General features: G+C 52.3%; 94 protein-coding genes and 1 pseudogene (2 of these 95 cut by a window edge). 16 read left to right on the top strand and 79 right to left on the bottom strand.

Going from position 1 to position 115,343, the window contains the following annotated elements:
• From uvrA to AC0YOB_RS02250, 4 genes and pseudogenes are all read right to left on the bottom strand, one after another.
• Positions 1–852, bottom strand: the 5' end (the start) of a protein-coding gene (gene uvrA / locus AC0YOB_RS02265; protein ID WP_475791359.1) for an excinuclease ABC subunit UvrA. The gene continues 1,653 nt to the left of window position 1, outside the view; 852 of the gene's 2,505 nt are visible here — the first part of the coding sequence; its start codon is at positions 850–852; its stop codon lies off the left edge, out of view.
• Between the two features lie 242 nt (positions 853–1,094).
• A pseudogene (locus tag AC0YOB_RS02260) lies at positions 1,095–1,964 on the bottom strand (AraC family transcriptional regulator).
• A 299-nt stretch (positions 1,965–2,263) separates the two neighbouring features.
• Positions 2,264–2,875, bottom strand: coding sequence for a GNAT family N-acetyltransferase (locus AC0YOB_RS02255; protein ID WP_475791358.1), 612 nt, complete (start codon positions 2,873–2,875; stop codon positions 2,264–2,266).
• Between the two features lie 316 nt (positions 2,876–3,191).
• The gene (locus AC0YOB_RS02250; RefSeq protein WP_475791357.1) at positions 3,192–4,073 is read right to left on the bottom strand and encodes an SDR family oxidoreductase; all 882 of its coding nucleotides are present in this window, start codon (positions 4,071–4,073) and stop codon (positions 3,192–3,194) included.
• A 97-nt stretch (positions 4,074–4,170) separates the two neighbouring features.
• On the opposite strand from AC0YOB_RS02250, the gene AC0YOB_RS02245 reads away from it, so the two are divergent.
• From AC0YOB_RS02245 to AC0YOB_RS02235, 3 genes are all read left to right on the top strand, one after another.
• Positions 4,171–5,079 (top strand): helix-turn-helix transcriptional regulator, encoded by a 909-nt coding sequence (locus AC0YOB_RS02245; protein ID WP_475791356.1) that lies wholly within the window; start codon positions 4,171–4,173, stop codon positions 5,077–5,079.
• A 72-nt stretch (positions 5,080–5,151) separates the two neighbouring features.
• Positions 5,152–6,102: an alpha/beta fold hydrolase gene (locus tag AC0YOB_RS02240; protein WP_475791355.1), complete on the top strand. Its 951-nt coding sequence runs from the start codon at positions 5,152–5,154 to the stop codon at positions 6,100–6,102.
• Positions 6,083–7,006 carry a helix-turn-helix transcriptional regulator gene (locus tag AC0YOB_RS02235; RefSeq protein WP_475791354.1) on the top strand — a complete coding sequence of 308 codons (924 nt, stop codon included), beginning with the start codon at positions 6,083–6,085 and terminating at the stop codon, positions 7,004–7,006. The genes AC0YOB_RS02240 and AC0YOB_RS02235 overlap by 20 nt, the downstream gene beginning before the upstream one ends.
• Before the next feature lie 679 nt (positions 7,007–7,685).
• Here AC0YOB_RS02235 and AC0YOB_RS02230 read toward each other — a convergent pair.
• From AC0YOB_RS02230 to AC0YOB_RS02010, 45 genes are all read right to left on the bottom strand, one after another.
• Positions 7,686–8,687: an ABC transporter substrate-binding protein gene (locus AC0YOB_RS02230; RefSeq protein WP_475791353.1), complete on the bottom strand. Its 1,002-nt coding sequence runs from the start codon at positions 8,685–8,687 to the stop codon at positions 7,686–7,688.
• A gap of 28 nt (positions 8,688–8,715) precedes the next feature.
• Positions 8,716–9,741, bottom strand: a complete 1,026-nt coding sequence (locus tag AC0YOB_RS02225; protein ID WP_475791352.1) for a FecCD family ABC transporter permease — start codon at positions 9,739–9,741, stop codon at positions 8,716–8,718.
• A complete protein-coding gene (locus AC0YOB_RS02220; RefSeq protein WP_475791351.1) occupies positions 9,742–10,794 on the bottom strand; it encodes a FecCD family ABC transporter permease in 1,053 nt (350 codons plus the stop codon).
• Between the two features lie 361 nt (positions 10,795–11,155).
• Complete coding sequence (locus AC0YOB_RS02215) at positions 11,156–12,601, bottom strand: serine hydrolase domain-containing protein (protein WP_475791350.1); 1,446 nt, start codon at positions 12,599–12,601, stop codon at positions 11,156–11,158.
• 89 nt (positions 12,602–12,690) lie between these two features.
• The gene (locus AC0YOB_RS02210; protein WP_475791349.1) at positions 12,691–13,728 is read right to left on the bottom strand and encodes a dienelactone hydrolase family protein; all 1,038 of its coding nucleotides are present in this window, start codon (positions 13,726–13,728) and stop codon (positions 12,691–12,693) included.
• 76 nt (positions 13,729–13,804) lie between these two features.
• The gene (locus tag AC0YOB_RS02205; RefSeq protein WP_475791348.1) at positions 13,805–15,025 is read right to left on the bottom strand and encodes a mandelate racemase/muconate lactonizing enzyme family protein; all 1,221 of its coding nucleotides are present in this window, start codon (positions 15,023–15,025) and stop codon (positions 13,805–13,807) included.
• Between the two features lie 23 nt (positions 15,026–15,048).
• A complete protein-coding gene (locus AC0YOB_RS02200) occupies positions 15,049–17,340 on the bottom strand; it encodes a helix-turn-helix domain-containing protein (RefSeq protein ID WP_475791347.1) in 2,292 nt (763 codons plus the stop codon).
• Between the two features lie 132 nt (positions 17,341–17,472).
• Complete coding sequence (locus tag AC0YOB_RS02195) at positions 17,473–18,990, bottom strand: extracellular solute-binding protein (protein WP_475791346.1); 1,518 nt, start codon at positions 18,988–18,990, stop codon at positions 17,473–17,475.
• Positions 18,991–19,057: 67 nt separating this feature from the next.
• A complete protein-coding gene (locus AC0YOB_RS02190) occupies positions 19,058–19,936 on the bottom strand; it encodes a carbohydrate ABC transporter permease (RefSeq protein ID WP_210044017.1) in 879 nt (292 codons plus the stop codon).
• A gap of 21 nt (positions 19,937–19,957) precedes the next feature.
• Complete coding sequence (locus AC0YOB_RS02185) at positions 19,958–20,926, bottom strand: ABC transporter permease (protein ID WP_475791345.1); 969 nt, start codon at positions 20,924–20,926, stop codon at positions 19,958–19,960.
• Positions 20,871–22,202, bottom strand: coding sequence for a Gfo/Idh/MocA family protein (locus AC0YOB_RS02180; protein WP_475791344.1), 1,332 nt, complete (start codon positions 22,200–22,202; stop codon positions 20,871–20,873). The genes AC0YOB_RS02185 and AC0YOB_RS02180 overlap by 56 nt, the downstream gene beginning before the upstream one ends.
• A gap of 334 nt (positions 22,203–22,536) precedes the next feature.
• Positions 22,537–23,622 (bottom strand): mandelate racemase/muconate lactonizing enzyme family protein, encoded by a 1,086-nt coding sequence (locus AC0YOB_RS02175; protein WP_475791343.1) that lies wholly within the window; start codon positions 23,620–23,622, stop codon positions 22,537–22,539.
• An 83-nt stretch (positions 23,623–23,705) separates the two neighbouring features.
• Positions 23,706–25,232 (bottom strand): extracellular solute-binding protein, encoded by a 1,527-nt coding sequence (locus AC0YOB_RS02170; RefSeq protein ID WP_475791342.1) that lies wholly within the window; start codon positions 25,230–25,232, stop codon positions 23,706–23,708.
• 24 nt (positions 25,233–25,256) lie between these two features.
• Positions 25,257–26,135: a carbohydrate ABC transporter permease gene (locus AC0YOB_RS02165; protein WP_475785405.1), complete on the bottom strand. Its 879-nt coding sequence runs from the start codon at positions 26,133–26,135 to the stop codon at positions 25,257–25,259.
• Between the two features lie 55 nt (positions 26,136–26,190).
• A complete protein-coding gene (locus AC0YOB_RS02160) occupies positions 26,191–27,114 on the bottom strand; it encodes an ABC transporter permease (protein WP_475792285.1) in 924 nt (307 codons plus the stop codon).
• 196 nt (positions 27,115–27,310) lie between these two features.
• Entirely contained in the window at positions 27,311–29,611 is a 2,301-nt protein-coding gene (locus AC0YOB_RS02155) for a helix-turn-helix domain-containing protein (RefSeq protein WP_475791341.1), read from the bottom strand.
• 221 nt (positions 29,612–29,832) lie between these two features.
• Entirely contained in the window at positions 29,833–31,590 is a 1,758-nt protein-coding gene (locus AC0YOB_RS02150; RefSeq protein WP_475791340.1) for a type 2 periplasmic-binding domain-containing protein, read from the bottom strand.
• A gap of 122 nt (positions 31,591–31,712) precedes the next feature.
• Positions 31,713–32,612 (bottom strand): carbohydrate ABC transporter permease, encoded by a 900-nt coding sequence (locus AC0YOB_RS02145; protein WP_210044024.1) that lies wholly within the window; start codon positions 32,610–32,612, stop codon positions 31,713–31,715.
• A gap of 26 nt (positions 32,613–32,638) precedes the next feature.
• Positions 32,639–33,613, bottom strand: a complete 975-nt coding sequence (locus AC0YOB_RS02140; protein WP_475765909.1) for an ABC transporter permease — start codon at positions 33,611–33,613, stop codon at positions 32,639–32,641.
• A gap of 266 nt (positions 33,614–33,879) precedes the next feature.
• Positions 33,880–35,064 carry an iron-containing alcohol dehydrogenase gene (locus AC0YOB_RS02135; RefSeq protein ID WP_475792284.1) on the bottom strand — a complete coding sequence of 395 codons (1,185 nt, stop codon included), beginning with the start codon at positions 35,062–35,064 and terminating at the stop codon, positions 33,880–33,882.
• A gap of 42 nt (positions 35,065–35,106) precedes the next feature.
• Positions 35,107–37,125 carry an alpha-amylase family protein gene (locus AC0YOB_RS02130; RefSeq protein ID WP_475791339.1) on the bottom strand — a complete coding sequence of 673 codons (2,019 nt, stop codon included), beginning with the start codon at positions 37,123–37,125 and terminating at the stop codon, positions 35,107–35,109.
• A gap of 158 nt (positions 37,126–37,283) precedes the next feature.
• Entirely contained in the window at positions 37,284–39,302 is a 2,019-nt protein-coding gene (locus AC0YOB_RS02125) for an alpha-amylase family protein (protein ID WP_475791338.1), read from the bottom strand.
• Between the two features lie 173 nt (positions 39,303–39,475).
• Positions 39,476–41,038, bottom strand: coding sequence for a type 2 periplasmic-binding domain-containing protein (locus AC0YOB_RS02120; protein WP_475791337.1), 1,563 nt, complete (start codon positions 41,036–41,038; stop codon positions 39,476–39,478).
• Positions 41,039–41,082: 44 nt separating this feature from the next.
• Entirely contained in the window at positions 41,083–41,964 is an 882-nt protein-coding gene (locus tag AC0YOB_RS02115) for a carbohydrate ABC transporter permease (protein WP_210044029.1), read from the bottom strand.
• A 17-nt stretch (positions 41,965–41,981) separates the two neighbouring features.
• Positions 41,982–42,947, bottom strand: coding sequence for an ABC transporter permease (locus tag AC0YOB_RS02110; RefSeq protein ID WP_210044030.1), 966 nt, complete (start codon positions 42,945–42,947; stop codon positions 41,982–41,984).
• 582 nt (positions 42,948–43,529) lie between these two features.
• Positions 43,530–44,309: a DUF817 domain-containing protein gene (locus AC0YOB_RS02105; RefSeq protein ID WP_475791336.1), complete on the bottom strand. Its 780-nt coding sequence runs from the start codon at positions 44,307–44,309 to the stop codon at positions 43,530–43,532.
• Between the two features lie 432 nt (positions 44,310–44,741).
• Positions 44,742–46,850 (bottom strand): hypothetical protein, encoded by a 2,109-nt coding sequence (locus tag AC0YOB_RS02100; RefSeq protein WP_475791335.1) that lies wholly within the window; start codon positions 46,848–46,850, stop codon positions 44,742–44,744.
• A gap of 105 nt (positions 46,851–46,955) precedes the next feature.
• Positions 46,956–49,595: a hypothetical protein gene (locus AC0YOB_RS02095; RefSeq protein WP_475791334.1), complete on the bottom strand. Its 2,640-nt coding sequence runs from the start codon at positions 49,593–49,595 to the stop codon at positions 46,956–46,958.
• Positions 49,596–49,615: 20 nt separating this feature from the next.
• Positions 49,616–50,704, bottom strand: coding sequence for a mandelate racemase/muconate lactonizing enzyme family protein (locus AC0YOB_RS02090; protein WP_475791333.1), 1,089 nt, complete (start codon positions 50,702–50,704; stop codon positions 49,616–49,618).
• Positions 50,701–52,893, bottom strand: coding sequence for a beta-galactosidase (locus tag AC0YOB_RS02085; RefSeq protein ID WP_475791332.1), 2,193 nt, complete (start codon positions 52,891–52,893; stop codon positions 50,701–50,703). The genes AC0YOB_RS02090 and AC0YOB_RS02085 overlap by 4 nt, the downstream gene beginning before the upstream one ends.
• Positions 52,894–53,089: 196 nt before the next feature.
• The gene (locus AC0YOB_RS02080; RefSeq protein WP_475791331.1) at positions 53,090–55,420 is read right to left on the bottom strand and encodes a helix-turn-helix domain-containing protein; all 2,331 of its coding nucleotides are present in this window, start codon (positions 55,418–55,420) and stop codon (positions 53,090–53,092) included.
• Between the two features lie 216 nt (positions 55,421–55,636).
• A complete protein-coding gene (locus tag AC0YOB_RS02075; protein WP_475791330.1) occupies positions 55,637–56,695 on the bottom strand; it encodes a TolB family protein in 1,059 nt (352 codons plus the stop codon).
• A 27-nt stretch (positions 56,696–56,722) separates the two neighbouring features.
• Positions 56,723–58,279 (bottom strand): extracellular solute-binding protein, encoded by a 1,557-nt coding sequence (locus AC0YOB_RS02070; RefSeq protein WP_475791329.1) that lies wholly within the window; start codon positions 58,277–58,279, stop codon positions 56,723–56,725.
• 321 nt (positions 58,280–58,600) lie between these two features.
• A complete protein-coding gene (gene ymzB, locus AC0YOB_RS02065; protein WP_475791328.1) occupies positions 58,601–58,942 on the bottom strand; it encodes a protein YmzB in 342 nt (113 codons plus the stop codon).
• Positions 58,943–59,171: 229 nt separating this feature from the next.
• Entirely contained in the window at positions 59,172–60,323 is a 1,152-nt protein-coding gene (locus AC0YOB_RS02060) for an ABC transporter permease (RefSeq protein ID WP_475791327.1), read from the bottom strand.
• The gene (locus AC0YOB_RS02055) at positions 60,324–61,442 is read right to left on the bottom strand and encodes an ABC transporter permease (RefSeq protein WP_475791326.1); all 1,119 of its coding nucleotides are present in this window, start codon (positions 61,440–61,442) and stop codon (positions 60,324–60,326) included.
• 24 nt (positions 61,443–61,466) lie between these two features.
• On the bottom strand, positions 61,467–62,402 hold the full coding sequence (locus AC0YOB_RS02050) for an ABC transporter ATP-binding protein (protein ID WP_475791325.1): 936 nt from the start codon (positions 62,400–62,402) through the stop codon (positions 61,467–61,469).
• 144 nt (positions 62,403–62,546) lie between these two features.
• Positions 62,547–63,656, bottom strand: a complete 1,110-nt coding sequence (locus AC0YOB_RS02045; protein WP_475791324.1) for a sensor histidine kinase — start codon at positions 63,654–63,656, stop codon at positions 62,547–62,549.
• A gap of 22 nt (positions 63,657–63,678) precedes the next feature.
• Positions 63,679–64,323, bottom strand: coding sequence for a response regulator transcription factor (locus AC0YOB_RS02040; RefSeq protein ID WP_475791323.1), 645 nt, complete (start codon positions 64,321–64,323; stop codon positions 63,679–63,681).
• 199 nt (positions 64,324–64,522) lie between these two features.
• A complete protein-coding gene (locus AC0YOB_RS02035; protein ID WP_475791322.1) occupies positions 64,523–64,876 on the bottom strand; it encodes a hypothetical protein in 354 nt (117 codons plus the stop codon).
• A gap of 238 nt (positions 64,877–65,114) precedes the next feature.
• Positions 65,115–65,843, bottom strand: a complete 729-nt coding sequence (locus AC0YOB_RS02030; RefSeq protein ID WP_475791321.1) for a hypothetical protein — start codon at positions 65,841–65,843, stop codon at positions 65,115–65,117.
• Between the two features lie 81 nt (positions 65,844–65,924).
• Positions 65,925–66,569, bottom strand: a complete 645-nt coding sequence (locus AC0YOB_RS02025) for a restriction endonuclease (protein ID WP_475791320.1) — start codon at positions 66,567–66,569, stop codon at positions 65,925–65,927.
• Between the two features lie 250 nt (positions 66,570–66,819).
• On the bottom strand, positions 66,820–67,842 hold the full coding sequence (locus AC0YOB_RS02020) for an amidohydrolase family protein (protein ID WP_475791319.1): 1,023 nt from the start codon (positions 67,840–67,842) through the stop codon (positions 66,820–66,822).
• Entirely contained in the window at positions 67,839–68,738 is a 900-nt protein-coding gene (locus AC0YOB_RS02015; protein WP_475791318.1) for an aldo/keto reductase, read from the bottom strand. Before AC0YOB_RS02015 ends, AC0YOB_RS02020 begins: the two co-directional genes overlap by 4 nt.
• A gap of 58 nt (positions 68,739–68,796) precedes the next feature.
• Positions 68,797–69,690 (bottom strand): AraC family transcriptional regulator, encoded by an 894-nt coding sequence (locus AC0YOB_RS02010; RefSeq protein WP_475791317.1) that lies wholly within the window; start codon positions 69,688–69,690, stop codon positions 68,797–68,799.
• 121 nt (positions 69,691–69,811) lie between these two features.
• Here AC0YOB_RS02010 and AC0YOB_RS02005 point away from each other — a divergent pair, with 121 nt between their 5' ends.
• Together AC0YOB_RS02005 and AC0YOB_RS02000 are read left to right on the top strand one after the other, a co-directional pair.
• Positions 69,812–70,879 carry a Gfo/Idh/MocA family protein gene (locus tag AC0YOB_RS02005; protein WP_475791316.1) on the top strand — a complete coding sequence of 356 codons (1,068 nt, stop codon included), beginning with the start codon at positions 69,812–69,814 and terminating at the stop codon, positions 70,877–70,879.
• Positions 70,880–70,972: 93 nt separating this feature from the next.
• Positions 70,973–71,716 (top strand): phytanoyl-CoA dioxygenase family protein, encoded by a 744-nt coding sequence (locus AC0YOB_RS02000; protein ID WP_475791315.1) that lies wholly within the window; start codon positions 70,973–70,975, stop codon positions 71,714–71,716.
• Positions 71,717–71,955: 239 nt separating this feature from the next.
• Here AC0YOB_RS02000 and AC0YOB_RS01995 read toward each other — a convergent pair whose 3' ends face one another.
• From AC0YOB_RS01995 to AC0YOB_RS01975, 5 genes are all read right to left on the bottom strand, one after another.
• Complete coding sequence (locus tag AC0YOB_RS01995; protein WP_475791314.1) at positions 71,956–73,287, bottom strand: arsenic transporter; 1,332 nt, start codon at positions 73,285–73,287, stop codon at positions 71,956–71,958.
• 660 nt (positions 73,288–73,947) lie between these two features.
• Positions 73,948–74,727 carry a membrane protein insertase YidC gene (yidC, locus tag AC0YOB_RS01990; RefSeq protein ID WP_475792283.1) on the bottom strand — a complete coding sequence of 260 codons (780 nt, stop codon included), beginning with the start codon at positions 74,725–74,727 and terminating at the stop codon, positions 73,948–73,950.
• A gap of 53 nt (positions 74,728–74,780) precedes the next feature.
• Positions 74,781–75,155: a hypothetical protein gene (locus AC0YOB_RS01985; protein ID WP_210039324.1), complete on the bottom strand. Its 375-nt coding sequence runs from the start codon at positions 75,153–75,155 to the stop codon at positions 74,781–74,783.
• A 120-nt stretch (positions 75,156–75,275) separates the two neighbouring features.
• Positions 75,276–75,734 carry a DUF2203 family protein gene (locus AC0YOB_RS01980; protein WP_475791313.1) on the bottom strand — a complete coding sequence of 153 codons (459 nt, stop codon included), beginning with the start codon at positions 75,732–75,734 and terminating at the stop codon, positions 75,276–75,278.
• Between the two features lie 46 nt (positions 75,735–75,780).
• A complete protein-coding gene (locus AC0YOB_RS01975) occupies positions 75,781–76,521 on the bottom strand; it encodes a GTP pyrophosphokinase (protein ID WP_475765870.1) in 741 nt (246 codons plus the stop codon).
• Positions 76,522–76,707: 186 nt separating this feature from the next.
• Between AC0YOB_RS01975 and AC0YOB_RS01970 the strand changes: the two genes are divergently transcribed.
• The 4 genes from AC0YOB_RS01970 to AC0YOB_RS01955 are packed head-to-tail and all read left to right on the top strand — an operon-like array spanning position 76,708 to position 80,739.
• A complete protein-coding gene (locus tag AC0YOB_RS01970) occupies positions 76,708–78,231 on the top strand; it encodes a spore germination protein (protein ID WP_475791312.1) in 1,524 nt (507 codons plus the stop codon).
• Between the two features lie 5 nt (positions 78,232–78,236).
• Entirely contained in the window at positions 78,237–79,364 is a 1,128-nt protein-coding gene (locus tag AC0YOB_RS01965) for a Ger(x)C family spore germination protein (RefSeq protein ID WP_475791311.1), read from the top strand.
• A gap of 4 nt (positions 79,365–79,368) precedes the next feature.
• Positions 79,369–79,596: a hypothetical protein gene (locus AC0YOB_RS01960; protein WP_475791310.1), complete on the top strand. Its 228-nt coding sequence runs from the start codon at positions 79,369–79,371 to the stop codon at positions 79,594–79,596.
• Positions 79,597–79,641: 45 nt separating this feature from the next.
• The gene (locus AC0YOB_RS01955; RefSeq protein WP_475791309.1) at positions 79,642–80,739 is read left to right on the top strand and encodes a GerAB/ArcD/ProY family transporter; all 1,098 of its coding nucleotides are present in this window, start codon (positions 79,642–79,644) and stop codon (positions 80,737–80,739) included.
• Between the two features lie 166 nt (positions 80,740–80,905).
• On the opposite strand, the gene AC0YOB_RS01950 is transcribed toward AC0YOB_RS01955, so the two are convergent.
• The 3 genes from AC0YOB_RS01950 to AC0YOB_RS01940 form a co-directional block, all read right to left on the bottom strand.
• Positions 80,906–81,874, bottom strand: coding sequence for a 2-hydroxyacid dehydrogenase (locus AC0YOB_RS01950; RefSeq protein WP_475791308.1), 969 nt, complete (start codon positions 81,872–81,874; stop codon positions 80,906–80,908).
• A gap of 332 nt (positions 81,875–82,206) precedes the next feature.
• Positions 82,207–83,163, bottom strand: coding sequence for a phytanoyl-CoA dioxygenase family protein (locus AC0YOB_RS01945; protein ID WP_475791307.1), 957 nt, complete (start codon positions 83,161–83,163; stop codon positions 82,207–82,209).
• A gap of 55 nt (positions 83,164–83,218) precedes the next feature.
• Positions 83,219–85,354 (bottom strand): glycoside hydrolase family 52 protein, encoded by a 2,136-nt coding sequence (locus AC0YOB_RS01940; protein ID WP_475791306.1) that lies wholly within the window; start codon positions 85,352–85,354, stop codon positions 83,219–83,221.
• 173 nt (positions 85,355–85,527) lie between these two features.
• Here AC0YOB_RS01940 and AC0YOB_RS01935 point away from each other — a divergent pair, with 173 nt between their 5' ends.
• Positions 85,528–86,445: a helix-turn-helix domain-containing protein gene (locus AC0YOB_RS01935; RefSeq protein WP_475791305.1), complete on the top strand. Its 918-nt coding sequence runs from the start codon at positions 85,528–85,530 to the stop codon at positions 86,443–86,445.
• Here the strand turns inward: AC0YOB_RS01935 and AC0YOB_RS01930 are convergent.
• From AC0YOB_RS01930 to AC0YOB_RS01910, 5 genes are all read right to left on the bottom strand, one after another.
• Positions 86,434–87,192 (bottom strand): SDR family NAD(P)-dependent oxidoreductase, encoded by a 759-nt coding sequence (locus AC0YOB_RS01930; protein ID WP_475791304.1) that lies wholly within the window; start codon positions 87,190–87,192, stop codon positions 86,434–86,436. The genes AC0YOB_RS01935 and AC0YOB_RS01930 overlap by 12 nt on opposite strands.
• 272 nt (positions 87,193–87,464) lie before the next feature.
• Positions 87,465–88,565: an SDR family oxidoreductase gene (locus AC0YOB_RS01925; RefSeq protein WP_475791303.1), complete on the bottom strand. Its 1,101-nt coding sequence runs from the start codon at positions 88,563–88,565 to the stop codon at positions 87,465–87,467.
• A 113-nt stretch (positions 88,566–88,678) separates the two neighbouring features.
• Entirely contained in the window at positions 88,679–89,473 is a 795-nt protein-coding gene (locus tag AC0YOB_RS01920) for an SDR family NAD(P)-dependent oxidoreductase (protein ID WP_475791302.1), read from the bottom strand.
• A 160-nt stretch (positions 89,474–89,633) separates the two neighbouring features.
• Complete coding sequence (locus AC0YOB_RS01915; RefSeq protein WP_210039336.1) at positions 89,634–89,939, bottom strand: ArsR/SmtB family transcription factor; 306 nt, start codon at positions 89,937–89,939, stop codon at positions 89,634–89,636.
• A gap of 153 nt (positions 89,940–90,092) precedes the next feature.
• Positions 90,093–90,593, bottom strand: a complete 501-nt coding sequence (locus tag AC0YOB_RS01910) for a GNAT family N-acetyltransferase (protein WP_475765847.1) — start codon at positions 90,591–90,593, stop codon at positions 90,093–90,095.
• A 276-nt stretch (positions 90,594–90,869) separates the two neighbouring features.
• Here AC0YOB_RS01910 and AC0YOB_RS01905 point away from each other — a divergent pair, with 276 nt between their 5' ends.
• From AC0YOB_RS01905 to AC0YOB_RS01895, 3 genes are all read left to right on the top strand, one after another.
• The gene (locus AC0YOB_RS01905; RefSeq protein ID WP_379113127.1) at positions 90,870–92,051 is read left to right on the top strand and encodes an FtsW/RodA/SpoVE family cell cycle protein; all 1,182 of its coding nucleotides are present in this window, start codon (positions 90,870–90,872) and stop codon (positions 92,049–92,051) included.
• Positions 92,052–92,313: 262 nt separating this feature from the next.
• Complete coding sequence (locus tag AC0YOB_RS01900; protein ID WP_475791301.1) at positions 92,314–92,940, top strand: SCO family protein; 627 nt, start codon at positions 92,314–92,316, stop codon at positions 92,938–92,940.
• A 30-nt stretch (positions 92,941–92,970) separates the two neighbouring features.
• Positions 92,971–93,339, top strand: coding sequence for a c-type cytochrome (locus AC0YOB_RS01895; RefSeq protein ID WP_475791300.1), 369 nt, complete (start codon positions 92,971–92,973; stop codon positions 93,337–93,339).
• Positions 93,340–93,467: 128 nt separating this feature from the next.
• On the opposite strand, the gene AC0YOB_RS01890 is transcribed toward AC0YOB_RS01895, so the two are convergent.
• From AC0YOB_RS01890 to AC0YOB_RS01855, 8 genes are all read right to left on the bottom strand, one after another.
• Positions 93,468–93,890, bottom strand: a complete 423-nt coding sequence (locus AC0YOB_RS01890) for a VOC family protein (protein ID WP_210039339.1) — start codon at positions 93,888–93,890, stop codon at positions 93,468–93,470.
• 245 nt (positions 93,891–94,135) lie between these two features.
• Positions 94,136–95,332 (bottom strand): hypothetical protein, encoded by a 1,197-nt coding sequence (locus AC0YOB_RS01885; RefSeq protein WP_475791299.1) that lies wholly within the window; start codon positions 95,330–95,332, stop codon positions 94,136–94,138.
• 256 nt (positions 95,333–95,588) lie between these two features.
• Complete coding sequence (locus AC0YOB_RS01880) at positions 95,589–96,635, bottom strand: Gfo/Idh/MocA family protein (protein ID WP_475791298.1); 1,047 nt, start codon at positions 96,633–96,635, stop codon at positions 95,589–95,591.
• Positions 96,636–96,661: 26 nt separating this feature from the next.
• Positions 96,662–97,516, bottom strand: a complete 855-nt coding sequence (locus AC0YOB_RS01875) for a phosphogluconate dehydrogenase C-terminal domain-containing protein (RefSeq protein ID WP_475791297.1) — start codon at positions 97,514–97,516, stop codon at positions 96,662–96,664.
• 116 nt (positions 97,517–97,632) lie between these two features.
• On the bottom strand, positions 97,633–98,967 hold the full coding sequence (locus AC0YOB_RS01870) for a glycoside hydrolase family 140 protein (RefSeq protein ID WP_475791296.1): 1,335 nt from the start codon (positions 98,965–98,967) through the stop codon (positions 97,633–97,635).
• Positions 98,968–99,007: 40 nt separating this feature from the next.
• Entirely contained in the window at positions 99,008–99,892 is an 885-nt protein-coding gene (locus AC0YOB_RS01865; RefSeq protein ID WP_475791295.1) for a carbohydrate ABC transporter permease, read from the bottom strand.
• A gap of 12 nt (positions 99,893–99,904) precedes the next feature.
• The gene (locus tag AC0YOB_RS01860; RefSeq protein WP_379113148.1) at positions 99,905–100,765 is read right to left on the bottom strand and encodes an ABC transporter permease; all 861 of its coding nucleotides are present in this window, start codon (positions 100,763–100,765) and stop codon (positions 99,905–99,907) included.
• Positions 100,766–100,955: 190 nt separating this feature from the next.
• Positions 100,956–102,590 carry an extracellular solute-binding protein gene (locus AC0YOB_RS01855; RefSeq protein ID WP_475791294.1) on the bottom strand — a complete coding sequence of 545 codons (1,635 nt, stop codon included), beginning with the start codon at positions 102,588–102,590 and terminating at the stop codon, positions 100,956–100,958.
• Between the two features lie 469 nt (positions 102,591–103,059).
• Here AC0YOB_RS01855 and AC0YOB_RS01850 point away from each other — a divergent pair, with 469 nt between their 5' ends.
• Positions 103,060–103,875, top strand: coding sequence for a sugar phosphate isomerase/epimerase family protein (locus AC0YOB_RS01850; RefSeq protein ID WP_475791293.1), 816 nt, complete (start codon positions 103,060–103,062; stop codon positions 103,873–103,875).
• Position 103,876: 1 nt separating this feature from the next.
• A complete protein-coding gene (locus AC0YOB_RS01845) occupies positions 103,877–104,509 on the top strand; it encodes a GntR family transcriptional regulator (RefSeq protein WP_475791292.1) in 633 nt (210 codons plus the stop codon).
• 187 nt (positions 104,510–104,696) lie between these two features.
• On the opposite strand, the gene AC0YOB_RS01840 is transcribed toward AC0YOB_RS01845, so the two are convergent.
• From AC0YOB_RS01840 to AC0YOB_RS01815, 6 genes are all read right to left on the bottom strand, one after another.
• On the bottom strand, positions 104,697–104,906 hold the full coding sequence (locus tag AC0YOB_RS01840; protein ID WP_475791291.1) for a cysteine-rich CWC family protein: 210 nt from the start codon (positions 104,904–104,906) through the stop codon (positions 104,697–104,699).
• Between the two features lie 180 nt (positions 104,907–105,086).
• Positions 105,087–106,016: a DnaJ C-terminal domain-containing protein gene (locus tag AC0YOB_RS01835; protein ID WP_475791290.1), complete on the bottom strand. Its 930-nt coding sequence runs from the start codon at positions 106,014–106,016 to the stop codon at positions 105,087–105,089.
• 182 nt (positions 106,017–106,198) lie between these two features.
• A complete protein-coding gene (locus AC0YOB_RS01830; protein WP_475791289.1) occupies positions 106,199–108,250 on the bottom strand; it encodes an MMPL family transporter in 2,052 nt (683 codons plus the stop codon).
• A gap of 25 nt (positions 108,251–108,275) precedes the next feature.
• Positions 108,276–109,418, bottom strand: coding sequence for an NAD(P)/FAD-dependent oxidoreductase (locus AC0YOB_RS01825; protein ID WP_475791288.1), 1,143 nt, complete (start codon positions 109,416–109,418; stop codon positions 108,276–108,278).
• On the bottom strand, positions 109,415–110,158 hold the full coding sequence (locus tag AC0YOB_RS01820) for a methyltransferase domain-containing protein (protein WP_475791287.1): 744 nt from the start codon (positions 110,156–110,158) through the stop codon (positions 109,415–109,417). Before AC0YOB_RS01820 ends, AC0YOB_RS01825 begins: the two co-directional genes overlap by 4 nt.
• The gene (locus tag AC0YOB_RS01815) at positions 110,151–111,302 is read right to left on the bottom strand and encodes a type III polyketide synthase (RefSeq protein ID WP_475792282.1); all 1,152 of its coding nucleotides are present in this window, start codon (positions 111,300–111,302) and stop codon (positions 110,151–110,153) included. Before AC0YOB_RS01815 ends, AC0YOB_RS01820 begins: the two co-directional genes overlap by 8 nt.
• 214 nt (positions 111,303–111,516) lie before the next feature.
• Here AC0YOB_RS01815 and AC0YOB_RS01810 point away from each other — a divergent pair, with 214 nt between their 5' ends.
• Positions 111,517–112,374 carry a hypothetical protein gene (locus AC0YOB_RS01810; RefSeq protein ID WP_475791286.1) on the top strand — a complete coding sequence of 286 codons (858 nt, stop codon included), beginning with the start codon at positions 111,517–111,519 and terminating at the stop codon, positions 112,372–112,374.
• A 220-nt stretch (positions 112,375–112,594) separates the two neighbouring features.
• Here AC0YOB_RS01810 and AC0YOB_RS01805 read toward each other — a convergent pair whose 3' ends face one another.
• The 3 genes from AC0YOB_RS01805 to AC0YOB_RS01795 all read right to left on the bottom strand — a co-directional run.
• Complete coding sequence (locus AC0YOB_RS01805) at positions 112,595–114,226, bottom strand: NAD(P)H-hydrate dehydratase (RefSeq protein ID WP_475792281.1); 1,632 nt, start codon at positions 114,224–114,226, stop codon at positions 112,595–112,597.
• A 186-nt stretch (positions 114,227–114,412) separates the two neighbouring features.
• Entirely contained in the window at positions 114,413–115,081 is a 669-nt protein-coding gene (fsa, locus tag AC0YOB_RS01800) for a fructose-6-phosphate aldolase (RefSeq protein WP_475785461.1), read from the bottom strand.
• Between the two features lie 128 nt (positions 115,082–115,209).
• On the bottom strand, positions 115,210–115,343 hold the final stretch of the coding sequence (locus AC0YOB_RS01795; protein WP_475791285.1) for an aldo/keto reductase. It continues 844 nt past the right edge of the window; only the last 134 of its 978 coding nucleotides appear in the window; the start codon falls outside the window, past its right edge — the gene reads right to left on this strand; the stop codon is at positions 115,210–115,212.

Raw genomic sequence — 115,343 nt, 5'->3', positions numbered from 1 at the left:
CCTCCTCCAGATCCCGGTAATAACACCTTCGAATTTGCCCCCTGTAACCGATTTTGGCGGCTTTACGCCGGGATAATGAGCGGAGAAAACCTCGCTCTCGACGCCGTAATACAGCAGATCGCGCTGCACAACGTCAAAATTTTTGAGCGGAAGGTCGGCATCGAATACAAAACCGTAATAATCGGCAGCCGCCTTCAGGATAGATGTATTGTATTTGGTGATCATGTCGTACCAGATCGTGACGCAGCCTTCGCTGAGACTCCGCTCTCCATCGAAGATAGCCTCCAGGTTCAGTGTGACGGTGTGACCGAGTCCGTCGCATGTTTCGCATGCGCCTTCCGGCGTGTTGTAGGAGAAATGCCTGCGCGTCAAACGCTCCGTCTCTCCCCCGCAGTGCGGGCAGCGAACGGCGGACTGCCCCTCATCCTCTTCCCCATCCCCGATTGCCGCGCCGGCCGGACCGTTCTCCGGGCCGGGAACAAACCGGCTGCCGCAGCGGGGACAAAGCCGCTCGCCCAGCTTCTCGTAAATGACGCGCAGATACGTATGGATATCCGTTATCGTGCCGACCGTCGACCGCGGATTCCGGTTGGTAACATGCTGCCCAACGCTGATTGAAGGGGACAAGCCCACAATCGCGTCGACCTTCGGCTTGGCCACGGCTTCCGAGGTCATTCCCATCGATTCCATGTACTGCCGCTGGCATTCCCGCTGAAGCGTATCCATGGCGAGCGTCGATTTGCCTGAGCCGGATGGGCCGGTCAGGACAACCAGCTTGTGCTTGGGAATGCGGAGCGTAATATCCTTCAAATTGTTTTCCCGGGCTCCCCGGATCTCGATGGCGCTGTTCATCAGTAAATCCTCCATTCCAGTTGTACGGTTTCGATCCTTACCTACAAAGTCCATTTTATAACACTAATGCAAGTGATAAGGTAAGGATTGACTTCCCTGAATCCTATCCAGTTATGATCTGGGAACCCTATCATGGGACTTTATGGTTTTTCTATATTGTTTCTCTATGCTTGAGCCGAAAAAACAAAGACCAAGGAAGGCCGAAGCCATCCCTGGTCTTGTAATGCTGCTCTGAAGCGATCCTATTTTTTCACAATGGGGGTCCAAATCTCGCAGCGGTAGTCATCTGCAGCTACATCACCCGACAGATATACCTCCATTTCCGGCGCCCCGGAATGTTCGTATCCCGTAGCCGGGAACCACTCTTGATAGATTCGGCCGAACATATCCTGAATAGCTCCGGGCACAGGCCCGACACAGACGAATATCGCCCAAGTGGAAGAGGGGATTTCCCCCGATGTGAACCCTTCTGCAGGTGATGCGCTGTCTGCTGCTTTGGTGGCAATCATGTAATGATAATCCTCTTTACCCGCTTCCATGCCCGTCATAATTCCAAACAGGATTCCGTCTTCACTCATGGAAGCAAGTCTGTCAACGGTGCCGTCCCGTTGACATTCCTCCCAGAAGCTCGAGATCTGCCTCATATGCTCATTATCCTGGCATGTGACAGCAGCGGACTTGCCCACAACAGCAAAAGCCTCTTTCTCCTCAATGCGATAATCCACGTTCGTATCTCCCTTCAGTGACAATTGGAAGGAAATGCGGGGAAAAGCTTTAAGTACAACTCCCGGATTACGTGCCTCCGATGGAGCGATGCCGTGAATTTTCCGGAAAGCCTTGGCGAAGGACTCGGGTGAGTCATAGCCGTATTTGAGCGCCACATCCACTACCTTCGAGGATGAGACCGCGAGCTCCTACGCGGCCAAGGTCAATTTGCGTTTACGCATATACTCGGCCACCGTCATTCCCGTCAACATATGAAACATGCGCTGAAAATGAAACGGGGACGAAAAAGCCGCCTTCGCAATTTCATCGATTCCCAGAGGCTCCTCTATTCTATTCTCCATCAGGTCCAGGGCATTTTTCATCCGTGACAGCCAATCCAACCGCATAACCTCCCTTTGTTATTCATTCTATCACCGACTTATCGGGCATGCCTGTCATTGCGTGCTTTCCGCGAACCGGTTCGGTTTCAACAGGCATGAAGCCTCTTTACGATAAACAAAAAAATCCTGTCTCCCTATTTTCACTACAAAGGGTGCCAAGATTTCTTCTGGATTGCGGTATTTCGTCCCCGGGACACAATTTTTGTCCACTTAGTCAAAATATCAGATCTACTATTTTTCGGCTCCGCGGCCACGAAGCTGCCCAGATTGTAGGAGTCGATTCCGGTTCAGCCTCAAAAAGCGGCTCATTCCTGATTGTTACCGCCAAACGCAGATTCCGGTTTTATACTGCGTTTCCCGAGCAAATCCTTCAGCACCGGACTCACAAAGCCCGCTGCCTGGCAGCTCATCGTTAGTTGATAGGACATATTTCCATCGATATCTCCAGCTGCCGCTCTTTTACCGTCCTCTTTGAAGCCTGCTTTCTTGTACGCTTGTATAGCCCCGGGATTGGATTCATCCACGACTAATGAAACCTGCCGCAATCCCAATACCGTGAAGGCATAATCCAATACTAATTGAACGGCTTCCGTACCAATTCCTCTGCCTTTATACTGTTCTTCGCCAATAATAATGGCAAACTCCGCGAGAGCATCTTCTCTTTCCAGGTACGCTATTCCGATCGGGAGTGCTGGTTCTTTGTCATAGATTGTGAAGAATATGTAACGCGGATTGGACGAAAAATCACGGAAGGCCTCCTCCTGCTCCTCCGGCGTTAACGGGTCCGGTTTGTCGATGTTCCGGTCATGGACAAAATGCCTGTTCCATCTGTAATACAGCTCTATATACTCCGCCCGGAGCGGTCCCAGTCCGACCTTCGAGCCGCCAAATTGAATAACAGGATGCTTCCCCTTCATATGGAACCCCCTTGTTGTACCCTTTTTTTTAAAAAAAAGCCGAGTGAAATGAAGATTCCGGTTTATCACCGGCCTTTCCAGAGCCTGGAGGGCTTGTGCTGCAATTAGAAGAAGAAAACGCTGAAGCCATCCTTGACGGCCGAGTTAGTTTCTTCCCTCAAACCGTATAGAACATTATAGGCGTGAACCCTATACATTTTATCTAGCCAAAAAGAAACGGCTCCGCCGTCCTATGGTGGAGCCGCTAGCTTCTTCCCTCGGAAATATAAGCAAAGGTTAATGGAATTTTATCGTTCAGGCTGCTCCAGGCTCGAGTCTACTCTGTATGAGGAAAGCCGTGCTTTTTGGCATAGTTTCCCCAATGGGGTTTTCTGCCGTCCACATCAACAAAGCCATACTCGTCGGATAGCTGCCAGCTGCCGAAGACCTTACCGGACTTTTCCGATACGCCAGGATCCGCAGCCAGCGCGGCGACTCCTTGTCCGAGAAGATACGGCGTTTCCGATTCCGCGTAATGGGGCTCCTGCTTCACTGCATCCATCCAGTTCGCTTCTTGTACCCCAAAATGCTCCAGCATCTGCTCCGAGCGAAGAAATCCGGGGGTGACTGCAAGCGCTGTGACCTGGTAGGGACGAAGCTCTTCTGCCATTGCAGCCGCCAGGTGAATGGCCGAGATTTTGGCCAGGCTGTAATATAAATTCACACGGTACCCATATCCAATCCCATCGGTCACTTCGATGATTAATCCCTGTTTTCTCGCAGCCATCAAAGGAGCGGCATAATAACTGGTAATCATATGCGTGCGGACGCCGCGGTCCTGCATCAGCAAGCCATTGGACAAGGAATGCTCCCAGAAGGGCGTATTCCATTCAAACAGCTTTTCCCCGCCCCAGATATCATTAACGAGGATATCCAGAACACCGTTTTGTTCTTCTTTTACCCGTTCGAACAATAACTTCACTTCTTCCTCCACGGTATGGTCCACCCGAACCGGAATTCCCGTACCCCCGGCAGCCGTCACCATTTCCGCCGTTTCTTGAATCGTTTCCGGCCGGTTAATATCCGACGGATTTCCTCTGACGCTGCGGCCCGTGCAATACACCGTCGCACCCGCCGCTCCAAGCATCACCGCGATCGCCCTTCCCGCCCCGCGGGTCGAACCGGCCACTACGGCTATTTTACCATGCAGAGGTTTCATCGGCATGTCCTCCTTCATAGTCATCCTTCATCGCTCCCTTCTGAAATTTATGTTACAGTATATCTACGACAAATTATGACGTAATTAGGTGATGGAAATGAACAAAAGAAGAATAGCTATGATGCAGATCATCGATTCCCGGAAAAAATTCACCGCCAGAGAGCTGGCTGAGCGCTTTGACGTATCGGTCCGCACCATTCAACGGGATCTTGACCATTTGCAGCAAATGGGGTTCCCGCTTTACACGGAGGTTGGGCCCCACGGTGGCTACCGCGCCCTGCCGAACCGGATTCTGCCGCCTCTGCAGCTTACGCAAAATGAAGCCTTCGGCTTGTTCCTGATGCTCCAGGCACTGGAAAAAATACCGGATTTCCCGTTCGAATCCACCCGCTCCCATTTGGCGGAGCAGTATTACGCCAGCCTCCCGGTCGATACCCAGGACGGCATCGACCGCATGAGAAAGCATATTGTCTTCAATCAGCAGCGGCCGCCTGCCGCATCCCCTTTTACGACAGTGCTCCTGCAGGCGGCCATGGACAAGAGATCCATCGAGTTTCTCTATCATTCCCGGACTGGCAAGAAGATAACGCAAGTGTATCCGCTGGGCATCTACTATGAAAACGGACTGTGGTACATGCCTGCCCGGAATAAGGAGCGGGTGCTCCTCTACCGCGTTGATCGAATTGAACAAGCCGCCGTGCTTGCCGGTACGGATGACAGCCTTCCCACGCTTACGGAATGGATGGCTTCCATGGATAATCGTCCAGGTGTTGAGGTTCTGCTGCATTTCACTGCCGAGGGAGCAAGGCTCGCCCAATCCGAACAGCTTTTTCATACAGTGGCCGACAGCGGCAAGTGGCAGGAGGCTGTGCCTCTTGAGGAGCTGCCGTTCCTGGCACGTCAGCTGCTCAAATTCGGACCTGAAGTGAAAGTTGTTCTGCCAACGCAGCTTCAAGAGCTGGTTGTGGATATGCTCCAGCGTAATTTGAGTCAATATTTGCGTTAAGAGAATATGAATAACCGACTGGGCGATCGCCGCATATATTGAAGCATCTATCAGCGAAGGGATTAAAAGCTTATGAATCGACATGTACCATCAGGGTACGGCGGCTATCACCGGAATTCCTTGATGCCGCTGCCTGTTCCATATTTCTGGCCGTATCCATACAACCCGCTATATCCCGGCGATTTTCGCCTCAATTCCCGCTTTCCCTTTACTCCTGTGCCAACGTGGTCTGCGCCGGTTCCCGAATCGCTGCCCTCTGCGGCATACCAGGAGAAATGGTCCGCGCAGCGCCTTACTTTTGTACTGATTCATGGAGCCTGGGCCGACGGGGGCTTCTGGAACGGGATTGCCGCGCATTTGCGCAAAATGGGCCACACGGTTTATACGCCAGACAATCCGGGTCATGGCCCGGACACCAATAAAGACGTCACCCATGCGATGATTACCCGATCCGTTGCCGATTTCATCACGTCGAGAGATCTGCAGAATATTGTCCTTGTGGGACACAGCTTCGGCGGTTCGGTCGTCCAAACCGTTGCCCAGCTTATGCCGGAACGCATCAAGCGGCTGGTCTTCTACAACGCCTTCATAATCAAAGATGGAGAAGCGGTAACCGATGAGTTTCCGCCCGATGCGCTCGAGGTCTTCCGGAAGCTGAGAGAAAGCTCAATGGACGATACGCTTATGCTTCCCTTTCCCTTCTTTCGCGAAACCTTCGTCAATCTGGCCAGCCTGGAAACAGCCCGCCGCATTTACAGCGGCATTGCGCCCGAACCGGCCAAGCCTTCTTACGACAAGCTGGACCTCAAGAAATTTTACTCGCAGAATTTCCCGGCAAGCTATATATACTTTACGGAGGATAATGTGCTGCCTCAAGGGAGCAGCGAGTACGGCTGGCATCCCCATATGTCCAGCAGGCTGGGGTTGTTCCGTCTCCTCAAGGGTCAAGGCGATCATATGACTACAGCCAAAACAGACCCGGGCCTGGTAGCTGCCCGGATCTATGAAGCCGGAAGGGATTAAGCTTCCGGGGAAATTATTGAATGACGCCCGCTTTTTTCAAATCGTCCAGCATCGCTTCGCGCACTTCATTGCCTTTATACTTCTCGTCATGCGTCGTCTATCCCACTGGCTGCACAAATATTTTGGCGTGTCGGTCCTATTCGGCGTCGGTCCGGCTGCTTCCGGCATCAATTCGCTTCGAAAAATGCTGCAGGAAGCGATACTCGCCGCAGACGCCGCTTTCTACGAGCAGGGATTGATTCATCGTCACATCGATTTCCAGAGCAAGGTATGGAACCGTGTCGACCGGCAGGATTGGGCGATACTCGAGAGCAAAATCCGCTCCGCCTGGAGCTCGCATGCGATTGAGGAACGACTTGACGGCATGCGCGTGCTCGACGCGTTCGTCAGAATGCGGCGTCCCCGGCCGGGTGAGTTGAAGCAGCGGGCAGCTTTATGGCTCGAAGAGACTGGTTCGCTATCCTTGAACCGCAGCGACTGGACCGCCCTCGCGGACAATTCCGGGATGGAGCTGTGGTATGAAACATTGGAGGCGCTGCTCGTCAGATTACCCCGCAGCGCGGCGTCCATGTACGAAGGACTCCACCCGGATATTCAGAAAGCGGTCGAGTTCATCTGCCTTAATCTTGGGGAAAACCTTACCTTGACCCGGGTTGCCGAGCATATTCATATGAATCCGAGCTATTTAAGCCATCTGTTCAAAGAAGCGACCGGCGATAATTTCCTCGATTTTGTCACCATGCAGCGCATTGCAAAAGCAAAGGAATATCTGGCTTCGGCAAAATTCAAAAACTATGAGCTGGCTGAGAAGATCGGGTTCATCAGCTACCCGCATTTTTGCACCGTGTTCAAAAAAATAACGGGCATGACGCCAAGCGAGTACAAGAAAAGCCTGCATGCCTGAGCATGCGCTGCTGCGAAGTCCCGGCTCAGCAAACGATGATGCAGCAAGCGGCGCGTCGTGCATCGCTTCATGGCGAAGGCCGACCGCTTTATAAATTTCCTTGCCGGAGCGACCGCTCCAGCAAGGAATTTCCGGCTTGCATCCCGGCTCCACCTCGGGAATCCGCACGCTGGAAGGAAAAACCCTGCTGCCGCTCCATGACAGTGTTCCGCTAGCCCCTTCGGCCGCTCCAGCAAGGAATTTCCGGCTTGCTTCCCTCTCAACCTCAGGGTATCAGCACGCTGGAAGGAAAAACCGTACTGCCGCGCCAAGACAGCTTTCAGATAGCCCGAACGGCCGCTCCAGCAAGGAATTTCCGGCTTGTATCCCTCTCAACCTCGAGAACGTGCACTGCTAGAAGGAAAAATCGTGCTGTATCATTAATTCCTTTGCTGTCTCCTCGCCGACTGCAAAAAAGTGAAACTTATAGCCCCTTTTTGGTCAAAAAAAGCACCCTCGTCTCCACGTTATACGTGGTTCCGAAGGTGCTTTCATTTGTTTTATCGGTTGTCTCCGGTTGTCTCCGGTTGTCTCCGGTTGTCTCCGGTTGTCTCCGGTTGTCTCCGGCGGACTCTGGCTGACTGAATAAGATCCTGCCTTTTGAAACATCCCATTATTTATATGCCGCTCTCGCTGACGTTTACTTGGCAAACAGCTTCTCGGCGTCATCCAGAGCCATACTTTGACCCATGGAGGAATAATCCAGCCATCTTTGTCCGTCAAGGATATAAACATGTTTGTTTTTGACGGCTTTCAGGTTTTGCCACACCGCGTTTTTCTCCATCTCTTCGAAATTGCTCTTCGCTTCGCTTCCGACGCTGATAATTACAAAGATCGCATCCGCGTCAAAATCCGGAAGGACCTCTTTGGAAATAACCTCGAAAGGCTTATCCGCGGCAATTTTCTCCACGCCGCTCGCCGGTTTCAGCTTCAGATCATCGAACATGATCGGCCCTACAGGATTTCCGGTGCTCATGACGCGCAGTTCCTTCGCTGTCATGCGGATGGCCATTACCTTGGCGTCCGCGCCGAGCTCACTATGAACCAGCGTCTGAACCCGCTCCGCCTTGGCAGCATAATCCTCGATAAAGGCTTCCGCTTCCTTCTCTTTCCCCACATGCCGGGCAAGAAGCTTCAGATGGTCGCGCCATGTGCCTTTATTCATATCCACAACGATCGTCGGGGCAATTTTCTCGAATTTGGAGACGTCCTTGCCTGAATATTCTTCATCGAGATAGATGTAATCGGGCTTCGAGGCGAGCAGAGCTTCCATATCCGGATCGGAGACGGTCCCATATTTCGTCGCACCCTTCAGAAGATCCGCGACATGGGGCAGAAAATCCTTCACATCGCCGCCCACCACCGAACCGATTGGCGTGATGCCAAGAGCAAGCAGGTTGCTGGTAATATGAATGGACAAAGAAGCAATCTTGGCGTTCGCATCGTGCACGATAAAGTCCGGCGCCGGAGCTTCCGTATCCGTGGAGGTGTTCTCAGGCGCTGCGCCCTCATTCGTTGTGCCTTCAGCCGTGTTTCCTGCTGTATTTTGCGGTGCCGGTTGATTGGAGTCCGCCGATTGCCCGCAAGCGGCCAATAGACCAATTATCATAATCATGGATACGAGTACCAAAACCTTCTTCATTGTCGATGTTCCTCCATTGATGTGTAATTTATTTGTCTGGTTTGAAGAGCAGGTAGAGAAAATAGGGTCCTCCAATAGCTGCGACCACAACCCCCGCCGGAATCGCATTGGGATGAAAAATCGATCGTCCTATGGTGTCGGCTGCGACGAGAATGACCAGACCCACCAGTGCCGCTACCGGCAGAAAATGCCGATGCTGCGGACCGGCGAGCCGTTTGGCGATATGAGGCGCCGCCAGTCCGATAAAGCCGATTCCGCCGGCCATCGAGACGCTGACGCAGGAGAGCGCCACCGCAAGCGACAGCATGAGCAGCCGGTTCTTCGTCACATGGCTGCCTACGCCTGACGCAACGTCGTCGCCCAAGGCGAAGATATCCAGTGTCCGGGAGCGCGTATAGATGAAGGGAACGATCAGCACAATCCACGGCAGCAGCGCCCATACATGAATCCAGTCTCTTCCCCAGACGCTGCCGGCCAGCCAGCTGGCCGCGAAGGAATAGGTATCCTCATCAAGCCGCAAGGACAACAGCAGCGTAACGGAGCTGATTCCGGCCGCAACGGCGATGCCAACCAGTATCAGGCGGATCGGCAGCAAGCCTCTGTACCGGTCATAGGCGAATATGAAAATGATAACAGCCGTCGCTGCTCCCCCTGCAAAGGTAAACATCGGAATCATGAGCGCGGACGGGCCTTCCATCGTGCGGAAGAAGGACACGAAGATCATAAGTCCGAATGCCGCTCCTGCATGAATACCAAGTATGCCGGGATCGGCAAGCGAATTTCGGGAAACCCCCTGGAGCACAGCGCCGGAGATGCCAAGTCCAATGCCTGCAAGCATCGTGATCAGGATACGGGGAAGCCGGAAATCGAACATGATCATCGTTTCATCCGTTGAACCGTTCCCGAGCAGCGTCCGTCCCACGGCTAACGGGGATAAGCGGATCGTGCCCGTATTCAGGCTGACGAGCACGACCGCCAGTGCAATCAGGAACAGGATAAGACTGGCATAAAATGCACGTCTTGCTCTTTTTTTGGCCTGCGCCTCGATGTCCATCTACAAATCTCTCCTTTCTTTACGCGCCAGGTAAAGAAAGAAAGGCACACCTACAAGTGAAACCATTGCCCCGATCGCAAATTCTCTGGGAGGGCTGACCATCCGGGACGCGAAATCCGCCCAAATGAGCAGCACCGCTCCCAGCATAGCGGACAAGGGTATCAATATCCGGTAATCCACTCCGATCAGCCGCCGCGCGATATGCGGAACAACGAGGCCGACAAACCCGATGGAGCCTGCCGCCGATACGGATGTTCCGGCCAGAATGACGGCAGCCGTCATACCGAGCAGACGGATTCTCCCGGTCCGCACACCCAGACTCACAGCCGACTCCTCCCCCAGCGACAGGAAGGTAATGGAGCGTCCCATCGTAACGGACCAGATCAAAGTAAGTACAATCACAGGAACCAGCACCCTCAGATGCTCCCAGGTGACACCCGCTACCCCGCCGGCATACCAGAAAGCCAGATCCTGACTCAAGTCGAAGTAGATCGCAATTCCGGTGCTGAGTGAATGAAGCATGGCTGCGACAACCGCTCCGGCTATCGTGAGCCGCAGTGAAGTAAGTCCGCCTTTCGCAGCCGAGCCGAGCCCCATTATAAACAAGGTAGTCAGCGCCGCCCCGATGAATGAGAAGATCATCAGCATGGAGTAGGATAAGCCGGGCAGGAAAGCAAAGCAGAGCGCAACAACGAACGCTGCCCCCGCATTGACGCCAAGGATGCCGCTGTCCGCCATCGGATTTCTTGTAACACCCTGCATAAGCGCACCCGACACCGCGAAGGCCATGCCTGTAATCATAGCCCCCAATACGCGGGGAAGCCTGAATTCATGAATGATCTGATGGGTTGTCACGGTGGAATCATAATGAAAAACGGCCGCCCATACTGTGGCAAGCGTCATATCCTTGGCGCCGTAGGATATAGCAAAAAACATGCTGAGAAGCAATACTGCCGCTGCGGCGGCAAACCATATTCCTGTGATGAATCCTTTACTCCATTTCATAGCGGACGAGTCGGTAGGCCTCCCTCTAGCAATAATACTGATAATCATTATCAATGACTTTTTCTATCTTACCACAGAAAAAGTTGCCCCGCATTAATCAAGCTTTGTAATCCGCAATTTTTTTTAAGCACGGCAGCCGATATGGGACAAATCAGCCAAACGAGCCGCTTTTTTATGGCAAATTGATGACAGAGACGTCGAAAAAGCCGCCGGATTGCTCCGGCAGCCTTGTTCCAATGTTCAATAAGAAACGGCGGTCGCCGTCCTTTTGGCGGCACAGCAGGCTTCTTCCCTCAGCCTTATAGAAGTTTATAGGTGTGAAACTTTTACATTTGATAAGGTGAGCTATTCGCAAAATCCAGGACCGCGCATTGCTGAAACATCTTCCGCCTGCACAGTCATCGGACCTCTACGCCAATTCCGTTAACCGTCCGCGGATTTCAGCCTGAGCGGCGGATAAAACGTTTGAATTCTGTTTCAACAGGATATTGTCCCCGTCAAACAGGATCTGGCTGTTAATAGAAAATGGCGTTTCGACAAACCTCAGCGTCAATTGAAGCGTGTCCGGCTGCTGCCACGTAAAGCTCGCAGCGATGCGTTTATCCTGTTCCTGAAGCAGCCGTGTGGAGCCTTCCGCCCACTCGCCCCGGCCAAGGTTAATGCTGTATTCATTATCCTGTTTACGGAGAACGATGGTTGCACCTTTGTCATGAAAGGAAACCGATAGGCTCTTCCACTTCTGTTCATTATCTTCAAGCTCATATTCCCTGCCGGAGAAAGCTTCTTCCAGAGGGGAATCCGGCTGCAGCCGCGGCAGTTGGATGGCCAAAGCCTCCAGTCGGGATTCAAGCTGCGCCTGCGATTCCGGATCCGGAGAAAGCGGCAACGGCTGCATAGCAGGGAGCAAGTGATCCCAGACGGCGTTCATGACACCCTGCATATCGTTGGTGCCGCTTGTGATTGCGATAACGGCGTCCTGCTCCGGCATCACAATACAGAATTGCCCGAACGCGCCGTCACCGCGGTACACCCCATGTCTGCAGCGCCAGAACTGATAGCCGTAGCCCTGCGCCCAATCATTAACTCCGCCGTCTCCGTTGGATATTTGGCTGGACGTCGCTTCCTCGATCCACTCCTCCGTCAAGAGACGCTGTCCGTTCCACATCCCTTTCTGAAGATATAACTGGCCGAACCTGGCGATATCCTCTGTGGTAACGTTTAATCCCCAGCCTCCGACATTGATTCCCCGGGGACAGACATCCCAGGCCGCTCCCTTTATGCCAAGCGGTTCGAACAGGCGCGGCTGCAAATATTCCAGCAGGGTCTGGCCTGTAACCTTCTGCAGGATGGCGGAAAGCATATAGGTAGCTCCGCTGTTGTAGACAAAATGAGTACCGGGCTCGTGCTCGACGGGAGCCGCAAGAAAGGCTTTGGCCCAATTGCCGTCTTCGCTCTGCTGCATCCCGCTTGTGGTGTCCTTGTCATTGCCCGTTCCCATCATGAGCAAATGACAGATGCGCATAGCCGCCAAATTCGGTTCGATTGCCGCGGGGGCATCGTCCGGGAAGAACGATAGAACAGCATCATCCACTGACAGCAACCCTTCCGCAGCGGCGAAGCCGATGGCGGTGGAGGTAAAGCTTTTGCTGAGCGAGAACAGCATATGGGGAAGATGGGATGCATAGGGAGCCCACCAGCCCTCCGCTGTTACCTGGCCGTGCCTGAGTATCATCAGACTGTGTAGCTCCAGATCTCGTTCTTGTACGGCATTCAAAAAATCAATTACAGCTGCGGAGGGAATTCCTTGTGCTTCCGGCTGACTTCTGGGTAGATGCAGATTGGTCCGTTCCATCATTTCATTCCTCCTTTATACTACTAACGTACTGCAGCGCCAGAGGAATGGCAAGCATTTTTGTGTGCGCTTTCATTATCATGCTGTACGCATTATCCGTATTCCGGCATTCCATTCAATTTAGCCTCAAGCCATTCAAATGCAAGGTGGCCGGAAACCTCGTGTTTTCCCGAATGAATATCCTGAACCAGCTCTTCTTCCGCATTCGCTGCACGATAAATGGAACGCAAATGTTCTATCGCCTTTACCGCTCCCTGAATCGGAAATCCGCTATCTTCCTGGCCCGCCTCTATCAGCAGCGGCCTGGGCGCGATCAAGCCCCAAATATCCGGCATTTCGGCATATTGCAGAAGCCCGGGAATGTAATTGTCGGCACAATGAGGCTTTGCCAGAATGCTGTCTCTGAAGGTGTTGGTATACCCGCTGATAACGACCGGACCGATTCTGTCATCGATCGCAGCCGTTAATGCCGTAACCAGCCCTCCTCCCGAGAATCCCATGCTTCCGATTCTGCCCGGGACCGTGTCGCTGCGGGATACTAAATAGTCGGCACAGCAGATCATTTCATGCACACGGTACCCGGCAAGCGTTTTTCCGGCCATCAGCAGGTTCATCGCCAGCCGGAAGCATGAATTCTCGTTGGGGTCCTTGGCCCGGTCCTGCTCCAGCCTCCTGTCCCCGAGTCCCAATAATTCGGGGACGATTACCATCACTCCCCGTTTGACCAGCTCGACGGGATAATCCTTGTAGCTTCCCGGTTCTCCGGCCCGGTCGCTTCCGTCGGGGAGCAGGCCGATCAGCTGTTTATAACCGTATCCGTGACCGGGACAGGCGATCACTGCCGGATAAGGCGGCACCGCATTTTTAGGTATCAGCAAATAACACGGCATTGTTAAATGGGGTGCCGTATGGAGCAGTAAATGTTCCCGGACGTATGCTCCATAATCCTCCCGCCCGAGAACAACCGGGTCCGGATTGACAGCTTCTGCAGCAGGCAGAACGATGGCCTTTTTCAAAGCATTAACCAGTGCCGGCCTCCAATCCGCCCATTCTGCATATGTTCCCGATTTGAAGGAATAATCGGGAGTACGTTCATAGAATTGTTCGAGGAAAGCGTCAGGGGTCCACATGACAGATGCTCCTTCTCCCTTCAAGTCCCGGTGAAAACCTGGGGACTGCGGTCATTTTTTTGAACGGTTGTTCCGGTTAAACCAGGAAAGCCTTACGCAGCACGCGGTTAACCTCTGTGTGGTCCATACCCAGACCCGGGCCTGTCGGCGCCTTCATCACACCGTCCTTGACTTCCATTTGCGGAGTGAACAGACTTCCGGTTTCCTTAACACCGGTTTTGTTTTCCTGAAATTTCCCGATATTCGGGATATAGGAAGCAAAATGAAGCACATATACGTAGCCGTACCCGCTGGATATGTGCGGTGTGACGGCGATCCCCTTCATTGCGGCCATTCTGGCGACCCTGGTATTTCTGATAAAGCCTCCGTTATACTGCAGATCCGGCTGCACGACCTGAGCGGCGTCATTGTCAATGATCCACCTGAACCGCCGCATGCTTGTTTCCTGCTCTCCGAATGCCAGCGGGACAGCAAGGGCGTCCGCAACCTCCCTGGTATCCTCCAGATGCTCGAAGGGACAGGGCTCTTCATAGAAGAATGCGTTGATTTCCTCCAGCATTTTGCCGTATTCGATTGCCTTGGGCGGATCGTAAGAGCCGTTCCCATCCGCATGAATGGTCATGTCCTCGCCAAATACTTTTCGCGTCAGGTAGATCAGACTTTCCGAGCGCCCTTGAATCGAATCGGCGTTTTTGCTCATTCGGCCGCCTACCTTGAATTTGATTGCTTTCGCGCCCGTTTCCGCGACTTTGCCCTGCAGCACCTCGATTTCTTCTTCGGGCGTCGTTCCCCTGTTGCCGCTGGCTACATAAATGGGCACCTCGCTGCGGATAACGCCTCCCAGAAGGTCTCCGACCGGCTTGCCGCATATGCGGCCCAACATATCGAGCAGACTCGCTTCGACCCATGAGATGCAGCACCATAATGCAAGACCGGACAGCTTATAATTGCTCTCATGAACGTAAACGCCATCCAGCAGCTTTTCAAGATCACGCGCGTCCTTGCCTATAAAATACGGAATGATCAGCTGCTTGAGCAGAGGATGCAGATACTCGGCGCGTTCGCTTGCCACTGCCACGCCTTCCGAGCCGTCCTTGGACCGGGCCCTGAGGAAATACAGCCCATTATTGAAGAGAAGCTCCATGGATTCTATAATGACCGGCGATTGAATATCATCCACCTGCAGCACCCGCGAATTGGCCGCCGCTTCCAGCTCGTCAGTGCCCACGCTGTTCTTGACCCCGCTAAGAGAGCCGTCCAAATGCAAATAGGATAAGTCCGAATAGCTGTTTTTCATCGTTGTTTCCTCCCTGGATCATTTCATTCGTTGTCATTGCAGCACATTTCCCGATATTGGCCCGGCGTCATGCCTGTAACCTTCTTGAAATAACGGATGAAATTTTGCGGATTATTGTATTGAAGCTTTTTGGACATATCGGCGATCCTCATTTCCGTGTCGGTCAGCCACTTCTTGGCGACCTCCATCCGGTATGCCAGCAAATAATCGGTAAAATTGGTATTCATGCTTTTCTTCAAAGCGCGCCGGATATAACTGGGATGATAATTAAGCCTTGATGCGCATTCCTCCTGGGTCAGCTCACGGTCGTATTCGCTCTGGATAATGCGGACAACTTCGTTGGCTATTTTGTGAAAAGGACCCTCATTGCTCATTTCCTCCATGCGAATGACGGGTTCGATAATTTGCCGGAGGAACCAAAGCTCGATTTCCTGCACCGTATTAAGCCTCTTAAGCTGTTCAGACAGTTGAATCGCATTCGCATTGAGCTGGGAGGAGGCGGCGTCGGACTGCTCCGTAATATACAGCAAATCGAGCAGCAGCTTGATCAGCCAGTTCTGCATCTGATTGTGTGTAAGCTCCCTGTTGGACAAAATCTGCAGAAACTCACCCAATAAGACTGCGGCCCGTCTCTCATCCGAAAATCGCACAGCCTCGACAAGCTGCTTCTCCAAATGCTCGGGAAAAAACACCATCTGCAGCTCAGGCTCCTCATCCTCAATAAAGAGGATCGTTTCGGTATCCTTCGTAATCCGGTATTTCAGCGCATCGAGCCCTTCCGCGTACGCCTTTGGCGTGGCACCGTATGTTTTGTAAGGGCGGCTGATTCCCGCACTGACGGATAGCCCCAGATACGCCTGTATATTTTGTTGAACCTGCCTGATTATGTCCAGCAGGAATGCCTTGAATCCATCCGTGGATTCCTGATCGCCTCTGATGACCGTAACCTGCGATTGCTCGATGACGACAGGGCTCAATCGATGCTCGAAAGGCACCGTTTCCTCGACGATGTTGCTGATTGCAAACAGCAGCAAATCGCGATCGCCTTCCAGGTACCGGGTACCTTCCAGCGCATTGATCTGTATGGTCACTACCGCAAGCCAGTTGAAGCCTTGCGAATAGCCGAACAGCTGCAGCTGCTCCTCGATTTCCTTGGACGGCAATCCGCCCTGCACCAGCTTGAAAATCATGAACGGCTTTAACTGCTGCTGCAGCTTCTGAACGCTGCTGGTCATATCCATATTGCTTCGGAACATCCTCTCCATCCGCCGTTCGATGACCCTGAACTCGTCGTTCCGCTCCTGGGGATCCAATACCTCGGCCGGATCGGCCATCTTCTGATAGAGCGTGCGAAGAGGCGAATAGAGCTTACTGGTCCCCCGCAGAGACAGGATAATGATCATGGCGATAATGATAACGCAAGCCCATACTGTCGCCCAGCCGATAGCCTGCGATTCGCGGCCAATGCTGTCCAGCGAAACAATCAGCAGGTAAGTCCAGCCGTTATAGGATGACTTCCGGAATGTAAATCCGTATTTCTCCTGGCCGATTTGACCTGTCCGGTAGCCGCTCATTTCAGCTGCCTGCTTGATGTCTGCGAGCTGGGGCGAATCTTGCAGAGACCTGTTCATTCCTGACTTCGGACTGCTGGCGATCAGATTTCCTTTATCATCCAAAATGACCATGAATCCCAGACTGCTGCTTGTCGGCAGCAGCTTGAAAAGCTCCTGGCTCGACATTTCCGTCACAAGCAGCGCATGCGGGCTTCCCGAATAGCTCGGAAACCGCTTGACCAGGTATATCTCCGAGCTTCCCGGTTTCCCGCCGCTGGCATCCGATAATTCCGTTGTCCACGCCAAGGGCTTATCGATCGCCGAGAACGATGAGATCCGGTCCGCGTCTGCGGATTCGTCCAGCCTGGCATATCCCTTGTTGCTGATCATCCATTGATGATCGATATTGATCAGATGGATGTCACGGATCCCCAGCTCGTAGATCTGGATGCGCTGCAGCATCTCCAGCAATTTATCGACAAGCGGAAAATCCCTGGCTTGAATCGGCTTTTGAAGGACATCGCCAACCTCCTGCGAATTCGCAAATTGAAAGATGGAGAAGTCGACGACCTTCAATGTATTCTCAAGCTGGGTCTGGATCTGGAGCAGCAGCTGGTCGTTTCCCTGCAGCACCTTGTCTTCAATCAATCCCGATGATTTGGCATATGAAAAAATGCCCAGCACCACGACGGGAATGGCGCCGAGCAGCAAGCATAATGTAAACAGTTTCACTTGATAACGGGACAAATTCAGCAGCTTCATGTCGGTCTCTCTTTCTTTAAGCCGAGTATTACAACCGCTTACATTATCGCATAAAGATGCGATGAAATTCTATAAATCTTCAAAGCCGCAATCTGCAGAGCAAGACGAACAAGTAGATGTATTCCCCGCCGTTTACTTATTCATTGTTTTGGCATAATCGCTTTCATATTCGGAAATCACCTGGTCGCCGCCATTCTTCCGCCAGTTGGCTATCGCCTGCTCAAAGCCTTTCTCATCCAATTCGCCAATGATGAACTTGGTCCGGGCATCCATAATAATCTGCTCAAGCTGGCTCCCTTTCTCCATATAAGTCTGTGACAGGAGCGGCAGCGCCGGATTCGGAACGGCGTATTGTTCGTTATCCTGAATCAGCTGGTTGTATTTCGCAACGTTCGGATCCAGATCGCCCGCGAGAGCCTTCTTGCCGTCAAACACCATCAGTTGGAACAGCTCGTTATAGACCTCATTGGTGTAAATTTGCTCGTCGACACGCACCGCTTTGCTGTTTTCCACCTTGTAATGCTTATCTTCGATTCCCCATGACATCAGGTTCTGCACCTTCTCGTCGCCGAGTTTATCGAGAAAGGACAATACCTCCTTCAGATCGTCCTCGGTTTTGACGCTCGTCTTCGGAATCATAAAGACGCTGTTATAGCCTGTCCCCCCCTGTACTCTGATGCCGTCAGGTCCGCTGACATTCGGAATGGGATCCAGCTTGGCATCCGGGTTCAATTTGAATAAATCGGTAAACCGTGCGTTCAAATCATCGTACGCTCCGATATAAACGCCCGCCTTGCCCTGATTGATCAGTACCGTACGGTCCTTAACAACAGGAAAATCACTGTTGAACACTTTATCGGTATACATCTGTTTGAGCATCTTGAGCGTATCCATATACGGCTTCGTCATGAAATCCGGAGTCATCTTCCCGTCCTCATAGGCCCAGAGATTCGGCCCTCCCATGATGGACAGGAAATGATTAAACTGTGCGCTGTTCGAGTCGAACGAGATGCCGAACGTATCATTCTTCCCGTTTTTGTCCGGATCGTCGTAAGTAAAAGCTTTAATAACGTTCAGCAGCTCGTCGATCGTTTTGGGTTCCTGCAGGCCCAGGTTATCCAGCCAGTCCTTGCGGATAATGATCCCGTTGCGGGCAATGGCTCTCCAGCGGTAGACACCGTATACTTTACCGTCTATGGAAATGTTGGATAACCGTGCGGGATCCAAGGATTGCAGATTCGGATAGTCCTTCAGATACGGTCCCAACTCCCAGAACAAGCCTGCCCGGGCCGCATCGATGATAGCCGGGTTGCGGTCATCCTTCACGAGCAGCAGCTTCGGCAAATCTCCGGCAACCGCAATCGAAGCCGTGACTTTCTCGCTGTAGCTTGAACTGGGAACCCAGGTCACATTCAAGCTGGCATTCGTATATTCCTGGAGCAGCTTCATCGGCTCGCTGTCCATATTTGGCGGCTCTGCCGTTAAATATTGATTCATCATCGTGATTTCTGACGGGCTTGACGATTCTGCTGGCGCAGAGGCAGCGCCCTCGTTCGTTTCCCCATTGCTGCTGGCGCATGCCGAGGTGATGACCAGGGACAGAACTCCTGCAGCGAGCAGGCCTTGTTTGAGATAACGCGGAATAGCCATGAATAATTCCCCTTCCCATTTTCCTGAATATAGTTTGATGAGCAGCTTGCTGCTTCAGACTTCCATCCTATCCTTTGACGGAGCCGAGCAGTACCCCTTTGGCAAAATGCTTTTGCAGAAACGGATAAACCAGCAAAATCGGTACGGTCGAGACTACAATTACCGCCATCTTGATTACTTCGCCGGGAGGAGCCACATAGTCGCTCCCCATATTCTGCGAGTCTCCGACACCTCCTTGCGACAAGATGACAATTTGCCGCAGCCATACCTGAATCGGCCATTTCGCATTATCGTTAATATACAGGATAGCATTAAAGAACGTATTCCAATGGCCTACCGCGTAAAATAACGCGAAGGTAGCCATGGCCGGAAGGGAAAGCGGCAGCACAATGCGGAACAAAATCTGAAAATCGTTGCAGCCGTCAATCTTGGCCGATTCCTCCAGCCCGTCAGGCAGCTGCTGAAAGAAGTTTCTCAGGATAATCAGATTAAACGCGCTGATCGCGCTCGGGATTAACAGCGACCAGAAGCTGTCGAGCATGCCGAAGGACTTGACAACGAGAAACGTGGGAATCATCCCCCCGCTGAACAGCATTGTAAACAAGATGAGCAGCATGATGGGTCCCCGGCCCATAAATTCGTTTCTGGCCAGCGGATAGGCGGTCAGCGTCGTGAAGAAGAGGTTGATGAACGTCCCTGCAACGGTAATGAAGACCGTCACACCCAGACTTCTCAGAATCGTCTCCGCCGAGAAGATATAGCGGTAGCCTTCGAGCGATAATTTGGTCGGAAAGAGGACAACCCCCCGGTTCAACAGCTCTTCGGAAGCAGTGAAGGAACCCGACAATACGAACAAGAACGGAATGATGGCAATCAAAGCGAAAACGATCAGAACCCCGGCATTCACCAGATCGAAAAAACGCGAACCAAGCGATGAACGGATCATGGCAGCAGCCTCCTTTCTTCGTTAGTAGACACCTTGTTCTCCTGCCTTCTTGGCTAATTTATTGGCTGCCAGCACCAGCATCAGACCCACAAGCGACTTGAACAGGCCGACAGCGGTGCTGAAGCTGAACTGCCCTTGCTGAACGCCGGTCGTGTACACGTAAGTATCAAACACTTCGCCGACCTCACGGTTGGTGGAATTGAGCATAAGGAAGATCTGCTCGAACCCCGTATCCAGAAAAGTGCCCAGCCGTAAAATGAACAAAATGATAATAGTGCTGCGGATCGCCGGCAGCGTAATATGCCACAGCTGTCTGATCCGTCCCGCACCGTCCATCTTGGCTGCCTCATACAGCGTGGGATCGACCCCCGACAAGGCGGCGAGAAAAATAATCGTTCCCCAGCCTGATTCCTTCCAGATGGATTCAAGAATAATCATCGGCCTGAACCAGCTGTTGGACATCAGAAAGTTAACCTTGTTCATCCCTGCATCAACGAGCATATCCGTGAAGATGCCGCCTTCGGACGAGAAGAAGGTATAGGCCATGCCGACAACGACTACCCACGACACAAAGTGCGGAATATAGATGAAGGTCTGTATGCTCCGCTTGAACCATTCCCGGCGCAGCTCATTCAGCATAAGCGCGATCAGAATCGGGAACGGGAAGAAAAAAATGATATTGTAAATGGCCAGAATCAGTGTGTTTTCAAACAAGGTCCAGAATACCGGATCGTGGAAAAAACGGTCAAAATGCTTGAAGCCGACCCACGGGCTGTTCCAGAAGCCGCGAAAGGGCAGATAGTCCTTAAAGGCAATGAGGATCCCCCACATCGGCAAATATTTGAACAGGGCAAAATAAAGCAGGCCCGGCGTCACCATCATATACAAATAACGGCTCTTGACAAATCGGCCCCAAAGCACTCCGGCTTTGCGGTTATGGACGGACTGCGCCGCGTGCACTTGCGGTTTCATGCGCAACGCCTCCTTCAAGCACATCATCGATCCGGATCGGCCGATTCTCCCTGACCGATCTCCAGACCGCTTCACCGGTACCGACCGCATAAGCGCCGTCCCATGAGCCGGACAGAATGTCAAAGGTCCGATTCGGATCGGGACCCAGAAATATATGCTCCAGCAGCGCCGGGTCGCCGCCGCCATGCCCGCCTTCCCTGTGAACGACATGCACGGTTTCTTTGGCCCCAAACAGAGGAAAATAATCGATGGTCTGCACCGGAACAGGAAACGGGACTCTGCCCGAAGAGTGGTATTCCATCGTTTCGATGCGCCCGCGGGTTCCGTTTATGGCAAGCCGATAGCCTTCATAGGGAAGGGAGAAATTGACTGAATACGTGAGCAGCGCCCCTCCGTTATACTTCACGTTCGCCGAATAGGTGTCCTCGATGTTGATTTCGGAATCGAAGATGCAGGCATCGGTCCGATAGTGGCTGTACGATGCCTCTGCTCCGCCGGAGTCGGGCGAACCAATATGGTCGTCCTTCACATGAACCTCCTTGCTGCGCGAGGACCAGCGCATATAATAACGGCAATCCTGCTTGACCTCGCAGGTCCCGCAATGCCGGCCGTCCTCTTTCTTCGGATTCATCTCTCCCCCGGGACCGTAATAGTTGAGTGCCCCGAAAGCGAATACCTCTATCGGCTGCTGGCCGATCCACCAGTTGACCAGATCGAAATGATGGGAGCTTTTATGAATGGAAAGCCCTCCGGATTGCTCGCGTAAGCGGTTCCAACGTTTGAAATAGCTGGCTCCGTGATACGTGTCGATATACCAGTTCAGATCGACCGAGGTGACTCTGCCCACCTTACCTTCCAGCACCATCTCTTTGATGCGGCTGTGTATGGGCGTAAAGCGGTAATTAAAGGCAACCGTCACTTTCCCTCTGCTCCTGTTCTCAGCTTCAATAATCCGGCGGCAATCGGCGCCGGTTGTCGCCATCGGCTTCTCTGTCAGCACATCCAGATCGCACGCCAGCGCCTGAACAATATAAGAAGCATGGGTATCGTCGCGCCCCGTTACGATAATCACATCGGGACTGGTCTGTTCCACCATCGTACCGAAATCATCCGGACCGAATTCCGGGACAGGCCCAAGCCCGGGAAATTTTTGCTTGCAGACCTCGAACCTCCTTGGATCGATATCAAGCAATCCGACAATCTCGGCCTGATTGGAGAAGGTATTCATCATGGGACCGATGAACATCTTCATGCTTCGATTGCTGACCCCGCAAATCGCATATCTTCTTTTCATATTTCACCCCGCTGTTGATAGTTGTGAGCCATACCCGTGACCGGCCTTTTCATTATTCCGTACAGCCCGGTAAATGACTACAATCCTGAAAGCGACAATTCCCCTCCCCGCTCATTCGGACCTCCATATTCAGACTTTATAATCCCGATAATCCTTAAAGCTACTCAGCATAATCCTTAGAGATACCCGCAGAGTACGCGATATCTCTCATTCACAGTTTTCCTGTACGCCATCGCTGCTTCAGGTTAAAAAAAATAAAGGAGCTGCATCTGCTGCAGCTCCTTCACGAATCGGATATGATACGGGCACATGCTCCATACCTTACACATAAGTGCTATTTCACGACAGTAAGCATGCTGTTCATTTTCTCTTCATCCAGCTCAATGCCAAGACCCGGTCCATCGGGCACATGAATGCGTCCTTCGCTTACTTTGAATTCCGTCTTCAGCATTTGGCCGCGCAGATTGCTTTTCTCGATTGAATACTCATAGTAGCTGGTGCACTCCGGCGTGCTGGCCGCCAGATGCAGAGCTGCCGCGAAGCCGATGCCGCGGGTCGTATTATGCGGCACGTAATGGATGCCGAACGCTCTGCACAAAGTGGCGGCTCTCTTCGCGCTCAGCAGCCCCCCGCATTTGATCGGGTCGGCCGCATACAGATGACAGCCGCCGCGGGCGATAAAATCGCGGAAGGTGAAGATATTCCAGTCCTGTTCGCCCACATGGATCGGCACAGGTATCGTTTGCGCCAGCTTCACATAGGCTTCGATATCGAAATAGGGGCAGGGCTCCTCGAAATGATGAATGCCGCAATCCTTCACTTTTTCGTACAGCTGAACCGCCTGAATATAAGTATAAGAGCCGTTGCCGTCGATCATGAGCCGGACATGCGGCCCGATGGCCTCCCGCACTCTCCGCACCTTCTCCGCATCCTCGTCCAGATCGACAGGCAGTCCGCTGCCGAATCTCGGACCAACCTTGATCTTGACGGCGCCGAAATGATAGTCGGCAATCCCCTCTTTCAGCTTCTCGACCTCCTGGTCGTGGGTGAGATCCCGGCTCATGCTGGATCCGTAGAGCGGAATCGTCTCCCGGTATTTGCCGCCGAGCAAATTATACAACGGCTGCTTCAAAAATTTCGCTTTCGCATCCCAGAGCGCGATCTCCACTCCGCTGTAGGCGGCTGCCAGCATCTGGCCGGACATTTTATAATGCTTGCGCATCACGTTCTCTTCGATCTTCTCGATGTTGAAAGGATCGCTGCCGATGATTTGCGGTTTGATGATCTGCTGGATGATCTCCACCAGAATTTCCGGGCGCATCGGGCTGCATTCCCCGAATCCGGAGACCCCTTCATCCGTATCCGCTTTTACATACAGCAGTCCGCTTGCCACATAACAGGTCAAATCCGTAACTTTCATTGTGTTTTCCTCCCATTGGACTTCTATTCCGCCAGCTTGCCGTCGGGACGGCAGCGTGCAGGTCTTGTCTTGCCTTGCCTTGACTACTTGTCTGTATCCTTGGCGTATTGTTCGTTTAATTCCTCCGTCACTTGGCCGCCGCCAGCCTTATCCCAGCTTGCTACAGCGTCCTTCCAGCCTGCTTCGTCGAGCTGGCCCATAATGTATTTAATGCGCGCATCGTTGATGATTTTGTTCAAATCGGCGCTCTTCTGGTTAAACGTATCGGAAATATAGGCAGCTGCCGGATTGACCACCAGATTGCCCGCAACCGCGTTCTTCGCGTCTTTGTATTTTTGAACGTAAGGATCGATGCTGCCCTGCATGGCTCTTGACCCGTCCGCTACCTCCAGCGTTTGCTCAAGCTGGACGACCTCCGCATTGTACTTGTCCGTCTGCTCCTGCGTCCGCACCGGTTTGCCGTCTTTCATCGTGTAGTGAATGCCTTCAATTCCCCATTCAAAAATATTTTGGGCGGTTTCATCGGAAATTTTGTCAAAGTAAGCAAGAATTTGCCTAAGCTGCGCTTCCGTCTTCACGCTGGATTTGGGAAATACGAATTCCCCAGTATAGCCTGTGCTCATCAGCATGCGAACGCCCTTGCTCCCGTTAATTGAAGCGGAAACATCCAGCTCCGCCTTCGGGTTGATCTTGAGCAGCTGCGAATGGCGCGTGATTTGGTCCGGATCGCCCAGCCGCATGCCGTATGTGCCCTTATCCATGTTGTCGATATTTTGCGGCCGGGTGGCGATCGCAAAGTCCTGATTGATCAGCTTCTCCTGATACAGCTTGCGGTAAAAATTCAAGGCATCCATATATTCCTGGCTGTATAGGGTCGACACCAGCTTGCCGTCCTTCACATCCCACAAATTCCCGCCCCCGAAGGCCGCCAGGATGAAATTAAAGCCGCGCAGCAGGGACTCTTCCGCGACGCCGACCGTATTGTTCTTCCCGTCCTTATCCGGATCGTCTAGCGTAAATGCCTTTATCGTATTGTACAGCTCATCCGTCGTGGTCGGCGCTTTCAATCCGAGATTGTCCAGCCAATCCTTCCTGAAAATCATCCCGTCCCCGACGAGCGAACGGCTGCGGAAAATAGAGTAAATTTTGCCGTCCAGCGAGACATTCTTCAATACCTGCTTGTTCAAGGACCGCTCCAGATTCGGATAATCCTTCAGGAATGGACCAATTTCCCAGAAATAGCCCGACCGCATCGCATTGACCACGGACTCCTGCCTGTCCTGAAGCAGAACCACCATCGGAAGCGAACCGGAGGCGATCGTAGCGTTCAGCTTGTCGGGATAGGTCGTGCCGGGCACCCATTGAATATCCAGCTTCGTATTTGTATATTCCTCGATCGCCTTGATGATGGGATCATCCGGACTTGGAGGCTCCGCCACAATGCTTTGATTCATCATCGTAATCTCGAACGGCTCCGTGGATTCGGCAGCGCTCTGATTCCCGGCTTGCTCGCTGCCCGTGCCGCCGCTGCAGGCTGTCGCCGCGACCATTATGCTGGCCATTGCTGCGGCCAGGAACGGTTTTCTCAATATTTTTCCTAATCTGGACATGGTTTACCCCCTGCATCATATTTATTAACCTTTAACGGAACCCAGCATGGCGCCTTTGGCAAAATGCTTTTGCAGAAACGGATACACGCATAGGATTGGTACGGTTGAAACAACAATGACAGCCATCTTCACGATTTGCGACGGCGGTGTTATATAGGTGCTGTCGAAGGCGGCGGAATCGCCGATGCCGCCCTGCGACAAGATGACGATTTGTCTTAACCAGACCTGAACGGGCCATTTCAAATTATCATTGATGTACAGCACCGCATGGAAAAAGGAGTTCCAATGCCCCACCGCATAAAACAGTGTGAATGTAGCCATGGCGGGAAGCGACAGCGGAATGATAATTTGCCACAGGATTCTCAAATCGTTGCAACCGTCGATTTTGGCCGCTTCCTCCAGTCCTTCCGGCAGCTGCTGGAAGAAATTCCGCAGGACGATCAGATTGAAGGCGTTGATCGCGTTAGGCAGCAGCAAGGACCAGTAGCTGTTCAGCAGGCCAAGCGATTTTACAATAAGAAATGTCGGAATCATCCCGCCGCTGAACAGCATCGAGAATGTCACCATCAGCATAATCGTCCTGCGGCCGTCCAGCTCCTTCCTCGCCAGCGGGTACGCCATCAGAGAGGTAAAAAGCAGATTGATCAGCGTTCCCGCTACCGTAATGAAGACCGTGACGCCCAGACTTCTGAAAATAATACTCGATGAAAAAATATACTGATAGCCTGCCAATGAGAAATGCGTCGGAAACAGAATGATAGGCTTGGAGATAAACTCCTCCGGCGCAGTAAACGAACCGGCGATAATATAAATAAAGGGCAGCAGCGTGCATAGGCCAAAAAACAATAACAGCGCATAATTCACAGCATCAAATGACCGGCTTCCCAGCGTTCGATCCTTCATTCGTGGTCACCTCTTTCCGAGTAAACTAACTTATCGCAGATGAACCGCAGCCGCATCAGTAGATGCCTTCTTCGCCTGCCTTCTTGGCCAGATAATTCGCTCCCAGTACGAGTGCGATGCCCACCGCCGACTTGAACAGATTCGCCGCCGTCGCATAGCTGAAATGCCCCTGCTGCAGGCCGCTCGTATAAACGAACGTATCGAACACTTCTCCTACCTCGCGGTTCATCGGATTAAGCATCAGAAACACTTGTTCGAACCCGGAATCCATGAAGCTGCCAAGTCTCAGAATCAGGAGAATAATGACCGTGCTCTTGATCGCCGGCAGCGTAATATGCCACAGCTGTCTCCACCGGTTGGCGCCGTCCATGCGGGCCGCTTCATACAGCTGCGTATCAACGCCTGAAAGCGCTGCCAAAAATAAAATCGTTCCCCAGCCCGTTTCCTTCCAGAGCACCTGGCCGATAATCATCGGTCTGAACCATTCGTTGCTGAGCAGGAAGTTGATCTTCTCGCCCCCCATCCCGATCAGGAGGTTGTTGATAAGTCCATTTTCCGGCGTAAACAAAATGTAGGCGATGCCTACGACCACAACCCAGGAAATAAAATGCGGGATGTAGATCAAGGTCTGTATGAAGCGTTTGAAAACTTCAATACGCAGCTCGTTGAGCATCAACGCGATAATAATCGGCAGCGGAAAGAAAAAAACCAGATTATAAATCGCCAGGATGATCGTGTTGCGGAAAATGAGGGCGAAGGAGTCATCCTTGAAAAATTGCAGGAAGTTGTCAAAGCCTACCCATGGACTCCCTGCAAAACCCGAGAACGGCGAATAATCCTGGAAGGCGATAAGCACGCCCCACATCGGTAAATATTTGAAGATAATAAAGTACAGCACTCCCGGAAGCAGCATGAGATAAAGCCAGCGGTTCTTGAGCAATCTTTTTGCCAATGCGGAGTTCGGACGGTAGGCTTTCAATTCTCTGGATGCTTCACTGATCAAGCTAATCCCCCTTTGCTATGCAGGTTATCGTTCACCCGTCTACCCTACCATTGGGCCGGATAACTTCATAGGCTCACAGGATAACCAACGCAAACACCCCGGTATTACCGCATACCGGGCAAGGGAATAATCACTAGATAAACTACCGGTAATCAGGAGCCAACCTGCCGGATTATCCACTGAACCCCTTCAGATGCTGGTCGCGGTAGGCTCCCGGGGTCATGCCGACCATTTTGCGGAAATACCGGATGAAATTCTGCGAGTTATGATAGCGCAGCTTTTCAGCGATTTGGGAAATTTTCATATCGGTTTCCTCCAGCATTTTTTTGGCGACGTCCAGCCGGTGACGGGCGAGGCATTCGCTGAAGTTCAGGCCGACTTCATTTTTCAGCACCCGGCTTATATAAGTGGGATGATAATGCAGACGGGAAGCGCATATTTCCAGCGTGAGGTCCGTATCGTATTCGTTCTGAATCATGTGAACGATTTCATAGGAAAGGCTCTGAAATTTGGTTTTCTTGCGTTCTTCGAACAGCGGAATCACCGGTTTAATGATTTTGTTCCGGAACCAGTCCCGGATTTCATCGACCGTATGAAGCTCGAACAACTCCTGAAGCGGCAGCTTGTTCTCACCGTATATGGCGTGCAGCGACAGGTCGGATTCCTGCAGCAGCTTGGCGAGATCGGCAAAGAAGCGGATAAAAGAAACCTGATAATCGATATAATTGCCGCTCTGCTTCGTAATATCCTGAATCAGCTGCTCGATGAGCGGATCCAGCGTTTCGGCTTCGGCGTATTTGATCGCCTGGATCAGCTGCTTTTCCGTTTCCTCGGGAAATGAAATGCTCTTGTTATCCTCCAGATTGATGTCTTCATAATAGAGGATCATCTTGTCAAAGGAGAGAAGCCGGTATTTGAGCGCTTCTTTGGCTTCGGAATAAGCTTGAACCGCATCCTTCAGCTGCGGATAAGCCCGGCTGACGCCAATGCTGACAGGAAGGCTCAAGTAACGCTGAACCTCCAGCTTTATTTTTTCCGCCATCGCGGCGATAAACGTCTGAAACAGCTCCAGGGATTCGTGATGCGTATGCACAACGTTCACTTGATTCTCCTTGACGATAATGGGCAGCAGGCTTTGCTTGCCCGGAATAATGTCGCCGACCATATTATTGATGGCAAAAAGCAGCAGCTCGCGGTCCTTCTCTTCGAACCGTGTTCCTTCGAGCGTATCGATCTGCAGGACGATTACGCCCATCCATTTGAGATCGGCGGGCGGGTTGTGGACCATGACGGAGAGCTTGCCGTCGATTTCCGAGGGATTGAATTCACCCTGCACAAGCTTAAGTACGAACAATTCCTGAAGCTGCCTGACCTGGCCCTGGATCTGCTGCGTCATCTGGATTTGCACATCCTGCAGGCGCACGATATTTTCGTTAATAATATCGAATTCATTGACTTTATGACCATGCGTTCTGCCGATATTGTTGAAGCACAGCTCATACAGGCGTTGAATCGGCGAGTACAAGCGCCGCGTGAACAGGAATGCGGTTACATTGGCCAGGACGAGCAGTCCCAGACAAACCAGCAGAATCATCCAGCTTGTTCTCCATGACTCTTTCTTGATGTCCTCGAGCGGAATAAGCGATAGATAGAGCCACTGGTTGTAGGAGGACTTTTGAAATTCGATCCCTACCTTGTGATGATTGAGCTCCGCTGTCGCATGGCCAGATGACTGCTTCTCCAGATCTATGCCTTGCATGAACGTCTCAATCTCCGAGGCGGGATATGGCGTTTTTTTGTTCTGCTTGACGAGCAATTGGTCCGCTGCGTCATAAATAAAGATCTCGCCTAATGAATTGTTTTGCGATATGAACCGGTACAATTCATGAGTTGAAATTTCGGCGATGAGCAAGCCGTCCGGGTTATCCGAAATCAGGGGAATTTTTTTGACAAGACTGACGGTACTCTCGCCGGGGCTCATTGTGTTCCGGGCCAGACTGCCCTTATCGGTGGTCCAGAAAGAGTTGCCCGATAGATTGACATACTGCTTGATGCGTTCCTTATTCGTGATTGCGCTTACACGCTGCAGTCCGTAATTGCTCAATATCCAGCCGGTTTGCAGTCCGATCAAGTCGACATCCTGAAGTCCGAAATCAAACCGCTGCACCTGATTCAGCCTCGAGGACAAGGCCAGCGTGAATTGAAAATTCGCTGGAGATAAATCCCTGCTCATGGACTGAACCACGTTATCATCATCAACAAGCCTCTGAAGGGATAAGTCCACCCCCTGCAGCACCTGCTCCACCCGGAGCCGGGTTTGCTCCAATATATGCCGGTTGCCTTCGTTTACCTTATCCTGGATCGACTGCGAGAACTCATAATAGAACAAAATCCCGAGTACGATAATCGGAATCGTGCAAACACATGTGCTGAAGATCAGCAGCTTGGTTTGATATCTGTTTAACCGGTACATTCCAGCGCCACCTGCTTTTACTGTCGGATTTTATCATTCTATCGCATTCTAAAAATCTAGTCACGATAAATAGGAGATTACATCACTTTAAGTTTGTGAGCGGCTGGTCTTAAATTTTTCCTTTACATATAAAAAAAGCCCGCTATGATAGCGGACTTCATTCGTATCCTATTCTTGAACGCAGCAGCCATTACCTTCCCGGGCAACAATTCCCTGTTTCCTCAAGAATTTTGTTTGCGCTGCTCGAAAACTTTTTTGGTTTGATCCGCCTGCCAGTCGATGAGCTCATCATAGCCCAGACCTTTCGCTTTATTGATCATTTCGGTTTTCAGCTTGTCGTAATCCTGATCGTTTTTGGCAAAGACCATTCTCCATGAATATTGCTTGATGACGGTTGCCACCTGGTTCAGCTTTTGATTCAATGTTTGATCCATAATGGCAGCCGGCTCGGGCAGCTGCTGATTCACAGCAATTTGACCGTTTTTCTCCAGCAGCTCATGCGGGGTCAACGCGCCTACTGCTTCCCTCCACGATTTGTCAACCGGGTTCGGGTTGTCTTCCAGCACCGAGGACCAGCTGTTCCAGTCATACGGCTCGTTCGTGTTCGGATTGATATTGCTGACTTTGAGCGAAGTGTTGTTCATTTGGTTCGTTCCGTCCTTGTACTGGCCTCCTCCGAATTCGTCCGGCACCTGCGTCGTTGTATCCTTCAACGCCTTTTTACCGAAGTCCGTCAGCACCGCTTTACCGTCCTTCATTTCCCACGTCAGGCCTTCCGGGCCATTCGTTTGTGTCATCACGCCCTCTGGAGAGTACATCCAGTTCAGGAATTCCATGATCCGTTCCGGCTGCTTCGCCTTCGAGCCGATCGCCCACAACCGGTTGCCGCCATATGGATTTTGTCCGTACGAATAAATCTTCTGATTATCAAAGCCTACCATTGCGAAGCCTTTTCCTGCATCGGTGTGGTTCGGCGTATTGTATGCGCTGTCGAGCCACGGGAACCAGGAATACAGCACTTGTCCATCGCGGAACTTGTTGCTGACGTCATCGAACTTCTGCGTCAGGGAGTCCGGGTCCACCAGACCCATTTGGTTCGCGTCATAATACAGCTTCAGCGTCCGCAAGTAGTAGCCGTCTTCAGACAGAAGGTCCTGGTATTTCTCTTCATCCGCCGATACGAGGAGCAGACCGCTCTCGTCATAGCCCTGCATGGCCGCAAATTGCTTCGCCAACGTCATCATGTTGCCGTCCCAATCGGCCCAGAGGGAGAAGGCGTATGTCGGACGGCCGCTGTCGCTCTTGGGCTCCAGCTCCTGCATCTTCTTAAGTACGGGAAGTATGGCTTCCATGTTCTCTATTTTCGGACTTCCCAGCTTCTGATACAGATCCCAGCGCATGTCGGACTGGTATGTCATTGTGTTGCCGTCAGCAGAGCCTGTTGCGCCATCCGCCGCTGCATCGAAGCCGACGCCATACACGGCTTTGCCGTCTCCGAAGTACGTTTTGTTCTTTTCGATTGCTTTGGGCACATTCGCCAAAAGATCTTTGCCATACTGGTCAAGCAGACCGTTCTGTGTCCAATCGAGCACCATGCCTGCTTTGATCGCATCGCGGTAGTCCTGGCCGTCCGAGCCGAAAATAACGAGATCTCCGAGGTTGCCGGATGCCATTGTCGTAGCAAATTTGTTCGCGCCGCCTTCCAGGTTTTGCGAGATGATGTTCACTTCGAGGCCGAATTTATCCTTCAGGACTTTGGCGAACCAGCCGCCCTGCTTCCCCGAGAAGTTTGCCAGTTGAGAGTAAACATTAATTTTATAAAGCTCCTTCGTGTCTGCCGGCTTCGTGCCATTCGCGGCTTCCGTTCCGCTCGCTGCATTATTTGCCGCATTGTTATTGCCCTCGGAACAAGCAGCCAGGCCCACGAGAAGGATGGATGCCATCAGCACGGTTGATGCTTTCTTTATGATGCTCTTCATGTCTTTACTCGACCTCCCAATAAATTCAATAAATGGTTTAGCAGGTACTTCAGTTTCCGCTCTCATGCGGCAAGGCGCATTAGACATCACTCCTTTTCTCATGCCGGCACTTCAACGAATGGTCACCCTTTGACGGCTCCGATCATGATCCCCTTGACGAAGTAGCGCTGGAAATAGGGATATACAAGCAGAATCGGGAACACGACTATCATGGTTACCGTAGTCCGGATCGACGTCGGCGTTTGCATGCTGGACAGATCGATCGCCTGCCCGCCTCCCTGCGAATTCCGGATGATCGCTGCCAGCGAGTTAGCTTCATTAATATATTTGTAGAGCACAAACTGCAGTGTATACAGCTTCGGATTTGCCATCAGGAACAATGTATCGGTAAAGGAATTCCACTGGCCGACTGCCGAGAAGATGGCGATCGTTGCCAGGATGGGAGTAATAAGCGGGAAAACGATCCGGGTAAAAATAATCCAGTAGCCCGCACCGTCGATCATCGCCGATTCCTGCAGAGCTATCGGGAGCGACTCGACAAAGGTTTTGACCAGAATAACGAAAAACGGCGAAACGACGCCCGGTATGATGTAAGCAAGGAAATTATTGGTCATGTGGAGGTTCATCATCGTGATATACCACGGAATAATACCGGCATTGAAATACATGGTGACGACAACAAACCTGTACCAGAACGTCCGTCCCCACATCTCCCTCTTTGTAAATATGAACCCGAGCAGAGCGGAGCCCCCCACTGTGAGCACGGTACCCAGGACCGTCCTTGACAGCGACATAAAAGCAGCCTGTCCGAAGCCGGGAATTTGCAGCACCTCTATGTAGTTCGTGAAATGCAGCTCTCTGGGATAGAAAGATATCAACCCGCGACTGCTGAGGTCGTTGTTGCTGATTGTATTGATGAACAAATAGTAAAAAGGAAAGATGCAAAGCAGTGCAAGGATTGCAAATACGAGATAGTTGAGCGTGTGAAACGTCAGATCTCCCGCTGAGCGTTTATTCCGCATGGTTACGACCTCCTGGCTGTTCGGGATTATACGATACTCTCGCCGCGGACGACTTTTGATAGTGTGTTGGCAAAGAAGAGCAGGATGATGCTGATGATCGACTTCAGCATGCTGACCGCCGTAGCGAATGAAAAGTTGGAGCCAAGCAGTCCGATATTATATACGTAAAGGTCCAGAACCTCGATATGATCCTTGTTAATGGCATTCTGGAATACAAAATACTGGTCCAGCCCGTTGTTGATGAAGTTGGCGATTGTCAGCATCAGCAGAACAAAATAGGTCGGCATGATACCTGGAATTGTAATATGCCAGATCGAGCGGAACCGCCCTGCGCCATCCACCCTCGCCGCTTCATATTGCTCCTGGTCGATCCCGGAAATAGCGGCGATGTACAGAATCGCTCCCCAGCCCAGCCCTTTCCACAGGCCCCATAGTGTCATCGAAAGCCAGGTATGGCTGTCGGACGCGAGAAAATTGATCCCTCTGTCGGTCAGGCCAAGGTTGATCAGGATATGATTGATAAGACCGTTATCAACGGAAAAAAGCATAAAAGCGAAGGAGTAAACAAGCACCCAGCTGATAAAATTGGGGAGCGTAGTGAGAATCTGCACCCATTTCTTGAAGCGGGCCGACCGCATTTCGGAAAGAAAGACTGCGAAAATGACCGGAAGGAAAGAGGTCAGGATGCCAAGCGAGCTCATGGCCATCGTATTTTTCAGGACGCGCATGACCTCGGCCGTTTGTGTAGGATTGCTGAACATGGACTTGAACCACTGCATGCCTACGTATTCGGTTTCGGATAGCGGAATCCCCGGACGAAAGTTATAGAAGGAATAGACCCATCCATACAATGGCAAATAGGAAAATAAAAAAACAAGAATCATGAACGGAAATGCCATCAAAAACAATTTGTATTTGCCGGGAATATCATGCCAGATCCGCGGCTTCGGGCCCGGGTTCGCAACCGCTTTCATTTCACTGCTGATACTTGTCGATTTCAATGCCCCTCATCTCCACTACTTGTAGTCAAATAACACTTCTATACTATATACAAAACCGGTTTCGCGGTAATAGTAGACAATATTATGAAACTGATGGATTTATTTAACTATTTTCGCGTCATCCAATTATTTCCTTATTATTTAGGCTTGCAGGGTCGTATATATATATAAAAATCCTTATACCGCAGCCAGCCGCGATACAAGGATTCTATTAAGATTCCATTCCATTCGAAAGACATGTGATTCAGTATCCGGTACACGTTCTTCTAGCCTTGCCTCTCTCCCCCGGACATATCATAATCAAAACAAATCCGGTACAGCTCCACGAGCTCATGATGCTCAGGTATGCGCGGGTTATTAGCCGGGCTGCCGCTTGCCAGCGCATCGCCGGCCATTTTGGACAAATTCTGCTCAAAGAGCTCCCGGTCGATCCCCCAGCCGCTCATATTCGGAATGCGTAATTTGCGGCAAAGCCGCTTCAGCTCCTCGACAGCCGCATCCGCTTTGGCGCCGGCAGGCAGAGCGGCAAGCGCAGGATTAAGCAATTCTCCTATGCCGCCCAGACGGTCCACTGCGCTTGGCTTTGTAAATTCCATAACGGCAGGAAGCAGCATGGCATTGCTTAGTCCGTGGGGCACATGAAACAGGGCTCCGACCGGACGGGACATCCCGTGCACGAGGGTGACCGAGGCGTTGGAGAAGGCCATTCCGGCCATCATCGAGCCAACGGCCATTTGTTCTCTGGCTTGGGCATCCGCACCATCCTCGAAAGCTTTAACCAAACCCTCTTTAATGAATGTTATAGCCCCAACGGCAAGCGAGTCCGTCAATGGATGCGCTTGGCGGGACAGATATGCCTCAATCGCGTGACATAATGCGTCGATGCCGGTTGCGGCCGTAACAGCGGGCGGACAGGAAACCGTCAGCAGCGGATCGACGAAAGCGGCGCGCGGCAGCAGCTCCGGCTGCTTGATCATCATTTTCACCTCATTGTCCGGATCGATGATGACGGTGATCTGGGTTACTTCTGAGCCTGTCCCGGCCGTAGTCGGTACCGCCACCAATGGCAGCGGCGGCGACTTGAAACGGTCTCCGCGCCAATAATCCCTGAGGCTGCCCGGGTTCCCGGCCATCACCGCGATGGCCTTGGCCGTATCCAGGCAGCTTCCCCCTCCAACGGCAAGAATTACGTTGCAGCCTTCCCGCCGGAGGATATCCAGGCCTTGCTCTACATGGATGAGCGTAGGTTCCGTGTGAATATCAGCGTACAACGCTGCGGACAAGCCTGCTGAGCGCAGCATCTCCATGCAGCGGTCGGCAATCCCCAGACCAACCATGGCCGGATCCGTCACAAGCAGAGCATGGTTCCCATATGAACCCACAGTCTCCGCAACGCTATCAAATACGCCGGGACCGTATTTTACCTGCTGAGGCACCAATAACGAACCTATCATCTTGAACCTCCCTTCAAAGTCATGAACAGATCATACTCCTCATTCCACCGTAATCAGGAAAGCCGCAAAATCATTTAACACCGGAAGTGCAAGGAGCGCATCCTCCTTGTTCATGGTCACGCTGACCCTGGTTTGATCAACCAGATTCAAAACTTCGCGGCATGTGCCAATCCCGTGAAGCTCAATCCGGATGTCATGAATGGGAAGCGGCTCGAAATAAGAGACGCCATTAAATCCGGAGAGATTCAATAGATGAAGAATGAACTTGCGGTCATTCAGACGATGGAAGAAAATCTCTGCATGGGGCGGCGCATTTGTCGTTAATCTGACGCTGCCGTCAAGGCTGTGCTTCAACAGATCGGACACGATGCTCTTATGATCCGCGAAGCCATGGCGATAATAGAGTTCTCCCGGCTGCCAGGGCAAATGAACAGCCAGACGCCCTGATTCGGCCCGGATCCCCGCTCCGAACTGCGTCCCGGAGATCCGGTGTCCGGACGCTCGCTCCGGCGGACCGTAGGTGGACGGACTGACGAGCGGAAGCTGCTTCTGAATATGCGGTCCATATTCCACATCATAGAAGGCTCCATCCAGAAACACCCAGTCGCGGCTCTCAAAGCTCGGGAACAGCTGCTTATCACCTGTCTGCAAATAAGCTGCTTCCCTGTTCAGGACTCGAAGGCCCCCTTGGGGCTTTGCACCGAATACCCGCTCCAGAAATGCCTTGTTGGCGTCGTCTTCCGTAAACGACAGCCCCGTGCTGATCAGGTTCACGCCTTGGGCATGAACCTCCTCCAGAATATGAAGCTCGTCTTCCGCAAAGCTGGAGATATCGGGGATGATCAGCAGCTTATATTGAAGGAGAGCCTTTTTTTTGGCGGCCAGATTGTTTTGGTGGATCACGTCAAAAACGACATGTTCCTCCTTCAGCATTTTATACAGCCCCATATACTCCGTTCTGTTTTTTTGCCGGACGTTACCCGGCTTGATCAATGCGGCATCGGCTATGGACAGGAAATGGCCGTAATACTGCTCATTCTCCCGATGATACTGGAATATGTCGGCCACAGTCTCAAGATTGTCCCTGTCCGGGTAATCGTCAAATACGCCAATGATACAGAAATCCAGCCCCGAACCGCTGGCCAGGCTCTCCTTCAGCCGGATATTCACCTCATGCCGGGATACTCCCGCGAATCGGTGAACCAGATCGACGGCATTGATACAGCAGTTGCTGACCAGCTTGTCGTCCCATGCATCCTCCAGCGACTGGACATTTTCCGATGCGGAGTACAGCCATACAGGGTGCGCCCAGCCTTTATCGGTATTGGATTCCTTGCGGACGATGTCCACCTTATGCTCATGATAAGTGGAGATGGCGATCTCCTTGTTCTTCCCTTTCACAAAAGCGTGAATCCGGTCCAGCATCTCTCTGGTCGTCTGCTCCTGGAACTCCCTGTAGGCCCGGTATGCGGGATCGCCTTGATCCTCCGTTTCCGGCAGCTCCATCCCGAATGCTTCTTTGAACCGTGACCGGCAGCTGCCGCAGTAACAAATCCCGTAGTTCCGGCCGCTGTAGTCGCGGGTCTGATAGCCGAACATATTGAAGAATATGCCGTCCACATCATAATGGCTGATGACTTCATCAATAAGCTTCAGCGAATACTCGCGCTGGTAATAACCGTTGATGCAGGTATGGACGATGCCGAAGTAATTGACTTCCCGCCCCTCCTTCGTCCGGTAAAACCATTCCGGCTGTTTCCTGAAGATCGATTCATGCGCTTTGCTGAAATCAAATCTGGCGATGAATTTCATCCCGTTGGCATGGGCTTGGTCTATGGCTTCCTTCAGCAAATCCTTCTGCTGCCCCATCGCCCTGTAATGATAGTCCAGCTTGGTGGGATAAAAGGCGACGATCCCTCCCGCATTCATCATCAGAACGTTGGCCGATAGCTTCTTCAAGTCCAAGATTAACCGGTCCACGTCCAGGTTCGCGTCTGTTTCTCTAAGATTATTTTGAATCAGTCTCAGATTGTTAGCTGTCCACCACGAAGCTTCCATCGATGCACCCGGCCTCTCGCTAGTAGAGTTTATCAAAGGTCCTTCTGCTTATCCTGCGCACATACGGGACTCTCCTTGACTTATTCGCCACTGCCGACTGCGAGACCTGTAAGCGGTCGCAAATTCCCGGCTGTGTGCATGTATGTCTACCTGTACCGTCATTCCAGTTCAACCATTATACATTCCCATACATCCAGACGCGGGAGGGTAATAGTCAGCCGCTCTTGATCGGAGATACAGCGAAGCGTCTGACCCGAGATCAGCGCCTTCACATCCTTCGCCGGCAAGCCGCTTACGCCCAGCTTCACTTCGAGATCAAGGAGCGGTACCGAATGGGCAAGCGGCCTTCGGCCGACTCCGTTAACCAGATGAATCAGCAGCTTGTTGTTATTCTCGAACAAAGTCACCTGGAGACCCTGGATAGGGGTCACTTCAATAAACCGCCCCTGGCCAAGCGTCATATCAATGGCATTCTTCAGAAATTGGTAATGCTCGCCAAGCTTATATTCATTAATGAGTGCGCTAAGCGAAAAAGGAAGATACAGGGAACCCCCCTGACCTGTTTTATTGCTGATAGCCAAGGGGATATCCGTATGGCTTACGGGCAGGCTGGCTCTCTCCGGCGGCGCGCCAACGCTTTCGAGCGGCGAGAAGGGAGGAACCAGCGTAGCGAGCACCTGTGCGCTGGAGCTGGAGACCCTCGTATAGTTCACCCTTCCGCGGTGGGCGATCAGTCCGGTGGTCTCCATCCCCTTCTGCAGCGGATTCGAATCCCCTTCGAAGCGCAGATAAGAGGCCGTAAGAGGCTCGCTGACGGAAGCTTCGCCGGAGATGCCGAGCAGCGCAAGCAGTTCCTCCTGCTCCGGAACGATTCCTTCGATGACAATATTCCCGCCCTGCTTCACGTAAGCGGTCAAGACGGCCACCCAATCCTCCGCAAGATTCATGCCACCTGGAATAATAAGCGCCCCGTATTGAGAGAGTCTTTCCAACGTCGCCTGCTCCTGAAGCAGGACATCAAACGGTATCTGATTGTTGATCAGCCCATCCGCCCAGCCCTCTGCCGAGGCTTCGGCCGTCCACATCAGGGCCGTCTGCGACTTCGGCAGCGCACCGTCCATGAAGGCTTCGACCTTCTGAACATTCCGGTTGAAGTCGGACACGGTCTCCAGAATCCGTTTATCCTCGATCGTATCGGGGATTCCCGTCAAGGAGTGCCAGATGCTGCCGCCATGAGCGGGGATTTGCGAGAGCCAGAACCTGTATTCCGCAGGCGGCAATCCGGTATGGCGCCAATCCATTCCGGGACTGGAATGGACGATGCCGAAGGGCGCCGGACGTTCGGGAAGCGATCTCCCCAGTTTGATACTCAGCGCAGGCTTCCAGAATTCAGGGATATGCTGATGGCCTAACGACAATACGTCCTGCGGCTCCGTACAGAGCATATCCGTTGTCCGCTCACGGTCGAACAGATTATCCCGATACAGATTGTAATAAAGTATCATGGGAATACCGGCTTTCTTCTGCTTAATAAAGGAATAGATCTTATCCATGTTGTCGCGCATACAGGAGGATGCCCATTCCGGCATATACTCGCTGCGGTCCGCCGGGAGCTCCCTGCCGTAGGCTTCGCGGTATTTCCGGCGGCAGCCCTCACAGCTGCAGGGAATAAATCCCGGCGCATTGAAGAAAATACCGTCGATTCCGTATCGGTTGATGACTTCCTCAAGAACCGGAATGGCCACCGACTCGTTGCGGTATGCCCCGTTAATGCAAGTCGACATCAGGAGCGACCAGCTCCCCGGCCGCTTCGAACCGAGAATTTCCGGCTCTCCCGAGGGCTGCCTGACGAACCACTCCGGTCTTTGCAGAAATATCCGGTCCTCCGCTTTGCTGAAGTCAAACCGGGCAATAAAGCGGATATCCTGTTTATGGCTGGCCTGTATAACCTCTTCAAGCAAATCGAAGGACGTCGGCAGAAACTCGTTCACGGTATGATAAGCCACCTTGGTCGGATACCAGGCGTAAATGCCTCCGACGTTGAACACGATCGTATTCGCGCCCATTTCCTTCATTTGGGAAGCAAGACGCTCGGGATCGATCGCCCCCGTGTCCCTGATCTGAAGATTGGGTTGAATGACTCTGAGCGGCTCCCGCCACCATGCTTTTCTGTTCATATGTTTCAGTTCCCCCTCCCGGGACGAAATGGATGACGCTGTATTGCAGCAGCAAGTGGTTCACCTTGGAAATATAAGCAAAGTATAGCTCAGACTTTTTTACCTTCTTATATCTGAAAAAAAAGGTGGCGCAGAGGCCACCGAATGGTTGGTATGCTTTGCGGTTTGCGGGGCTATTCCCCGTTGAAGGCTTTGTAGGATTCGGCAAACTCCTGATACGCCTGCTTTATCTCCGGCAGATTGTTCAACTTATCCACATAGGCCCGATAATCGTCCATTGTGATCTGCCCTACTATGGCCTTGGTCACCATCGTCTTCCATTCATTCTCATATTTGGGCCATGTATCATTCCAGGTATTGGAGAACGAGTATTTGAAGGGACTTACTTTGCCGACCTGGTCGAAAATTTCCACGGCTTTCTTCTTCGCGTCGTTATACTCCTTGCTGCCGGAAGCGCTTTCCACTTTGCCCCACATGGAATAGGCAAGTACGCCTGCGCCCTTGCTGGTCGTATTGACCTCCTTCACTCCCTGCTCCGTGAGCACCTTCTGTCCATCCACCACCGTGTGGTGAATGCCTTCGAGCCCGTAATAAGCGAAGTCCGTCATTTCATCGGAAGCGGTGTAGTCAAAATACTTGAGCAGCTGCCTGACCTTCTCCTCCGGCACCTTTTTGGAAATATAATAACCGCCGGACACTCCGGTTTCGAGAGAAATCGCATCGTCGCCGCTTGGTCCCTGCAGATGCAGGTTGAGTATTTCAGGATCGGGCTGCGTTCTGGCGATGGAGTCCTCGAACTCCTTATCCCACCAGATGCTCCTTGCATATGAAGCTGCTCTGCCGGTTTTGAAGGCTTCCTCCGCCTGGGTTTTCTTCATGACGGAAAACTCCTTGGATAGTACCCCATTATCAAACAATCCTTTGAACCATGCAACCATATCCGTATACTGCGGGGTCAACCGCGAATGGATAAGTCCGCCATCCTCATTATAGGTGGGGTCGAGCGCACCGAAGCCTGCGGCAAAGGCATCGTCGCCGTCATTCACAATGACGCCGTGTCCGATCAAGCCAAGCGTGTCCTTCTTCCCGTTGCCGTCCGGATCGCCTTCCACGATTGTTTTCAAAGCCGCTGCGTACTCATCCAATGTCTTTGGTACAGGAATGTTAAGCTTCTCCAGCCAATCCGCACGTATTTTGACACCGAGATCGATGCGGGAGCGGGAACGGGGAACCGCATAAATTTTGCCGTCGATCGCCAAATATTTCTCCCAGTCCTTCGCCAGATTCTCCTTCAGATTCGGATATTCGCTGAAATCGCCCAGCAGCGGCGTCAAATCCCAGAAAGCGCCGTTCCTGGCCGCGCTGCGCAAGGTGGGCCAGCTGAAATCCGGCGATGAGATAACCTCGGGCAGATCGCCGGAAGCAAACAGCAGGTCGGCCTTCGTTTTGAGATCGCCGTCGGGCACCCACTCGATATCCAGCTTCGTGTTCGTTCTTTTTTGCCATTCGGTCCAATAGGCATTGTTCATGTCCGGGACTTCATTATAGAGGCCGGCGAACATCTGGATCGTTAGGGGTTCGCTGTCCCCGCCGGCTTCTGCGCTTGGGTTATTGCCGGAAGCGGGGTCGTCCGTATTGGCCGTCCCGGCATTGTCGCTGGCGCAGCCGGCAAGCAGCGAGAGAATGAGCAGGAAGAACACCCCCGCGGATACCGCCCTGGCTTTTGTACTTTTCATCTTTTTCCATCCTCCCTGATCAATGAAATGGTCAATATACTAACTCATCCTTTAACCGAGCCCAGCATCACTCCCTTGGCAAAATGCTTTTGCAAAAAAGGATAAACGATCAGAATGGGAACCATTGCCAGTACAATCGACGCCATGCGGATCGTTTCCTGGGGTATGACCCGGTCGTCCCCGCCTGCTCCTGCCTGGCCCACCCCATTCGAATCGGAGTCGATGACGAGCGTCTTGATCAATACCTGCAGCGTCCATTTTTTGGAATCGGAGATATAGATCAGCGCGTTGAAGTAGGTGTTCCAGTGCGAGACGGCAAAAAACAAAGTAAACGCGGCAATCGCCGGCATGGAGAGCGGAATTACGATGCGCAGAAACACGCCCAGATCCGAGCAGCCGTCGATCCGCGCCGAATCCTCAAGCTCTGCAGGCAGTGATTCCAGGAAGCTCTTAATGACAATGAGGCTCCAGGCATTGGTTAAAGCCGGCCAGATTAAGGACCAGTAGGAATTCAGCAGCCCCAATTCCTTGATCAGCAAATAGCTGGGAATAATGCCCGCATTAAACACGAGGGCGAAGATGACAGCGCTGATCATAATCCCCCGGCCTGGCATTGCCTTTTTCGTCAGCGCATAGGCCAGCGAGAATGACACGATGACATTCAGCGCGGTACCCACCACGGTAATAAACACGGTGCTCTTCAGCGCATTGATGAAGCTGTTGGTCGACAAAATGTACCTGTAGGAAGAAAGCGACCACTGCTCCGGAAACACATAGAACTTCAGGGGAACATACACTTTGGGATCGGTAAAGGAAACGCTGAAAACGTAAATGAAAGGGAAAATGCAAATGAGCGAGATCAGGGAAAGCAGCGAATAGTTAACCCAGTCGAACAGCGTCAGTTTCTTGCGCGAGACAAAACTCATAACCGTACCTCCCAACGTTAATAAATGCCCTCATGTCCCATTCGTTTGACTATATAATTGCTCGATAAGACCAGCACGAGCCCGACAACGCCTTTAAACATGCCCACGGTAATTCCGGCGCTGATCTGACCCCTCAGAATACCCTGCGTATACGCATATGTGTCGAATACTTCTGCAACCGACATGACCAGGGGATTCTGCATCAGCAGCACCTGCTCGAAGCCGACGTCCACCATTTGGCCCAGCCGTAAAATCAGCAGAATAATAATGGTGGGCCGGATAGCCGGCAGCGTAATATTCCAGATTTGCCGCCAGCGGCTTGCACCGTCCATGACGGCCGCCTCGTACCGCTGCGGGTCGACCCCGGCCATCGCCGCGAGAAAGATTATGGTGCCCCAGCCTGCTTCCTTCCACATATTCTGAGCCGTCATCAGCCCCCAAAAGTAATTCGGGTTCGATAGAAACGAGACGCTTTCGCGGCCCGACTCCGTTATCAGCTTATTGACAATGCCGACATCCGTGGACAGCACAAAAAACGTCATGCTGGCTACGACCACCCAGGATAAAAAGTGCGGCATATAGACAATGGACTGGTTAAACCGCTTGAAGGCCTCATGTCTGACCTCGTTCAACATCACGGCAAGAATGATCGGCACAGGGAACATGAAGACTAATCCGAAAATATTAATCGTTAAGGTATTGCGGAGCATCAAATAGAAATTATGGTCTGCAAACAGGTCGTTGAACTGCTTCATCCCGGTCCATTCGCTGCCCCAGAAGCCGCTGTACGGATTGTAATCCTTAAAGGCGATCAGCAGTCCCCACATCGGCAGAAATTTGAAAATCAGGAAATAAAGGATTCCGGGCAAAGCAAGCAAATACAAATATTTGTACTGCAATATTCGCACCCATAGACGGGAGTTTCCACTCTTCATGACGCGGTTCGGCAAACCGGCTTGCGCCGCAGCCGCTGGGTCCTTCATAGCCTTACACCTCTCTCTCATCACGGATATGTTGGTTAACCTTCCATCTAAACCTCCTGTGCCCTGATCATAAGGCAGCGGTTATGGGCATAAAAGAGACAAATCTTGAAGTGAGGGGCTGCGGGGCCGATCCGAAATTTCTGTCCAGTCCGATAATACCGGAAACTCTTCTATACTGCGGTTCAAGCGGACGGGAAGCGGACAGCGCAGGCAGAGCAGAGCAAGAAATGTCCGGCCACCCTTGCATTATGTTTCGTATATGACCTCCTATTGAACGAAATATCCCATCGACATTCACAAGATAAAATGAATGTAAGAAGAACCGGCTTCGCCGTCCTCTGGCGGCATTGTTAGTTTCTTCCCTCAAACCTTATAGAAATTTATAGGCGTGAAACTTATAAATTCTAAAAGGTCAAAAAAAACCGGTTCCGCCGTCCAGTAGGCGGTGAAACCGGTTCTTCCCATACGTTCAGGGTTAGTCACATAAAACAATTGTTGGACCAGGTTCTTACCCCGTTAGTGAATTTCATGGTCGTTAAGTAAATAAAGCGGGCGGTGCTCTATATTAGCTTGATCGTTGCTTCACCGCGAATCATTCGTTTTCCTGCCAGCCTTGACATGTTTGAGCTGGGCGACAATGATGACGCTGATAATGACCAGAAGGAACCATGAGCTGATTTTACTGAAGCCCACCATCTGCCAGCCTTGTTGCTGGTCAGGATATTTCCAGGCATTAAAAAATGTGGCTATATTTTCGGCTAGCCAGATAAAAAAACCGACAATGAAAAAGGCAAGTGTCAGGGGCATTCGATAAGTAGTGGTCCGGACCCGATAGATGATCCATGTTTTCCAAAAAACAAGAAGTACAAGCACCGTCAGCCACCAACGAAAATCAGGAATAAAATGATGGGTGAAAAAGTTCAGATAAATAGCTCCTCCCAGCAATCCCGCAGAAGCAAGCCCCGGCCAGCCGGTCATATCCATCTTAAGCCTGCGCCATACCTGACACATAAAGCTTGCTACACTTGCATACATAAATCCGCTATAGAGCGGTACACCGAGGATCTTTGTAAACCCGGGCTCAGGGTATGACCATGATCCCATCCTTACCTTGTAGATTTCCAGCAGCAGGCCGATAACATGAAAGACACAGATCACTTTAATCTCATCGCGTGTCTCCAATCCGCTGCGGTACATAACGTACTGCACTGCAAGCAGGATGAGAAGAATGGCATCATAACGGTAAATAACGGGCACCTCTATTACGCTGGAGAGTGCTAAAGTTCCAAATACCGCAACAGGAAATATGCAGCTCATCGCCTGATGATAGCCAAAATGCAGCAGTTGTACGACTGGTTTCATTGACGTTATCTCCCCGGATGGCTTGCCATTTTTAAAAGGAAAGCGGAGTGGCTGTTTCGATAGTCTAGATTAATCGCCAAGTTGTTCACCTCAGACCGTTTAAAAAAGTGTTGTTCCTCGTTCCATAAAGTACACCTCACTTAGCTAGGGATAATTTGAATTTAACACACGATTTATCGTTTTACAATATATTTTAGTTGTTATACAATGTATTACGCCGTTCCATCTTACGGGCAATGGCCCATGATGACGCCCAATCGCTGGCCAATCGCAAGCGTTGAACAGCCGAGTTGACAGAGGGCCTCCAATTGACCGCGTTCGACTATTATAAATGCTGCAAGCTCAATAAAAAGCCTGCGGCCGTTTGGTAAACTGCGGTCGCAGGCTTCGTTCATCTGACAATCCACTCATTCTCGCGGCTGATATGATTACCTATTCTTCGGCCGCATCCTGCGGGCCGGCGAATCCTCTTGCCAGCTCAATATCCTGGCGCACATCCTCCAGATAGTACGGATAGCCGAAAGTTTGTTTGACTCTTGCCATATAATAGGGCTTGTTGTGCAGACTCCAGTAATGGCCCAAGCGCTCCCAATGGCCGGCGGCCTGCTCCAGCAGCGCAACCGCTTGCTCCCTGCGCTGTCCGTCGCCGTCTCGCCTGTACCGGTTCAGCTCCAGCGCGGCGGAAAATTTGCACTCGTAGTAACGGCCCATCTGCGCATATGCCTTCAGATCATATAACGTGCATTCCGCATGTCCGCCGCGCAGCCCCCCAAGCTCCGATTCCAGCCTGCTGGCGGCTTGTTCGGCCTGCGCGGATGATTCTCTTAATATTCCGATAATGTTAATCGGCGTTTCCTCATAGCTCCCCGCCGCTTGCTCCAAAATGCCTTCATGCTCCGATTTTGCATACTCGGAAATTCCCATTACGCCGACTCCCGGCATCGGAACGCCGTCTGCGAAATCAAGAATGGTCTTAAAGCCGGTAACCTGCGACAAGCAGCTTTCCGCATGCCATTGAAAGTCATAATCGATCCAGAACAAGCGGTTGACCGCCGGGATGATCCGCGAGGCATGACGGAGTCCTTGCAGGAAAAGAGGAGCGTGCCGGGGGCCATATTGCTTTTCGAGCAAATAGGTCCATACCCGGTCATCCGTGTCCGGGTTATAGGAAAGCCGTCCCCATAATTGAAATTGGAACAAATGACGCTCGTAATCGTAGGTCCACGTCTTATGCCCATGATCGACATGCTGGAAATCCCGCCCCCATACATAACCATCGGATCCCCAATAGAAGCCTTTGACGTATGGCTTCTGCATGCCCTTCACATAGGAACGGACATAGTCCGGGTCTCCCCAGCGATGTGTAAATACATCATCATTGCGCACCGTAAACAGCACTTGGGTCGATTCCAGATCGATCCCCTCCCAGGCTCCCCACAGCTCCTCGAATCGGGGCACCGGGTGGGAGTAGCAGTGGGCGTTCGAATATTTCCAGCTGATATAAAAGAGTTTGGGATCAAACTGGCTTTGCACCATGTCTTTGATTTCCTTGCCCGCATTTTGCATATTCGTACGGTGAATGAACGGAATGGCTCTGCCGGACTGCTTGATTGCTTCCACATAGGTTTCCACAATCCAGTTCTCCCGCTCATAGCCGCTGCCGTCCATCCATTCGCTGGCGGAGGTGCCCAGTCCCTTCAGCTCGGGGTACGTAATCAACAGCTGCAGCACCATCTCGCGGATGTAGTCCCTGATTATCTCCGACTGCCCGCGGAACCGGTTGAGCGGCAGACCGACCCGATGGATGAGGTCATCATACATATTGCCGAAATCCCCTACGTTCTCCGGCAAGCCGAGACCGCGCGCCGCTTCGGGAGTCAGGCGGATATTCCAGGTGAACAGATAGATGTCAATGCCCCTGTCCGCCGCATGCCGGAACAGCTCGCGGAAAAACCGGATATTCCGGTCGATCTCCACATCGCTGAACGGATTCGCTGCTCTGTATTTGGACGAGACGACCATGAGATGGTAGGGGTGCTCGCTCCACAGGCTCAGGCAGTTATAACGGTTAAGTGCCAGCATATCCAGATAGGATCTCCAGAAGGCGATATCCATGCAGGTCTGTTCATTGAGCACGAACGGATCTCCGGAATCGAACGGTACATACGGCAGATTATATTTGATCCCGCGTATGCCAAGCGCAGGCTTCTGTCTGATTTCCTCGCCATCCGCAAGCTCCGTGCCTGTCGCAAGCCGTTCTGCCCATTCCAGACAACCATACATCACACCGCGCGAATCGGAGCCTTCTATATAAACAAGCCCGCCCTCCCGGTATATACGGAACGACTGGTCCTCATAACGGGGCGCTTTCCCCCGCTGTACCGGCACTTTTCTGGCAAGAATGCCCTCTTCAGGCAGCCGTACCGTCCCATGACCGGAAAACTGCTCGATGAAAAACAAACCGCTCCGCCCGAGACTTTGCTTGAGCTGCTCTGCTCCGAATGAAATGACCGGATCTTTATGATCGTATATGAGCTTCAATGTGGGTTTCCCTCCAATTAATAGTACTAACGCTAATTGCGAAAAAGGCCGGCTGCGCATGAGGAAAGACCGCAGCGCACATGTCTGTGCTGCGGTCTGGTCCATTTATGATTCCTGCCTTAGAAGATAGTACGGCTGGTTGGACAGTGCTTCGTTGAAGCCGGGGGAGAGCCATGCATGCCCTGAACCATCCCTGAGCTCGAAGAAATAGATGATCGGATAAGGCGTGTCCGTATACCCTTCCGGTATACTCGCGACATACCGTTCTCCCTCCCGCTTCAAATCGGTCACTTGATAGCTCTCCACTTGATTCGCATGCCGGTAATGAAGCTGAATTTGCCACTCCGCCGAAGCCTCCGGTACGGATAAGGACAGTTTAACAGCCTCCCCCTTGCGGAACACCGCCGGCGGGGTATGTTCCACTGCCGGTTTTTCAGCAGTGGATGGCGTAAATACGCCCGCACTTGCAGTCTCCTTCTCCTGCGGGACGGCAGGGCCGGCTTCTTCCAGCTCCTGTTCCAGCGCCGCGATATCCTCCTCGATTAGAGGCAGGCGGTCAGCCCAATGCCCTCTCATATAAGGCACATATCCGAAGGTGATATCTTCACGGTATACGCCCTGAGTGCTTTCGATGACACTCACCCAGGCTTCTTTGGCAGACTGGTAGAATCGCAGCGCCTCCCGCAGCTGGGCCGGGTCTCCGGTTCGTTCGAACAGGGCATAGGCAACGCCTGCGCGAAGCTTGCCGGCGAAGAAGCGACCCAGGCCCGCCTGTGCGGACACATCTATCTTCCAGCGCCTGAATGAAGGGGACTCCGGGTCGTTAATTTGGGTCACCGCCCCGGCGAGCTCAGTCATGGCCCTATCCGCAAATCCGGTTAGTTGGGCGGCAACATCAAGCGGGGAGTATTTGCCGCTGCGGTTCCCATGCAGCAGGTCATCGGCAAAATCGTCAATCCGGTAAAACATGGCGGGATCAAGCGGACTGACCGCACCGAACGTTTTGGGCTCCGGCGTGTCTCCGTATTGGACCTGCTTGCCGGCAGACTTGGCAATGGGCATATTGGCATACATCTCCGGCCAATAATGGTTGTTGGCCGCAGAAGGCAGATGCGCTGCCGTCACAAGCGGCAGAATCCGGCTGGCATGCGCCAGCGCCTCTTCGGCGGCAGGAGCCGCTTCGCCGAATTCAAACCGCAAATACCGCCGCCAGGAGTCGGGCCGGGCATCCGGATTATACAGCAGCCGGCCCCACAGCCTGTAGGTGTACAGGTATTTCTTCCACTCCGCGCCTGCCAATCCGAGCGAAGCATCGGCGTAAGACTCGCGTCCTCCCGGCGATCCGGTTCCTTTTCTGGCTTTGAAGGCTAATGGCTCGCATAATTCCACGCCCAATCCGCCGCTGAAGCTGCCGAGCCGCCCATATCCGGCGGCCATGGCGGGATCGCCCCACAGCAGCACCCGCTGCGTGCCCGGCCAAATCCGGTACAGCACGCCGTATTTGCGGTCTTCCTTCAAGAAATCCGCGTAACCGTAACGGGTGAATTTTCTGTACGTGGCGGTAATCGCCATCAGGTCCGGCCGGTCCGTATCCTCGGTTGGAAGCTCGGTCTGACGGATTGCCGCCTGATGGTATGGAGGGCCCATATGCTCCGCCCAATATTTTGGCGACACGACGACGGGAAGCCCCGTTTCGACCGCCACCTGCAGCATCTGGTCATCCACGCCCTTGGCATGCAGATCGAGCTCCACCGGGCGGCCGGCTTTCAGAATGCCGGAGAACACAATCTTCCAGAACTCATGGGCCGGCTCGGGAATGCCGCCCTCATAATGGGTGCGTATCGTAATGCCTTCCACGTCCGGACAAGCCTGAATCAAGGCCCCAAGCGCATCCCGGCAATAAGCGGCATGGTTGTCAGGGTTAACCCCTTCGATCAGGTAATTGGCGTCGGGACTATCGCTGGGATCGTAGGCATGTGTCCAGATGCCTAACTGGAAATGAACGCCTCTGAGCCTGGCTTCCTTGCTGATAAAGCGCAGCATCTCCAAATTCCGCTCCGCTTCTCCCTGCGGCAGCCCTTTCACTTTGACATCATAGCCTGGCATATCCAGCAAATAGGGGTAGGCAAAGCAGAAATAATTGTCCTTGACCCCGGGATCATGCCCGTAATCGTACCCCATGCCCAAAGCAAGGTGGAGCCGGTTGAACCGGTGTGTGGCCAATTCGGTCAAATATTCAAGCCAGAACGCTTTATCATAAAACCATGGTTTATCCTCGACCTCGCTCACGAATAAACGGTTGATGCTGCGGACAGGTGCAGCGGGTTTTTCTGTATAAGGCTTGATTAGCGAAAGCCCGGCCAGAGGATCTGCGGAATACTTCACGATATCCGCCAGCTCCAGGATGGCATATACAATCCCTTGCGGGTCGCTCCCGGCAGCGTTAAGAACCGGTCTGCCTTCTGCATTCTGCCAGGACAGACCAAATGACTCCGCTTCCTGCGGGACGTTCACGCTGCTTCCCTTGGCAGCCCCATGCTCCGGATCGGGGCCGGAAACAAGGATGCAAAGGCCCGCTCCGTGCCCGGACAATGCATCGATTCCCTTCATTTCAGTTACAGTAATGCCCTGTTGACGGCAGGTCTCCGCCAAGTACCCGATTGCCCAATCCACCGAGCGGTCATGGGCGGCAGAATCCGCTGAATGCCTTACCAGTGACAGCGTCATTTCCGCATGATTATCCATAAGAACATCTCCTCATATAATCAGATTTGACTGATTCTATATTCAGCTTTGGCCAGCCATTCAGGATGAATGGTGACGCCCCATCCGGGACCGTCCGGCACATGCACCCTGCCGTCCTCCACCTTAAGCCCGGAGGTGAACAGCCCTTCCGTCCAGTGATCGGGCTCGATGGAAAATTCCACGAACCGGCCAGCATTAGGTACAGCAGCAGCCATATGCAGGGTGAAAATAGTCACCATCGACAAGTTGGCCGCGTGGGGGGTACAGGTCATTCCGGCCGCCTCCGCCATCTGTGCTACCTTCAAGGCCCGGCTCAAGCCCCCGATGTAACAAATATCGGGCTGAACGATATCCACTGCATGCATGGAGATCATCCTCTGAAATTGCGCCAGATCCGTATCCTGTTCCCCGCCGGTAACGGGAAGCTCCAGCGCATCGGCCACCTGCTTCGTCCATTCCAGCTGCGGATAGGGACAAGGCTCCTCGTAGTGGCAGACGCCGTACTGCTCCAGCATATGTCCGACCTCGATGGCCCTGGACGGTGTAAATCCGCTGTTCGCGTCCACATAGAGATCAGTTCTGTCTCCAATGGCTCTGCGGACAGCCGGTACGATCTCCTCCGTCCTGCCCGGGTAAACATCCGTATCGCTGCCGAAATTTTTGCCGATACGGATCTTGAAGGCCTGGTAGCCATGCGCATCCTGAAGCCTCTGCAGCCGGTCCGCTTCCTCTGCGGGGGAAATATCCCGCCGCATACTGGAGCCATAGACCGGAACAGCCCGCGGCTGGCCTCCAAGCAGCTCGCATACGCTTTTCCCGAGCCGCTTCCCTTTCAAATCCCATAAAGCCGTATCCAGCCCGCCGACGGCTCTGCATATGTAGGAGCCCGGGAACTTATGCTCCGCTTCCACGCATCGCTCCGCCAGCGCGGCAATGTCTTCCGCATCCGCGCCAAGCGCGTGCGGAGCAATTTGCTGATGCAGCACCAATGCCGAGATATTGGCATGATAGGGCGCGATTTGCCCGAAGCCCTCCTGCCCGTCCTCGGTTCTCACCCGCACGAAGCTGATCTGCTTATTGGTAAAGGTTTCAATGCTTTTGATTTTCATGGCTCTATCCTCCCATTCGCTTCCGCCGCATCGGCGGATGCGGATTCCCCGGGAGTTGATCCCGGTCCCGCTCCCAGTTTCAGCACCAGCGCATCCCTGCCATGCAGCGTCATCTGCAGCCTTCGTTCTGTCCGCTCATAAACCGCTTCTCCCCAATACCTGCGAACGACAGCAAGACCATCCAAGCCTTGGGACAGCTCCACTTCCGCTGTCCGTTCTTCCCTATCCGGATTAAGAATCCAGAGATACAATCCGCCGTCCTTGCCTGCGGAGAGCCGGGCTTGAACCCGGTGATCGGAGATCCGTACATGCTGATCGACCCCTGCCCAGGCTAATACCTCCTGGAAATACTGGCGGTTTACCGGGTCATGCGTCCGGTAATAAGCCTCGGAAGGGAATGTTCCGATGAGCAGCGTTCTTCCACTGCCATAAGCATGCTCGATGACCGCCGCGCTGCCATCCCCATAGCGCCCCCGCACCTGCCCGCCGGAGAAGGCGGCATAGGACTGGCAATAGATGCCTCCGCGCACCCGTCTTCCATCCCAATCCAGCTCAAGCGTGCCGGAGATGTCCGGCATAAACTCGACATGTGTTTCAGCGGCTCCGAACAGTTCGTTCAGCCCGTAATTAGGCTGCTGCGCTCCTGCTCTGCCCTTGTCTCCGAAATAAGCCGGACAGCCCTCACTGATCAATATCCCCCCGCTTCGCACCCATTCCTGTATCCTTCGCGAATGCTGCCGGGAGGCCATAATCGGATAAGGCCAATAGAGCACCTTGTAATCTTCAATATGTTCGATATGCACCCAGTCTGCTTGGATGTTGTTGTCGAAGAAGCCCTGATAGGCTCCCCACATCGACTGGCTGTACCATTCGCCCCGCATTTCACGATTCAGCAAATAATCGAATGTTTGCGTTTCGGGCATGACCAGGATCCCTATATCACCCTGGATAGGCGCCGCTTCGAGCAAATCCTTCTGGGCTTCATCGTTTGTCCAACGGGCCAGCCTGCTTGCCATGGACGAACGGTCCGTCCGTGAGCCGTCCATGGCATAAGCGCCGAAGGCACCGAACAGAGGGCCGTCGAGCAGCGGACGCCACCTTGGGAACAAGAGCCCGCGGGCGCCTCCGGCAAACGAGATCATCTGCCAGATCCGGATATCCTCCGGCTCTGTCATTCTTCCATCCTCTCTCGGACGGCCGATAACCTGGGGCTGCAGCCACAGCGGACCGCCCTGAGCCTCCGCATGCCAGAACGGCTTGCCGCGCGAGGCAGAGCGCACCAGATCGACGGCATGCCACTGCTTCCAGGGCTCGCCGCCCTTGCGGGAGGCTACCCAGGTAAACCCGTAAACGTCCACTTTGGAGGCTGCGAGCCAGTCATCCGCCCCCATGGACGCCATAATGTGAAGACTGCCGGCAATCCCGTGCGCCGTGATCAGATTTTGGTTATCGAGGCTGCGGATCAGATCGATCCTCCACTGCATATGCTCGTAGAAATTGTCTTTCTTGAAGTCCAACCAGTCCAAGCATTCCGGGTAAGGGGCGGTTTGCGCCGGAGGCTCCACCTGCTCCCAGGCGGTATAGCTGTACCTGTGCCAAGCCTGATTCAATTCCTGCAGGCTTGAATATTTGACCTTGAGCCATTGACGGAACTTATCCTTCGTAAAGCGGCAGTAACAAATATGCGGAGAATAATTGCACTCATTCCATACGTCATAACCGGCCATCGCTTCATGATCCTTGTAACGGAGCACCAGATTCGTCAGAAATCGCCCGGCAAGCTCCTTCGCTTCCGGACAATCCAGACACAAGACGCCCGAGGAGCCGTCCCCGAACCCTCCAGTGGCGCTGCTGCCGCTCAATTGTGTCTTGAGACGGCTTCCGTCCGCTCGCATATGCACCGCTTCCGGCATTGCATGCACCGCCCATTCCGGAACGGATGTGATCATTTCCGCAGCGATGGTCTGAATGCCGTGCTGCGCCGCCAAATCCATCTGCCGGTCGTAATCGGTCCAATCATACACGCCGGGTGCCGTTTCGATGGCTCCCCACATGAACCAGTGCCGGAACGTATTCATGCCGTCCTCACCGGCGGCCGCATAATCGCGCTGCCAGTCTTCGCCGGGCGGATTCGATTTGCGGAAATATACCGCACCATAAGGCAGCTGCGGTTTTCGTTTTTGAACCATAGCCTCTCGGCCTCCTTCCATCCATAAACGAGGAACAGCGCTTCATTCCACGTTTAACGATAATGCTGCTCGCTGCTAACCTGATATTATCGATACCTCCGTCTGCATGTAAGGGACAATTCTTGACCAACTTCCCGTTTCCGGCCGGTTCACAATTTCCGTCCGGCAAGGGCAAAAACTGTCCAACCCTCCCTTTTTACCGGTTTCTTGACCTGAATGCACTGGGGGTCATTCGCGAATATCGCTGGAAGATACGGTTTAAATTCCGCTCCGAATATCCGATCGCCGTCGCGATATCGCTGACGGTCCGATCCGATTCGAGCAGCAGCCTTTTCGCCTCCACAACCTTGCAGTCGACGACAAAATCGAGAAAATTCATGCCCATTTCTTTTTTGAACAGCCGGCTCAAATAAGAAGGGCTCATCCCCACCATATCCGCACAGCTCACCAGCGAGAGGTCGTTGTTGCAATTCTCCTTGATATGCCGGCAAACCTGCTTGACGGCCGATTGGCCTGTCTCGCTCCTGTAGTTCTCCGCCAGCCATTTGTAGAGAGGAAAGATGCTCTCGACGAACCACTCGTAGATTTCCTGGGACGTTTGCTTGTTCTTGAGATGTCCGAATAAATTATGCTCCAGGATGTCAACGAGGCTGCCCCCCTGCCTTTCCAGAGAATGAATCACGGCGGACAGCAGCACATAATAGCTTTGATAGACCAATATATAGGAATGGGAGCTGCGGAGCGTTTCGGAGAATTGGGACAAATGGCGGCCCGCTTCTCCAGGATCTCCGGTCTCCAAAGCCTCGACAATGGCTGTTTCCAATTCCTGCGGATATCGGAACAATGCCTGTTTCTTGCTGCGTTCCATATCGTCAATGAACAAGACATGCTCGGATAAACGAAAAATCCGGTTCTGCAGCGCGATCTCCGCTTCTTTGTAAGAAACCGGGACATCCGCTGTATGGGAGTAGAACCGCCCGACGCCTACGGACACGTCAAAGGACAGGACATTCTTGAGCGAGGCGCATACAGAGTTCGCATACTCAATAGTCTGATTGCGCATAACCGACAACTCGGTATCCTGACCGAACTGCAGCAGGGCGACGCCCCTTCCCTGAAAGGGGATGACGTAGCCTTGAATACGGGCATCCGATTGAAGCAGCTCCTGCATGACATTGGCGATGGCAAACGCGATAATGCTTCTCTCATCAGGCAGAAAACGTTTGTCCTTCGAGATATTCTCCACTTCAGCAATCAGCACCACATTGGTGGAATCAACGGATATCCCGTACGTGATGGAATCGCGAATGAGAGAATCATTTCTGACATAATCGCCGTTCAGCAGCTGCTGCAAGCATTTTTCCCTGAGCGAAGGCTCGATTTGCTCCATGAAGGTGCCCAGCTTTTCGGCCTCGTTATTCAAGAAGTCCAGACATTCCTTGATATAGTCGAACTCATTGTCTTTATTCTGGATTCTCCCGAAGCTTAGGTTTCTGCTGTGCTTGATCAGCTCCCCGATCGGGTTGTACGCTTTCTTCGTATTGAAGTAAGTCAGTAGAACACCCACGGCAATGAAAAAAAACAGCACAAGCAGCGTAACACCCCGGATCCAGTTGATTTGTCCGGCGATGATTTTCTCGGGAATCACCGTCACATAGGTGCGGCCGAAAACATTTTTCTGGTACAGATACTGCGCCCGGTCCCCGTCAATCCCTTCCGCGAAGAAGCTGTCGGTCGTTTTGCCGGAGGTGCGGATTTTCTCGAGGCTTTCCATCTGATTAAGCTTTGAATAGATGTCTTCCGAACCTGTATTGCCGTCATGGAAAAGCCTCTGATAATTCAGTACGAATAAGTCCTTTTCCTTCGGAACTATAATTGTATCCGTTTGCAAAAATTTGCTGATTGCGGAGGTTTCAATCTCAAACGCCAATACCCCCTGCGCCTCCCCGCTCCCCAATATAGGCAGCAGCCGGGCGAATGTGATGTAGCCGTCCTTCTTCCCGGCAGGCATGATCGTCCATTGGGACAGATTGCCGTCCCGGATGAGCCGGTCGATGTCTTCCCCGTATGGATATTTTTCCTTATCGACCGTGCCGTAGCGGTTGGACAACACGGTTCCTTCCGCCCTGTTATAAAAAAAAATCTCATCAATAAAGCTGTTGGTATTTTTGAACATGGCGATTTTATCCAAAATATTCTGATGCCAGATGATGCCGGATTCCTGATCAGGCTTAGTAAAAAAGTTCGTAAGGGCAGGATCGAGCGCCAGCTGAAGCGATTCCTGCTCTATCCCCTGCAGAATGCGTTCGGACCTGTCTTTCATCATCGTGAGGGATGACCGGCTTTCGCTGAGCATTTGCTGATTCATCCGGTTCATGGAAAATTGATAGTAAACCAAGCTGGCCAATAGGACGGGAACACAGACGGATATGCATCCAAGCCAAATCAACTTGTATAAATATTTTCCGCGGTTGGCAGCAAGCACGGAACCCGGCTGGCGTACCAGGGCTTCAATCCAGTTAACCATTATGACCCCCCAAACGATAATATTTTCGTCCGCTATCCTACTACAATTCGATGTCCGCATTGTCGAATCCTTGGGAGAATTTGCACTATTTTTGGCGATGCGGGCAGAGACTTGCGGAATAACCGATAAAAAACGGTCCTGTTCGCAAGTTTGCGAGAGAACCGTTTTTGTCGTTAACCCCGAATTTCATCGAACCGCCCAAGCTGATTTTTGCTCTTACTGCCGCGTCGCAGCTCTGGATTCCGGTGTTTCCCACTGCGCTGCATACTCGCTTTTTTCCCACTCCTCCAAATTCATCAGTCCCAGACCCATTCCAAATCCCGGCTCGCTCGTGTAGGTGTTGACCATGAATGCCAGCCATTTGCCGTCCGGGCTTACATTGGAATTGCTGGCTCTCCAGGGAGAGCGGTCAAAGAAGCGCGTCATCCGAACCCGCCTGCCGGTACCGTCCAGCTTCAGCTTCCATAAATCAAAGGGAGGGAACTGATTCACCAGATCGCAGGAGGATTCCAGGCAAATATGCTCGTGATCCGGGAAGATTCCTTCGCATTCATTATGCGTCTGCTCCTCTGTGATATAAGTGCGGACGTCGAGGGTCTTCAAATTAATGCCCCTTGTTACAGCCTTCCAATTATCCGGAGTCCTGAAGGGACTGCCGATATATTCAGCCATGATCACTTCCGTATCGTTATGGCGAAAATCCTGAGGCTCCGGATGGAAGCCGCGCACATTGCGGTAGATGACCCGGTCATCCCCAAGCTCCGGACCGTCCGGTCCGTAAACGATGTCCGTCACATGACATTCGTAGTCCTCGGTTGTGCCGATACGCGGATCATGTCCTCCATGCATGGAGTATGTGATCCGGTTCGCAACTGCCGATACCCCCGCCCCTTCGGAAATTCTCCGGCCCAGCGGCTTGGGCGGAGCGCTGGCATCCTTATCCATGATCCAAAGCTCTGACTCCAGATATCTGCTGGTGCGGCGGTCTTTGAATTCCTTGGGACCGATGAGCAGATAATCTCCGTTGGCGAGGAACAGAACCCGCAGGAAGGAATGATGATTTCCCAGATTTTTGGTCAAGTTGCGGACCTCTCTGGTGGCCATATCCATTTCGCAAACATCCCCGTAATTCCGCTCGATAAAGGCAAGCCGTTTGCCGTCCGGCGACCAGTACGGGCGCTCGCCGTAATCAAGCAGCTTCTCATGAAACGGGGGAGGGTTATCCAGCACATGCTCTCCTTCATAGGCTTTATTGTCCGAGTTATAGATGGGCATAACAAATTCCTCCTTGGTTCCTGCGTTTTATTCTCCGAAATACTCTTTGTACATCGCGGCATATTCCTGGTACGCCTGCTTGAATTCCGGCATGGCGTTCAGCTTATCGACATAGGCTTTGTACTCGTCCATGGAGATTTGACCCACAATAGCTTTGGTGGCCATCGACTGCCACTCCTTCTCATATTTGGGCCAGACCTCTGTCCACTTGACCGAGGCGATGATGTTGAACACATTGGTTTTGCCAACCTCGCCGTACACCTCGGCATCCTTCAGCTTGGCGTCGTTATAGGCTTTGGGGGCTGAGGCATTAAACACCTTCATTTTATTGTTGAAGGCCAATGCGAATACCTGGTTGGCGTTTGTAGTCACCTCTTTGATTCCAAGCTCGGTCAGCTGCGGCTGTCCGTCGACCAATGTATGATGAACGCCTTCGATGCCAAAATAGTTGAAGTCCGTGTATTCCATTGTGGTCGTTTTCTCAAAATAATCGAGAATTTGTTTAACCTTCTCTTCCGGTACCTTCTTGGAAATGTAATTCGCCCCGAAGAATGGCGGCACGAGCTGAACGCTGACCCCCTTGGGACCCTGCATGGGAGGAAGCGTAATGATTTCGGCATCAGGCTGCGTTTTCTTGTTCTCCTGCTCCCATGTGTAATCGCGCCAAATATTCCGGGTATAGGAGGCTGCGCGGCCGGTGGCGAACATTTCTTCCGCCTGCGTTTTCTTGATCGTCGTGAATTCCTTCGCCAGGATGCCGTCCGCATACAGCTTACGGAACCAATCCACCATATCCGTGTAATTAGGGGTTAATAAATCGCGGACCAATCCGCCCTCCTGATTGTAAAAAGGGTCCAATGCGCCAAAAGCAGCCTCATAAGAGCCGTCCCCATCAGCCAGCAGGTAGCCGTGACCGATGATGCCGATCGTATCCTTTTTCCCGTTGCCGTCGGGGTCCCCGTCTACAATTTTCTTGAGGGCTGCGGCATACTCATCGAGTGTCTTGGGTATGGGCAGATTTAATTTATCCAGCCAATCCTTTCTTATCTTGATGCCGGGATCAATGACGGGACGGTTGCGGGGAATCCCATAGATTTTCCCGTCGGATTTCATATACGTCCAGACATTCTGCTCGCTGTTGTTCTTGAGGTTAGGGTACTTGCTGAAGTCGCCAAGGAACGGCGTAAGATCCCAGAACGCACCCTGCTTGATGGCCATCTGCAGCGTGGGACGGGTCACATTCTGGGCGACAATGATTTCCGGGAGATTGCCGGACGCCAGCACCAGGTCAAACTTCGTATCGTAATCTCCGGACGGGATCCACTCGACGTCAAGCGATGTGTTCGTCCGCTTCTGCCATTCCGTCCAATACTGGTCGTTCATGTCGGGAACCTCTGCAAACGAAGGCACCATAAACTGGAGCTTCAACGCTTCTGCAGCTGCGGCTGGTTCCGCGGCATTCGGAGTCCCCTCTTCGCTACTGTCAACAGCGGGCTCGTTCCCGTTCCCACCTGAACATCCTGCAAGCAGACCTATGAACAGGACCATGGACAGGGCATAACCATACAGCTTTCCTGCAATCATGCAAAACCTCCTCAAATATGAATTTCTTTTCGGGCGCCACAGCATTTGGCGGCGCTTTCCATTCATATAGTAGCCCATTCACCAGCCGCAGGTTAGCGACAGTTCTTGCTCCTTTGCAGAATCGCAAGTTTTGTCCCTTTCGTTAATAAATTGTCTGTTCTACGATTGAAACAGAAGACCGCCTGAATGCGGCGTACCTTGTATCGTTTGCGTTCCATTAGTCTTCTTTCGAGCCATAGCAAAAAAGGACCCGGCTGCATGCAGCCGGGTCCCGTCTTTGGGCAATATGCCCTTGATGCTCAAGCTTCCTTAGGGTAAGGATTATAAAACACTGATCAGGTATTTGGCCCGCTCGGTCTCCAGAACCAATGCATCGTTCTCCTGCTTCGCATAGTTTAATCCCTGCAGCGGAATCTCGAAGGTACGGGAAGGAAGCTCCTCTTCGCTGCCTTCCGTTATTACAGTACCCCGCCCGTGAAGCAGCAGCGCGCTGTCCGATGTATACTCATCGATGGAATCGCTCCGGCTGCTTCGATAATCGATATCGCTCAGCTCAAGGCGAACCTCGTCCAAATCCTCCTGCTCCTGTTTTCGGATCAGGAGCTCCTGGCCGGTATGGCTCTGCAGCCATTCGACTAGCGATTGCCGCGATAATGTCATCATTCGTATCTCCTCCAGGACTGAAGCGGATTGTTTATGTGATCAGAACCGCCGCTCCACGGTTGTTGTATTATTTTACCCACTTTAGGCAATTTCCCACCAAAAGATGCAAAATAAACACCGTTACTCCGTTATCAAGAAGAAACGGCTTCACCGTCCTATTGGCGGTGCAGCCGTTTCTTCCTTCAGAAATAGAAGCAAAGTATAGGGGAATCTTATACTTCCTTATATATTAAACAAAATTTCTCGTATCGTTGTTTCGTCCGAACTTGTAGGTCGCAATCAGGAAGAATACTAAGGCGAACGCAAGCAGCACCGCAAGGTTGAACCAGATGCCACTGAGCGCGCCTCCCGACTGCAGCTTGTCGATCGACTGCAGCACCCAGTTCTGCGGCAGGAAATCCGCTATGCGGCGGATGGCCTCCGGCATGATGCTGATCGGGAAGAAGCAGCCGGATATCAGGCAGGTAGGTGTCACAATCAGGTTCTGCAGTGCTCCTGCCATAGCCGTACTCTTGGAGAAAGCGACGACAACGAGCGAGAGACTAACCGACACCAGGGCGAACAGGGACATGATACCGAGCATCTCACCTGCGGGAATACCGGGCTCGAGTCCGAAGATAACGAACATGAAGAACAGCGCAACCACAATCTGGGCCAGCATGATGCACAAATTCACAAATACATTGGACATGACGTAGGTTCTGGCATCTACCGGTGAAGACAGAATGCGGAAATAAGTGCGGTTCTCGCGATTTTTGAGAATCAGCTCCGAGAGGTTGACCGCAGACATCATCATGAACATGATCAGATAACCAATCGACTGGTAGGACATATCCTTGGTGGAGGATGTATCATTCACTGACTGTGCCGACAGCTTGAAGTCCGTTCCCCGATACGAATCGTACAGCTGCTTGAACTTTGCTGCGTCTCCTGCTGATATTTTGCCGATGGCGGAAATATTGTCAATGTAGCCGGCCAGCATAGACTTCATATAAGCGGTTACCTGTGCACCCTTGATCGACTGGATTCCGATATGACCGGGTTTGCCTTCAAGCACGCTTTTCGAGAAGCCTGCGCCGATGACAATTCCGCTGTCCAGCTCCCCCGCTGCAAGCTGACTCTTCAGCTCGCTCTCTGTAACGCTTACGATTTTCACATTATCCAGCCCCTGAACGAAGCCCGCCGTATCCGCTGCTATCGCTTCTGATCCATCCCCGTTCGCGACTCCAACCCGGAGCACCGTCTGTCCCGGGGACCCGTAGAGAAGGGTGGACAGCAGAATTCCGGCAACCGGGAGACCGAAATACAAGATCAGGTTGGAGGGCTTACGAAACGTGGTCCACAGCGTAATCCGGACCAGAAACCAAAAATCCTTCCACATTTACAGGCCCTCCCTGCGTTTCATAATTGTTGCCGATATGACGAGAAACAATACTGCAAGACCAAGGTTCAACCCCATAACCGGCCAAGCCGCCGATAAGTTGTTGGCATAGATAATTTCTGTCAATCCCCGATTCGCCCAGCGAATGGGGGACAGCTCCGTCACGAAGCTCATTATGCCTCCACCGACATCATCAACAGGGAAATAAGCGCCGCCGAAAAAGGAAAACACCTGTACGAGCAGATTAACAAGTCCGCGTGATGAGGTCCCTTTCAGCAAATAGCTTGCCGCGAGCCCGAAGCTTGCCGCCATTACCACCTCTGTGAGCAGAACGAGCAGCACCAGGCCCAGATGATCGCCCCAATACGCTTTAAACGCAAATTTGCTGAAGAATACAATAATGACGACACACAGCATGTTAATGACAATATTGCCCATAATTTTGCCGATAAAAATTTCGCTTCTGCTCACCGGAGCCGCAACAAGCCGGGTCACCGTACCGCGTTTGATTTCACTGCGGATAAGCTCTCCCGCTGACATGGCGCTCCATAAGGCAATCATGACCGTCATGGCCAAAGCATAGTAATCCATGGATCCCGCCTTGCGGTCGGCAAGGATCGAGGTTTCCTGAATATAACCTCCGCCGCTCCCGGCGAGTACGAGACCAATTTTATCGGGATCGCTCTTTTCTACAGCTGCGGCTGCGTTATATTTATCCGTAAAAGCGCTCAGCATCCCCTGCACGATATTGCCTTCAAGCGCACTGCGGTCGCTGCCGTACAGCGATATGCCGCTATCCGTAAGCTCCACATAGCCCTGGTACCGGTTCTCCGCCACCTCTTCCCGGCCGTCAATGTCTGCCTTGGCCGTCTCGAACTGGACGCCTGTTGAGCCAATCTCCTTGGCGAATGCCTGGAAGGACTGGGACAGCATGCCGCTGCTTGTATCCTTGACAAGCACCTTCATACTGCCAATGCTTGCATTGCTGGTGAAAGCATTGGTCAGAGCCAGGCCGAGAATCAGCATAAGCACGATGGGAAAAGCCAGCATGAAGAACAGCGTGCGCCGGTCGCGAAAATCCCTTTTGATTTCCTTTAGGGCAATCGATAACGTATTCATAGCCATACCCTCCTCTCCATGGGATTAATCCCTTAATTTGCGCCCAGTCAGGGTGAGGAATACCATCTCGAGGTTCGGCTCCTGTTCTTCGACAGCGCGGATTTCCATATTGTCCTCCATCAGCCGCTTCAGAATCAGATTCAGATTGTCAACGGCGGCATCGCTGTGAATGCGGAGAATGTTTTCCTCCTGAAGAACCTTGCGCACCCCCGGAATCCCCTGCAGCCGCTCGCCTTCCGAGCCTTGGGCCGACTTCAATTCGATCCGGATGTCCTTCACATCGGTTATGGTGGCTTTGAGCTGCTCCTTGGTCCCTTCCGCGATGATTTTGCCGTGATCGACGATCGCGATGCGGGAGCAGATCTCCTCCACTTCCTCCATGTAGTGGCTTGTGTAGATAATCGTGCAGCCCGATTCATTGAGCTTGCGCACGGAGGTCAGAATATAATTGCGCGACTGGGGATCGATGCCGACCGTCGGTTCGTCCATAATAATCAGCTTGGGCTTATGCGCGATGGCGCAGGCGATGTTGAGCCGGCGCTTCATGCCGCCCGAGAAATTTTTCGGGAAGGTCTTCGCCTTATCGCTCAAACCGACGAATTCCAGCGCCTCCTCTGCCCGTTCCCTCAGCCGGGAACCACGAAGACCATACAGCCCGGCAAAAAAGCTTACATTCTCATAGGCCGTCATATCCTCATAAATCGCCAGATCCTGCGGCACAATTCCAAGGTTGACCTTCGCGAACCGGCTTTGCTTCATAATGTCCCGGTCCAGGATGCGGATTTCGCCGCTGGTCGGTCGAAGGAGCGACGACACCATGTTGATGGTCGTGCTTTTTCCGGCGCCGTTGGCTCCAAGAAAACCGAAGATCTCGCCTTCGCGGATAGCAAGGGAGACATTATCGACCGCGATAAAATCGCCGAACTTCTTCGTGAGATTGCGGATATCCAATACATTCATAAGAGTTCACTCCGTTTCGTCATCTTTCATGACCTTATTGTAAGAAAAAAGGATGCCCTCATGCCAGTGCATAAGTTCATCCTTTCGGAATGAGAATTCTCATGTTTTTATGATGAATGCGCCCACAGCCTGGGGTGAGATTCTTCACTTCGCGCCGCTCGGAAGCAGGGTCGTGACAATAAATCCTCTTGTTCCGTCGGCGATTACCGTACCGTTCATGGCGGCCGCACGCTCCTCCATACCGATCAGTCCCAGTCCCTTTACAACCTTCGGCGCCCCCTGTCCATTATCCGATACCACCGCTTTGATGAACCGGTTGAGCACCCTGATTTCCACATGAATCGCCGTTGCGCTGGCATATTTGGCGGCATTGGTTAATGATTCCGTCACATTCTCGTGAATGATTTTCCACTGCAGGGGCGTAATGACCTCCATATCCCCTTCATGCACAACGCTTGTCAAGAGCCCTGTCCGGCCTCCGAAGGCTTCCACGATGGACTTCAGACGGCTGAGCCCAAGCTGCTCCTTGAGCGGTTTGGTGTTTTTGAGCGTCAGCCGGATCTGCTCGATTCCTTCCTTGGAGATGCCGATAGCGTTCTGCAGCAGCGTCTCTGCCGCGGCAGGATCGTCAGCCATCAGCCGCTTGGCCGCCTCCATCTGAATCAGAGCCCCTGTCATGGCATGACCGATGCCGTCGTGAATTTCCTGTGACAGCCGGCTGCGCTCCTCGAGCTTGGCCGTATATTCCGTAGTCCTCAGAAAATCCCGGTTCTCATTCTGCTTCTTCGAAAGCCGGTGAAGATCGCCGCGCATCCGCTCCAGGCTGTCCTCCTGCTTGTTTACTCTGGCCATATACTTGCGGATCATGACATAATTGAAGAAACTCAGCACCGCTGTAAAACCATACAGCGCCAGCATGGAGCTGCGCATGAAGAGCAAAGGCAGCAGAACAAGCATCAGCACATATACCTGGTTCTGGATCCGGAACGAAGACAGCTCATAGGCGCTGAGCGGCAGGAGCAGGATAAAGTACGGATGCACATACGCTGCACAGCCGATGAGATAGAGGATAATGCCCCCAATGATGCCTTGCTTGACGCGAGGGTCCTTTACAATATGAACAACCAGATTCATCGCCAAATAGATCAGGTAGTACAGCACCAGCCAGTGGATCGGCTCTGAGACGGCAAAATATGAAGCCGCGATGACATAGAGAAGCAAAATGGTTTTATTGCCGACAGTCCATAATTCCATGTGTTTCTTCGAATCCTTTCGTTCAGCGGATTTTACCCGTCAAATAATAAATGGCGATCTGAGTGCGGTGCTCCAGTGTGGTCTTGCTCAGGATGGAGGTAATGTAATTGGCGATGGTACCTTCAGAAATAAACAGTTCCTTGGAGATTTCCTTGTTGGAGTACCCCTTCGCAATGAGCGCCATCACATCAAGCTCGCGCTCCGTGAACGGACTGCGGTCGAAGGCCGTGCCGGAATCGGCCGGCGCCGGCGCGCCCATACTGGATTTCAGCTTGTCGAGTGCGACATCCTGCAGCACATTATGGCCGTTATGCACGCTCTTGATGGCGTCGCGGATCCGCTCCGGATCATTGTTCTTGAGCAGGTAGCCTCTGGCACCGAAACGGATCGCATCCAAAATATACTCATCATCGTCGAAGGTGGTCAGGATGAGCGGTCTTGTCTTCGTTTCCTCCGTCAGCCGTCTGGTTGCCTCTACTCCGTTCATATTGGGCATACGGACGTCAAGCAGTGCCACATCCACCTCGTTGGCTTTGCAAAATTCAACCGCTTCCGCTCCGTCTCCGACGGTTGCCACAACCTCAAACTCCTCAAAGGAATGCAAAATAATCCGCATCCCTTCGCGGATGAACGAATTGTCGTCTGCGATTAACACTCTGATCTTCATCTGCACACTCCCTATAATCATATCCATCTGCGGTCAGGTTATCTATTTAGTTCAACAAAAGTACAGCGAAGACCTTCATGCAGGGAAAAGTAGGATCCGTCGAAGAGGAGATTCAAGCCGCATCTATCAACAGTTGGAGGAGCAGATGCCGGCAAACGGCCAAATCAGCGAGTGGAGAAAAGCATCCGGAAGCAGCAGCTTAACCGGGACACAGCATCAGAAGCCATTCCCCAACCAAATAAACTCCGCCTCGAGGCAGGCCGTTTTCAAAATAGAAGAACTGTATCCCGAGCCTCGCTCCCCAATACAGTGCGATAAACAGGCAAACCGCCGTGGAGAGCTTGGATCCGTCCGTTAAGCTTGGTGCCAGGAATATCGACAGAACCGCAAAAAATAGATTGGTGCACAGAATATAACCGGCATAGGTCCAAAATATTTGTTTGATCAGTGGTCGGACTTTGCACAGATCTCCCCGCCAATTCAGCAGAAGCGGGACCGCAAGACTGCCCGCCGTCACGCCCAGCTGCATATAACCCGCCAGCACAAACATCATTGCATTCTCCCCCTTGGCCTTCCTTCTTATATTCCATTCTAGGTGCCTCAGGGGTATCTGCTTAGCTCCAACTTTCATGGGACATCGCCAAAAGAGGTACTACATGGCGTAGTACCCCTTTTGATGGATGCTGCTTATTCCTACTCGATCGTGGCTGGTGGCTCTATAACAAAAAACCATATTTTGCTGAAATGATGACCCAATTATCAAAGAATGCAGTTTTTTTGTTTTCTTATCTTTATTTATTAGCTTCCCTTTGCTTTCTCAACTCGTATGCCTTATCTATGAAAGACTTTATCTGATCAAGATCATCAACCCATTCCAGCTTAATAAATGCTTGATGAGTGTATCTAGTGTCATCAGACTTAGTTCTTGGAAAGGATTTTCCTAATACCTTATCAATTTCTCTTTGTAACTCTGTACCTTTCTTCTCGTTTTTCTTTCCAATATGCAAAATCAAACTGTGCTTATCTTGGGTTGTCAAGCTTGCGAATTTTTTAGTATCAACAATTTTATAACCAATACAATCTGTTACAGGCGATTTTATTTCAATTCCATTAAACTGTGATTCTATGTATCTATCTACTTCTCTTGCAATTTGCTCTTCCTGAGAATTGTATTGCTTGAAGATATTTTCCTTTTCATTTTCATCAACGCCAATTAGAAATAACTTCTCCTTAAAACCACCGCGCTTGTCCTTCTTCGTCAATCTCAATTTCTCAAATTCCTTAATACTTACACATTTACTCTCCAGAATCCCATAGATCAACTCAACTAGATCAACTAATTCCTCAACTTTATCTTCATCATTAATCGCGGCTCTATATTCATCAAGTTCTTCCTGAAGCTTTACATCAAGCATCAGTTTATACTCAACATCATCAAGAACTCTTACTTCGGCTTTTTTGCCTTTAGTTTCAATGATTTTAGGAATTTTGTCTCTTATTAACTTATTATAAGTAAACATGAACTATTAACTCCTTTCATTCTATCCCTTACAGGGAATCCAATACTACCTTCAAGATTGTTTTCAATCGCCTTCTCCAATTCATTTACCCATTGCTTTCTTCACATACTGTTCCGCTTTATAATCCTTTTTAATTTCATGAAGTACGGGGCTATTAGCTTCTCTCCATGATTCCAAGATCATCCTTGGCTCGGCTTCAATTCTGTCTTTGACCGCTTGAATATCATCCTTCTTGAATGCTTCAATTATGCTTATTAAATCATCACGATCCAGCAGCTTCACATGATTTATTCCTGCAAGTGTTTCAGAAGGCTCTGTAAACTTGGCGGATGCTATCACAATAGCTTTTTTTGCTTTGTAATACCTCATACAAGAGAAAACTTCCTGCACTGCGCTTATGCCAACTGAATCAGTGTAACGCTTCGCCTGTACCACATTCCTTACACCCTCTCGGTCAGTAAAAACAACATCTGCGCCAAAATCTCTGGCCCCTACTGTCTTATACACGCCTCGATAACCTAGTTCAAGAAATAATCTGTACAGATACATCTCAAATTCAGAACCATCTTCCATTCTATCAATTCTTGCAATATCAATCTCTTTAAGGTCATAATCCTCTTGTACTGACAAACTTCGAGTCTGATTTTTCCGTTTATGCCTCGCTACAAACCAAATAAATGTTATTGCAAATATAATTACGAATGTGGGGATTATGTATGCAAACAAACTGAGGACCTCCATCTTTACTCTTTCTTTGAATTAAGCCTATAGAACTAAAACAGCTGAGAGAATAGTTAAATTCTACCACGCATCGGAAAACTTCAACAACAAAAAAGTTGAATTCATTATCAACATCATAAAAAAACCACTCCTTTATAGAGAGTGGCTGATTCATATCTTTAATGAAATGCATGTTAGCAAACTGTCGCTCTAACCTGCAAGAATTGAATATTAATTTAACTATACTATTTCAAGATTAATTCAAGAATGAGACAATCCGTTTCACAAAATAATCCGCGAAGGATATGCCCGCGGTCAGCTCCTCCGACTGCAAATATCCGTTGATCAGCTTGCCGTATACGTCAAGGGGCAGCTCGTAGCCGTCCTGATTGTAAATTCTCACCGTCTGCTCATGGTTGAATTGTCCGGCTACCCAGTCCGGGATGATGACAGGTCTGCTGTCCGGTGCGGGGTCTGAGAAGAAGACACGCTCCGCGTTGTCGTGCATGACCTTCCTCAGCTGCTGCTCCGACAGCCCTGCACCGATCTCCGCGAGCCACGAGATGCAGGCAGGCATCGTCTCATTGCGCGAATAGATGACCGGATATTCGCTCCCCCACATGGTCCGTTCATAGCCGGCCCACTCCAGGACGAACGACACCCAGGGCAGAAAATCCCGATGCGGATAAGGAAGCGTGCTTCCATGCCCTCCATGTCTGGAGAAGATGGCGTGAAATCTTGGATGGCCCAGCAGCTCCTTGACGGACGGCCTGTCCCGGAAACCGGCGGATGCGGCCTCGGTGTACAGCAGATGGGGCGATGCGATCCTCCCGGCCGGATACTGCTCCAGCCAATTCAGATACATCCGGGTAAGCTCCTCCGAGTGGAAGGGAGTGAGGGCGAACACCCATTTCCCCTGCTCCCCGAGCAGCTTGAGAATGTCGGGATTGCCAAGCGCTTCACCGGCTTCCATTCTGATGCCGATGACGCCCGCCTGAAGCTGCAGCAGAACAAGCTCCATACGCTGCTCCGGCGTCTGACCGAACGGGATTCCGACTCCCCGGATGACCTCCGGATAATCGCGGATGCCTGCGAACAGACTGGCGAACTCGGGAACGGCGTTGAACAGCACCATGACCGACTTCCGCAGTCCGAACCGTTTCATGTTGTTCACAAAGTCCTCAATCCCGCCATAACGGGGCAGACCGATATGCGAGTAGGCATCTGCTGCGTAATTCATATGATCAATCCTCTCTCCTTGTGTTTGGCTCATGCTCATAGCAGTCCGTTTCTCCTGTCGTCCGACTCATAGATTTTGCCCGTAAAACGCGGCAGATCGGCAATATCGAATTCCGGTACAAATTCGTCCAGAAGCCGCACGTTGCGCTCGACTTCCTCCGGCCATCTCGCACCGACGTTCAGCATGTGGACTCTGGAATCCGAAAGCAGAAACTTCAGGCAGAGCGCATAAATATCCTCGCTTGCAAGAAGCCCGGGAGCCAGATGCTCCAGCATCCGCTGTAAAATCCCCGAGGTCATCGGCCTCATAACGGCAACGCCCAGCTGCTTCTCCGCAGCCCTGTCAAGCAGATGAAGCGCGGCATTCTGATAGATCAGGTTGTAATTGATCTGGATGACGTCGAACAAATCCGTATCGATCAATTCCAGAATGGAGCAGGCATCCTCTGTCGTGATCCCCAGCCATCTGACCTTGCCCTGCTCTCTTAGTGTTTGCAGGGCTTCCATCGGCCCGCTGTTCAGAATAGCCTGTGAGTCTTCATGCGAAAAGACGCCGCCATGAAACTGGATCACGTCGACATAATCCATTTTCAGCCGCGCAAGGCTGTCCTCCACGCCGCGAATAACGCCTTCCTTGCCGATGCCCGCCCAGGAATCGGGCCATGTCACCTTGGTAGCCACCAGGCATTGACCGCGTCTGCCCTGCAGGGCATCCCCGATGATGCTTTCGCTGTGTCCGCTGCCATAGGCGGGAGCCGTGTCGACATAATTAATGCCGGAATCCAGCGCTGCATGAACGACGCCGATCGCATCCGCTCTTCCCTGCTTGCTGTACGGGTCCCAGTCTTGCGCTTTGTTGACGCCCGAGAACGGATAGCCGCCCACGGCCAGACGGCTTACGTTCTGCCCTGTTTTGCCCAATGTCGTATACTTCACGGGTAACTCCTCCTTGTATGCATAAATGGTAGATCGCGCCCGTAAGCCCGGAATTCCGCTACAGCTGGCCGGTTTTCGCATAGGCCTGCTGCATCTTCAGCTTGCGGTAATCGGTGGGCACGACCCCTTTCTGCTCCCTGAACAAACGCGAGAAGGTTTTGTACGATCCGTATCCGACCTCGTAGGCAATCTCCGTAATATTCATCATCGTCGAGACCAGAAGGCTGCAGGCATGGCGTATCCTCAGATCGTTCAAAAATTGAACGAATGTCAAATCCGTCATTTCCTTGATCCGTTCGCTGATCCGCGACATGCTCATGGAGAATTTCACCGCCAGATCGGACAGGGTAAGGCTTTCCTGGTAATGACTCTGAATATAATGAATAATGCGCCATGTGGGATTGAGCTTGCCGGAGCCGTTTGCCGTCTCTGCGGATGCCAGTTGGCCTGCCCTGCGCTTCCGGTCGAAGAGTACCAAGAGCTCCGTCAGCTTCGCTCTGAGCATCGAGGCCCGCAGGCGCTCGCTTCCCTCATATTCATCAAGCATATCATGAAGATGATCGCAGAAGCGTTCATGATCGCGTCCGCCAAGCTGCACGAATGACGCCAGATCCTCATCTTCCGTCAGCAGACGGTCCAGCTCCGTCTGCCCTCCACCTTCCATGAGCAGACTCATGCTGAACATGCAGTTGACCAGGACTAGCGTCTGGCCCGGATCGGTATGAATCTCATGAATCTGGTAAGGTAGAATGAACGTGAAGGTACCGGGTATCATGGGATGCGGGATGCCGTTAATGGTCTCGTGCCCCTTCCCCTCGATCACATACGAGAATTCGAGAAAATCATGCCGGTGGCTGGGATAGCCGTTCTTGAGCCGGTTGATCTTGATATGCAGCGGAAGGGATGAATCCATGTTCGGGTACGATTTTAAATTTTTAGGGAAATAGGTCATGTGAGGGCTCCCCTATCGAAATATTGGGATATTCTTCGAAACAATTGGCATACATTTCTTCCGAATCTATTTTAACATGAAATGAAGCGTTTACGTACAAGCCAAAGGAGCGAAAATACGAATGAGTAAAATCAGAATCGGGATTATTGGCGCAGGCAATATCGGAGGGGTACATATGGGGGAATTCTCCAAGCTCCCCCAGGAATGCGAGATCGCCGGCGTAACGGATCTTAATCTGGCACGCGCGGAGCAGCGCGCAGCCCAGTTCAACATCCCCAGAGTATTCCAAACGAACGATGATCTGATCAACAGCCCGGATATCGACGCTGTCATCATTGGTGTACCCAATCAATTCCACGCTCCGCTTGCTGTCCAGGTGCTGGCTGCAGGGAAGCATGTGCTGCTGGAGAAGCCTATGGGACTGAATGTCGACGCAGCCCGTCAAATCGTAAGAGCCAGCCGCGAATCGGACAAAACGCTGATGGTCGCCCATCAGATGAGATGGGAATCGGTTCCCATGCAGATCAAGCAGCAGGTTGAAGCCGGAGAACTCGGCGAGATCTATACCGCCAAAGCCGGATGGTTCCGCCGCAAAGGCATTCCCGGCTGGGGAACCTGGTTTACCCGGAAGGATGAGTCCGGCGGCGGACCTCTTATCGATATCGGCGTGCATTTGCTCGATCTGGCTCTCCATCTGATGGGCAGTCCGAAGCCGATTGCCGTCTCGGGTGCAACGTATGCCAAATTTGGTCCGGAGCGCAAAGGCATCGGCACATGGGGAACCCCGGATTGGGACGGCCGCTATGATGTAGAGGATCTGGGAACGGCGATGATCCGGATGGAGGATGGCAGCACATTGACGCTGGAGGTCAGCTGGGCCGTTCATATGGATACCGACAACTCACCGTTCATTCATTTGATGGGAACGGAAGGCGGAGCCAGCTACCGGGGCGATGCAGGCAAGCTGCTGACAGAGAAATTCATGCGTCCGATTGATACCGAGCTGGGTACGCCGCAAAATGATGAAGGCGCACGCCTTCGCCTGAGCCGCCACTTTCTGGAGTGCATCCGGGAAGGCAAACAGCCGCTGACATCCGCCATGACCGGATTTACAAGCAATCTGGTGCTTGATGCGATCTATGAATCCTCCCGCACCGGACAAGAAGTGAAGCTGGACTGGACCATTTAATCCGTTTCCTATTGGGACTTGAACGATAACAAGAATAAGCACCGCCGGTCTCCAAGCGGCGGTGCATTCTTGATATATAAGGAGGTACAGCCCATGAGTTTGCTCACATCAGAGCAGAAGCAATCCTTGGTCAATCAGGGTTTCCTTAAGGTTCCCGGTGTCATTCCGCCTATTATGGTGGATCATGCCATGCGTCATATCAACCATTCCATCGGGAACGGGATGAATGTCGAAGACATCACAAGGTACCGCGCCCAGTCCTACTGCCCGGAGCTGCAAGGTGAAGCTCCGATCGTAGACTTGTTTAACCAAACGCCTGTCAAGAGCATGGTCGATTCGCTGCTCGGTGCGAATAACGCCCGTCCGGTTAACTATGGCCAGATTGCCATCCGTTTTCCTTCGCTGCAGGATCCGCCTAGAGCTTCCTCCCCCCATCTGGATGGCATGTATTCGCCGCACAACGGCGTTCCCGAAGGCACAATCGGCAACTTTACCATGCTCGTCGGCGTGCTGCTCTCGCCTGTCCGGCAGCAGCAAGCAGGCAATTTCACCGTTTGGCCGGGAACACACCGGATGTACGAGCAGTATTTTCGCGAGCATGGTGCGGACTCTCTGCTTAAGGGGATGCCGCCGGTTGAGCTTCCGCAGCCTGTTCAGACGACGGGTGAACCTGGAGATGTGTTTCTTGTACACTACCAGCTGGCGCATAGCGTTGCGCCTAATGTCTCGCCGTTTCCCAGGTACGCTATCTTTTTTCGTGTGACGCATGTGGATCATCACAACGATTGGCGGGCTCCTATGACCGATATTTGGCTTCATTGGCCTGGGGTCAAGTGAATTGTCGCACAGCAAGGCCGGAAACCTGCAGGTTCCCGGCCTCTATGCGGAGGTTTCCGTTTCGCCTCCTTTTCTTGCTGCACACGAATACCCATGCTTTTCGATTCATACTTACATAGAATGTGTTGTGCTTTACTCTCTTCTTGTGACCTTCTCTTTGGAGGTCTTTTTTTTGGGGTGATTTTGTTTGAATGTTCCATTGCCAGCTTCCATCCTGTTCAATTTCATTCCCTCCCGGATTAAAATAGCCAAGCGACCCAATAGGTCAGCACAACCAGTGTAAAAATAAGAGTGATCGGAATAACGATTGAAGTCACCTTAAAGTATTGACCCCAGGTTATTTTCACGCCGCCCTTCTTGACAATATGCATCCACATCAAGGTAGCAAGTGTACCGATTGGCAGGAGCAGCGAACCGACATCGCTGCCGATCACACTCGCCAGATAGGAAATCTTCAGCATAAGCGGATCGAGTCCGATATTCGTCAGGGTAATCGTCCCGATCATCAACGCCGGATGATTATTGAATAAATTGGATAGAACCGTCAGCAGAATGCCCATCGATACGCTTGCATTGAGCAGACTTCCCGTAACAATGGGATGGAGAAGCTGGATCAGCCACTGGGTTAAACCAATATTATTCAAGCCGTAGATGATTACATACATACCGAACGCGAAAATGAGGATATACCAGGGTGTTTTCTTTAACATATCTGCAGGTGAAATTTTCAAATACCTCCATCTCCACAGCAGCAAGAGCGTTGATCCGATTACCGCCATGACAGAGACGGGGAAATGAATGTAGGAAGCGACGAACAGACTTAGCCGAACGAGAAATACAAAAATCAGAATTTTGATCATAAATCTGTTCCGGTTCTCTTTTGGTGTGTCCCCCTTTAACGGATGGCTGCCCGGCATAAAATTCCATGTCGTCATTGTAGGTATTTTGGAGGGAATGACCCGGTAGAACACCGCGAACAGAAGACTGGCCAGCAGAACAAGTCCCAGCGATGCGGGGATAAACATCATCGCGGAATGCATGTATAGATCCATATGGACGATCTTGAGCGCAATCAGATTCACGATGTTGCTTACTCCTATCGGGGCGCTTGAGGCCGTAGCAATCAATGCGCCGGATATCAAATACGGGATTTTTTGTGCGTTCTTTAATCCCAAATTACGCAGCAGCATCAGCAGGATCGGGGTCGTGATCAGAATACTGCCATCATTGTTCACGAACAGCGTCATGAGAAAACAAAACAAGTTGGTGTACCAGAAAAGACGGATGCCTGATCCTTTCGCTTTTCTTGTGAGGATTTCAGCGGACCAGTAGAAGAAGCCGAAGCTCTCGAGTACAATGGCCATCACAATGGTGGCTATAATAGTAACGGCGGCACCGCTTATGGTACCCGTGATGACTCCAAGGTCAGCCAATGAAACACTTCCGCTTGCTATTACAAAAAAAGCTCCCACCGTTGCAGGTATAGCCTCATTTACATTCGGACGCCAGAATATAAAGCCGATCGTCAGCAGGAAGGAGCAGACGGTAATAATGACCATTAAGTCATTCATGATTAAACCTCTTTTCAGATTACGAGTTTTCTATTTATCCATTCTCCTTTGCCTTTAATGTTGTTTCGCAGATTCATTACGTTCTCCCAAGGCCTCTCATAGATGGTCTCCCCCCTTAACATGCTTTAGATATTCAAGGATGTACTGTATGTATACGTGCAAGATAGATGGCTCGTACTGGTCAATAACCTCTATTCTATGAAAATCTGCTAGTATCAATCCTTGATGTTTATCTCTCAGTGATAGATGCAGAGCATAGATGATTACCTATAATTGCTGTACCCAGAATGCCAAAAAAAGCCCCTTTTCAAGGGCTCTGCCAAGGCGTATGTCTCATGACGGCTGTATTGCCTGTCACAATCGGCTTCTGTTTTACATTTTCAGGAGAATGTCCTGATCTTCATCCTCGTCTTCGGCAAACCTGCTTCCAAGCTCTGCCGAAGGCAGCAAGCAGGCATCCTTTCGGCCAAATAAGCGGTAGCGGTTGCCCGCGACAATGTCACACACCTCGTCTCTGATCGTTTCATTTCTTTATCCAGCCGCTGCAGGCATTCAGCGCAAATAAGAAACAGGCTGGCGCCGTCTATTGGCGGCGAAAGCTAAAAAACCCCGAAGCACATGCTCCGGGGCTGTTCAATCCTATGATGTTCATGCTGATCGTTATGCTTTCAATCTGCGTTTGGGCGGATGCGCTTTGGGCGGATCAGGTATCACCGCAGGAAGAATGTCCGGCGGATACAGCCGTTTGGCCAGCATCGTCTGCAGGACGACGATCAGACCGCCGACGCACCAGTAAAGCGGGATGGCGGCAGGAACCGAGAACGAGAAAAATCCCATCATCACCGGGGAAAGATAGATGATCCAGCTCATCCCCATCTGTCCGTTCATCGGAGGGTTGGCGGATTGCGTTATTTTGGCCTGAAGCAGATATACGGCTGCCGCCAGGAACGGCAGGATCTTATCCGGACTTCCCAGCTGGAACCACAAAAACGTATGCTGGGCCAGGTCCGGGGTCATCCGTATGGCATAATACAATCCGGACAAAATCGGAATCTGCAGCAGCATCGGCAGACAGCCCAGGGCAAGCGGATTATACCCGTGCTTGCTGTAAACCGCCATCGTTTCCTGCTGCTGCTTGCGCTGCGACTCGGCATCCTTGAATTTGGCATACTTTTCCTTGATCGCATTGATCTCCGGCTGCATCGTACTCATCTTGCGTTTCATGATTTGCTGGCGCTTGTACTGGGATATCATGAACGGCAGCAGCGCCAGACGAACCAGTACCGTGATCGCGATCAGCGCAAGGCCAAAGCTGCCGCCGAACCAATCGGCAAAATGTTCAATCATCCAGGAGAACGGAAATACGACGTAATGATTGAAAAATCCCGGCGTGTTGGCATCCACTGTGCCTGTTCCGCAGCCGGCAAGCAGCAGAATCATGGCGAAGCCACCGCCAAGCAGCAGGATTCGCTGCCATTTACGGCTGCCTTTCTTTATGCCGCCTGCAGCCTCATTGCGCCGCTCTTCGCGGCGATTATTGTGAATGGCAGTTGCTTTCTTATCCAATTCCATGGTTTCCATAACCATCCTCCCTGTTGATCGTGTATGCACGTATTCAACAGGGTCGTACACGGGGATGAATCATCGTCGGGCGCTTCCTTGCGCTTGGTCTGCCGCGTTAGCCGCTGTCTCCGGGCCTGAACGATTCCGGAAGGCTGCGCAAGGCGCGGCAGCGGGTATGCCGCTTCGCCGACCTTTGTCCAATTCATCCCGGCTGCCGCCGGAACCCAGAATAAATAGAGATAAGCAAAAGAGCACAGAATACAAATGGACATAATATCCGCAAGCGCATCATGAAGCTCGAACAATGACAATCACCCCCATCCAAGTATTATCCGTTCATTCTAACCCAATTTGAAGCTTAAAGAATCGGTCGGAAGGCCGATGCAGATTCTTGTCGGAATATCTGCTTCTGCAGTTGAAACGCCTCATTCACCGGGAAGCGGCTTGCGTCCGGCAAATCCATCATGCCAGCCATGATAATGCGAGGCACGCGGTTCCCCTTCCTTCCAGCATATCAGCACTTCCTCCCCATCCAGAACGGCAGGAAAATCGATCAACCCCGGGTTGATCATTTTCAGCAGCACGCCTTTTCTCGTGAAGTTCTCGATCAACATCTCCGCTTCCATCTTGAGAAATTCGAGTCGACCCTCCCGTTCAAAAAAAGGATCCTGTTCGCCTCCTGCCGGGGCAGCTGCCTGCTTATGTAACGCCTTCCTCTTCTGCAGGTCGGAATACTGCTCTTCAAACCGTTTCGTCAATTCCTGCAGCTGGAGCAAGTCCTCCTTCAACTGCGGCAGAAGCGCATTTGCTTCATCAGGCGTAAACCCTCTCTTCTCCAGTTTAATCCTCTCCTTCGTGCAAGTATACGTACATGCTGATTTCAACGAACATGTGCCTGGCCAAGCCTATGGCATGATCAACGGGCAGGAATCAGGCTTTGTCTTCCATCAGCCTAAGAAAAGCCGGAGGAAGCTGGAACTGCTGATTGTTGATCACCAGTCGTTCTAATTCATCCATTTCATCCAGACGATGCTCTTCCTTTATGAGTCCGATTTCCTTATGCAGCCGTTCCATCTTCTGATCCAGCGCATTGGCCGATTCCGCGGCTTCCTTCAATTCCCGCAGAAGCTCCAAGGGCACGGACTGATTGTATTTATAAAATATTTTATGCTCCAGGCTGGCCCAGAAATCCATGGCGATGGTGCGGATCTGGATCTCCACGCATACATGCTCCTGGCGGTCGGACATGAAGATGGGCACGTTGACCAGCAAATGAAGGCTTTGATAGCCGTTTGACTTGGGCTTTTGAATATAATCCTTCACATCCAGAATTTCCAGATCATGCTGTTTCCTCAGCATATCGCTGACCCTGTAAATATCCGAAATAAACGAGCAGGTAATCCGCAGCCCCGCTATATCCTTGATATGATGCCTGATGCTGGCAAACGAAATATCGCAGTTCTTCCTCATGATTTTATTCATGATGCTTTCCGGGGATTTCAGCCGTGATTTGGTATGCTCGATCGGGTTGTAGTCATGCAGCATCTGAAATTCTTCCTGCAAAATTTCAATTCGGGTCTCAATCTCGCTCAAGGCAAATTTATACATCATCAGGAATCTCGTAATCTCTTGTTTAAAATTTTTGATCTGCGTAATCTGTTGAAAATCCATCCCTCTGTCATTCCTTTCGAATATGCGCCTTAAAAAGCAAACTCTATCATTCCTTCATCATAACGTGCCGGTAGGAACAAAGCAAAACAGACAATTAACCGGATACGCTCCTGCATAAATATCATGCTTCGGCAAATAATACCATGGATCGAATATCAGCTCTTCCTTGGACGAGGGGGATTCTTAATGGAAATGAACTTTGAGGAGCATACAAAACAGAATAATGCCGATAGGATTTCCGTTGATCTTAAGACCAGTGAGCAGCATATCAAGGAAATATTTGCAAACTGCCAGGACATTATTTATGAACGTTTCCATTTCGGACCGTCCTACGAGGGCTCTGCAGCCATGATTTATTGTGCGCCTCTTACGCAGGAGATGGATGGCGGGCAGTTGAACTCCGCTCTGCAGGATCTGGTTCCGGAATCTGGGGACATGGAAAGTATACAGATTGAAAATATACGCGAATTCTTCGAGCGCAAAAGCTCGGCTTTCCAGTCTTACGAGCTGTTGACTGCTTATAACGAGATTACCGAGGCTGTGCTGGACGGTTACGCTATCCTGATTTTCGACGGCTGGGACAAAGTCGTCAGCCTGGACGCCGGCAGCGTCGAGAGAAGACAGGTGGAGGAGCCTACAAGCGAAGCCGTTGTCAACGGCCCGCGTGAAGGAATGGTCGAGCAGCTGGACAAGAATATTGCACTGATTCGTCTGCGGCTGCGAACCCCGGATTTGAAAATTGAAATGTATCAGGCTGGCAAGCTGACCAAAACAAGATTTTTGGTAGGGTATGTGGAAGGGAAAGTTGATCCTTCTGTTCTGGCCGAGCTGAAAAAACGCCTTGAGGGCGCAGACAAAGTCGATGCTCTGGATACCAATTACATCCGTGAATTTGTGGAGGACTCCGTCTATTCACCCTTTTCCCAATATCGTGTTACCGAACGTCCGGATGTAGCGGTCGGCTCGCTTCTGGAAGGCAAGATCATACTCATGGCCGACGGTACCACATCGGCCATGATTTGTCCGACCTTCTTTACCGAGCTGTTCCATTCTGCCGAGGATTATTATCAGCGCCCGGTCTACGCATCGATGATCCGTTTCCTGCGGATCGCCGCATTCTTTATCGCGCTTACGCTGCCCAGCCTTTACATTGCCCTCTCCAATTTTCATCCCGAGCTCATACCGACCACCCTGCTGCTCAAGATTCTTGACACGAGGGAAGGCATTCCCTTCCCGGCGTTTATCGAAGCTGTAATCATGCAGTTCTTCTTCGAGCTGCTGCGCGAAGCAGGCATACGCCTGCCTCGTCCCATCGGTTCCGCCGTCAGTATCGTAGGCTGCCTGATCATCGGTGAAGCAGCGATACGGGCTGGAATTGCCTCCCCCATCATGATTATCATTATTGCATTGACCGGGATGGCGTCCTTCTCCATGCCGCAGTATGAGCTTGCGATCGCGCTGCGGATATTGTTATTTCCGCTTATGGTGCTTGCATTTATGTGGGGAGGCTTTGGTCTGATGATCGGCTACATCCTCATTTTTCTTCATTTGGCGACGCTGCGCACACTAGGACAACCCTTCTTCTCCCCTATCGCTCCCATGCGAATGATGCAGATGTTTGACCTTTTTGTGCGCGTCCCGACCAAACTGAGAATGAGAGCGGCTGCCAGGGCAAAACGGGCGGCGGATCTTAATACAGCAAAGGAATGATGAGGGTGAGATGGATAGCCTTGCTACTATGCGCCTGTCTGCTTGGCGGCTGCAGCGGGAAAGAGTTGATTGAGCGGGGATTCATTCTGGGGGTTGCTCTGGATCTGGATGAGAACGACAAGCTCATTATGACTTCACAATTCTATAAGCCGTCGAGGGGTGAAACCGACCCATCCGGCTCCTATGTCAATATCCGCACGGAGGGCAGCACCATGTTCGACGCAGCGCGCAACATTACGATGCGTCTGGGCCGTAAAGCGCAATGGAGCCATATGCAGACCATATTGGTCGGTGAGAAAATGGTGAAATCCGAAAGATGGAAAGAAATTCTCGACTTTTTCTACCGCGACGATGAACCGAGGCTTACAACGCGCATTGTAGTCACTAAAGGAGATGCAAGCTCATACCTGTACGCCAAACCCTATATGGAGACGACAATCAGCCGGCAAACCCATGAGGTTGAAGGTTCGTCCTATTATTATTCGGGCAAGACGATCCAGATGTCGCTGCTTGATCTCAGACTGGAGCTGGACAGCGCTGTAGAGACGGCGGTTCTTCCTTATATGACCTTTGATGATGTCCCGCGGAAGGATCCGTATTTCAAAGGAGCAGCCGTGGTCAATAAAAACAAAATGATAGAGCTTCTCAAGGCGAATGAGGTTGAAGCCTATCACATGCTCAAAAATAACTATCATGAAGGTATTATTGTTCTTCCCTGCGATGAATCGGATAAAGGGGATTCCATTGAAGTCGTTTCCTTCCATACCAAGCTCTCCACCAGACTGAAGCAGGGAATACCTCAGGTTCATGCAGCTATCAAGGTCAATGTTACCGTGCGCGAGCTTATCTGCCATTCACTGGCAACAACCGCCGATGCTTACGCTTACCAGGGTGAAATCGTCAAACAAATTGAAAAACAGCTGACCTCCTTCACGCAAGCCATGAAGAAAAGCAAGATTGATCTTCTTGGCATTGGAAACGCAATCTATCAGCATCATCCCCGGGAGTGGGAAACCATGAAAAAGGATTGGGGCGATCATTTAAAGCAGACAGAATTCAAATTTGATGTCAAGGTCTCTATAACCAACACGGGACTGGAAGATGGCAAATCGGCGCTGGATGAAGGAGGATAAGCAGGTGTTAATCAGAATCATAATCTCGCTGTTGTTTTATCTCGTCACTGTTGTGGGAATCTATGCACGATCACATGCGAATACCCGCAAAGAGAACATGGTTATTGTCGTATTGCTGTGCTGTTCGCTGTATTTTTCACTCAGCTTTATTCTGGGTCAGACCTGGCCGGGCATTGATGATCTGGCAGTCGCTCTCCTGCTTAAGCCCATGAAAATTTATGCAGTTGATTAATGTGCATTCGTATTAACCTGTTTATCCGTTGGAGGAGGCCAGTAGATGAATGAAAAAGAATGGGTAAGCCCATCTCAAATCGCCATGCTGCTGCTGGCCTTTACGCTCGGCTCCTCAATTGTTTTTATTCCTGGTCCAGTCATCGCAGCTGCCGGCAACGGGGCCTGGCTGTCAGTAATCATCTCGGGAGCCGCAGGAATTCCCGGGCTTCTTAGCATCATGTACCTGCATCATATTTACCCGAGCAAATCTTCCTTCCAATATCTTGGAGACGTTTTCGGCAAATGGATTGGTACGCTATTCTCCTTGCTGATCCTGTTTGTACTCATTCTGATGATCTCTAATATTACCGTCGGTGTAGGATCCTTCTTCTCCAGCACCATGATGGTGGAGACCCCTACCTATGTATTTAATTTCCTCATTCTAATGGTCTGCGCACTTACAGCTCTTGCCGGAATCGAAGTAACCGCCCGTTTATTTATCCTGTTCCTTATGATGATGCTGGCTACGATTTTCGTTATTTTGTTCCTCGACATGGGGAAATACCATCCGGATAATTTACTGCCGCAGCTCGCTGAGGGCATCTCTCCGATTATGCATGGAGCCATAATTACCCACGGCTTTCCTTATTCCGAGATGTTTGTCTTCTCCGCGCTGCTTTTTTTTATACGCCCCGGCAAAAATGAATCGACCGGCAAGTTTATGTTTCTCGCCTATTTCGCTAATATGTTTATTTTTCTTGGAGTCGTATTATGCGCCAGTATGATCTTTGGAAAAGCGGCGGGAACACGCAACTTCACCTTATATGAAATGGCGCGGGTTATTGAAATCACCGGCGTCTTCGAGAGAATTGAAATGATTGCCGGTATTACGCTGATCGCCGGCTCCTATATCAAAGCGACGATAGCGCTGCTCGCGCTCAGCTCGGGCTTCGCCCATATTTTCAAGCTGAAGGACAGCAGAACGGTCATCCTTCCCGTCTCGCTGATGATGTTTTTCATTTCGATGAGCATGTTCTCGACGGAAATGGAATCCAACACCTTCTGGACGCTGATTTGGCCCGCCATCACGACCAGCGCCGCGATCCCCATTGTGCTGGCAGCGGTTGTCACCCTGATCAAGAACGCATTTAAAGGGAGCTGATTATCGGTTTAAAAAAAAAATTCATCACATCCGTTCAAATGGAGTAGACATTGGCAGACATGACAATAAGATCGCCTGGTTCGGAAGTGGCTTTTTTTGCACTGCTTGCCATTCTTCCGTCAGACGACCTTGTTTTGTCAGTGATTTCAACTAGCCGACAAGCTGGTTATTTTAATTCTTCTACGATATTCGGCGGGGTTTGACCGCTTAACGCCGCGACCAGGTTTTGCGCCGCGAGCATCGCCATATCGAATCTGGTCCTGGCGGTAGCCGAACCGATATGCGGCAGTGTCAGCACCTGAGGCATTTGAAGCAGAGGATTGGAGACCTCGACCGGTTCCTTCGCGTAAACATCGAGACCTGCTCCCTTGATTCGTCCTTCCTGAAGCGCCTCAATGAGCGCTTTCTCGTCAACGGTTCCCCCTCTGGACGCATTGATGAAGATCGCCGAGCGCTTCATGAGCTGAAATTCGTCCCGCCCAATCAAGCCTTCTGTCTGCGGCGTCAACGGTGCCATCAGCACAATAAAATCCGATTCAGCGAGGAGCTGCTCCAGAGACGCATAACCGACCCCAAGCTGTTCTTCCGCTTCCGGCTTCCGGCTGCGGTTATAATAGAGCACATTCATATCAAAGCCGTATCTTGCCCTCCGGGCAATGGTTTCTCCAATTCTTCCCATCCCGATAATCCCCAATGTGGCATGATGCACATCTGTACCGAACCATTTCTCGCCAACCTCCGGCTTCCACTGCCCCTGTTTCACATAAAGGTCCAGCTCCGCCACTCTTCTGGCCGTTCCCAGAATGAGTGCGAACACCAGGTCAGCAACAGTATCGTTCAGGACATCAGGCGTATTGGTGCCGATAATGCCCCGTTCCTTCATCGCTCCGACATCAAAATGATTGTAACCGACACTGATGCTGCTCACTACTTTCAGATGAGGCGCATGTTCAAGCAGTTCGGCATCAATTTTCGTGCCTGCCGTAAGCAGCCCCTTCACATGTCCAACCTTGGACAGCAGCGTTTCACGCGGTATCGGTTCCGAACCGTCCCATTTCTCAATCTCGCAATGCTCGGCTATGTAAGCTTCTACCTCGTCCGGGATGCGCCGGTCGATAAATATGCCAGGTTTCATACCGATTCTCCTCTCAGGATCCTGCCCGCATAACTTGCGGCATGATCCAATTATAAAACCAAACGGCTGATTACAAAAGCCATGTGGGGCAAAATTATACGATCATTGCTTGATTTCGCCGCATCATGTATTTGCTGTAACAGGAAACGGTAAGAAGAAATGGCTGTACTGTCCTTTGGCGGCAAAGTTATTTTCTTCCCTCAAACCTTATAGAATTATAGTTGTGAAATCTATAAGGCCAAAAAAATAGAGCCCTGATTCCGGCAGGCTCTATCTTTATACATTTCTGGTTTCATTGCTGTAACTGCCCTGCCGCTTACCCGAAGCCGGCTTTAAGAATAAATACCTGCTTCCCTGATGCTAAGCTCAAGCGGCGAATATTCGCTGCTTCCGTCCCTCTTCAGCTGCAGGCGTTCCTGCAGCGGCGTCGTCCGGTTGCACATGAACCGCGGGACTCCCGAATGGTTCTGCGATGAAGCATGATACAGAAAAGGATGGCACAAAAAGACATCCCCCGGTGAGCCGGTTGTCTCCAGCACTCTCAGCTGCACACCGTCTTCATCGGTATACCAGCGCTTCATGAAAGTTTCAATCCGGCTGCCGGCGGTATCGCTCTCCCTCTCGTCCCCGGCTTTAAGACCATTATGAAGCGGAAGCGAATCCGGGGCGGATGTACCCGTCAATTCCGCCAGCCACGGATGGCTCCGGTTGGCCAATGCGATCGCATCCTTATGCTCCAGACCGCCGGGATGCCGGGAGAGAAGCTTGGCGACGACTTTATGGGAGCCTTCTGCAATTAATGTGCCTCCCCCGCGGTGGCCAACCTCCGAAAACAGGCATAAGCAGAGCAGCCCCTGATCCGGGCTGTCGACTGCGTGACGGAAGTGGATGCCGTCCCAATGCCAGCCTTTGAGCGGAACATCCCACGGTTTATCGGCATCAAGGGCAAAATTGACCGGCCACCAGCCGTAAGCAGCCTGAAACTCCGTTTCCCTGTATACGCTTCGGTTCACCAGACGCCCTGCTCCTACCAAATCCTCAATCCCGTCGGCCAGCCGAGGCGTATTGCAGCGTTGAAATTCCTCTGTGGCATAGTTCTCGTTGATCCGGATCAGCGGCTGCATCCAGGTTGCGCGATCCTGCTTCCTTACTCCCCGATCCTCCAGCTTGTTCCACAAATAATCCTGCGCGGCAAGCGCCGTTTGTCGCGGGAATGCTTCATCGAGCTTCACCCAGCCAAGTTCAATAAACTGTTCGATCTGGCTTTTGTTCAACACCTTGCCTGTCATAGCGATCCCTCACTTTTCGCGATTGATAATGCCCTGCAAGCAGCCTCCGGCCTTCTTAGTGGTGAACGAGCCGGTTTCCTTTTTTCTCAAATAGCCAAAGAATCGCCGTGACGCCGCGCGGGTAATATTTGCTGCCGATGATTTCCCCGGACAAAATTTGATCGCTCCAGCACCAGTAGGAGAGCTGCGGATGCAGCAGCCAGTTGACATGGGCCGCATCCGCCGCTGCGCCCTGCTCCTCCCATGGCAGATTCATAATTTCTCTGGCGATATACTGGGCCAAATAGATTTTGCTCAGCCATGAATTGTTGCTCGTCGACGAGAGCTTCCACGCCCCGTCCCCGAACAGGCATACGCCCGGCTCAAGAACCGTCTTGAGATGTGTCGCCAGCGCCTCCAGATAACCGCCGAAGCGTCCGCCCGGACTCAGCGCATCCTCGCAGCCGGTAAAGTACGGGAAGATCAGACCTTCGATTGCCGGAATAATCCGGGAATCGTTATTCTCGCCGATGACCGCAGGAATGTATCCGTTCTCTGTCAGCTGTGCCGTTACGGACGCCGCGCAGCGGTCGGCCTGCCGGCCCGCTTCTTCGGAAAGCTCCGCCAGCTTCTCGTCTGCAAACAGCTTCTCCATCGCTACATAGGCAGCCCAGCATTTCCCGGCCAAATAAATATTGTTCCGCGACTGGCCCAAAGAAACGTCCAGGCTGTCGTAGGTGGAAATCTCCGCCCCTCCCTGCGTGCGGGAGCTGTCGAGTCCCATCAGACCATTGCGCTTCTCCGCTTCAGGATGATCCCTGTTCAGCATGCTGTCGAAGCATTGGCGGATTACAGGCAGCATTTCCTCCCTGAACCCGGCATCTCCGGTCTGCTCGATGTACACAAGGGCGCAGAGCAGCCAGTTGACGAGTTCCTCATGGCTCATATACGAGAAGCAGTCGTCAATACCGGCGAGCTCGTAGGCGGAATATTGGGGGCGAGAGAAGACGTTCGCCACACCGATATCGTGGGTAAATGCTATTCCCCCGGGATATTCCCGTTCGTCGCCGGGGAAACGCACCTTGTCCTCGTAGCTGTAGCGCTTCACGAACAGCTCCAGCTCATTGCGGACCGTCCACGGATTCATCTTCAGTTCATAGAACAGCTGATCCGCTGTCAGATCCAGCGTATTCATCATCCTGTACTCGCCTTCATTGACGATCCAGATCGGCTCATCCGCCGCCTCCAGCAGCTGGGTGCTGCCGTAATAGCTGTGAATCGCATGATTCAGCATGAACCGCTGATCCTCGCTCAGAGCTTCCGCCTCGATCCAGCGGTCGGCCGTCTCACAGGACGCGGTCAGTTCGGCAAAGCGGTCCAGAGCAAAGTCCGCCACATCCTCGATGCTCGCAAAATAACGCGAGTAGTAATAAGACGCGTCGATGCCGGAAGTGACCAGCCCTCCGCGGTAGAAGCATATCGCGAACCGGTAGGTCCGCTTCTCGCCGGCCGGCACCTCCATCAGCAGCGCCCCTGTGCCGCCGAGGCCAAAGGCCAGATTATGCGAAAGACTCTCTCCCAGAATTTTTTCCAGCGAGAAGCCGAGCGCCGGCGTCACGCCGTCATCATCGGAAACGATGGCGGTGGAGCGTCCTTGGCCAATCCCGGTGAAGCGGTCCCCGCCCGTATCGCTCAGGCGGCGCATGGCGCTGTACCGGTCGCTTCCTTCATAGCCGAAGAAGCCTCTGCGCGCGGACGTTCCATGCGTATTGTCGAGCGTCAGCTCGGCAAACACGGCGGGCACGATCGCCTCCTTCATTGCGGCTTCATCCGCTTTACCCGGCTCGGGCACGGGACGGACAGGCGAGTAAATGCGGAATGTCAAATCTCCCGCCTGCCAGGTGTCGGTACCGGTCCTGAATTCACGTGTAATCGCTTTCTCGGGAAAGTGAACGATTCCGGTTGTTTTATCCTTTTCTCCCTGCTTCTCAACATCATAGCGGGCGCTCTCGTCCTCTACCGAGCCGAAGAATGGAAGCGCTTCATAATAATCGCCGCCGCTGGCCTGAAAACCGATATACACATTCTCGTCGGCCGGCCTGCCCAGCTCGAGTCCAAGCCCTCCGTTTTTGCCGCGGAACCCCAATGTAAAGCTGGCAAATGCGCCGATTGGTGAATGATGCGCATTAAAAAATTTATTAGACTGTGCCATAAGTCGTATCCCCCTCATCTCCATGGTCGCCATGCTGACGTGGCGAGTCACGTTCATCCTAGCATAATCGAATAGGGGTGACCATTGCCAAATCAATCAACAATTTACCCAAATCGGGCCATTTATGCTATACTGGCACCAACCAAATCCGCAAGCCAAAGGGGAGAATTACGATGGCCGGCTCCTTTCCTCCGCCGACTCTGGGCCATATTATCGAAGAAACGATACTGCCCGACGTGAATACCACCGTGAACCTGTTCGCTATCCACCTGCGCCGCGTCAGCGGGGAGTGGGAATATCCGCTTCACGAGCATACGCAATTCGAGATCAATTATGTATTGGAAGGCCAGCAGCTTATGAACGCGGACGGGAGCAGGCTGCTGCAGGAGGCGGGCGATCTGATCCTGTTCCGGCCCGGATATGCCCATTCCAGCAGAAGCGGCAATGACAAGCCGTTCACTTATTTCTGTCTTCATTTCAATATTGACGACCAGCTGTTCCTGTCCATGCTTAGCAGGATCAGGCAGACGCTCTTCCGGCGCCACAGCATGCTGACGCGTCAAGTGGAGCCTGTCCTGTCCAGGCTGATCGACATCGTCCGTGTGGCCGGGAGCGCAACCATGACCCAGCGGATGCGGCTGCATTCGGCGATCTTCGAATTATTCGGGACACTGTGGGAAGCCGTATCGAATGAAGCCGATCTGCTCTCTTCGTCTGCGTATGAGAAAGCAGAACTGGCTCACCAGATCCGCAATCGATTGCAGGGTCTGATGAGCCAGCATTTCAAACAGGGCGCCGATGCCCAGCGGCATTACGGCATTGACGATATCGCAGCGGAGCTTGGCATCAGCGTCTCCCATTGCAACCGTGTATTCCGGAACGTATACGGCATCTCCCCGCGCGCCTATCTGTCCGGACTCGTTCTGCACGAGGCCAAGCTGCTGCTGTCCAATCCGCTGCTGACCGTACAGCAGATCTCCTCCGTCCTCGGCTACCGGGACATCGCCCACTTCAGCCGCCAATTCAAGCGGTGGTCGGGGGTTTCGCCGAGCGAATACCGGCAGTCGGCTCAAGGCGAACTAATCCATTAGCTGCCCGCCGTTGACCTCGATAATTTCGCCCGTGATGTAATTCGCAAAATCCGAAGCGAGAAATAAAGCTGCGCCTACCGATTCCCGGGGCGTTCCCTCGCGTCCCATCGGAATGGTAGCCAGCGTCTTGCTCCTGATCTCCGGAGGCGTGAAGCGGTCATGGAAGGGCGTTGCAATAACACCCGGAGAAATGGCATTCACGGTAATGCCGTATTCGATCAGATCCTTGGCCAGCCCGCGCGTCAGTGTGCTGACTCCTCCCTTGGAGGCGGCATAGGCAGCCGAGCCGAATCCTCCCCCGTTGCGGGCGGCTATCGATGTAACGTTGATTACTTTGCCCGCGGATGAGTTTCTGAGCAGCGGAAGCGCCGCCTTGGTCACCAGATATACCGACTTCAGATTTACATTCATCACTTCATCCCATAACTCTTCATCCAGATCGACGAGACGGGCCCGTTTAATCAATGCTCCTGCATTGTTCATCAATATATCGATGCGGTCCCAGCTTCCCCTGATCTCCGCTATCATCCGCTCCACCTCAGGACGGCTTCCCACATCGCCGGCGACCAGCATGGCCTTGCGTCCCAACGCGGTAATTTCCGCAGCGACCTCCTCCGCCTGCTGCATATTGCTGTTGCCATGAACAATAACATCGGCTCCATGCCTCGCAAATTCGACAGCCGCGGCTCTGCCGATGCCCGTGCTGCTTCCCGTCACCCAAACGACTTTTCCGGCAAACGTATACATCCATGCACTCTCCTTTTTTAACTTATAGAAGTTATATAATGATTCACATCTATATACTTCTATAAGTTCCTGGCGAAGAAGCCTGCTTGCCGCCATGGGGACGAAAACAGGATTCTTCATGCTGAAAGCGATTGCTTATCATAGAATTACTTCTACTTCGCCTCCTGCTTTCCTGCCTGAGGCCGGCTATTATACAGCGGTTGGCCATATCCGGCGCAGCAAGAATAAAACAAAGAAGAGAGCATGATGCAGTTCGTCCGTACGTTCCTTCTTCAAGGAATCACCTTGCGCCTTCGCAAATCGTCGAAAATATCCATAAACATCGTTTCCGTCTCCACATACTCGTGGAAGCCGAAGCGGCGCGCCTTCGATCCGTCTGCGAACAGATCATAATCCCAGGAAAAGACAAAGTCAGCGAAGCCCCAGGAGGATACATCCTTATAGGCATGCCGTTCAAGGCCATGCCTCCCGATCATCGAATCCCACAAGCCCGCTTTGTCGGCCATGACGACATCAAGCTGCATGGGCAGGGGCGGCGCCGTCTCCAGATCAAAATAGCGGGCGATTTTCGGCCACATTTCGCTCCATCGGAACAAATCGCCGTTGTTGATGTTGAAGGCCTGATTCGCACAGCGTATGTCTGTGGCAGCCCAGACAGTGGCCTTGGCAAGGAGGCCGGCATCGGTCATTTCGAGCAGCTTGTCATAGGCCCCCGGCTTGCCGGGAAAACGCAGCGGCAGTCCCAGTTCCTTGCAGATCGAGGCGTAGACGGCGATCGCTACAGCCAGATTCATCGGGTTGCCAAGAGCGAAGCCTCCGACAACCGAAGGGCGGATAGCCGACCATGTCCAGTTTTTGCCCTTCTGCCGGTTCTCCAGATAGTTCTGCTGATCGACATTGAATTCAGGCGGCATGTGGCCGGCATCCGTCTCGCGGGCCGGCGTCTTGAACGGGCCCAGATGCGCGCCGTACACCTTGTAGCCCTGCATCAGACTTATATGCATCAAGTCGGGAGAAGCCTCTTCGATCGCTTCAACCGCATGGACCAGCATCCTGAGATTCGGTTCCACAAGCTCAGCCCAGCCCGGACGGTCCTGATAAGCCGCATAGAAAATATGCGTAACCTGGCTGAGGCTTCCCAGCTTCTCACGGGTATCCTGCTGATCGAGCAAATCCACCGCCACATGCCTGACACGGCCTGCCGCTTCCCCGCCCCGCCTGGACAACCCGATAATATCCCAGTCTCCCGTTCCCTCAAGATGATTGATAAGATTGCGGCCAATAACACCCTGTGCCCCCACTACAAGAGCTGTATTATTCTTTGCTGCCCGGCCGCCCGGCTCCGATACTGCATATTGAGAACGGTTATCCATAATAATTATCCTCTTTTCTATTTATATAGATTTATAGATATTAGCAGCAGAAAACAAAGCCTGCATCTCCAATCATTATGACTGAAGCAATGATGCAAGCTTTCAGATGACCATTAAATAACGCTTCGGACCAGTCCACCATCCACTCTCAGGGCGGCTCCATTAACGGCAGAGGCTAACGGACTGCAAACGAACACGGTAAAATCTGCGATCTCTTCAGGGCGAATCAGCCTTTGAATAATGGAAGTCGGACGGTTTTCCTTCATAAACTTTCTTTCCGCCTCGGCAACGGATAAATTCCCTTCCGGATACAGCGTCTCCAGCATCTGCTCTACCCCTTCAGTCAGCGTAGAACCCGGCAGGACGGCATTCACAGTCACATTGGTTCCTGTGGCAAGCTCCGCCAGACTGCGCGACACGGCGAGCTGCATCGTTTTGGTTGCACTGTAGTGGGCCATCTCCGGCGCCGGCACAATAGCCGATTCGCTTGCCATGAAGATGATCCTTCCTTCTCCGCGCCCGATCATACCATTCAGATAATGACGGCTCAGCCTGACTCCGCTCATTATATTGACCTCAAAAAATCTGAACCAGTCCTCGTCGCGAATCTCAAAGAAATCAGCAGGCTCGAATATCCCCAAATTATTGACCAGGATGTCAATCTCGGGAAACTGTCCGATAATGTCCTGGCAGCCCTGCTCCGTCCCCAGATCAGCCGCCGCGGGCTTCAGCATGGAACCGGGATATTGCGCTCCGATCTCCTGAATGACAGCATTCACTTTATCCGGATGGCGTCCATTAATTAACACGGTGGCTCCTTCACGGGCCAATGCGGCCGCAATCGCCTTGCCTATTCCGGCGGTTGATCCGGTTACCAGCGCAGTCTTGCCTTTTAATTGCAAATCCATGATTGTTTCCTCCTAATTGTTTAAGTAATTAAAATAGCTCCCTACCAAAGGCGCGCTCTTCCTATATTCTCCTTTAACCCTCAATACATACTTACGAAAATCCAGATATCTAATATTCTAGATATATAAGCTCAAAAAAAATGGGCCGGAAGGCTGGCAGCTAAAGCTCCTTCTCTATATACTCGGCAAATTCGCGAATCGTCTGTTCGTTGCGCCGGTAATACGTCCACTGCCCGACCCGCTCTGACTCCAGCAGACCTGCCTTCTGCATCGTATGCAAATAACTCGAGATGACGGATTGGGCAAGCCCCGCCTTCTCCTGAATATCCTTTACGCACACGCCCGGTTTGGTTTGGGTGTCCGTCTCATAATGCCTGCCGAAATGTTCAGCGGGATTCCTAAGCCATAACAAAATCTGACGTCGGGTTTCATTGGACAGCGCTTTGAAAACAAGTAAATGTTCCATATCCACATTATATCTATATTTATAGATTTGTAAATATCTATTTGCAAAAAAAAGAATGATCCTGGAATGGACCATTCAAGCCTGCAGCGTTTTTTTTGACTCTTGAAGGAAAAGGTGAAACGGCTATCGCCGCGTTAGCTTCCGGGATGGCGTTCAAAGTGCCCCGGGATGAATGGCTTTACGGAGCAGATGCATCGTTCCGTCCCCGTTATCGGTTTCGAAGGCATGAAAACGTTCATACCCTCTGCGTTCATACATGGACAAAAGCCAGGGATGTTTCTCCGCCGTCGCCAAAGTTACCGCAGATGCGCCCAGGCGCTCGCCTATGACCGTTTCCTCCACCCATGTGAGCAGCCTGCCTCCGAAGCCCCGGCCCTGATAAGCCGGATCCACGGCAAACCACTTGATGAAAGGAAGATCGGTTATGGACTTGATTTCGCCGTTTTTGGACAGCGTTACCGTGGCTGTGATCAGACCGTCAATTTCCAGCACATAACATTCATTATGCCTTATATTATCCTCAATCAGGGCAAGATCCGCATTCGCCGCGGGCCAATGAAGCTCAAGCTCCCGAATCGTTGCATAGGCTTCGTAGATAATGTGAAGCAGTCTCGGAGCATCCTGGAGGACGGCCAGACGATATATTTCGCTCATGGTTTCACCTCTGCTGTGTAATGTTAAAATATCCGCATTGTTTTAATCGGGATAGTAAAACAACTTTATCATCATCTCTTCCCCGCGGCTAATCAATTTATTCTATAAGCCTATACAAGCTTGTGCAAATATCAGCGTCTGCAAAGTTCGATTAAACAGTTGGATTATGATAATATTGCTTAATGGGTATTCGGATAATTGCAGCAGCTAAAAATCGTAACTTTATGCCCTGCTCAATCGTCTATTTTATATCGCTGTATTTCCGGGAGGTCAAGGATGGTTTTTTTGCTTAAAAAAATACTAGGCAAGCTGGACGGGATGATTTTGCTCCTTTTGCTTGTCTTTATGACAATCAGTATATTCTGCATATACAGCGCAACATGGAAGGATCCCGCCTTTGCCGGCTCCTATATAAAAATGATTTATTTTTATGTACTGGGCTTCGCCGTCGTTTTTGGCATGCTGTTTTTCAATTATAAAATTTTGTTGAAGCTGTCCCCTATTCTATATTTAATTGGGCTTGGTCTCCTGGTCTTATTGTTTTTTCGGGGACAAACGATTAACAATGCCCAGGGCTGGTTCACCGTCGGCCAGTTCAGCTTTCAGCCTGCCGAGCTTTGCAAGCTGCTTCTGATTCTGTTCCTGGCCTATTTTCTCTCCAAGCGCGAGGTGGAATCGCTCAGTCTGCTCAAGGAAGTTATCCCGATGGGCGTCATCACCTTCGTGCCGTTCCTGCTGGTGCTGATGCAGCCGGATCTGGGCAACTCTATCGGATATGTCATCATCTTCATCGTGGTTTGCTGGATGGGGAATATCCGTTACCGCCATGCCCTGATCGGTCTTGTCGTTGTCGCAGTGGTAAGCGGCGCTTCATTGTACAGCTACATCACATACCATGAACAAGTGAAGACCTTCATGGCTTCCTACGACAAAGAATATTGGCTCGATCGGATCGATGCCGTGCTGCTTCCGGAACAGGCCTCCGAGAAAGCGACCTACCATATGGAACGCGCGGTAATCGCCATCGGCTCGGGGTCGCTCGAAGGGGACGGCTATCTCAAGGGAAGCTCGATTCAAAGCGGCCGCGTCCCGTATACCTATTCCGACTCTATCTTTGTCGTCATCGGGGAAGAATTCGGATTCCTTGGCTGCTCCATACTGCTCATGCTCTATTTCTTCCTGATTTACCGGATGACCATCATCTCTCTAAGCCTTTCAAGCAAAAGGGGCATCTACATTATAGCCGGAATCTCCGCCATGTTCCTGTTTCAAATCTTTGAGAACATCGGAATGCTGATCGGCATCATGCCCATCACCGGGATCACCCTGCCTTTCATCAGCTATGGAGGCACATCCTTATTGATTAACATGATTTCGATCGGACTGGTGCTGAACATCCGGATCTATGACGATGTGGAGACGGAAGCGATGACCGTCGGCCAGCCCTCTGTATCCTGACTGATCCCAAGGCCCCTTCTCAACCCGCACAAGTTTATGAAACGCGCAGCCCACGTGGTTTGCGCGTTTTTTTCTGGCTCTTAACCTTGTCCGTTTGTGAATATTGTGTGAAACGAAAAAATCCGAATCATCGCTGAATTCCGCTCCCTGCGGGGGCGGAGACTTCGGGCTGCCGCAGCACATAGCCCAAACGGGTCATAGCAAGGAAACGGAGGGTTTGCTAGAATGAAACACATCTTGCAAGCGTCTGGGGGCCTTGATTTTGAAAATTAAACAATCGGATCGGAAATTTGTTGTCGCTGTCGTCATTCTGCTTATCGTCATGGCCGGTTATTTCGCTTACAGCATGCTCGGCAATCATACCGGCAAGCTGCCCGTTGTCATGGATTCACCGGACTTCACTCTTCAGGGTCTGGACGGAAATCCATTCACCTACAGCGCGGACAACACGGGGAATGTTCACATCATTGAATTTATGTTTACCCAATGCCCGGATATTTGTCCCGCAACGACCTACAATCTCGTGCAAATACAGGAGGAGCTCAAGAAAGAGGCCCTGTTCGGCAGTAAAGTGAATTTCCTGGCGATCTCCTTCGACCCTGCCAACGATACGCCGCAGGTTCTGCGCAAATATGCCGACAGGCTTGGCATGGACATGTCCGGCTGGTCCATTCTCACCGGGAAGGAAGAAGACACAAAGAAGCTCGCGGAGAAGTTTGGCATTTCCATCACGAAGATGCCCGACGGCACATTCGTACATACAGCCACCTCTCTGCTGCTGATTGACGACAAGCAGCGTGTTCGCAAGGTCTACCGGATGGGTAATGATATGGACAATGAGCTGATTCTCAAGGATATCCGTACGCTGGTCGACGAGAAAGGTGCCTGACTTTCGAATACACCATAAGGAGAGATGGCCATGCAAAAATGGACGATGTTTGTTTTAGTATGTATCGCAGGCGCACTATGTGTCGGTTTGCTGCTGTTCAACCTTCCTGCCAAGGAAGAGGAGACAGCGGGGAATGAACCGCCTGCTGTTTCCATACCTGATACCCCGGTGGATGCCCAGGCGGCGGAAGAAGTGTTCAAGAGCAACTGCGTCTCCTGTCATGGCGATCAGCTCCAGGGCGGAATGGGGCCCAATCTGACAGCCGTCGGAGGCAGCATGGACAAAGAGAGCATTTATACCCAAATCGTGCAGGGCGGCAATGGGATGCCGGGCTTTGAGGGCAAGCTTTCCGACGAGGAGATTGCCAATCTGGCAAAATGGCTGGCTGCGAAAAAATGATCCACCGCAAAATGGTTTAAATTGTGCATGCGTTCTGAATAAACCAAAGAAACCATCGCGAACGCTTGCGATGGTTTTTTGGCAGCCAGCCGCTGCCTGCCAGCTATGAGGATACCCGTTTTCAAGCCTTAGCCTTGTTCCGGGTTGACTGCATTTTCATCCATGTGCACGAACTCCCAGAGATGACCGTCAAGATCCTGGAAGCTCCATTGGTACATAAATCCAAGATCCACCGGGTCATTGGAAGGCGTTCCGCCTGCTGCCAGAGCGCGGTTTACGATTTCATCGACCTTATCCTTGCTGGCCGCCGACAATGCCACAATGACTTCCGTGCTTTTTGCTGTATCGGCAATTTCCTTGGTGGTGAAGGTTTTATAGAAGCTTTCAACCAGCAGCATAACAAATATATTTTCGCTGACAATCATGCATGTTGCATTCTCATCGGTAAACTGCGGGTTGAATTCAAAACCGATGGTACTGAAAAAATCGACGCTTTTGTTCAAATCCTTAACCGGTAAATTCACAAAAATTTTATCTGCCGTCACTGCCATAACCGATCACCTCTATGGTTTAGTTGCTTGCCATTCTTTCCCTTGATCTTAAGCTCCCGGACTTTGAACACCCTTGCTGATTTGGCGCCCTCCCTTACAAGCAGCTTACCAGTGCCTGAACTGTTTAGCTCTATATTCGATCTGAGTATAGCATAGAGAATATGAGATGATTTCTTATGGATTGCTATTTTCCGGTTCTGAACAGACAGCTCGGCCATTGAAATAATCCGCCAATTGCGGGGACTTCAGGCGTTATCCGGTTCCTGCGGGGCATCTGCCTCTTCCAGCGCCCGGATCATCCTGGACAGCCTCTTCTGCAGCTGGCCGATATCGGAATACGCGGCTGCGGTCAGCCTCATTAGCTCCGCGGCGGCTTTCTGACTGGCCGCCCTTTCTGCCGGACTCCGGTCATAGTCATCATCGGCAGGAAGCGAATGCGTGTCGAACTGGGCGAGCCTGCCGATCGGCCTTCCCTGGGCCACCAGCTCGTATACGGCTGATACGTCAGCAGCGTCCATCGCGCCGCGCGCTCCCTTCAACGGGCTGCTGTCCATCAGCTGGTCCAGCAATTCTGCAAGTCCGCTGTAATCTTCCATTGATATGCCGGGACGTGCCATATACTCCGTTTCACGGCCAGCGGAAACAGCCAGTCCTCCGTACAGCTCTTTCAGAGAATATAAGGTTTCCCCGACATCCAGACCCGGATGCATGTCAATCTCGACAAGGATATCCGTCACCGTTTTCACATCGAGCCTTGGTTTCACGACCGTTTGTCTCTCAATAAGCGCCTCCGCCCTGACAGGCAGCGCGGGGACATTGACCTCTTTGAAACTGTACTGTTGCCTGAGCTCGTCTGACAGCTTCCCTTTATATAAGCGGCCATCTTCGGATTCCATCCGGAATATTCGTCTGGCGGGATTCAACAAGATCAAGCTCCCCTTCACGCGAAACCTATCCGCCGATTCGGTTGTTTCATTGATCAACCCGCAGCCTGCTTGAAGCTGGCACATGCTCAGATCCACAGAATTCCGCTCACCGCCCGGCGCAGCCCATTCGATGCTTATGGAAGCAGACTGGTCCAGCAAAACGCGCAAAAAGTGCTCATATGCAGCGGCAGCCATGAGGGACAGCTTTCCAAGCCGCTCCTGAAGCGCCTTCAGGTCTCCGGTATCGCCAAGCAGCCTGACCATACTCCCTGCCGCGCGCGTTGCTGAGGTCACTCCGAACAGATCCGCAGTACCCTGGGAGGCAAGCCGGACGGCATGATCGCCGCGCTCCCTTATTTTGAAGATATTATCTGCGACAATGGAAGCCGGCGGCTTTCTTGAACCCCTCTTCCAGCGCTCGTCGAGGGAGTAGATAACGGCCTGCAGAGCTGCCACCAGCTCGTCCGTAACGCGTCCAGCCTCTTCATGGGGGCCGTCGGCGGCTGTCAGGTACAAGCTGATCACATCCCGCCCAATAATCCCGGCTTCCATTTCCGTTGTATTTTCAAAAAAACCAGACAGTTTGCCCACCTCAACGATCAAGTGAAAGTTATAGCATAACTATAGTATAAATCACCCAGTCAGACAAAATAGTCAAAAAAAAAAGAAAACCCGAATATATGGGCTTTCCCGATATGCTGCTGCCGCAGCGGCCTGTTTCAAGTTCAAAGAATTCGTTCTGCAATGAATGGAATGGCGCGCTTGCGCTGATCTAGGGTTCAATCTGAACCGCTTGATGGCTTTCAATGCTGCGGTACGTATCGAATACCAGCCGAAGCGTTCGGAGGTTGTCTTCTCCCGAGGTCTGGAATGGCCTGCCCGATGTGAGACAGTCGATAAAATGCGTCTGCAGCCGGAAGTGGCTTTCCTCGTGATCAAGCTCCGTCTGTTCCGCCACTACCGTTTCATAGCCGTTATTATCGATGATAACGATTTTCCCTTGATCTCCATACATCTTAAGCGTCGCTTTGCTTCCATCGACAACGAAATGCTCGACGAAACGGGCATCGACCTGATCTTCAATGATGGGTCCCGTCAATTCCCGGCGCGATACCCAGCATAGGTCCATCATTCCGTAAAAGTCATCGTATCCCAGCGTGACGACGCCGGAGTCCTCCCCTTTTACATGGCTGCTGAACGACCTGGCTTCTGCATAAAGCCTTTTTGGTTCCCCAAAGAGAAAACGCCACGTATCAAACCAATGCGGGCCCATTTCATAGAACATCAGCCTGGGCATTTCCGCCAGGAAAGGCTGCGGGAGGCTGGCCCCCGGCACCATTCGTTCAGTGAAGAAATCCGAATGAATGAACCGGGCGACACGAATATCGCCAAGAGCGCCGGAATCCAGCACCTCCTTGATAGTCTGGATGGGCTGCAGCCAGCGCCAGTTCTCGGTCACCATCAAGCGTACGCCAGCATCCCGGGCGGCCTCAACTATCGCCTCCGCTTCCTCATAGCTCGGTGCGAAGGGCTTCTGGCACATGACAGCCTTGCCCGCCGCGGCTGCCGTTCTAACCATGGCAAGATGCGTCTTCGGAGGGGTGACGAGATCGACAATATCAATATCCGCATTCGCCAGCATCTCTTCAAGCGAGCTGTAGAGACGTTCATGGGGAACCCCGTATTCGTCGGCCTTTTTCACCAGCTTCTCCGTGCTTCTGTTGCACAGGGCATGAATCTGAACGCCGGGAATCCGGCTCCATGCCTTCAGATGCTTCCCGGACCAGAAGCCGGTGCCGACCAGTCCAACCTTATACATGCCATGCGCCTCCTGTTCCGCCGCCATTATTTCAGCCCTTCCGCTTTGTTCGGATGAAGCATCATGTCGACCTGCTCATAGAGCTTATCGGGCTTGTAGAGGTCCTGCCAGCCTTCCTTGATCATGGCTTTGCGCCCGTAATCGATTGCGATCAGACAAGCGTCGGAGAACGGATTTACTTTCTCGAATACGATGCCAAGCTGGATGTTGATATGCCCCAGCATGAAATCCTTCGCCGCCTCGTAGGGGACCCCGTTCTTCACCGCTTCCTCCATGGCCTCGCCCAGAATCGTCACCACCATCGAACCGATCGTTTCCGCCATTGCCGGCTCAAGCATGGCCATCTGCTCCAGTGTTATCCGGTGCGACCTCATGACAGGGGCGTACATCTCCCTGGCCAACTCTTCGCCAATTTGATAATGCTCCTCGGGTCCCTGCATCAGAGCGCATACGATAGCCTGCTTCGCAGCGACGCCGCCGAAGAAATCCCGTTTTGCCTCGGGCGTTACTTCATCGTTGAATACAGGCGGGTGGCAGGGGTGCGTGACAAAATAGGTGATATCCCCCCGCTCTGGAAGCTTGCCTAGATAAGCTGCCGCCGGATCGAGCATCATTAAGATAGCGCCTTTCTTCATAGCCGGCACGACGGAGGCCGACACGTCGCCGATAGCGGCATCCGGCACGGCCAGAATAATGATATCTGCATCAATCAGCGCTTCCTGCTGGGGAGTTGTCGCAAGTCCCCGTTCGGAGAGCCGTTCGACACCTTGCTCGTTGATTTCCACATAATGAACATCTAATGTTCCTTTTTTCAAATTATCGGCAATTCTGCATCCCATCTTGCCGCCGGCGCCGATTAGCGCGATCGTTTGTGTACGCATAAATCCTCCTGATTATAGATGAATTTGAGTATGCCGGATTAGCAAACCGGGAAAATCGCGCCGGTGGCATCCTGAATATGGCTATGACGAATGTCCCTGTCCTTCAACTCCTGAGCTTAAGGTGCCGCATAGCCCTTGGAATCATCGTCCAGGATGAGAACCCAGTCGTCGTTTCTTCCGCTTGATGGCGGGAAAAATTTGACCTCCGCTTCGTTCTTGTACAGGCCTGCCGGCTGCGTCTCGCCGATCCGTGGATCATACCAGCTCGCACGGATACTCTCTCCGGCAATAATTCCCATCCTGACCTGGAAAGGGAGTCCGTTCGGGCTGTAGATGAAGGCATAGTCGGAGCCGCGGCTTGCCTGGATATGATTGGCGCCGCTATCATTGCCGATAACCAGGCTTTGATCCGGAATACGGTCAAAGAACGGTCTGGATTCGATCAGCCTGCGGGCATGACGCATCTGCATGGCACCCGGACGGACGATGGCCTGCCTCCAGTGCATAATAAAATAATCGCTTTGCTCCGTGGTCATCGACCAGACGCTGTGATGTCCGTACGTATGTCCGAATGCGCCTGCGAATAAAGCCCAGTATGCCGCTTGTCTGACATCCGCCGCATCGAAGTAGCCGTTCACCGCCTTGAAATTGATCGGGTGATCCTCATAGCATGGCTCGGCATCCAGGGTCGGTTTGACAGGAGCCAATCCATAATCGTGGCTAACATGCTCGTTATTGGCGGTGTTAAGCGCACCGTGACCGGATTGAATCATATTGAAATCAAGCCAGCTCTCGTCATGAAGCTGCTGCGATGAGGATTTTCCGCCCATGGGATGAAACGTGATCAGGTGCTCTCCGCCATCCGCCTGTTTAATCCCTTCCGCCATGGCCTGGATAACATCGAAATGCTTGCTGGTCACTAGCGGCCTGTCCCCGCCAAGAATCCAGATAATATTGCCGTTTGCCTTGTATCTGCTGGCGATCCACTCCCCGTATGCCTTGGCATTGCTCTTCGTAAAGATTTCCGGACCTTTGCCCCACATGCGGTTGTACTTGTCCCCCCAGGTGGGCAGAAGCCCGATATAGAGTCCCAGCTCCGCTGCCGCATTAATGATGAAATCCATATGCTCCCAATAGCCGTATGCTCCGTCTTGCGGCAGATCAGGCAGAAGCGGATCGTATTTCCCTTGGCCGTTCTGAAGGAGGGGCAATCTGCCGTATGCGTTCTCAACGGTGAGACCCTCGAACTCTGACAGGGCCACAGCCTGAATAACGGTAAAGCCTGCTTCCGCCCGGTTTTGCAAATATTCCAGTGCCTCATCCTTATTCAACCTGTGAAATAGCTCCCATGCTGTATCCCCCAGCCAGAAGAACGGAGTGCCGTCCTCCTGTGCCAGATAACGCCGGTTGTCGCTGACTTTCAACTTCTGAAATTTGCTGCTTGTCGTCATGTTTACTATCAACCTCTCTTATTGGGATTTATGTTTGCAATTAACCTTTCACGCTGCCGAGCCGGATCCCGCTGACGAAATATTTTTGCAGGAACGGGTAGGCCAGCAGGATCGGAATAGCGGCAACAATCATCTGCGCGCCCTTAACGGAGCGGTCGTTCAGTTTGGCTAATCTCTCAGCTTCAGTGGCCGACATGGTGGCAAAGTTGAATTTCACAACAATCGTCTGCAAATAGCTCTGCAGCGGGTAGTTCTTCGCATTTTGCATATAAATCAATCCGTCGAACCAGGAGTTCCAGTGTGCGACCAGACAGAACAGCGTAATCGTGGCGATTGCCGGCGTGGAGACAGGTACGTAAATCTGCCAGAGCGTCCTCCAGTGGCTCGCACCGTCAATATTGGCCGCATCCTCCATCTCTTCCGGAACCTGGCGGAAGAAGTTCAACATGAGAATAACATTGAACACCGTCACGGCGCCAGGAAGCACAAGCGCCCAGATCGTATTCATAATACCAAGTTCCTTGACCAGAATATAGGTCGGAATCAGACCGCCGTTGAAAAGCATGGTGAAGAAGAACACCCACACATACACCGCTCTCATACGGAATTTTTCCTTGCTTTTGGACAGCGGATAGGCCAGCAGAATAACCAGCACGACGTTCAAGGTGGTACCGATTGCCGCCCGCTCCAGCGTAATGCCGAAGGCCCGCCAGAATGCCTCCCGGTTGAGAACGTATGAATAGGGCTCCCACGTGAAGCGAACGGGCCAGAAGCGTACCAGATTTCCCGTTACGGCGGAGTTGTCGCTTAAGGAAATCGCGAGAATATGGATGAACGGAATGAAGCAAAGAACACAGACCAGAGATAGGAAGATAATGTTGAATAGGTTGAATATTTTTTGCCCTGTCGTTTGTCTTGCGGGCATAGTCTTCCCTCCTTAGAAAAGTCGGTAGTTGAACAAGCGGTATGCGGTCAGGTAGGATATCGAAATCAGGATAAAGGACACGAAAGATTTCAATAATCCGACGGCAGTCGATGGACCGAATTGAGCTTGCAGAAGTCCCATGCGGTACACCATCGTGTCGACGATATCGCCAGATTCATAGACCTGCGGACTGTACAGATTGAAGATCTGATCGAAACCGGCATCCAGTACACTTCCGAGACTGAGCACCATCAAAAGTACGATGATCATATGCATGCCCGGCAGCGTAACATGCCAGGTCTGTTTCCATCTGCCCGCACCGTCCACGGCAGCCGCCTCGTAGAGGGAAGGATCAATGCTCGTAATCGCCGCCAGATAAATGACGGTGTTGAAGCCAAATGTCTTCCACACGTCGGAAGCGACCATCGTATACGGAAACCAACTGTTCTCGCCGAGGAAATAAATCGGCTTGATTCCGAAAATACCCAGGAAGCTGTTCACGATGCCTCCGGATGGGGATAAGATATCGACCAGAATACCGCCCAATATAATCCACGAAAGAAAATAAGGAAAATAAATAACGGTTTGCATGACACGCTTGAACAGCACATTGCGGATTTCATTCAATAACAAGGCGAATGTGATCGGTACGATCAGTCCCATAACGATCTTCATAATGGCAATGAACAATGTGTTCCAAATCACCTGCCAAATGTTTGGCATCGAAAAAACATACTTGAAGTTGCCAAATCCAACCCAGTCCTGGTTACCGAAAAGACCCTTGAGCGGTATAAAGTTCTGAAACGCAATCGTAACGCCGATCATAGGGATGTATGAGAAAATGATAACAAGAACCAGTCCCGGAAGCAGCATCAGATGGAGCGGCAGCTCTCTTTTCTTCCTGTATTTACCCCCGCCTGCGCCGGTTCTCAGCTTCTTCGGGGCCGTTATTTCAGTTTGCATGCAGCTCCCTCATTCCAGCTTATAGTATAGATAACAGCTGCAGGTGCCCTTGCAATGCCATCCAGGCACCTGCGTAGGATCCATCGTAAATTTGCTGTCTTTACTTACCCAGTGCGGCGTTTACCTCCTGTACGACCTGCTCGCCGCCGAGACTGTTCCATTCCTTGACCATATTGTCAAATCCGCTGTCCGCATCGGTCTTGCCCAGAATGATGCCGGTGAGCGTCGTGACGATCAGCTCATCCATCGAGCTTCCCCGGGTAACCTCGGTCGGCGTCGGAGCACCCAAGTACGCATCCCACATAACCTGATCCGGATACGTTTCGTCAATGAACGCAAACGGCGTATCCGTGGGGCCGAACATCATCGAGATGGACCAATTGCCGTCCTCCATGGATTTGTAGAAGCCTTGCCCGGATCCCTTCAGGCTGTCCGTAGTACCATCCTTGAGCGCCTGCTTGATATCCTGATGTCCCTTAAGGTCAATCATCGGATCCAGCGTGTATACCGGCGACATCCACCAAATCCCGTCCACGCCATTCTCGCCGAAGTATTTGTTGAATTCGGCATTTTCACCAAACAAGGCTTCAACGTAAACATTCATCATTTTGATCAGGTTCTCCGGATGCTGCGTTCCTTTCTTCACGACCAACCAGCCGTCGGCTGCAATCTTCAATGGAATGGTCGGTTTATCGCCGGTCTTGGTCGGCAGCGGAACAACGATCCACTTGGCCGCCGGATCATTCGCAAGTGTCTTCTCCGCTGTAAACGCCATCCAATGCGGCCCGTAAAACATGCCTGTCTTGCCTGCTGCTACGGATTCCATTGCTTTGGGATTGTCCTTCGACCCGAATTCCTTGTCGAGCAGACCTTCCTTGAACATCGTCTGGAGAAGGGCAAGCGGCTCCTTCATTTCCGGCTGTACGACACCGCGGTCCACCTTGCCGTTCTTCTCGATCCAATTGAGTGGATAAGCGTTATAAGCCCAGAACAGCCCCTGCATGTTGTACCGGAAATCATTGTCGATTTCCAGACCGAAGGTGTCGTCCTGGCCGTTGCCGTCAGGGTCGTTCTTTGCGAATGCCCTTGCAATTGCAAGGACGTCATCCATTGTTTTGGGACGGGAAAGGCCAAGCTTCGTCAGCCAGTCCTCGCGGATCCAGAGATGATTATAGCCATTGGTTGAAGGCATCTTCAGCGGAATGCCGTATCTTTTGCTGTCGCTCGTGACGGGCTCGAAGATCCGGTCCGTTTCACTTTCGATGATGCTCTTGAGCAGCGGCGAGGCGTACTGGTCGTAAAGTGGGCCCATTTCCTCAACGGCTCCGGCATCCATCAGCTGCTTCATATCGGCTGGCTGGTCAACCTGGAATATATCAGGCAGATCCCCGGAAGCCATGGACAGCTTGAGCTTCTGATCGTACGACGTAGTATCAGGGGCCAACATTTTGTATTCAACCGTTACCCCCACTTTCTCCTTGAACATGCGGGTCCAGCGGTTGTCGGTAAGCGTTTCTCCGGTCTGCTCTTTCAATTTGGCGATATTCTCATCATTTTCATTCAAATTTCTGCCGAACGTATAAGTGATTGGTTCATTGCCTGAAGGGTCGGCTGCATTGCTGCCCTCTGCTGCTCCTTCGTTACCCCCTGCATTGTTACCATTCGAATTGGAACAACCAACGATTGCGGCGATCATAAGCATGGCTAGACACAATAGAGACCATTTTTTTATCACTAGCGCAAACCTCCCAGATCTAATTTTGTATTGATAACGCCAGCCTTGCGCATGATTCTTCTCAGGCAGATTTTTATGAAGCGCTTACAACTCAAATCAAATACATCTCGTTGTGATTAACCCCATACATATTGATTCGGGCATCCCGTCCATTTGGAAGCAGTGGCCTGCCCGGATATGCGTTTGGCAATCCCCCTTTTCCTGTACCTGTAATGATCATCTTTGACCGGCAGCCTATCCCCGACCGGCGGCAATGCCGCCTGCAGTGCTCACCGCTGGCTGGCTGGAGCCGGATGCAGCCGTCCACCAGTGATTGACTCGCCCCATTGATATGCCTCAACCAAAAATCGTTTACGAATACACAATACAACATTGTATTCAAATTGTATACAATAAATATTTATTTTATTGACATCCGCTCTTTCCGGCTGTTAATCTAGAATTGTATTCAATAATGGAGGAGCCATTTATGAAATTTGGTCTCAGTACTTATACGCTTACTTGGTCCATCGGCGTACCCGGATATTCCGCACCGGTCCGTCCTCTTGGCGCAATTGGCCTGATCGAGCTTGCCGCCTCGCACGGTCTGGGGCTGGTGCAGATTGCGGATAATCTGCCGCTTCAAGATTGCGGCGCCGCGGAGCTTGCAAAGATCCGGAAAGCGGCTGAAAGCTGCGGCGTGCGGATTGAAATTGGAACGCGCGGCACGGAGCCTGCCCATCTTCTCCGGTACTTGTCCATAGCGCAGCAGCTGGATGCTGTCCTTGTGCGCACGCTGATTACAAGACCGGGCATCGACGAGGCCGGGCAGGAAATTGAAAGCGTACTTCCTGCGTTCGAAGCGGCCGGGGTGACTCTTGCCATCGAGAATCACGGGCTTCATACAACAGCACAGCTTGCCGGTCTGCTGCAGGGACTCGGCAGCGCCTATGCCGGCTGCTGTCTCGATACCGTCAATTCCTTCGGCGCGCTTGAAGGCCCGGAAATGGTTATTCAAGGGCTGGCCCCCTTCATCGTGAACCTGCATATTAAGGACTTCGAAATCACACGCGTCGATCACCAAATGGGTTTCGTCATCCTCGGTACGCCGGCAGGGGCCGGACGCCTGGATATTCCCGGACTGTGGAAGGAAATCATGCGCCGCGGCAGGATTCCGACGGCCATATTGGAGCTTTGGACGCCTTATCAAGGTTCCGTTGAGGATACAATTGCCCTGGAGAACCGCTGGCTGGCCGAAAGCATCGCATATTTGAATTCACTGGAGCTGGAAGGAAGGGAGGACTGACATGGCCGTTACACTGAAGGAAAAAGCTTATGCCCAGCTTCGTGAGCTGATCATGAGCGGAGATATTCACACGAGCGGACATCTGACGGAGAAGTATCTGGTCGAGCTGCTCCAGATGAGCCGCACCCCGATCAGGGCGGCGCTGGAACGTCTGGCTGCCGAAGGCGTGGTGCTCTACTCGCCGAACAAGGGACTCAGCCTGCCTGAGCATTCCTTCCGGAGAGTCGTTGATTTTTTTGATTTCCGGATCGCCATTGAAGGTCATATTGTTTATAAATTGGCTTCGCGCATCTGGGAGGAATCGGAGATCGCCTGGTTCAGGAACAATCTGGCGGAGCAAAACGAGCATAAGCAGAATCTCGATTACGCTGCCTTCACCAAGGCGGACACGCTGTTCCACAGCCAGCTCGCGATTCTTTACGACAATCAGGAAATTGTCCAGACGATGGAGCAGCTCCAGGACAAGCTCTTCCTCGTCGCTTTGGGCGTGCTGAAGAAGGATAACGCCAGGATTCAACGCTCCTATGAAGACCACTGCGACATCTTCGAGTTCATATTGGTTAATAAGCCGGAAGAAGCACGGGCTAAAATGATCGAGCATCTGGAGTTTGGCGCGAGAATTCTCGTTTTCTAAAACTGTCGCCCCCGTACCGCAGCTGCTTCCCCGATCGCCGCTGGGTCAGATTTGAACCGGCCGCCATTCTGCCGCTCTTAAAGATGCACGCCGGAAATAAAATCAGTTCTGGCCTAAGCTCTCAATCACAGAAAAGGGATAAGGTTCTCGTCATCGTGAATGACAGTACCTTATCCCTTATGTTGTGTCACGCCTGCTCTGCTTCTTTCAGATGCTTATCGAGACAAGTGCTGCAAATACAGGATTTTCCCACCTGGCTTGCCGGTACGCGTTCCAATAACTCTTCAGGAAATACAGCCCCGTAGCACCAGCACGAGCCCTGCGGATCTCCCGCCGGATTTCCGCATTTGTTGTCTCCGCCGCAGATGGGGCACCGTTTAACATCCTCTTGTATCATGGCTTATTCGGCCCTTGTCGAGTCCCTGAACGGACACCTACGGGCTTCCCCGTCCTTTCTCCAATAACTGGATCTGTCAATATGAGCTGTTGGTTGTAAGCCCGAATGAGACTACCGCGAAATGAAGCTGCCCTAAATCGCATCATGCGCTCCATTAGAGGCCGCTCCCGCTTCACTCAATCAGGCAAGCCGCGGATCGAAGCTTTGCTCCTTGGCCAGCTTGCTGTACAGCTCCTTCACCTTCTCCGAGCCTGCGCTGGGCACGGTTACCTCGACTGTAATGTAGAGGTCCCCGGCAGTTCCATCAGGCTTGCGCATCCCTTTGCCTGATAACCGCAGCTTCTGGCCTGCGCCGATACCCGGCGGCACCTTCACACTCAGCATGCTCCCGCCGGGCAGGCGAATCTTCGCCTCCGTGCCAAGCGCCGCGTGCCAGGGAGCTACCAGCAGCTTCGCGGCAAGATCGTAACCATCGACCGCATACTGCGGATCCGGTTTGATCTGCAAGGTTACATACAAGTCTCCTTTGATGCCTTTTGCGGTGACGCCGCCCATTCCCTTCAAGCGGATACGCTGGCCGCTGGCTACAGATTCCGGGAGCGTGATGTTCAATTCCTTCTCCCCCACTTGAACGCGGACCTTGCCTCCCCGGACGATTTCATCCAGCGTTACGGATAAAGCGGCATCCTGATCCGCCGGATCATCGCGGGTATCCCAGCCATCCTCATTGAAAAAACCGCGCCCGCCCTGCGCTCCGCCAAAAAACTGCCGGTACAGATCATCAAAGTCCGCTTGTCCCGCCTGGGAGTTGGCTGTGCGGAAGCTTCCTCCCGCCCCCTGCCCGTTGAAGCCGCCGCTTTGCCCGTAACCTCCGGCATGAGTCCGTTCGCGCCAATGCTGCCCGTAGCGGTCGTAGCTTTCCCTCGATTCATCGTCGGAAAGCACTTCATACGCTTCCTGTCCTTCTTTGAAGCGCTGCTCCGCTTCAGGCTTTTTGTTCACATCCGGGTGATTGGCTTTAGCCATTTTCTTATAGGCTTTTTTGATATCTTCCTTGCTTGCCTTGCGGTCAACGCCAAGAATAGCATAATAATCCTTTGCCTGTGCCATCGGCTCCACCCCCTACACTTGGTCAGTTAAGGTCAAACCATCTTTAATAAAAAGCACACGGCATAACGGTCATCCCACCCGCTGCCTGTGCGTTATCCATGTACTTCGTGATTGTCTTTATTATACATCTTTAGGCTAAATCAATCAAAACAGCGCCTCTGGACAAGGGCACGGCAATGCCATTATTTCAGCCAACGGGGCGCCCACCAGTTCCATTTGCCAAGCCAATTCATAAGGGAGGGCACCAGTATCAGGCGAATTACCGTCGCGTCGACAAGAACAGCCGCTGCAATGCCAACACCCAGCTGCCGCACACCGGCAACCTCTCCGAAAGCAAATGGAGCAGTGACTGCAACCATAATTGCGGCAGCCGAAGTAATAATTCTGCCTGTTGAGACAAGTCCCCATCTTACCGAGTACTCATTATCGCCTGTTTGCCGATGGATCTCATAAATCCGCGATACCAGAAATACGCCATAATCCATGCTGATGCCAAAAGCCAGTCCGAATATAAAAACAGGAATCATGATCGCAATGCTGCCCGGAGCAATACCGAAGAATCCTCCCTGGAAGACCCAGACGAGAATGCCGAATGAAGCGCCAATGCTCATAAAATTCATCAGAATCGTCTTGAGGGGAATCAGAACGGAGCGGAATGCGAGGAACAGCACGGCAAAATTGGAAACAAAGATAAATGCCAGAACCTGATGGATATGGTCAAAGACCGCATCGTATACCTCCTGCTGATACTTCGCTTCTCCTCCCAACAGGAAGGGGCTTGCTGATGCAGCCCCCCGCTGCTCCCACTCCCTGAGCCAGGACATCACTTCACGTGAAGAAGGCTCTCCGGCGAGCATCACTTGAAGCGACGGATATCCCCCCTGGAGCTCATCCACCCGCAGCACACGGGGATCGGTTTTCAGTGCGAGGGTAAGCGGGCCGGCATCGATCGGATTCCGTTTGTTCTGCTCCTGCCGCTCCTCCCCGTCCACGATATAGACAGTTGAAACGGAAGGGGAAATAAACTCGGCTTGATAAACATCGAAGGCCAGGCGGGACTTATAGTCAGGCGGCAGGGAACCGGCATCCGGGACCGCGAGCTTCATACCTGCAGCAGGCAGAATACAGACGCCCAGAAGGAAGAACGCCAGCAGAGCAGACCGGCGTGGTCTGTTCATGATAAAGGAAGACCATGCAAGCCAGATAGGGGTCCTGCGGATTGTCGGTGCAGAGCTCCGCTTCACCTGAATCGCAGGCCACAGCATGGCCAGCAGTGCCGGAACCAGCGTTAGTGCGGCCAGCGCCGACACAACAAGCACCGTCATGGCCCCGATAGCGACAGTCGTAAAAATAGGCAGCGGGATAAATAATATCCCGAGCAGTCCAAAAAACACGCTTAGAGCGGAATACAAGATTGCTCTCCCTGCGCTTTTCATCGTTGTGATCATCGCTTGTTCCACTACCGCGCCGCTCGTCAGCTCTTCCCGGAAACGGCTGACCAGCATCAAGGCAAAATCGATACTAAGGGCAAGTCCCACCATCGGGATTACATTCAGGACAAAGTTCGACAGTCCGATCTGGGTTCCGGCCATGTACATGATCCCCATAGAGCCTGCAACCACCGTTAATCCAACCATCACAGGGATGACGGCCGCTGCGATACCACCGAATGCGAGCAATAAAATGATAAAGGCGGCAGGGATTCCGATTGTCTCCGCCTGTCTCATATCATGCTCGCTTGCCTGGTTGACATCGGCCTGCACCGCCGCTTTCCCGGTTATGCCAACGGCCATATCCCGGTCAACCGGCAGCCTGCTGCGCAAATCCTCCAGAACGGAGGCCCGATCGCCGATCCCGATATCGGAAGATAGAACCGCGTAGGCATAATTCCCCCTCATTCTTCCGGCCCCGTCAAGCGGGGACCATGCTTGACCCACTCCTTCTGCAGCTTGAAGCTGCCGCATCGTCCGCTCAATGAAGCGTCTGAATACTTCCGGAGATACCGATGCTCTCTTCTCGAATACGAGAATAACAGGCTCCTCGGGGATATGAAAGTCAGCTGCGAGAATCCGCTTGACCTGTTCACTGGCTCCTGCCGGAGATAGGCCGTGATCCTGCAGAACACCAGGCAGCCGGGAAGCAAAGAACCCAAAAAAGGCCAGGAAGAACGCCCAGAGGAGAAGGATTATTTTCGGATGGCGAAGCGACATCACCGCAAGCAGATGGAAGCCCATAACCATGCTCCTAACGGATGTATTTCTAAGAATGATCGCTCAATCTCGTTGCCTGAACCATGCCGAATGCCAGCCGGGGCGTAAATTGCGCTGCGCCCAATACCAACCGGGGCAGCACAGGGACGCCGAACATCCATTGAAGCCGTCTTCCCCATCGCAGAGGACGCCGGAACTCGCGAAGAACCGATTGTGTGTAGAGATGCTCCCACTCCTGGAGAGAAATTTTCCCGCGCAGATAGCCGCCAGCAAGCGGCGCGCACAGCTCTGCCGACCGCAAAGCCATTGACATGCCGTCGCCGCATAATGGCGGAATCATGACCGTTGCGTCGCCCACCTGGGGAACAGCATTCCAGGCCAGCAGCTCCCGCTTCAGATTGACCGGCGCGACAGCCGCTTGCGTGCCCGCAGCCGGAACAGCATGGGCCAGACGCCCGGACAGCCGTAAATTTCTGCCGGCTGCGGCATGGATCATTCCGAGAACGGATTTGTCTTCTGTATGCCCGAATGTTCCTTGCCGCAGAAGAGCGGCTGCATTGACATAGCCGTCCTCGACCGGCGAAATTCCCAGATACCCGCCAGGGAAAAAATACAGCTCGACAACCGGCTCCTTCCCGATTCCCGAAAAATGGGACTTCACCCCTATATACCTGTCCTTTATGGAACGCTCGGGCTGACCGCTGCCGGGAAGACCCGAGCGCGGATTAGCGCCCCATGCGGCAATGACAATCCGCGCCTGATAGGTTATCCTTCGCTTGCCCTGCCTGGCCTCAACGAGGTATCCCGGTCCGCTTGTATAGACGGACGTCACGGTTGTGTCCGTCTGCACCTGGACACCGGCCCGCAGCGCCCCGCGGTGAAGCTCGGAGTCCAGCCGATAGCGGCTTATTCCAAGCGCCGTTCCGGGCAGCGGAATTTCCAGCTGCTTCCCGCGATTGAAGATCAGACGCGTCCGGCTGATCAGGACGGGACCGATCTGATCCAGCGCTTCCTGCAGGCCCAGCGCCTTCAGCATGCTCTGGGATTCCGGAGAGAGAAATTCGCCGCACACTTTATGGCGGGGAAACGAATGCCGGTCAACCAGCAGCGTGTTCCAGCCCTGCCTGGCCAGCGACAGGGCCATGCTGCTTCCGGCAATTCCCGCCCCCAGCACAATGGCGTCATACATCATTCTTTCCAACTCCTATGGAAGGATCGGTTAGCGTTTGTCTTTTGAATGACAACGGCATATCGGAACAAAGGCCGCCATGAATAAGTCATCTGGGGATTTTCAAGTGCGAGTTGAAGCTTCCTCCAATCGGATGAGCGAAAGCCTTTTGCCACCGATAATGGTCCATCATGCCTGATATACGGGTTTTTGGAAATCAGCCGCGCCGTAAGCCATACCGCCGACCAAGGTATAAAGTGGCGGTGAATGTCATTGATCACAACTCCGAGCCGCGATACGTCAAGCAGCCTTTCCACCACCCCGGGGAGCTCGTCCTCCGGAAAATGGTGAACAAACTGCGTTCCCGTAACCACATCCGCAATGCCTTCCTGCAGGGCAAACAAATCCTTCCGGATCACCTTGACCCGCGGTTCGTTCCGGAAGAGTATTCTGGCTTCCACACAGGCTTCCTCCGTAAGATCAACCAAAGTGACGGTCATGGCAATCTTGTTCCTGTCCGCCCATTTCAGAAGACGGGCGTTCACATCTCCCGAGCCGGAGCCCGCATCCAAAATGGACAAGGAGGCCGGCCTTCCCGCTTCCACCCATAATCGTCTGACTCCGAGGAGTGTAGGCGCCGCAGCCGCGAAGATCCGGTTCAAGCGGCGCAAATGCCGCAGCGCCTCGCGCAGCTCCGGCCCGCCTCTTGCGAAGTCATCCATCAGTTCCGGCTCGGCGGCGCGCTGCCTCAATCTTTTAAACACTTGAACTCGCAACAGGCTGCTGTTCAATAATGGTGGCCGGCAGGTAGGTGAATTTGATTATTTCCACCGTAAGCCCTGGTCCGAATGCCAGCGCAAGCCCGCTTACCCGGCTTGAACCGGCTGCTTCCAGCGTCCGCCTCATCTCGTCCAGCACGAACAACAATGTGGCTGAGGATACGTTCCCGTAATCGCGAAGCACGGTCCGACTCGGCGCCGTCTGCTCGTCTGTAAGCTCGAACGCCTCCTGCAGGGCATCGACAATTCCCCGGCCTCCGGGATGGATCGCCCATAATTCAGGCATAACGTCATCCGGCAGCAGGCGCTTCACTTCCGCTGGAATAACTTGTCCGATCAATCTGGGGATAGCCGTGGACAAATACAGATCGAAGCCGTGAACGCCAACCTCCCAGACCATCTCCTCGGACGAGTCCGGCAGCAAGGCGGAAAGCTCCTCTCCCAGCTGGAACAAACCCTTGTGGGCGGCACGAGCCGGACCGACAATACATGCGGACGCTCCATCGCCGAAGAATGAAGCAGCGTAAAGCGCTTCCCTCTTGCTGGAGGGCTGGATATGCAGCGTACATAGCTCGACACTGACGATTAATATGTGTGCCGCTGGATCTCCAGCAGCAAGCTGCCTCGCGAGACAGATGGCTTTCAATCCGGCTGCGCAGCCCAGAAAATTGAGCGGAATCCGGTTGACAGTAGAGCTGAGTCCCAACTGCTTGGTTATCGCCGCGTCCATACCCGGAAGAAACTGTCCCGTGCAGCTGACTGTAATCAGGTGGGTTATCTCAGAAGGCGCAATACCGCCGTCCTGAAGGGCAGCCCTTGCGGCTTTCATCCCTAGAGGAACGGACTCCCGCTTGTATATTTGCATCCGCTGGGCGGTAGATGGCGCTTCAACAGTGGAATTATGCGGAAAATAACGGCAGCTATCTGCATCCTGCAGCAAATTCGGCTCGCAAGTATAGCGTGTTTCTACAGCGCACTGCTTAAAAATCCGTTTGGCCCAGCGTCTGGAATCGGAATGATCCCGGAGCGCATCGGACAGCCGCTGCGAAACGTCATTTTGATCCATTTTATAGTCCGGGACGGCCGTACCGATCCCCAATATCGCAATAACCGTAGTTGTCTGCTCCATCACCAGTATCAGTCCCTCCTGCTTGTTTGCATGCCTTCCCCGTGTTTTAAGAGGGGCTGGACATGCCGCTAACTCTATCTATTCCTATTCATTTTTCCCGCATATATGACAGTCATCACAGGCAGGGCGGCTTGCTCCAGGTATGGATAAAGGTATAAAAACAGGAAGAAGTACGATACTGGTAAGTAAAACAAGATTATGGAGATCGATGTTTATGAGCGCAAATTCTTATTGGTACCTGGGCTTGGCCATTCTGAGCGCGGCTCTTCTCCTCTATATCTTCATCAAAAAAAGAGAAGTGCGCGGCATGCTGCTGTTCATAGCCATGATCGGCTTTGGATATATGATTGAGACCATTATCTATACATTTCTGGGAAGCTATCAGTATTATCCGAAATTCATAAAAGATAACGCTTATTTCGACAGCAATTTAGGCGCTAAAGCCTCAAACGCCCTGTCCCTGCCGATCATTGCCGTATTCCTGGCGTCTTTTCAGCTGGGCTGGATCTGGATACTGGTGTTTACCGGGATGTTTGTCGGAATCGAGTGGTTGTTCCGGGAGCTTCATATCTACGCTGATAACTGGTGGCGGCTGGGCTATACGGCTATTGGTCTTCTGGTTTATTTCCCCTTTGCCAAATGGTTGTATCATAGCATGTTCCGCCCTCTGAGCGGATTTGTTCTCGGACTTTTGCTTTTCCTGATTGCGTTGGCGATTTGCGATACTTTGAATATTGTTCCCATTATGGCCTTCTCGAACCGGGTTTATGAGCCTGGCTGGTTCCAGAATCCGTCCCATGATATATCAGCCTTCGGAACGGTCTATTGTATTAGTATCAGTCTTTTCACGGTGATGATTGTAACCCGGTACTGGAAGCATACGTGGGTGAAATACCTGTTCGCCCTGCTGTGCATCATGGGTGTGGAAATGGTTCTGAAGGCAGCGGGAATCCAGCGGAGCCTCGTCTGGTGGGATGAGTGGTACTTCCTGCTGATCAATTTCGGCTTGCTCGCCATCACTCAGGCGATCTGCAATTACTTGATGAAGGGACCCCCGATTTGGAAAATGTAAGGGGTATGACTCTCCGATTAAATGGCTGCCGCTGCTGCCGCTGCTGCTTCAACCTCAAAAAAATAGCAAATAAGCATAGCGGACTGCCCGAAGGCAGCCCGCCATGCTTATTTTGCGACATGATTTGGCATATTCAGTGGGCTTACGTTATTGAGCACCCTGTAACGGGGAGTGCAAACATCGCTGCTGCCCAGCTTCATGTCCTGCATGGGAACCCGGCTTACAAAGCATCAATAATATCGCCCGCAATGAGCGAAGCATTGGACCATCTGGATGCAGCGGCCCGATCCCCCGCCATACCGTGCCAGTATACCCCGAGGGCAGCGGCCTGAATCGCATCCAGACCCTGGGCGAGCAGGCTGCCGATTATACCTGCAAGCACATCCCCCGAACCCCCGGTAGACATCCCGGGATTCCCCGTCGTATTGACATAGACATCCCCATCTGGAGCCGCTACCACCGTCCGAGCCCCTTTAAGCACAACAATCACATCCTGCTCCCTGGCAAAGCTGCGCGCAATCCCGATCCGGTCACGCTGCACCTCCGGCGTGCTTAACCCGCACAGCCGCGCCATTTCGCCGGGATGCGGCGTAATAATCGTCGCTGCTTCCCGCTGCTGCCAGGCAGCCGGAGCCTGCGCACTGTCATTTGCTTCAACAGACAGATCCTTAGACCTTTCATCCGCGAGCTTCCTGTAATCGGCCCACATATTGAGCGCATCGGCATCGATAACCATCGGCGCTTCGACGCCTTCCCACAGCTCCTGAAGCCATTTCGCGTCGCCCTCCCATCTGCCGAGACCCGGCCCGATCACGACCGCCTGCTTTCCCTTGGCCGCTGCGAGCAGATCCGGTATATGCGCCGCACCCCATTGTCCGCTCCCGCCATCGTCAAGACCAAGGAGCATCGCTTCCGGCAGCACTCCCATCATTTCCGGCGCCAGACGCCCCGGCAGCGCCCAGCTGACCAGCCCGCTGCCGCCTCTTAATGCGGCTTTCGTGCACAATACGCCCGCGCCGCTCATTGCAGCGGAGCCGGCCAGAACCAGCACATGACCATATGTGCCTTTATGGGAATCCTGCGGCCTGTTTTGGGGAAATTGCAGATTTAATTTGAAGGACAAGCCGGAGGTATCCAATACATATGTATTTACGCCAATAAACTTGGCCAGATCCTCCGCGATGCCGATAGAACGAACCACGACCCTGCCGGCTGCTTCGGCTCCCGGGTGCAGCAGCAGACCGCGCTTGGTATATGCAAGCGCCACGGTCAGATCCGCCTTCATGCAAGCATCGGATACCGCTCCGGTATCCGCATCCAGCCCGCTTGGAATATCTGCCGCAATAATGGGCAGTCCGCTGGAATTTGCCGCCCGAATGAGCGAAGCGTACGGTTCGCGGGGCTCGCCTGTCGTCCCGGTTCCCAGCAAGGAATCAATAATGCCGTCCCAGCTGCGCCAGGAAATTTCCCAGGAACCGTCTTCATTCACGGCTTCCGGAAGCTCTGACAAGCCGAGCTTCCGTACAATATCCCGCTGCAGCGCCGCTTCAGCCTTCAACTCATCAGGACGCACCGCGTAAACAATACCCACTTCATACCCCATCTCAGCCAGATGTCTTGCACAGACAAGACCGTCCCCGCCGTTGTTCCCTTTGCCGGCAAGAATCAGCCAGCGGAACCCGCTGCCTTGTCCATTCCGGCCGCATTCCTTGCCCTGCTTGCGTGCAAATTCCACCGCTTCCTCCGCAATCGCCCGCCCGGCATTCTCCATCAGAACCATTGCCGGCAGGCCGGTCGCTTCAATGGCATGCCTGTCTATTTCCCTCATTTCTGCTGCTGTAACCAGATACATTTCATTCACTGTCACCGGATAACCCCTCCTTTCTTCTTTGAACTATTCATCCCCGTTTCCGGCTGAAATGAACCGTACAACCCGAATCCATCCATTATATCCATAAGCGGCAAAGGTCAAAAAAGCCCAAACCTTCCGGCAGGAAGGTTTGGGCTCCGTACGATTGCCAAGCTGTGACCGGGGGTTTTAGTTCTTGACAGCCTTCACCCAGTCGGCAGCGAATTTCTCGATGCCTTGGTCTGTCAAAGGATGTTTCGTCAGCTGCTCGATAACGCTGTATGGGATAGTCGCAATATGCGCGCCAGCCATCGCTACGCGGGTAACGTGATCCGGGTGGCGGACGGAAGCGGCGATGATTTGCGCATCCAGATTATGCACGCGGAACAGCTCAGCGATTTTCGCGACCAGCAGGACGCCGTCTTCCGAAATATCGTCCAGGCGGCCCAGGAACGGAGACACGTAAGCCGCGCCTGCACGGGCGGCGAGCAGCGCCTGGTTCACGGTGAAGATCAGCGTTACATTGACTTTGACGCCTTTTTTGGCGAGGTAGCGGCATGTTTCCAGGCCTGCAAGGGTCATAGGGACTTTGATGGTGACATTTTTGTCGCCGCCGTTTATTTTGATCAGCTCATCGGCCTCGGCTTTCATATCTTCAGCAGTGATCGCGTCTGGCGTTACTTCTGCGGAAACAGATTCAACCTCAGGCACAAGCTGCAAAATTTCGGCAATGCGGTCTTCGAATTTGATGCCTTCCTTGGCAACCAGGGACGGATTGGTCGTAACTCCGGACAAAACTCCAATTTTGTATGCTTTCTTAATATCCTCGATATTTGCACTGTCAATAAAGAATTTCATTTCCCTAACCTCCAGTATTTTTGTCTGCTCACGGCTTGTCCAACGGATTCAAGCACAAGAATACCTTGCATGAACAATGTCGCATCATCAATTATTATAGAACATATGCCAAAATAATGTAAGGGCGGCTAGGATGGCAGGCGGAAGAGAGCAAACGGCTCGCCGTAACGGAATGAACGGCTGAGCTCGTCCAGCTCTGCCCCAAGCCCGGCACCGATGGCAAGCGGAACACTTGCCAGATTCTCGGTAAGCTGCCCGGCTT

The sequence above is a fragment of the Paenibacillus sp. JT31N17 genome, from assembly GCF_056269255.1.
The sequence above is the reverse complement of the archived record's forward strand: the minus strand, read 5'-3'. Positions and strand labels throughout refer to the sequence as shown.

Bases quoted from the DNA above. Each gene is read 5' to 3' on its own strand.
- AC0YOB_RS02255 (WP_475791358.1), bottom strand. From the start codon at position 2,875: ATGAAGGGGAAGCATCCTGTTATTCAATTTGGCGGCTCGAAGGTCGGA.
- AC0YOB_RS02250 (WP_475791357.1), bottom strand. From the start codon at position 4,073: ATGAAACCTCTGCATGGTAAAATAGCCGTAGTGGCCGGTTCGACCCGC.
- AC0YOB_RS02245 (WP_475791356.1), top strand. From the start codon at position 4,171: ATGAACAAAAGAAGAATAGCTATGATGCAGATCATCGATTCCCGGAAA.
- AC0YOB_RS02240 (WP_475791355.1), top strand. From the start codon at position 5,152: ATGAATCGACATGTACCATCAGGGTACGGCGGCTATCACCGGAATTCC.
- AC0YOB_RS02235 (WP_475791354.1), top strand. From the start codon at position 6,083: ATGAAGCCGGAAGGGATTAAGCTTCCGGGGAAATTATTGAATGACGCC.
- AC0YOB_RS02230 (WP_475791353.1), bottom strand. From the start codon at position 8,687: ATGAAGAAGGTTTTGGTACTCGTATCCATGATTATGATAATTGGTCTA.
- AC0YOB_RS02225 (WP_475791352.1), bottom strand. From the start codon at position 9,741: ATGGACATCGAGGCGCAGGCCAAAAAAAGAGCAAGACGTGCATTTTAT.
- AC0YOB_RS02220 (WP_475791351.1), bottom strand. From the start codon at position 10,794: ATGATTATCAGTATTATTGCTAGAGGGAGGCCTACCGACTCGTCCGCT.
- AC0YOB_RS02215 (WP_475791350.1), bottom strand. From the start codon at position 12,601: ATGATGGAACGGACCAATCTGCATCTACCCAGAAGTCAGCCGGAAGCA.
- AC0YOB_RS02210 (WP_475791349.1), bottom strand. From the start codon at position 13,728: ATGTGGACCCCTGACGCTTTCCTCGAACAATTCTATGAACGTACTCCC.
- AC0YOB_RS02205 (WP_475791348.1), bottom strand. From the start codon at position 15,025: ATGAAAAACAGCTATTCGGACTTATCCTATTTGCATTTGGACGGCTCT.
- AC0YOB_RS02200 (WP_475791347.1), bottom strand. From the start codon at position 17,340: ATGAAGCTGCTGAATTTGTCCCGTTATCAAGTGAAACTGTTTACATTA.
- AC0YOB_RS02195 (WP_475791346.1), bottom strand. From the start codon at position 18,990: ATGGCTATTCCGCGTTATCTCAAACAAGGCCTGCTCGCTGCAGGAGTT.
- AC0YOB_RS02190 (WP_210044017.1), bottom strand. From the start codon at position 19,936: ATGATCCGTTCATCGCTTGGTTCGCGTTTTTTCGATCTGGTGAATGCC.
- AC0YOB_RS02180 (WP_475791344.1), bottom strand. From the start codon at position 22,202: ATGAAAAGAAGATATGCGATTTGCGGGGTCAGCAATCGAAGCATGAAG.
- AC0YOB_RS02175 (WP_475791343.1), bottom strand. From the start codon at position 23,622: ATGAAAGTTACGGATTTGACCTGTTATGTGGCAAGCGGACTGCTGTAT.
- AC0YOB_RS02170 (WP_475791342.1), bottom strand. From the start codon at position 25,232: ATGTCCAGATTAGGAAAAATATTGAGAAAACCGTTCCTGGCCGCAGCA.
- AC0YOB_RS02165 (WP_475785405.1), bottom strand. From the start codon at position 26,135: ATGAAGGATCGAACGCTGGGAAGCCGGTCATTTGATGCTGTGAATTAT.
- AC0YOB_RS02155 (WP_475791341.1), bottom strand. From the start codon at position 29,611: ATGTACCGGTTAAACAGATATCAAACCAAGCTGCTGATCTTCAGCACA.
- AC0YOB_RS02150 (WP_475791340.1), bottom strand. From the start codon at position 31,590: ATGAAGAGCATCATAAAGAAAGCATCAACCGTGCTGATGGCATCCATC.
- AC0YOB_RS02145 (WP_210044024.1), bottom strand. From the start codon at position 32,612: ATGCGGAATAAACGCTCAGCGGGAGATCTGACGTTTCACACGCTCAAC.
- AC0YOB_RS02130 (WP_475791339.1), bottom strand. From the start codon at position 37,125: ATGGAAGCTTCGTGGTGGACAGCTAACAATCTGAGACTGATTCAAAAT.
- AC0YOB_RS02125 (WP_475791338.1), bottom strand. From the start codon at position 39,302: ATGAACAGAAAAGCATGGTGGCGGGAGCCGCTCAGAGTCATTCAACCC.
- AC0YOB_RS02120 (WP_475791337.1), bottom strand. From the start codon at position 41,038: ATGAAAAGTACAAAAGCCAGGGCGGTATCCGCGGGGGTGTTCTTCCTG.
- AC0YOB_RS02115 (WP_210044029.1), bottom strand. From the start codon at position 41,964: ATGAGTTTTGTCTCGCGCAAGAAACTGACGCTGTTCGACTGGGTTAAC.
- AC0YOB_RS02110 (WP_210044030.1), bottom strand. From the start codon at position 42,947: ATGAAGGACCCAGCGGCTGCGGCGCAAGCCGGTTTGCCGAACCGCGTC.
- AC0YOB_RS02105 (WP_475791336.1), bottom strand. From the start codon at position 44,309: ATGAAACCAGTCGTACAACTGCTGCATTTTGGCTATCATCAGGCGATG.
- AC0YOB_RS02095 (WP_475791334.1), bottom strand. From the start codon at position 49,595: ATGGATAATCATGCGGAAATGACGCTGTCACTGGTAAGGCATTCAGCG.
- AC0YOB_RS02090 (WP_475791333.1), bottom strand. From the start codon at position 50,704: ATGAAAATCAAAAGCATTGAAACCTTTACCAATAAGCAGATCAGCTTC.
- AC0YOB_RS02085 (WP_475791332.1), bottom strand. From the start codon at position 52,893: ATGGTTCAAAAACGAAAACCGCAGCTGCCTTATGGTGCGGTATATTTC.
- AC0YOB_RS02080 (WP_475791331.1), bottom strand. From the start codon at position 55,420: ATGGTTAACTGGATTGAAGCCCTGGTACGCCAGCCGGGTTCCGTGCTT.
- AC0YOB_RS02075 (WP_475791330.1), bottom strand. From the start codon at position 56,695: ATGCCCATCTATAACTCGGACAATAAAGCCTATGAAGGAGAGCATGTG.
- AC0YOB_RS02070 (WP_475791329.1), bottom strand. From the start codon at position 58,279: ATGATTGCAGGAAAGCTGTATGGTTATGCCCTGTCCATGGTCCTGTTC.
- ymzB (WP_475791328.1), bottom strand. From the start codon at position 58,942: ATGATGACATTATCGCGGCAATCGCTAGTCGAATGGCTGCAGAGCCAT.
- AC0YOB_RS02060 (WP_475791327.1), bottom strand. From the start codon at position 60,323: ATGTGGAAGGATTTTTGGTTTCTGGTCCGGATTACGCTGTGGACCACG.
- AC0YOB_RS02055 (WP_475791326.1), bottom strand. From the start codon at position 61,442: ATGAATACGTTATCGATTGCCCTAAAGGAAATCAAAAGGGATTTTCGC.
- AC0YOB_RS02050 (WP_475791325.1), bottom strand. From the start codon at position 62,402: ATGAATGTATTGGATATCCGCAATCTCACGAAGAAGTTCGGCGATTTT.
- AC0YOB_RS02045 (WP_475791324.1), bottom strand. From the start codon at position 63,656: ATGGAATTATGGACTGTCGGCAATAAAACCATTTTGCTTCTCTATGTC.
- AC0YOB_RS02040 (WP_475791323.1), bottom strand. From the start codon at position 64,323: ATGAAGATCAGAGTGTTAATCGCAGACGACAATTCGTTCATCCGCGAA.
- AC0YOB_RS02035 (WP_475791322.1), bottom strand. From the start codon at position 64,876: ATGATGTTTGTGCTGGCGGGTTATATGCAGCTGGGCGTGACGGCGGGC.
- AC0YOB_RS02030 (WP_475791321.1), bottom strand. From the start codon at position 65,843: ATGTTTACTTATAATAAGTTAATAAGAGACAAAATTCCTAAAATCATT.
- AC0YOB_RS02020 (WP_475791319.1), bottom strand. From the start codon at position 67,842: ATGAGCATGAGCCAAACACAAGGAGAGAGGATTGATCATATGAATTAC.
- AC0YOB_RS02010 (WP_475791317.1), bottom strand. From the start codon at position 69,690: ATGACCTATTTCCCTAAAAATTTAAAATCGTACCCGAACATGGATTCA.
- AC0YOB_RS02005 (WP_475791316.1), top strand. From the start codon at position 69,812: ATGAGTAAAATCAGAATCGGGATTATTGGCGCAGGCAATATCGGAGGG.
- AC0YOB_RS02000 (WP_475791315.1), top strand. From the start codon at position 70,973: ATGAGTTTGCTCACATCAGAGCAGAAGCAATCCTTGGTCAATCAGGGT.
- AC0YOB_RS01995 (WP_475791314.1), bottom strand. From the start codon at position 73,287: ATGAATGACTTAATGGTCATTATTACCGTCTGCTCCTTCCTGCTGACG.
- yidC (WP_475792283.1), bottom strand. From the start codon at position 74,727: ATGATTCTGCTGCTTGCCGGCTGCGGAACAGGCACAGTGGATGCCAAC.
- AC0YOB_RS01975 (WP_475765870.1), bottom strand. From the start codon at position 76,521: ATGGATTTTCAACAGATTACGCAGATCAAAAATTTTAAACAAGAGATT.
- AC0YOB_RS01970 (WP_475791312.1), top strand. From the start codon at position 76,708: ATGGAAATGAACTTTGAGGAGCATACAAAACAGAATAATGCCGATAGG.
- AC0YOB_RS01955 (WP_475791309.1), top strand. From the start codon at position 79,642: ATGAATGAAAAAGAATGGGTAAGCCCATCTCAAATCGCCATGCTGCTG.
- AC0YOB_RS01950 (WP_475791308.1), bottom strand. From the start codon at position 81,874: ATGAAACCTGGCATATTTATCGACCGGCGCATCCCGGACGAGGTAGAA.
- AC0YOB_RS01945 (WP_475791307.1), bottom strand. From the start codon at position 83,163: ATGACAGGCAAGGTGTTGAACAAAAGCCAGATCGAACAGTTTATTGAA.
- AC0YOB_RS01940 (WP_475791306.1), bottom strand. From the start codon at position 85,354: ATGGCACAGTCTAATAAATTTTTTAATGCGCATCATTCACCAATCGGC.
- AC0YOB_RS01935 (WP_475791305.1), top strand. From the start codon at position 85,528: ATGGCCGGCTCCTTTCCTCCGCCGACTCTGGGCCATATTATCGAAGAA.
- AC0YOB_RS01930 (WP_475791304.1), bottom strand. From the start codon at position 87,192: ATGTATACGTTTGCCGGAAAAGTCGTTTGGGTGACGGGAAGCAGCACG.
- AC0YOB_RS01925 (WP_475791303.1), bottom strand. From the start codon at position 88,565: ATGGATAACCGTTCTCAATATGCAGTATCGGAGCCGGGCGGCCGGGCA.
- AC0YOB_RS01920 (WP_475791302.1), bottom strand. From the start codon at position 89,473: ATGGATTTGCAATTAAAAGGCAAGACTGCGCTGGTAACCGGATCAACC.
- AC0YOB_RS01915 (WP_210039336.1), bottom strand. From the start codon at position 89,939: ATGGAACATTTACTTGTTTTCAAAGCGCTGTCCAATGAAACCCGACGT.
- AC0YOB_RS01910 (WP_475765847.1), bottom strand. From the start codon at position 90,593: ATGAGCGAAATATATCGTCTGGCCGTCCTCCAGGATGCTCCGAGACTG.
- AC0YOB_RS01905 (WP_379113127.1), top strand. From the start codon at position 90,870: ATGGTTTTTTTGCTTAAAAAAATACTAGGCAAGCTGGACGGGATGATT.
- AC0YOB_RS01895 (WP_475791300.1), top strand. From the start codon at position 92,971: ATGCAAAAATGGACGATGTTTGTTTTAGTATGTATCGCAGGCGCACTA.
- AC0YOB_RS01890 (WP_210039339.1), bottom strand. From the start codon at position 93,890: ATGGCAGTGACGGCAGATAAAATTTTTGTGAATTTACCGGTTAAGGAT.
- AC0YOB_RS01880 (WP_475791298.1), bottom strand. From the start codon at position 96,635: ATGTATAAGGTTGGACTGGTCGGCACCGGCTTCTGGTCCGGGAAGCAT.
- AC0YOB_RS01875 (WP_475791297.1), bottom strand. From the start codon at position 97,516: ATGCGTACACAAACGATCGCGCTAATCGGCGCCGGCGGCAAGATGGGA.
- AC0YOB_RS01870 (WP_475791296.1), bottom strand. From the start codon at position 98,967: ATGACGACAAGCAGCAAATTTCAGAAGTTGAAAGTCAGCGACAACCGG.
- AC0YOB_RS01865 (WP_475791295.1), bottom strand. From the start codon at position 99,892: ATGCCCGCAAGACAAACGACAGGGCAAAAAATATTCAACCTATTCAAC.
- AC0YOB_RS01860 (WP_379113148.1), bottom strand. From the start codon at position 100,765: ATGCTGCTTCCGGGACTGGTTCTTGTTATCATTTTCTCATACATCCCT.
- AC0YOB_RS01850 (WP_475791293.1), top strand. From the start codon at position 103,060: ATGAAATTTGGTCTCAGTACTTATACGCTTACTTGGTCCATCGGCGTA.
- AC0YOB_RS01845 (WP_475791292.1), top strand. From the start codon at position 103,877: ATGGCCGTTACACTGAAGGAAAAAGCTTATGCCCAGCTTCGTGAGCTG.
- AC0YOB_RS01840 (WP_475791291.1), bottom strand. From the start codon at position 104,906: ATGATACAAGAGGATGTTAAACGGTGCCCCATCTGCGGCGGAGACAAC.
- AC0YOB_RS01835 (WP_475791290.1), bottom strand. From the start codon at position 106,016: ATGGCACAGGCAAAGGATTATTATGCTATTCTTGGCGTTGACCGCAAG.
- AC0YOB_RS01830 (WP_475791289.1), bottom strand. From the start codon at position 108,250: ATGGGCTTCCATCTGCTTGCGGTGATGTCGCTTCGCCATCCGAAAATA.
- AC0YOB_RS01825 (WP_475791288.1), bottom strand. From the start codon at position 109,418: ATGATGTATGACGCCATTGTGCTGGGGGCGGGAATTGCCGGAAGCAGC.
- AC0YOB_RS01815 (WP_475792282.1), bottom strand. From the start codon at position 111,302: ATGGAGCAGACAACTACGGTTATTGCGATATTGGGGATCGGTACGGCC.
- AC0YOB_RS01810 (WP_475791286.1), top strand. From the start codon at position 111,517: ATGAGCGCAAATTCTTATTGGTACCTGGGCTTGGCCATTCTGAGCGCG.
- AC0YOB_RS01805 (WP_475792281.1), bottom strand. From the start codon at position 114,226: ATGTATCTGGTTACAGCAGCAGAAATGAGGGAAATAGACAGGCATGCC.
- fsa (WP_475785461.1), bottom strand. From the start codon at position 115,081: ATGAAATTCTTTATTGACAGTGCAAATATCGAGGATATTAAGAAAGCA.